This window comes from Caulobacter vibrioides OR37 (assembly GCF_000372645.1).
Lineage (GTDB): Bacteria > Pseudomonadota > Alphaproteobacteria > Caulobacterales > Caulobacteraceae > Caulobacter > Caulobacter vibrioides_E.
This window is the reverse complement of the sequence record NZ_APMP01000001.1, coordinates 281,181-395,040: the sequence shown is the minus strand read 5'-3', so window position 1 is coordinate 395,040 and position 113,860 is coordinate 281,181. Positions and strand designations below refer to the sequence as shown.

The 113,860-nt window shown below is 67.6% G+C and carries 104 protein-coding genes, 1 tRNA gene and 1 riboswitch (2 of these 106 only partly in view); of the genes, 62 read left to right on the top strand and 43 right to left on the bottom strand.

Annotated features, from left to right (window positions below):
- From rfaD to OR37_RS01865, 4 genes are all read left to right on the top strand, one after another.
- A protein-coding gene (gene rfaD / locus OR37_RS01880) for an ADP-glyceromanno-heptose 6-epimerase (RefSeq protein ID WP_004615452.1) crosses the window boundary here: on the top strand, positions 1–276 show its 3' portion. The gene continues 726 nt to the left of window position 1, outside the view; 276 of the gene's 1,002 nt are visible here — the last part of the coding sequence; its start codon lies off the left edge, out of view; the stop codon is at positions 274–276.
- Positions 277–361: 85 nt separating this feature from the next.
- Entirely contained in the window at positions 362–1,828 is a 1,467-nt protein-coding gene (locus OR37_RS01875) for an OB-fold domain-containing protein (protein ID WP_004615451.1), read from the top strand.
- A gap of 10 nt (positions 1,829–1,838) precedes the next feature.
- Positions 1,839–3,041: an acetyl-CoA acetyltransferase gene (locus OR37_RS01870; RefSeq protein WP_004615450.1), complete on the top strand. Its 1,203-nt coding sequence runs from the start codon at positions 1,839–1,841 to the stop codon at positions 3,039–3,041.
- Positions 3,042–3,084: 43 nt separating this feature from the next.
- Positions 3,085–4,230: a DUF3089 domain-containing protein gene (locus OR37_RS01865; RefSeq protein ID WP_004615449.1), complete on the top strand. Its 1,146-nt coding sequence runs from the start codon at positions 3,085–3,087 to the stop codon at positions 4,228–4,230.
- On the opposite strand, the gene OR37_RS01860 is transcribed toward OR37_RS01865, so the two are convergent.
- Both OR37_RS01860 and OR37_RS01855 read right to left on the bottom strand, forming a co-directional pair.
- Positions 4,204–4,575, bottom strand: a complete 372-nt coding sequence (locus OR37_RS01860) for a DUF6285 domain-containing protein (RefSeq protein ID WP_004615448.1) — start codon at positions 4,573–4,575, stop codon at positions 4,204–4,206. The genes OR37_RS01865 and OR37_RS01860 overlap by 27 nt on opposite strands.
- Positions 4,572–5,540: a phosphotransferase family protein gene (locus OR37_RS01855; RefSeq protein ID WP_004615447.1), complete on the bottom strand. Its 969-nt coding sequence runs from the start codon at positions 5,538–5,540 to the stop codon at positions 4,572–4,574. Before OR37_RS01855 ends, OR37_RS01860 begins: the two co-directional genes overlap by 4 nt.
- A gap of 109 nt (positions 5,541–5,649) precedes the next feature.
- Here OR37_RS01855 and OR37_RS01850 point away from each other — a divergent pair, with 109 nt between their 5' ends.
- A complete protein-coding gene (locus OR37_RS01850; RefSeq protein WP_004615446.1) occupies positions 5,650–6,594 on the top strand; it encodes a DUF808 domain-containing protein in 945 nt (314 codons plus the stop codon).
- Here the strand turns inward: OR37_RS01850 and OR37_RS01845 are convergent.
- The 8 genes from OR37_RS01845 to OR37_RS01810 form a co-directional block, all read right to left on the bottom strand.
- The gene (locus OR37_RS01845) at positions 6,591–7,382 is read right to left on the bottom strand and encodes a class I SAM-dependent methyltransferase (RefSeq protein ID WP_004615444.1); all 792 of its coding nucleotides are present in this window, start codon (positions 7,380–7,382) and stop codon (positions 6,591–6,593) included. The two genes, OR37_RS01850 and OR37_RS01845, sit on opposite strands and share 4 nt — an antisense overlap.
- 75 nt (positions 7,383–7,457) lie before the next feature.
- Complete coding sequence (gene recG / locus OR37_RS01840; protein ID WP_004615442.1) at positions 7,458–9,551, bottom strand: ATP-dependent DNA helicase RecG; 2,094 nt, start codon at positions 9,549–9,551, stop codon at positions 7,458–7,460.
- A 41-nt stretch (positions 9,552–9,592) separates the two neighbouring features.
- Positions 9,593–9,895 carry a hypothetical protein gene (locus OR37_RS01835; RefSeq protein WP_004615441.1) on the bottom strand — a complete coding sequence of 101 codons (303 nt, stop codon included), beginning with the start codon at positions 9,893–9,895 and terminating at the stop codon, positions 9,593–9,595.
- A 145-nt stretch (positions 9,896–10,040) separates the two neighbouring features.
- Positions 10,041–10,781 (bottom strand): amino acid ABC transporter ATP-binding protein, encoded by a 741-nt coding sequence (locus tag OR37_RS01830; RefSeq protein WP_004615440.1) that lies wholly within the window; start codon positions 10,779–10,781, stop codon positions 10,041–10,043.
- On the bottom strand, positions 10,778–11,437 hold the full coding sequence (tcyL, locus tag OR37_RS01825) for a cystine ABC transporter permease (RefSeq protein ID WP_004615439.1): 660 nt from the start codon (positions 11,435–11,437) through the stop codon (positions 10,778–10,780). Before tcyL ends, OR37_RS01830 begins: the two co-directional genes overlap by 4 nt.
- A gap of 2 nt (positions 11,438–11,439) precedes the next feature.
- Positions 11,440–12,222, bottom strand: a complete 783-nt coding sequence (gene tcyJ, locus OR37_RS01820) for a cystine ABC transporter substrate-binding protein (RefSeq protein WP_004615438.1) — start codon at positions 12,220–12,222, stop codon at positions 11,440–11,442.
- Positions 12,223–12,329: 107 nt separating this feature from the next.
- On the bottom strand, positions 12,330–14,120 hold the full coding sequence (locus tag OR37_RS01815) for a glycosyltransferase family A protein (protein ID WP_004615437.1): 1,791 nt from the start codon (positions 14,118–14,120) through the stop codon (positions 12,330–12,332).
- 112 nt (positions 14,121–14,232) lie between these two features.
- Positions 14,233–14,745: a GNAT family N-acetyltransferase gene (locus tag OR37_RS01810; RefSeq protein ID WP_004615436.1), complete on the bottom strand. Its 513-nt coding sequence runs from the start codon at positions 14,743–14,745 to the stop codon at positions 14,233–14,235.
- Positions 14,746–14,886: 141 nt separating this feature from the next.
- On the opposite strand from OR37_RS01810, the gene secG reads away from it, so the two are divergent.
- From secG to OR37_RS01790, 4 genes are all read left to right on the top strand, one after another.
- Complete coding sequence (gene secG, locus OR37_RS01805) at positions 14,887–15,432, top strand: preprotein translocase subunit SecG (RefSeq protein WP_004615435.1); 546 nt, start codon at positions 14,887–14,889, stop codon at positions 15,430–15,432.
- Positions 15,433–15,545: 113 nt separating this feature from the next.
- Positions 15,546–17,198, top strand: coding sequence for a CTP synthase (locus tag OR37_RS01800; RefSeq protein ID WP_004615434.1), 1,653 nt, complete (start codon positions 15,546–15,548; stop codon positions 17,196–17,198).
- A 125-nt stretch (positions 17,199–17,323) separates the two neighbouring features.
- Positions 17,324–17,506: a 50S ribosomal protein L32 gene (gene rpmF / locus OR37_RS01795; RefSeq protein WP_010919589.1), complete on the top strand. Its 183-nt coding sequence runs from the start codon at positions 17,324–17,326 to the stop codon at positions 17,504–17,506.
- A 122-nt stretch (positions 17,507–17,628) separates the two neighbouring features.
- The gene (locus tag OR37_RS01790; RefSeq protein WP_004615432.1) at positions 17,629–18,642 is read left to right on the top strand and encodes a retropepsin-like aspartic protease; all 1,014 of its coding nucleotides are present in this window, start codon (positions 17,629–17,631) and stop codon (positions 18,640–18,642) included.
- Between the two features lie 2 nt (positions 18,643–18,644).
- Here OR37_RS01790 and OR37_RS01785 read toward each other — a convergent pair whose 3' ends face one another.
- Positions 18,645–19,415: an enoyl-CoA hydratase gene (locus OR37_RS01785; protein WP_004615431.1), complete on the bottom strand. Its 771-nt coding sequence runs from the start codon at positions 19,413–19,415 to the stop codon at positions 18,645–18,647.
- Positions 19,416–19,529: 114 nt separating this feature from the next.
- Here OR37_RS01785 and eno point away from each other — a divergent pair, with 114 nt between their 5' ends.
- The 8 genes from eno (at position 19,530) to OR37_RS01745 (ending at position 28,922) form a co-directional block, all read left to right on the top strand.
- Positions 19,530–20,810 (top strand): phosphopyruvate hydratase, encoded by a 1,281-nt coding sequence (gene eno / locus OR37_RS01780; RefSeq protein ID WP_004615430.1) that lies wholly within the window; start codon positions 19,530–19,532, stop codon positions 20,808–20,810.
- Between the two features lie 352 nt (positions 20,811–21,162).
- Positions 21,163–21,465 carry an FtsB family cell division protein gene (locus OR37_RS01775; RefSeq protein ID WP_004615428.1) on the top strand — a complete coding sequence of 101 codons (303 nt, stop codon included), beginning with the start codon at positions 21,163–21,165 and terminating at the stop codon, positions 21,463–21,465.
- A gap of 164 nt (positions 21,466–21,629) precedes the next feature.
- On the top strand, positions 21,630–22,661 hold the full coding sequence (gene pdhA / locus OR37_RS01770) for a pyruvate dehydrogenase (acetyl-transferring) E1 component subunit alpha (protein WP_004615427.1): 1,032 nt from the start codon (positions 21,630–21,632) through the stop codon (positions 22,659–22,661).
- A complete protein-coding gene (locus tag OR37_RS01765; protein ID WP_004615426.1) occupies positions 22,658–24,013 on the top strand; it encodes a pyruvate dehydrogenase complex E1 component subunit beta in 1,356 nt (451 codons plus the stop codon). The genes pdhA and OR37_RS01765 overlap by 4 nt, the downstream gene beginning before the upstream one ends.
- Before the next feature lie 148 nt (positions 24,014–24,161).
- The gene (locus OR37_RS01760; RefSeq protein WP_004615425.1) at positions 24,162–25,460 is read left to right on the top strand and encodes a pyruvate dehydrogenase complex dihydrolipoamide acetyltransferase; all 1,299 of its coding nucleotides are present in this window, start codon (positions 24,162–24,164) and stop codon (positions 25,458–25,460) included.
- 22 nt (positions 25,461–25,482) lie between these two features.
- On the top strand, positions 25,483–25,959 hold the full coding sequence (locus tag OR37_RS01755) for a glutathione peroxidase (protein WP_004615424.1): 477 nt from the start codon (positions 25,483–25,485) through the stop codon (positions 25,957–25,959).
- A gap of 83 nt (positions 25,960–26,042) precedes the next feature.
- The gene (gene lpdA, locus OR37_RS01750; RefSeq protein WP_004615423.1) at positions 26,043–27,443 is read left to right on the top strand and encodes a dihydrolipoyl dehydrogenase; all 1,401 of its coding nucleotides are present in this window, start codon (positions 26,043–26,045) and stop codon (positions 27,441–27,443) included.
- A gap of 18 nt (positions 27,444–27,461) precedes the next feature.
- On the top strand, positions 27,462–28,922 hold the full coding sequence (locus OR37_RS01745) for a DUF6880 family protein (RefSeq protein ID WP_004615422.1): 1,461 nt from the start codon (positions 27,462–27,464) through the stop codon (positions 28,920–28,922).
- On the opposite strand, the gene OR37_RS01740 is transcribed toward OR37_RS01745, so the two are convergent.
- The 3 genes from OR37_RS01740 to OR37_RS01730 form a co-directional block, all read right to left on the bottom strand.
- Positions 28,919–29,314, bottom strand: a complete 396-nt coding sequence (locus OR37_RS01740) for a DoxX family protein (RefSeq protein WP_004615421.1) — start codon at positions 29,312–29,314, stop codon at positions 28,919–28,921. The two genes, OR37_RS01745 and OR37_RS01740, sit on opposite strands and share 4 nt — an antisense overlap.
- Before the next feature lie 48 nt (positions 29,315–29,362).
- Complete coding sequence (locus OR37_RS01735) at positions 29,363–30,916, bottom strand: AMP-binding protein (protein WP_004615420.1); 1,554 nt, start codon at positions 30,914–30,916, stop codon at positions 29,363–29,365.
- 105 nt (positions 30,917–31,021) lie between these two features.
- Positions 31,022–32,071, bottom strand: a complete 1,050-nt coding sequence (locus tag OR37_RS01730; RefSeq protein ID WP_004615419.1) for an alpha/beta fold hydrolase — start codon at positions 32,069–32,071, stop codon at positions 31,022–31,024.
- A gap of 83 nt (positions 32,072–32,154) precedes the next feature.
- Here OR37_RS01730 and lipA point away from each other — a divergent pair, with 83 nt between their 5' ends.
- A complete protein-coding gene (gene lipA / locus OR37_RS01725) occupies positions 32,155–33,132 on the top strand; it encodes a lipoyl synthase (protein WP_004615418.1) in 978 nt (325 codons plus the stop codon).
- Positions 33,133–33,136: 4 nt separating this feature from the next.
- The gene (locus tag OR37_RS01720; RefSeq protein WP_004615417.1) at positions 33,137–33,589 is read left to right on the top strand and encodes a type II toxin-antitoxin system RatA family toxin; all 453 of its coding nucleotides are present in this window, start codon (positions 33,137–33,139) and stop codon (positions 33,587–33,589) included.
- Here OR37_RS01720 and OR37_RS01715 read toward each other — a convergent pair.
- From OR37_RS01715 to OR37_RS01705, 3 genes are read right to left on the bottom strand one after another with little or no spacing between them, the layout of a single operon-like run.
- Complete coding sequence (locus OR37_RS01715) at positions 33,586–34,704, bottom strand: FUSC family protein (protein WP_004615416.1); 1,119 nt, start codon at positions 34,702–34,704, stop codon at positions 33,586–33,588. The two genes, OR37_RS01720 and OR37_RS01715, sit on opposite strands and share 4 nt — an antisense overlap.
- On the bottom strand, positions 34,704–35,195 hold the full coding sequence (locus tag OR37_RS01710; RefSeq protein ID WP_004615415.1) for a CinA family protein: 492 nt from the start codon (positions 35,193–35,195) through the stop codon (positions 34,704–34,706). Before OR37_RS01710 ends, OR37_RS01715 begins: the two co-directional genes overlap by 1 nt.
- Before the next feature lie 36 nt (positions 35,196–35,231).
- Positions 35,232–36,380, bottom strand: coding sequence for a bifunctional 2-C-methyl-D-erythritol 4-phosphate cytidylyltransferase/2-C-methyl-D-erythritol 2,4-cyclodiphosphate synthase (locus tag OR37_RS01705; protein WP_004615414.1), 1,149 nt, complete (start codon positions 36,378–36,380; stop codon positions 35,232–35,234).
- A gap of 176 nt (positions 36,381–36,556) precedes the next feature.
- Between OR37_RS01705 and dusB the strand changes: the two genes are divergently transcribed.
- From dusB to hflX, 8 genes are all read left to right on the top strand, one after another.
- Entirely contained in the window at positions 36,557–37,564 is a 1,008-nt protein-coding gene (gene dusB, locus OR37_RS01700; protein WP_004615413.1) for a tRNA dihydrouridine synthase DusB, read from the top strand.
- A complete protein-coding gene (locus OR37_RS01695; protein WP_004615412.1) occupies positions 37,561–38,673 on the top strand; it encodes a two-component system sensor histidine kinase NtrB in 1,113 nt (370 codons plus the stop codon). Before dusB ends, OR37_RS01695 begins: the two co-directional genes overlap by 4 nt.
- Before the next feature lie 2 nt (positions 38,674–38,675).
- Positions 38,676–40,097 carry a sigma 54-interacting transcriptional regulator gene (locus OR37_RS01690; RefSeq protein ID WP_004615410.1) on the top strand — a complete coding sequence of 474 codons (1,422 nt, stop codon included), beginning with the start codon at positions 38,676–38,678 and terminating at the stop codon, positions 40,095–40,097.
- A 70-nt stretch (positions 40,098–40,167) separates the two neighbouring features.
- The gene (locus OR37_RS01685; protein WP_004615408.1) at positions 40,168–42,429 is read left to right on the top strand and encodes a sensor histidine kinase NtrY-like; all 2,262 of its coding nucleotides are present in this window, start codon (positions 40,168–40,170) and stop codon (positions 42,427–42,429) included.
- Positions 42,426–43,814, top strand: a complete 1,389-nt coding sequence (gene ntrX, locus OR37_RS01680) for a nitrogen assimilation response regulator NtrX (protein WP_004615407.1) — start codon at positions 42,426–42,428, stop codon at positions 43,812–43,814. The genes OR37_RS01685 and ntrX overlap by 4 nt, the downstream gene beginning before the upstream one ends.
- The gene (locus tag OR37_RS01675) at positions 43,815–44,678 is read left to right on the top strand and encodes a D-amino-acid transaminase (RefSeq protein WP_004615406.1); all 864 of its coding nucleotides are present in this window, start codon (positions 43,815–43,817) and stop codon (positions 44,676–44,678) included.
- A 156-nt stretch (positions 44,679–44,834) separates the two neighbouring features.
- The gene (hfq, locus tag OR37_RS01670) at positions 44,835–45,083 is read left to right on the top strand and encodes an RNA chaperone Hfq (RefSeq protein WP_004615405.1); all 249 of its coding nucleotides are present in this window, start codon (positions 44,835–44,837) and stop codon (positions 45,081–45,083) included.
- Positions 45,084–45,094: 11 nt separating this feature from the next.
- A complete protein-coding gene (gene hflX, locus OR37_RS01665) occupies positions 45,095–46,435 on the top strand; it encodes a GTPase HflX (RefSeq protein ID WP_035016800.1) in 1,341 nt (446 codons plus the stop codon).
- Positions 46,436–46,494: 59 nt separating this feature from the next.
- On the opposite strand, the gene mazG is transcribed toward hflX, so the two are convergent.
- The 3 genes from mazG to cobU all read right to left on the bottom strand — a co-directional run bounded on the left by mazG (position 46,495) and on the right by cobU (position 49,321).
- Entirely contained in the window at positions 46,495–47,325 is an 831-nt protein-coding gene (mazG, locus tag OR37_RS01660) for a nucleoside triphosphate pyrophosphohydrolase (protein WP_081612846.1), read from the bottom strand.
- Positions 47,285–48,682, bottom strand: a complete 1,398-nt coding sequence (locus OR37_RS01655; RefSeq protein WP_004615402.1) for an MFS transporter — start codon at positions 48,680–48,682, stop codon at positions 47,285–47,287. The genes mazG and OR37_RS01655 overlap by 41 nt, the downstream gene beginning before the upstream one ends.
- A 120-nt stretch (positions 48,683–48,802) precedes the next feature.
- The gene (cobU, locus tag OR37_RS01650) at positions 48,803–49,321 is read right to left on the bottom strand and encodes a bifunctional adenosylcobinamide kinase/adenosylcobinamide-phosphate guanylyltransferase (RefSeq protein WP_004615401.1); all 519 of its coding nucleotides are present in this window, start codon (positions 49,319–49,321) and stop codon (positions 48,803–48,805) included.
- A gap of 37 nt (positions 49,322–49,358) precedes the next feature.
- Positions 49,359–49,548, top strand: a riboswitch (cobalamin riboswitch).
- A 144-nt stretch (positions 49,549–49,692) separates the two neighbouring features.
- Here cobU and OR37_RS01645 point away from each other — a divergent pair.
- Genes OR37_RS01645 through OR37_RS01600 form a run of 10 tightly spaced genes read left to right on the top strand, consistent with a single transcriptional unit; the run spans position 49,693 to position 59,895 of the window.
- Positions 49,693–51,645, top strand: coding sequence for a TonB-dependent receptor plug domain-containing protein (locus tag OR37_RS01645; protein ID WP_004615400.1), 1,953 nt, complete (start codon positions 49,693–49,695; stop codon positions 51,643–51,645).
- 8 nt (positions 51,646–51,653) lie between these two features.
- On the top strand, positions 51,654–52,658 hold the full coding sequence (cobD, locus tag OR37_RS01640; protein ID WP_235046527.1) for a threonine-phosphate decarboxylase CobD: 1,005 nt from the start codon (positions 51,654–51,656) through the stop codon (positions 52,656–52,658).
- Positions 52,655–53,491, top strand: coding sequence for an ABC transporter substrate-binding protein (locus OR37_RS01635; protein ID WP_004615397.1), 837 nt, complete (start codon positions 52,655–52,657; stop codon positions 53,489–53,491). The genes cobD and OR37_RS01635 overlap by 4 nt, the downstream gene beginning before the upstream one ends.
- Positions 53,488–54,474 (top strand): FecCD family ABC transporter permease, encoded by a 987-nt coding sequence (locus OR37_RS01630; protein WP_004615395.1) that lies wholly within the window; start codon positions 53,488–53,490, stop codon positions 54,472–54,474. The genes OR37_RS01635 and OR37_RS01630 overlap by 4 nt, the downstream gene beginning before the upstream one ends.
- Positions 54,471–55,244, top strand: coding sequence for an ABC transporter ATP-binding protein (locus OR37_RS01625; RefSeq protein ID WP_004615394.1), 774 nt, complete (start codon positions 54,471–54,473; stop codon positions 55,242–55,244). The genes OR37_RS01630 and OR37_RS01625 overlap by 4 nt, the downstream gene beginning before the upstream one ends.
- Entirely contained in the window at positions 55,234–56,160 is a 927-nt protein-coding gene (cbiB, locus tag OR37_RS01620; protein ID WP_054508483.1) for an adenosylcobinamide-phosphate synthase CbiB, read from the top strand. Before OR37_RS01625 ends, cbiB begins: the two co-directional genes overlap by 11 nt.
- Entirely contained in the window at positions 56,148–57,608 is a 1,461-nt protein-coding gene (locus tag OR37_RS01615) for a cobyric acid synthase (protein ID WP_004615392.1), read from the top strand. The genes cbiB and OR37_RS01615 overlap by 13 nt, the downstream gene beginning before the upstream one ends.
- Positions 57,605–58,636, top strand: coding sequence for a nicotinate-nucleotide--dimethylbenzimidazole phosphoribosyltransferase (cobT, locus tag OR37_RS01610; protein ID WP_004615391.1), 1,032 nt, complete (start codon positions 57,605–57,607; stop codon positions 58,634–58,636). The genes OR37_RS01615 and cobT overlap by 4 nt, the downstream gene beginning before the upstream one ends.
- Before the next feature lie 3 nt (positions 58,637–58,639).
- Positions 58,640–59,401 carry an adenosylcobinamide-GDP ribazoletransferase gene (cobS, locus tag OR37_RS01605; RefSeq protein WP_004615390.1) on the top strand — a complete coding sequence of 254 codons (762 nt, stop codon included), beginning with the start codon at positions 58,640–58,642 and terminating at the stop codon, positions 59,399–59,401.
- Positions 59,398–59,895, top strand: a complete 498-nt coding sequence (locus tag OR37_RS01600) for a tyrosine phosphatase family protein (RefSeq protein ID WP_004615388.1) — start codon at positions 59,398–59,400, stop codon at positions 59,893–59,895. Before cobS ends, OR37_RS01600 begins: the two co-directional genes overlap by 4 nt.
- On the opposite strand, the gene OR37_RS01595 is transcribed toward OR37_RS01600, so the two are convergent.
- The 7 genes from OR37_RS01595 to OR37_RS01570 all read right to left on the bottom strand — a co-directional run bounded on the left by OR37_RS01595 (position 59,892) and on the right by OR37_RS01570 (position 67,051).
- Complete coding sequence (locus tag OR37_RS01595; protein ID WP_004615386.1) at positions 59,892–60,494, bottom strand: DUF2939 domain-containing protein; 603 nt, start codon at positions 60,492–60,494, stop codon at positions 59,892–59,894. The two genes, OR37_RS01600 and OR37_RS01595, sit on opposite strands and share 4 nt — an antisense overlap.
- A 55-nt stretch (positions 60,495–60,549) precedes the next feature.
- Positions 60,550–61,149: an alginate lyase family protein gene (locus OR37_RS21950; RefSeq protein ID WP_235046534.1), complete on the bottom strand. Its 600-nt coding sequence runs from the start codon at positions 61,147–61,149 to the stop codon at positions 60,550–60,552.
- The gene (locus OR37_RS22030) at positions 61,074–61,604 is read right to left on the bottom strand and encodes an alginate lyase family protein (protein ID WP_235046526.1); all 531 of its coding nucleotides are present in this window, start codon (positions 61,602–61,604) and stop codon (positions 61,074–61,076) included. The genes OR37_RS21950 and OR37_RS22030 overlap by 76 nt, the downstream gene beginning before the upstream one ends.
- A gap of 156 nt (positions 61,605–61,760) precedes the next feature.
- Entirely contained in the window at positions 61,761–63,008 is a 1,248-nt protein-coding gene (locus tag OR37_RS01585) for an SAM-dependent methyltransferase (protein WP_004615384.1), read from the bottom strand.
- Between the two features lie 5 nt (positions 63,009–63,013).
- Positions 63,014–65,404, bottom strand: a complete 2,391-nt coding sequence (locus tag OR37_RS01580) for a TonB-dependent receptor domain-containing protein (protein ID WP_106404328.1) — start codon at positions 65,402–65,404, stop codon at positions 63,014–63,016.
- Positions 65,405–65,457: 53 nt separating this feature from the next.
- Complete coding sequence (locus OR37_RS01575) at positions 65,458–66,417, bottom strand: FecR family protein (protein ID WP_035016799.1); 960 nt, start codon at positions 66,415–66,417, stop codon at positions 65,458–65,460.
- Positions 66,418–66,553: 136 nt separating this feature from the next.
- Entirely contained in the window at positions 66,554–67,051 is a 498-nt protein-coding gene (locus OR37_RS01570) for an RNA polymerase sigma factor (RefSeq protein ID WP_004615381.1), read from the bottom strand.
- 239 nt (positions 67,052–67,290) lie between these two features.
- Here OR37_RS01570 and OR37_RS01565 point away from each other — a divergent pair, with 239 nt between their 5' ends.
- The 16 genes from OR37_RS01565 (at position 67,291) to OR37_RS01490 (ending at position 84,330) form a co-directional block, all read left to right on the top strand.
- Complete coding sequence (locus OR37_RS01565; protein WP_004615380.1) at positions 67,291–67,959, top strand: MtnX-like HAD-IB family phosphatase; 669 nt, start codon at positions 67,291–67,293, stop codon at positions 67,957–67,959.
- A 23-nt stretch (positions 67,960–67,982) separates the two neighbouring features.
- Positions 67,983–69,392, top strand: coding sequence for an aspartate aminotransferase family protein (locus OR37_RS01560; RefSeq protein ID WP_004615379.1), 1,410 nt, complete (start codon positions 67,983–67,985; stop codon positions 69,390–69,392).
- A gap of 14 nt (positions 69,393–69,406) precedes the next feature.
- On the top strand, positions 69,407–70,318 hold the full coding sequence (locus OR37_RS01555; protein WP_004615378.1) for an arginase family protein: 912 nt from the start codon (positions 69,407–69,409) through the stop codon (positions 70,316–70,318).
- Positions 70,315–70,695, top strand: coding sequence for an EamA family transporter (locus OR37_RS01550; protein WP_004615377.1), 381 nt, complete (start codon positions 70,315–70,317; stop codon positions 70,693–70,695). Before OR37_RS01555 ends, OR37_RS01550 begins: the two co-directional genes overlap by 4 nt.
- Positions 70,692–71,615: a fatty acid desaturase family protein gene (locus OR37_RS01545; RefSeq protein WP_004615376.1), complete on the top strand. Its 924-nt coding sequence runs from the start codon at positions 70,692–70,694 to the stop codon at positions 71,613–71,615. The genes OR37_RS01550 and OR37_RS01545 overlap by 4 nt, the downstream gene beginning before the upstream one ends.
- Positions 71,615–72,451, top strand: a complete 837-nt coding sequence (locus OR37_RS01540; RefSeq protein ID WP_004615375.1) for an alpha/beta hydrolase — start codon at positions 71,615–71,617, stop codon at positions 72,449–72,451. Before OR37_RS01545 ends, OR37_RS01540 begins: the two co-directional genes overlap by 1 nt.
- Positions 72,444–73,556, top strand: coding sequence for a GNAT family N-acetyltransferase (locus OR37_RS01535; protein WP_004615374.1), 1,113 nt, complete (start codon positions 72,444–72,446; stop codon positions 73,554–73,556). The genes OR37_RS01540 and OR37_RS01535 overlap by 8 nt, the downstream gene beginning before the upstream one ends.
- Positions 73,553–73,993, top strand: coding sequence for a hypothetical protein (locus OR37_RS01530; protein WP_004615373.1), 441 nt, complete (start codon positions 73,553–73,555; stop codon positions 73,991–73,993). The genes OR37_RS01535 and OR37_RS01530 overlap by 4 nt, the downstream gene beginning before the upstream one ends.
- Entirely contained in the window at positions 73,990–75,123 is a 1,134-nt protein-coding gene (locus tag OR37_RS01525) for an ABC transporter permease (RefSeq protein ID WP_004615371.1), read from the top strand. The genes OR37_RS01530 and OR37_RS01525 overlap by 4 nt, the downstream gene beginning before the upstream one ends.
- Positions 75,124–75,133: 10 nt before the next feature.
- Positions 75,134–76,036 (top strand): efflux RND transporter periplasmic adaptor subunit, encoded by a 903-nt coding sequence (locus tag OR37_RS01520; protein WP_004615370.1) that lies wholly within the window; start codon positions 75,134–75,136, stop codon positions 76,034–76,036.
- The gene (locus OR37_RS01515; protein ID WP_004615369.1) at positions 76,033–77,334 is read left to right on the top strand and encodes a TolC family protein; all 1,302 of its coding nucleotides are present in this window, start codon (positions 76,033–76,035) and stop codon (positions 77,332–77,334) included. Before OR37_RS01520 ends, OR37_RS01515 begins: the two co-directional genes overlap by 4 nt.
- Positions 77,331–78,005, top strand: a complete 675-nt coding sequence (locus OR37_RS01510; RefSeq protein ID WP_004615368.1) for an ABC transporter ATP-binding protein — start codon at positions 77,331–77,333, stop codon at positions 78,003–78,005. The genes OR37_RS01515 and OR37_RS01510 overlap by 4 nt, the downstream gene beginning before the upstream one ends.
- A 141-nt stretch (positions 78,006–78,146) precedes the next feature.
- Positions 78,147–79,358 carry a hypothetical protein gene (locus OR37_RS01505; protein ID WP_004615367.1) on the top strand — a complete coding sequence of 404 codons (1,212 nt, stop codon included), beginning with the start codon at positions 78,147–78,149 and terminating at the stop codon, positions 79,356–79,358.
- 19 nt (positions 79,359–79,377) lie between these two features.
- On the top strand, positions 79,378–80,466 hold the full coding sequence (locus OR37_RS01500) for a glycosyltransferase family 4 protein (RefSeq protein ID WP_004615366.1): 1,089 nt from the start codon (positions 79,378–79,380) through the stop codon (positions 80,464–80,466).
- Positions 80,467–80,665: 199 nt separating this feature from the next.
- Entirely contained in the window at positions 80,666–81,913 is a 1,248-nt protein-coding gene (locus OR37_RS01495) for an MFS transporter (protein ID WP_004615365.1), read from the top strand.
- 2 nt (positions 81,914–81,915) lie between these two features.
- A complete protein-coding gene (locus OR37_RS01490) occupies positions 81,916–84,330 on the top strand; it encodes a glycoside hydrolase family 31 protein (protein WP_004615364.1) in 2,415 nt (804 codons plus the stop codon).
- Between the two features lie 63 nt (positions 84,331–84,393).
- On the opposite strand, the gene OR37_RS01485 is transcribed toward OR37_RS01490, so the two are convergent.
- The 13 genes from OR37_RS01485 to OR37_RS01420 form a co-directional block, all read right to left on the bottom strand.
- On the bottom strand, positions 84,394–85,326 hold the full coding sequence (locus OR37_RS01485; protein ID WP_004615363.1) for an alpha/beta hydrolase: 933 nt from the start codon (positions 85,324–85,326) through the stop codon (positions 84,394–84,396).
- Between the two features lie 90 nt (positions 85,327–85,416).
- Positions 85,417–87,762: a TonB-dependent receptor gene (locus OR37_RS01480; RefSeq protein WP_004615362.1), complete on the bottom strand. Its 2,346-nt coding sequence runs from the start codon at positions 87,760–87,762 to the stop codon at positions 85,417–85,419.
- 461 nt (positions 87,763–88,223) lie between these two features.
- Positions 88,224–88,922 carry a response regulator gene (locus OR37_RS01475; RefSeq protein WP_004615361.1) on the bottom strand — a complete coding sequence of 233 codons (699 nt, stop codon included), beginning with the start codon at positions 88,920–88,922 and terminating at the stop codon, positions 88,224–88,226.
- Between the two features lie 7 nt (positions 88,923–88,929).
- Positions 88,930–91,608, bottom strand: coding sequence for a sensor histidine kinase (locus OR37_RS01470; protein ID WP_035016796.1), 2,679 nt, complete (start codon positions 91,606–91,608; stop codon positions 88,930–88,932).
- Entirely contained in the window at positions 91,608–92,198 is a 591-nt protein-coding gene (kdpC, locus tag OR37_RS01465) for a potassium-transporting ATPase subunit KdpC (protein WP_004615359.1), read from the bottom strand. The genes OR37_RS01470 and kdpC overlap by 1 nt, the downstream gene beginning before the upstream one ends.
- Positions 92,199–92,225: 27 nt before the next feature.
- Positions 92,226–94,295, bottom strand: coding sequence for a potassium-transporting ATPase subunit KdpB (gene kdpB, locus OR37_RS01460; protein ID WP_004615358.1), 2,070 nt, complete (start codon positions 94,293–94,295; stop codon positions 92,226–92,228).
- Between the two features lie 18 nt (positions 94,296–94,313).
- The gene (kdpA, locus tag OR37_RS01455) at positions 94,314–96,023 is read right to left on the bottom strand and encodes a potassium-transporting ATPase subunit KdpA (protein ID WP_004615357.1); all 1,710 of its coding nucleotides are present in this window, start codon (positions 96,021–96,023) and stop codon (positions 94,314–94,316) included.
- A 409-nt stretch (positions 96,024–96,432) separates the two neighbouring features.
- The gene (locus tag OR37_RS01445) at positions 96,433–96,639 is read right to left on the bottom strand and encodes a hypothetical protein (protein WP_004615356.1); all 207 of its coding nucleotides are present in this window, start codon (positions 96,637–96,639) and stop codon (positions 96,433–96,435) included.
- Positions 96,640–96,782: 143 nt separating this feature from the next.
- Positions 96,783–97,376 (bottom strand): hypothetical protein, encoded by a 594-nt coding sequence (locus tag OR37_RS01440; protein WP_004615354.1) that lies wholly within the window; start codon positions 97,374–97,376, stop codon positions 96,783–96,785.
- A gap of 56 nt (positions 97,377–97,432) precedes the next feature.
- Positions 97,433–98,239: an MBL fold metallo-hydrolase gene (locus OR37_RS01435; protein ID WP_004615353.1), complete on the bottom strand. Its 807-nt coding sequence runs from the start codon at positions 98,237–98,239 to the stop codon at positions 97,433–97,435.
- A complete protein-coding gene (locus tag OR37_RS01430) occupies positions 98,236–99,024 on the bottom strand; it encodes a TatD family hydrolase (protein WP_004615352.1) in 789 nt (262 codons plus the stop codon). The genes OR37_RS01435 and OR37_RS01430 overlap by 4 nt, the downstream gene beginning before the upstream one ends.
- Positions 99,021–100,028: a DNA polymerase III subunit delta' gene (locus OR37_RS01425; RefSeq protein ID WP_004615351.1), complete on the bottom strand. Its 1,008-nt coding sequence runs from the start codon at positions 100,026–100,028 to the stop codon at positions 99,021–99,023. The genes OR37_RS01430 and OR37_RS01425 overlap by 4 nt, the downstream gene beginning before the upstream one ends.
- Positions 100,029–100,068: 40 nt before the next feature.
- A complete protein-coding gene (locus OR37_RS01420; RefSeq protein ID WP_004615350.1) occupies positions 100,069–101,016 on the bottom strand; it encodes a septal ring lytic transglycosylase RlpA family protein in 948 nt (315 codons plus the stop codon).
- 161 nt (positions 101,017–101,177) lie between these two features.
- Between OR37_RS01420 and OR37_RS01415 the strand changes: the two genes are divergently transcribed.
- The 4 genes from OR37_RS01415 to OR37_RS01400 all read left to right on the top strand — a co-directional run bounded on the left by OR37_RS01415 (position 101,178) and on the right by OR37_RS01400 (position 103,176).
- A tRNA-Ser gene (locus OR37_RS01415) sits at positions 101,178–101,267 on the top strand.
- Positions 101,268–101,304: 37 nt separating this feature from the next.
- Positions 101,305–102,213, top strand: a complete 909-nt coding sequence (locus OR37_RS01410) for a class I SAM-dependent methyltransferase (RefSeq protein WP_004615349.1) — start codon at positions 101,305–101,307, stop codon at positions 102,211–102,213.
- Positions 102,214–102,227: 14 nt separating this feature from the next.
- Complete coding sequence (locus OR37_RS01405) at positions 102,228–102,950, top strand: pseudouridine synthase (RefSeq protein WP_035016839.1); 723 nt, start codon at positions 102,228–102,230, stop codon at positions 102,948–102,950.
- Positions 102,943–103,176, top strand: a complete 234-nt coding sequence (locus OR37_RS01400) for a sulfurtransferase TusA family protein (RefSeq protein WP_004615347.1) — start codon at positions 102,943–102,945, stop codon at positions 103,174–103,176. The genes OR37_RS01405 and OR37_RS01400 overlap by 8 nt, the downstream gene beginning before the upstream one ends.
- Here the strand turns inward: OR37_RS01400 and OR37_RS01395 are convergent.
- Entirely contained in the window at positions 103,145–104,131 is a 987-nt protein-coding gene (locus tag OR37_RS01395) for a YihY/virulence factor BrkB family protein (RefSeq protein ID WP_035016794.1), read from the bottom strand. The genes OR37_RS01400 and OR37_RS01395 overlap by 32 nt on opposite strands.
- Positions 104,132–104,269: 138 nt before the next feature.
- Complete coding sequence (locus OR37_RS01390; RefSeq protein WP_004615345.1) at positions 104,270–105,397, bottom strand: CaiB/BaiF CoA transferase family protein; 1,128 nt, start codon at positions 105,395–105,397, stop codon at positions 104,270–104,272.
- 291 nt (positions 105,398–105,688) lie between these two features.
- Here OR37_RS01390 and OR37_RS01385 point away from each other — a divergent pair, with 291 nt between their 5' ends.
- The 3 genes from OR37_RS01385 to OR37_RS01375 all read left to right on the top strand — a co-directional run bounded on the left by OR37_RS01385 (position 105,689) and on the right by OR37_RS01375 (position 110,210).
- On the top strand, positions 105,689–107,014 hold the full coding sequence (locus OR37_RS01385; RefSeq protein ID WP_004615344.1) for a response regulator: 1,326 nt from the start codon (positions 105,689–105,691) through the stop codon (positions 107,012–107,014).
- A 108-nt stretch (positions 107,015–107,122) separates the two neighbouring features.
- Complete coding sequence (locus OR37_RS01380) at positions 107,123–107,749, top strand: DsbA family oxidoreductase (protein ID WP_035016837.1); 627 nt, start codon at positions 107,123–107,125, stop codon at positions 107,747–107,749.
- Between the two features lie 334 nt (positions 107,750–108,083).
- Entirely contained in the window at positions 108,084–110,210 is a 2,127-nt protein-coding gene (locus tag OR37_RS01375; RefSeq protein ID WP_004615341.1) for a DEAD/DEAH box helicase, read from the top strand.
- A gap of 39 nt (positions 110,211–110,249) precedes the next feature.
- Here OR37_RS01375 and OR37_RS01370 read toward each other — a convergent pair whose 3' ends face one another.
- A complete protein-coding gene (locus OR37_RS01370; RefSeq protein ID WP_004615339.1) occupies positions 110,250–111,431 on the bottom strand; it encodes an NAD(P)/FAD-dependent oxidoreductase in 1,182 nt (393 codons plus the stop codon).
- Positions 111,432–111,573: 142 nt separating this feature from the next.
- Here OR37_RS01370 and OR37_RS01365 point away from each other — a divergent pair, with 142 nt between their 5' ends.
- Together OR37_RS01365 and OR37_RS01360 are read left to right on the top strand one after the other, a co-directional pair.
- The gene (locus tag OR37_RS01365) at positions 111,574–112,899 is read left to right on the top strand and encodes an Hsp70 family protein (protein WP_004615338.1); all 1,326 of its coding nucleotides are present in this window, start codon (positions 111,574–111,576) and stop codon (positions 112,897–112,899) included.
- A 194-nt stretch (positions 112,900–113,093) separates the two neighbouring features.
- Positions 113,094–113,860, top strand: partial view of a hypothetical protein gene (locus OR37_RS01360; RefSeq protein ID WP_004615337.1) — the 5' portion only. Its footprint extends 832 nt past the window's final position; 767 of the gene's 1,599 nt are visible here — the first part of the coding sequence; its start codon is at positions 113,094–113,096; its stop codon lies off the right edge, out of view.

Sequence of the window (113,860 nt, the reverse complement as noted above, 5' to 3'; positions counted from 1 at the left end):
AACAGCTCGGCGGTCAACGGGGTGTTCAATCTGGGCTCGGGCCACGCGCGTTCGTTCCGCGATCTGGCCGCGGCCACCTTCCAGGCCGCCGGACGCGCGCCGGACATTAGCTATATCGACATGCCCGAAGCGCTGCGCGGCAAGTACCAATACTACACCCAGGCCGACATGAGCCGTCTGCGGGCCGCCGGCTATAACGCGCCCATGACGTCGCTCGAGGACGGTGTCGCCGACTATGTCGCCGGCTACTTGAACACCGACGATCCCTTCCGCTGACGTCAGGGCACGGTTGCCGAGGGCGTTCGCTGGCGTAGGCTGACCCAAGATCGGGGCGCGAACCTCGACGTCAGGGAGTATGTCCATGGCCGGCATCGCCGCCTGGGGCGCGTATGCGCCGCGTCTGCGTCTGAGCCGCAAGGCGGTGACCGAGGCCAACGCCTGGGTCGCGCCGAACCTGAGGGCCAAGGGCAAGGGCGAGCGGTCCATGGCCAACTGGGACGAGGACGCCCTGACCATGGCGGTGGAGGCGGCGCGCGACGCGCTCGGCCCGGACGATGACCGTAGCCATATCGAAAGCCTCTATTTCGCCTCGACCACGGCGCCGTTCGTCGACCGCCTGAACGCGGGCGTCATTTCGGCGGCCCTGACCCTGGAGAAATCGATCGCGGCCAGTGACGTCACCGGCTCGCAGCGCTGCGGACTGACGGCCCTGGGCCAGGCCCTGGCGGCGGGCGGCCGGTCGCTGGTCACGATCGGCGAGCACCGCAAGGCCCGCGCGGCCTCGACCCAGGAGCTGGACTTCGGCGACGGCGCGGCGGCCTTCGTGATTTCCGATGAGCCCGGCGCGGCCGAATTGTTGGGGCGCGGCAGCGTCACCGACGATTTCGTCGACCACTTCCGAGGCGACGGCGGCGGGTTCGACTACTATTGGGAGGAGCGCTGGATCCGGGACGAGGGGATCGTCAAGCTGGTCCCGCCTGCGATCCGAAAGGCGCTTGAGGCTGCGGGCCTAAGTCCTGGTCAAGTCGACCAATTCTGCTTCCCATCGACCTTCTCGGGCATGGCCGCGACCGTGGCCAAGGCGGTCGGAATCCGGGCCGAGGCCGTTCGCGACAATCTCGGCGCCGTCATGGGGGAGGCCGGCTGCGCGCATGGTCCGATCATGTTGGCCCATGCTCTTGAAGACGCTAGGGAAAACGAGGTCGTCCTCGTAGCGCAATTCGGCCAGGGCGCCGAGGCGCTGGTGTTTCGCGCCACCGGCCAGGGCCGACGTCCCGCGCGCGGCGTGACCGGGGCCCTGGCGGATCGAGAACCCGAAACCAACTATCTGAAATTCCTGACCTTCAATGGCCTGATTGAATGGGACAAGGGCATGAGGGCCGAGAAGGACAACAAGACGGCCCTGACCACGCTCTATCGCAACGAGGACATGATCCTGGGGCTGGTCGGCGGTCGCTGCCGCGAGACCGGCGTCGTCCAGTTTCCGCGCACTCGGATTTCGGTGGCGCCGAACAATCCCGCCGTCGACACCCAGGAGCCCTACCGCTTCGCCGAGCGCCGCGCGAATGTTCTGAGTTACTCCGCTGATTATCTGACCTTTTCCATGGCCCCGCCGAACCACTACGGCATGATCGTCTTCGAGGGCGGCGGGCGGATCATGATGGACATCACCGACGTCTCGCCAGGCGATGTCGAGACCGGCCTGCCGGTGCGGATGGTGTTCCGCGTCAAGGAGGTCGACGAGAAGCGCGGCTTCGTCCGCTATTTCTGGAAAGCCGCGCCGGACCGCGCGGCGATCGCCGCTCGAAACGCCCAAGCCGCCGAATAGGAAGATCGTCATGCCCAGAGGTATTCGCGACAAGGTGGCCATCCTCGGGATGGGCTGTTCCAAGTTCGGCGAGCGTTGGGACGCGGGTCCCGATGACCTGATGGTCGAGGCCTATCTGGAGGCCATGCAGGACGCCGGGGTCGAGCCCACCCAGCTGGACGCGGCCTGGTTCTCGACGCACATCGACGAGATCGGTTCGGGCAAGGGCGGCACGCCCCTGTCGATCGCCCTGCGGCTACCCAATATCGCCGTCACCCGGGTCGAGAACTTCTGCGCCTCGGGCTCGGAGGCTTTTCGCGGCGCGGTCTATGCCGTGGCTGCCGGGGCGGCCGACATCGCCCTGGCGGTCGGGGTCGAGAAGCTGAAGGACACCGGCTATGGCGGCTTGCCGGTCGCCAATCCGGGCACGCTGAACCCGCAGATCATGCCGAACGGCTCGGCGCCTGGCAATTTCGCCCAACTGGCCAGCGCCTATCGCGCCAAGCACGGGGTGTCGAAGGACGAGTTGAAGCGCGCCATCGCCCACGTCTCGGTCAAGAGCCACGCCAATGGCGCCAAGAACCCCAAGGCCCACCTGCGCAAGCCCATCACCGCCGAGCAGGCCCTGAACGCGCCGCTGATCGCCGAGCCCTTGGGCCTCTTCGACTGTTGCGGCGTCTCGGACGGCGCCGCGGCCGCTATCGTCACCACACCCGAGATCGCTCGGAGCCTTGGCAAACGTGACCTCGTGACGGTCAAGGCGCTGCAGCTGTCGGTCTCGAACGGCTATGAGAGCCAGTACAACGGTTGGGACGGCAGCCACTTCCACACCGCCCGCATCGCCGCCGGCAAGGCCTACAAGGAGGCTGGCATCGAGCGTCCGCGTGAGCAGATCTCGATGATGGAGGTGCATGACTGCTTTTCGATCACCGAGCTCGTGACGATGGAGGACCTGTTCATCTCGCCGGAAGGTCAGGGCTGGCGCGACGTGCTGGACGGTTTCTACGACGCCGATGGCGGGGTGCCGTGCCAGATCGACGGCGGCCTCAAGTGCTTCGGCCATCCGATCGGCGCCTCGGGCTTGCGAATGCTGTACGAGATGTACCTGCAGCTCCAAGGGCGCGCCGGGGAGCGGCAACTGGCCAATCCCGTCTTCGGCATGACCCATAATCTAGGCGGCGCGCCGGCCAGCAATGTCTGCTCGGTGGCGATCATCGGCCAGGAAGGCGCTTAGGAAAGGGCTTAAAGCCCGTTGGACCTTGGTGTACCCAGGGGGCATGGGCAGTCGGATCAAAGGCTTCAAGCGCTGGATCTTCGCCGGGGCGCTTCTGGTGCTGACGGTGGTGCTGTCGGCGGCGTTCATCTGGCGCTACGACATCCTGAGCAACGCTCTGGATCCCAAGGTTCCGTTCCTGACCTACCAGCCGCCGCCGGCGCCGGACTATGGTCAGGCCAGCGCTTGGGCTTTGCGGCCCAAGGATCCCGCCGGGGCCGCGCCCGCCGATCGTCCCGTCGATATCTTCTTCGTACACCCGACCAGCTTCGACGGCGGTCGCGACTGGAATGGGGCCATCGACCAGCCCAAGGCCGCGCGGTTCCTCTCGCGGGTGGTGCTGCCCAACTACGCTGGGCCCTTCGACCGCATCGGCCGCATCTTCGCCCCGCGCTATCGCCAGGCCAGCCTCTACACCTATCTGACGCTGCGCGACGACGCCCGCGACGCCCGCCGCTTCGCGTATGGCGACGTCAGGCAGGCCTTCGAGACCTATCTGGCGCGCTATAACCAGGGCCGGCCGTTCATTCTGGTCGGGGTGGAGCAGGGCGGACTACTGGCCGACCGCTTGGCGCGCGAGGTGATCGCCGCCCGGCCCGATCTCAAGAAGCGGATGGTTGTCGCCTATCTGATCGAGACCGTGGTGCCGGCCGACGAACACACGCCTAACGCGCCGCTTCCCGCTTGCGAGCGGAGGGGGGAGACCGGCTGCTTAGCCGCTTGGGCCTCGGCCGAGGAAGGCAATTTCCAGGACGTGCACGAGCTGATCTCCCGCTCGTTGGTTTGGGAGGGGGACGACCAGCTCGACAATCTGGATGGGCGATTGCCCCTGTGCTTCAACCCGCTGCTGGGCGGCGCATCGCTGGAGCGCGCGCCGGCCCGCATGAATCTGGGCGCGGCCAACGCCACGGGGCTGGAGTGGGGCGCTCGACCGGCCTTCCTGCAGCGCCAAGTCTCGGCGGTCTGCGAAAACGGGCTGCTGCGCACCAGTCGACCCAAGTCCAACGCCCTGCGCGATAGCGGTTCGTGGGCTGATCGCCGGAAGGTCGACGCGTTCAATCTGTTCTACGCCGACATCGAGGCCGACGCGCGGGCTCGGGTGGCGACCGCGACGGGCCGTCCGCTAGCTGTTCTCGAGCAAAGCCCGTAGGCCGCCATAGGTCGGCTGATCGATGGCGATCTGAGCGATCGCCGTGGCGCGCAGATGAGCCAGCAAGGCCGGGTCGAGCGGCGCGATCCTTCCGGTCCTGAGCGCTTGACAAAGATTGGCGTTCAGCGTGGCGAAATCGCCCGTCTCCGCCAGCAGGCCTTCGAGCCGCGCCCGCGCCTCGGTCTCGATCCGCTCGCCGTCGCGGGCCTCGCGCTCCAGAATGGCGCGGGCGTTGTCGGCGACGCGGGCCAGGAAGGCATGGCGAGCGTCGCCGGGCGCGGCGGTCTCCTCGTCGAAGGCGGCCACGGCCGTCGTCAGCTCGGCGGCGGTCGGATGGCGGATCACGCGGCGGCCTCCATCAGCGCGACAAGATCGATCTCGGTTTCGCTGGCCCGTCGGCCGATCATGGCCCGCTCGACGGAACGGTCCGCGCCGGTCGCGAAGCTCTGGTACATCATCAGGCACATGACGCCCCATTTCAGGGAGCCCAGGGCCTGCCAGAACCGGACGCGCTCAAGCGGAATGTTGTCCCCGTAGCCCGCCAGCAGGTCGGCATAGTCGCCAAAGCCGCCGACCGGCTTTCGCCACTCGCCAAAGCGCCAGGAATTGACGCAGATCCAGCCCAGGTCCTCGGCGGGATCGCCCAGATGCGCGAGTTCCCAGTCCAGCACCCCGACCAGCCCGTCCTTTGGGTGGATCATCAGATTGCCGTTCCGGAAATCGCCGTGCACCAGCACCGGACGTTCGGGCGGCGACGGCGCCGCGGCCTCCAGCCAGCGGAACGCGGCCTCCATGATCGGCCGCTCGGCACCCAACTCGCGATAGATAGCCTCGTAACGCGCCAGTTCGCCACGCGCATCCGAGGTCGCCAGCTCTGGCAACCCCTCGGTGGGAACGGCATGGATCCGCGCCAGCACCTCGCCGCAGCGTCGGGCCAGGCCGGGACGAACGGCCGCGAAGGCCTCGTCGCGAACGATGCGGCGTCCCAGGGTCTCGCCCTCCAGGCGGCGCATGACATAGGCCTCGCCCAGATCGTCTTCCGGCGCGCAGACGTGGACGACGCTGGGCGCCGGCGCGCCGACGGCGCTGGCCGCCCGGATCAGAGACGCCTCGTGGTCGAGCGGCAGGGCCGTCTCTCGCAGGGCCGAGCCCGAGGTCCGGCGACGCAGGATCAGCGGCGCGCCGTCATCGAGGTCGAAAGCCCAGGTTTCCAGGCTGGCGCCGCCCGACAGACGGCGGGCGTTGATCGCACGCGTCGCGGTCGGCGACAGGCGCGGCGCAAGGCGATCGAGGGCGGCGACGACGGTCATGCGCGAAGCTTCCCGCCTTGCCCCAGCGTTAGGCAAGCGACTTGCGACTTTACGCGGACCCCGACGCCCCTTAGGCCTTCGGGCTCAACCTCGACGACAGGATTCCTGAATGCCTTCCGGTCTCGCCGCGCTGCTTGATGACGTCGCCGGCATCACCAAGCTCGCCGCCGCCTCGCTGGATGATATCGGCGCGGCCGCCGGCAAGGCGGGCTCCAAGGCAGTGGGCGTGGTGGTCGACGACACGGCGGTGACGCCGGGCTACGCCATGGGCTTCTCGCCCGATCGCGAACTGCCGATCGTCTGGAAGATCGCCCTGGGCTCTCTTCGCAACAAGCTGTTGTTCCTGCTGCCGGGCGCGCTCTTGCTGTCGGCGTTCGCGCCGTGGGCGGTGACGCCGATCCTGATGTGCGGCGGGGCGTATCTGGCCTTCGAGGCGACCGAGAAGGTGCTGGAGGCCTTCACGCCGCAGGCCGAGGGCGAGGCGGTGGAAGAGCTAGCCCTTAGCGGGCCGGAGCTCGAAAAGCAGAAGGTCTCCGGCGCGATCCGCACCGACCTGATCCTGTCGGCCGAGATCATGGCCATCGCCCTGGCCGATGTCGCCGACCAGCCGCTCGGGATCCAAGCCGCCGCCCTGGTCATTGTCGGCGTCCTGCTGACCGTGGGGGTCTACGGCGCCGTGGCCCTGATCGTGAAGATGGACGACATCGGCCTGCATCTCTCGCGAGGGACGTCGCGCGGATTGCGCGGCTTCGGGCGCGGTCTGGTCAAGGCCATGCCCTGGACAATGGAGGCCCTGACCCTCATCGGTACGGCGGCGATGCTATGGGTCGGCGGCGGCATCATCGTCCACGGCCTGGAGAAGTTTCACCTGACTCCCGTGCCGGTCTGGGTCGAAGGGCTGTCGCACTGGGCGCGGCAGGCGCCGGTCGTCGGCGGCCTGACCGCCTGGCTGGCCTTCGCGCTGGGCTCGGCGGCCGTCGGTCTGACGATCGGTGGCGCTTTGGCGGGGATCATGCACCTATGGCATCACCAGAAGGGTGAGGCGGCGCACTAGGCGCGACAGAGAAACAAGCCGACTTCTTTTCCGATCTCGAAGACGCCGCCCCGCCGATCAAATTCCTGGCGCACGATATCGACGAGCGCCGCTTGCTCGGCTTCCGGAGCCTCATCCAGCGGCGGCATGCTAAGCATGTAGTCTATGACGTCCCGCGCATCGGTGCAGACCAGGGTGTCTGGATAGAAGACCAGGTCCACCTGTTCGAAGTGCGCGCGGAGCAGCGGCTCGGCGTCGATCACATCTAGGGGCCTTGGGCGAGGCGTTGTTTCCGGCTGAACGCGGCGGCGAAGGTCGCTCAGTTCTCGCATATTGTCCCGGCCGTTCAGCGCGATCATGGCCACGCCGCCGGGCTTCAGAACCCGGCGCAGCTCGGCCACACCCTTTTCGGGATCGGGCAGGTGGTAAAGCATATGGATCGCCAGAACCGTGTCGAAGGCGTCGCCCTCGAACGGCAAGATGGTGGCGTCCGCTGTTTCACCGCGCACGCTCGACCATCGACCGGTCGCGCGCGCCGCTTCAACGGCGGTGGCGACCATGCCGGGCGAAAGGTCCAGCAGGCAGAGCGAAAGGCTGGGTGGTAGCAGACGTGCGGCCGTCGCCCAGAACGCGCCCGCGCCGCAGCCGGAGTCGAGACAGGCCGCGCCTTCGGGCCAATGGCCATGCTCCACCAGCCAGGGATACCAGTCGCTTCGACCGTACTTGCGGTGCAGGCGCGAACGCGCTTCCAGCTTGCTGGCGTCGCGATATTGCTGGTCGCGTAGATATCTCTGATCGGCCGTAAGCATTCCGGGGGCCTCCGCGTTCGCGTCGCCAAGGCCTAGCAGATTAAGCGTCGCCGCGAAGCCATTCGGCGCGAGGTTTCAACCCGCCTCGTTCAGCGGCGAGGTTGGTTTCCAGTCGAACAGCTCCTGCAGCATGCGCAAGGCCTGGCCGCGCGGCGAGGTCAGGTTCGGGTCCCTGGCCAGGATCAGTCGCGCGTCGTCGGCCGCCACGGCGATCAGGTCGCGGTGCGCTGCCGGGTCGGCCAGGCGATAGGCCGGGAAACCGCTTTGCTTGAGTCCCAACGGATCGCCGCCCCCGCGCAGTTCGAGGTCCTTTTCGGCGATCTCGAAGCCGTCGTCGCTGCGGCGCAGGATATCGAGACGTTGCTGGGCCACGTCCGACAGCGGCGGGTCGTAGAGCAGGACGCAAGAGCTCTCTCTCGCCCCTCGACCGACCCGGCCGCGCAGCTGGTGCAGTTGGGCGAGGCCGAAGCGATCGGCGTGTTCGATGACCATGATGCTGGCGTTGGGCACATTGACCCCGACCTCGACCACCGTGGTGGCGACCAGCACGCTGACCTCGCCATCGACGAAGCGCTGCATGACCGCGTCCTTCTCCGCCGGGGGCATCTGGCCGTGCACCAGGCCGACCCCGGGCAGGCGACGGGCGAGATCGGCGGCGCGATCCTCGGCGGCGCGCAGGTCGACCTTTTCGGACTCCGAGACGAGCGGGCAGATCCAGAACGCCTGGGCTCCGCCGGCGATGGCGCCCCGCAGGCGCTCGACGATCTCGGGGACCCGCGGCGTCGGCGCGGCGCGGGTGGCGACAGGCGTGCGGCCCGGCGGCTTTTCGTCGATGCGCGAGACGTCCAGGTCGCCGAACACGGTCAGCTCCAGGGTGCGCGGTATCGGGGTGGCCGACATGGCCAGCAGATGAACGCCTTCGCCGCCGTGGGCGCCCTTGTCCTGCAGGCGGCGGCGCTCGTTGACGCCAAAGCGGTGCTGTTCGTCGATAATCGTCAGGGCGAGGTTGTTGTAGACGACATCGTCCTGAAAGAGGGCGTGGGTGCCGACGATCACATGGTGCGAACCATCCGCTATCCCGGCCAGCTTGGCCGCGCGGCCCGCGCCCTTGTCGCGGCCGGTCAGCAGGACCACGGACAGGCCCAAGGCCTCCAGCGGCGCGGCGATCGTCTCGAAATGCTGGCGGGCCAGGATTTCCGTCGGCGCCATCAAGGCTGACTGGAAGCCGCCGCTGACGGCGTCGGCCATGGCCAGCATGGCCACCACGGTCTTGCCCGAGCCGACATCGCCCTGGAGCAACCGACTCATCCGTTCGCCCGAGGCCAGGTCGCCGCGGATCTCGGAGAGGCTTCGGATCTGAGCGCCCGTCAATCTGAAGGGCAGGGCCTTCTCGGCGGCTTCTGAAAGCGCGCCCGCAGGAATGCGCGGTCCCGGCGTCGCGCGTCGCGAGGCCTTGCGCTGGGCCAGGGCGAGCTGATGGGCCAGAAGTTCGTCGTAGGCCAGGCGGCGGCGCGGACGGGCCAAGGGCGACAGATCGGCCTCGCTGGCGGGGGCGTGCAGGGCCGCCAGGGCCTCGCGCCAGCCAGGCAGTCTTTCGCACTCCCGCCAGGCCGGATCCTGCCATTCGGGCAGCGCGGGCGCGCGCGCCAAGGCCTCAAGCGCGAATTTGCGGAAGGCGCGCGAGGGCAGGCCATGGGTGGCGGGGTAGACCGTCTCGATCTCGGGAATGTCGCCGGCCTTGGCCTCGTCGACGATATAGTCCGGGTGGGCGATCTGCAGCTCGGAGGCGTAGCCGTCGGGCCTTTCGACCTTGCCGCTGACGGCGCGCCGCGCGCCCTTCGGGTGCTGGCGTTCCAGATGCGGTCCGTGGCCCTTGAACCAGATCAGGGTGAGGAAGCCCGTGCCGTCCCAGGCGCGGATCTTCCAAGGATAGCCCAGGCGGTGCGGCGGCTGATGCGCGTCGATCGTGACCACGAAGGTCTGGACCTGTCCCTCGACGGCCTGGTCGACCGTGGTCAGGCCGCGCCGGATCAGGCCCGTCGGCGCGGTGAACAGGACGTCGCGCACGATGGGGCCCGCCAGCTTCTCGACGAGCGGCGCGACGCGGGGACCCACGCCCTTGAGCGTGGATACCGAGGTGAACAGGGGGAAGAGAATCTCCGGACGCATTCGCCGCGACCATAGCCCGAGCGCGCCCAGCCGGCAGCGGTTTAGTCGGCCTGATTCATCACCGGCTGCAGGGCGATGACGATGTCGGAATATTCGTCCGCCCGCGACGCGCCCGAGACGTTCAGGCGGGTGTAGAGCCAGGTCGCGCCATGGCGGGCGTAGGCTTCCGACCAGCGCGCCTTGGCGTCGACCAGGTTGTTGGCTTCGCCCGCGTAGACGACCTGGCCCCCGGCGTCGACATAGAGGTAGTTGCCGGCGATCGTGGTCGCTGGTTCGCCGCTTTCGGCCAGCTTGTAGCGGTAGACCGCGCCCGAGGCGCCCTTGACTTCGATATAAGGCTTCACGCTGTCCTCGCCACTAAAAGCCACCCGGCGGAGGGCTTGAGATTCAAATGTTTATAGCGCATCCGCGCGCGGAAGCAGCGGATGATTTCGCCTAATGCGCGCGTTCGTGGTGAAGCGCGCCGTGGGCCAAATTATGGCTGCTTGGCTATGGCCGCAGGACGCCGGAACGCGCCAGGAACCGGCGTGTCCGCTCCTCGCGCGGGGAGGCCAAGAGTTGTTCCGACGGGCCTTGCTCGACGATAACGCCCCCGTCCATGAAGATCGTCCTGTCGGCCACGTCGCGGGCGAAATCCATCTGATGGGTGACGATCACCATGGTGCGCTTCTCGGCGGCCAGGTCGCGGATCACGGCCAGGACCTCGCCCACCAGTTCGGGGTCGAGGGCGGAGGTCGGCTCGTCGAAAAGGATGACTTCGGGATCCATGGCCAGCGCCCGAGCGATCGCGCAACGCTGCTGCTGGCCGCCGGACAGAGCGGCAGGGTAGGCGTTGGCGCGGTCGCCCAGGCCAACCTTTTCCAACAGCTGCAGGCCCTGGGCGACGACCTGGGTCGGGTCCGCCTTGCGGACGACCACCGGGCCCTCGATCACATTCCGAAGCGCGGTCTTGTGCGGGAAGAGGTTGAAGTTCTGGAAGACGAAGCCGACCCGCCCATTAAGCGCCTTGGCTAGGGGAACCGTCCCGCCGGCCGTGACATTCGCGATCGTCAGCTCGCCGCCATTCAGCGGCTCAAGCCCCGCGAGGCAGCGCAGAAGGGTGCTCTTGCCCGAACCGCTCGGGCCGATGACGGCCACCACCTCGCCGGGGCTGACGGTCAGGTCGACACCGGCCAGCACAGGGGTGTCGCCGAAGCGTTTGCGCAGGCCCTTGGCTTCGATCGCGCTCATCGGCGGCCCTCCGCCGCGCGGCGCTCCAGCTGCCCCTGAAGGGCCGCGAGCACGGTCGAGACGATCCAGTAGATGGCGGCGGCCGCCAGATACATGGCGAAAATCTCGTAGGTTCGGGCGGTGATCAACTGGGCTTGGCGGAACAGCTCGGGGACCTGAATCGTGGCGGCCAGGGAGGTGTCCTTCACGAGGCCGATGAAGCTGTTGGATAAGGGCGCCACCGCCGTGCGAGCCGCCTGGGGCAGGATGATCCGCCGCAGGGTTTGACCCCGGCTCATGCCGAGTACGCTGGCGGCTTCCCACTGGCCCCTGTCGACGGCGTCGATCGCGCTGCGCAGGATCTCGCAGGCATAGGCGCCGACGTTCAGCGAAAAGCCGATGCCGGCGGCCAGGAGCGGCGGCATCTCGATGCCGAACTGCGGCAAGCCGTAGTAGATCAGAAAGAGCTGCACCAGCAGCGGCGTGCCGCGAAAGGCCGAGACATAGGCGGACGCCGGCCATCGAAGCAGCGGCGAGCGCGACAGCCGCATCAGGGCCAGGCCGAAGCCGAGACAGACGCCAATCCCCATGCCGATCACGCTGAGCAGAACGGTGTAGACCGCGCCCTTCAGCAGAAACGGCGCCGACTGGCGCAGCAGATCGAGACCGCTCTCCATGCCTAGTGGGTCACGTCCAGGCCGAACCACTTTTGCGAGATCGCGCTCAACTTGCCGCTGGACCGCAGCGCGTCGATGGCTTGGTCGATGACGACCTTGAGGCCCGGATCCTTCTTCATCGCCACGCCCGCGCCCTGGGCCGCGAAGGGCTCGCCCGACGCGACGAATTCCGGCGAGGTCTTGACGAAGTCGGCGGCGACCAGACGATCGTTCAGCACCGCGTCGATGCGGCCGGCCTTCAGGTCCTGGTACTTGGTGGGATCGTCGTCATAGGTGCGGATGTCGGCGCTCGGCACGTTGGCGCGCGCCCACTGCTCGTAGTTGGTGCCCAGGCCGACGCCGACTTTCTTGCCGGCCAGGTCCTCGGGCTTTTCCAGGCCAGGCCGGTCCTTCAGCTTGATGATCTGGACGCCCGAGATCGTGTAGGGCTCGGAAAAATCGTATTTGGCCTCGCGTTCGGGCGTGATGGTGATCTGGTTGATCACCACGTCGGCGCGGCCGGATTCCAGCGCGCCGAGCAGGCCGGCGAAAGGCGCGGTCTGGAATTTCGGCTTCAAGCCCAGTTGGGCGGCAAGCGCCTTGGCGAAATCGACCTCGAAGCCCGTCAGTTGGCCGTCCTTGCCCTGGAAATTGAAGGGCGGATAGGTGCCTTCCAGGGCGATGCGCAGCACGCCGGAGGCCTTGATCCGCTCCCAGGCGCTGGCGGTCTCCGCCTTCTTGGCGCAGGCGGCGAGGAGCGAAAGGCCAAGACCGGTCAGGACGGCGCGGCGGGCGGGGAATCGCATCGAAAGACCTTAGGGCGGAAAATTCTCGCTCATTTCTATACGGGCGCGCGCGGTTCGCCAGCCCGAACATGACGGTCTCAAGTCGGATGTCGCCTCGCAGGCGGGCTTCAGTCGGCCCAGTACGCGACGTGGATGTGCATGCGCCCGATGTCCTTACCCTTGAAGATCAGACCACCGTTCGGACTGAACTGGACGTGGGCCGGGATCTCGTCGCGATGCACGGTGAGGGTCTCGCCAAAGCGGGTGTCGGTCAGGCGCACGGTTTCCGGCACCTCGGTCGCGGGCATCAGCGGCGTGATGCCGTTCACGGTCAGAATGCCGAACTGCCGCCACTTCTTGGGCTTGGCCTGCTTGCCGTTCCAGTTCTCGCCCAGGCGTTCGCTGGCGATGTGCTGGACGGGAATGTCGGTGATGCCGATCAACTGGTCGTCGCGCCATTGCTGATAGAACCAGCTGTCGACGCTGCCGGCCGAGCAGAAGTTCTCGTTGACGATGTTGGGCCAGCTGTCGCGGATGGCCAGGGCCTTGGCGTTGAACAGCTGGAAGTAGCCGTTCGGCTGAGAGTTCGTCGTCTCGCTGGTCTTGCCCTCGACCTTCTGGCTGTCGATCCGGGTCGTGAAATAGAGGCACCCGGGATTCCACGAGTGCGACATGAAGATCTCGTAGAAGCCCTCATGCATGATGATGTCGGCGTCGGTGAAAACGATCCAGTCGGCGTCCTTCAACACCTTCAAGCCGTCATTCAGCATCTTGCCCTTGTTGAAGGCGTGGTCGTCCTCGAAGCAGCGATCCGAGATCACCAGGGTCGCGCCGTTCGCCGCCACCACCTCCTGGGTGCGCGCGTCGTCGTTGGTCGTGACCACGATGACTTCATCGAACTCCCGCATGTTCGGCGGCAAGGTCAGGGCCAGGTCGTCGCCGTAGCCAACCGACGTCATCACGCAGACCACGCGGCGGGGCTTGGTCGAATTATGACCAATCCCGACCCGGCGACCCGAGCTGGCGTCGCCCACATAGTTATCGCGCGTCTCGACCTGGCGCTTCTGCATGTGCAGCTCGGGGTCGAACATTTCGTAGGCGCGCTTGCGGATCGCCGGGCTGCCCAGCTTCTTCAGGATCTGCTTGTGCTCGGCCGAGATGATGTCGCGGTCCAGCAGGTCCAGCTGCGACGGACCCGGCTGGGCCAGGGCGCAGTAGTTGCAGAGCTCCAACTGGTCCTTGAAGTCGCTGGGCGTGCGCTGCCACCAGCCGTGCTCGACCGGCCAGGCGTGCTTGCCGTCGAAATACAGGCGGTCGATCGCGCCGGCGACCTCGCAGAAATAGGCCCCCTTGTCATTGATCGTGGCCGACCAGAGTTTCTGCACCCAGCAGTTGTCGCGGTTGTATTCCCATTCGGCGTCCGACATTCCGGTCGCGCCGGTATAGTCCTTGCGGGTGATCAGCAGCGCCTGGTGCTGACCCGCGGTCTCGTGGGTGTTGGTGTTGAAGTGGCTGTAGACCTCCATGATCGTCTCGTAGTGGCGATAGAAGCCGTTGCCGAGACTGGTCCACAGTCCGCGGCCGTTCGAGCGGTCGAACAGGCGCTGGGTGGCGAAGTCGTTGAAGTCCTTGATCGGGAACTTGCCGTTATTGGTGTTCTCGCCGCCCCACAGCTCGGCGAAGCGACGCGAGATCCGCTCGAAATTGCCGTGAAGGGTGGGTTCGCCGGCGATAACGCCGATGAGTTTATTGGGAGCGTTCCAGCCCTCCATGCTCCTGACCGCGCGCTCGAAGGTCTCGACCGGCATGTCCGAGCGCTGGGTCTGGTGCGGGATCAGCCGCGTGCAGTTCGAGCAGGCCAGGTGGCACTTGGTGCTTATGTCGATCTGGACGATGTCCATCTCGGCGGGCGATCGCATCGGGTTCTCCGTTCCGGACGCGGCCGATTCGCGGCGGCGACGAGGCGTGCAGGATGCTATCGTTAACCATCCGGGTCGATAACACTGATCGCCGCACCTGAAAGAGAAGCGCTTAAAGCTCCAGACCGTACAGTCGACGGTCGCGTCGTTCGCCGTCGCGGTGCACGGCGCCCTTGAGATAACCCGCCGCCTTGAAGCCCAGCTTTTCCAGCAGCCGTTCGGCGCGGTTGTCGCCGACGTGGACGCTGGCCACCAGGCTCTTGAGCCCTTCGCTGGCGGCGTGAGCGAGGAGGGCGCTGACGGCTTCCGAGCCAAATCCCTGACCCCAGCTTTCGCGGTCGATCACGAAGCGAAGTTCGGCCCGGTCGTGGCGCTTGTCGATATCGATGAACTCGCAATAGCCCAGGAACGCGCCGCTAGCGTGACGCACGGCCCAATAGGCGGCGTCGCCGGCGTTCATCTCCTCGACCTGAGCGGCGACGCGGCTGGCCACCTCGTCGGGATCCTCGATCGGCTCCTGATCCAGGTTCGACATCACCTCCGCGTCGCTGAGAAACGGATAGATCAGGGGGGCGTCTTCGACCGTCAGCGGCGCGAGGATCAGGCGTTCGGTCTCGAGGATCATGCGGTCCGGAGATTGAGTTTGAGGACTTGCGCGAGGCGGCACGCTTCCCAGCTATGGCGCGTCGCCGCCTCTAGTGGTAGAGGGGCCGCTTCGTTTTTCGCGCGGCATTTCGCCCGCGCCCGGATCGAGAACACATTCGTCATGCTCATCGGCGTTCTGCTGGCCATCAACATCGTCGTCTGCCTGGCCCTGATCGGGGTCGTGCTGCTGCAGCGGTCGGAAGGCGGCGCGCTGGGCATGGGCGGCGGTTCGTCCAGCTTCATGACCGCGCGAGGCGCGGGCGACCTGCTGACCCGCATCACTTGGATCCTGTTCTCGGTGTTCCTGATCATCAGCTTGATCCTGACCATCCTGACCGGTCGTATGGATCGCGGCGGCTCGGTGGCCGATCGCCTCAACATCCAGGGCCTGGACGCTAAGACCCTGAACGCCGCGCCGCAGCCGGCCGTGCCGACGCCCGGTTCGCTGAACTCGCTGCCGGCCTCTCCGAGCAACGCCCCGGCGGGCGCCATCCAGGCGCCGACGCCGCAGATCAATGCGCCCACGCCCGCGGCGCCGGCTCCGAAGGCCGAGGCTCCGAAGGCCGAAAAGAAGCCCGCCGCGGCGTCCAAGGCCGCCGAAAAGCCCGCCGAAGCCGCCGCGCCGCCCACGGTCTCGGCGCCGCCGGCCAGCCAGCCCAAGTCCTAACCGTCGCAGACGGATCCTAACCGACCCCCGAGGGCGACCTCGGGGGTTTAATCTTGTTGATGAACGCAGGTCTTTTCACCAGCGTCGTCGAATCACGGGTAATCTGATCGCCCATGACGCGGTACATCTTCATCACCGGCGGCGTGGTTTCCTCGCTTGGCAAGGGTTTGGCCTCGGCGGCGCTCGGCGCGCTGCTGCAAGCGCGTGGCTACAAGGTCCGTCTCCGTAAGCTCGATCCCTATCTGAACGTCGATCCGGGCACCATGAGCCCGTATCAGCACGGCGAGGTCTTCGTGACCGACGATGGGGCCGAGACCGACCTGGATCTGGGCCACTACGAGCGCTTCACCGGCGTGTCGGCGACCAAGGCCGACAACATCACGACGGGCCAGATCTACAAGACGATCATCGAGAAGGAGCGTCGCGGCGACTATCTGGGCGCGACCGTCCAGGTCATCCCCCACGTCACCAACGAGATCAAGGACTTCGTGCTGTCGCCCGCGATGGACGAGACGGGCAAGAAGCCGGTCGACTTCGTGCTGGTCGAGATCGGCGGCACGGTCGGCGACATCGAGGGGCTGCCGTTCTTCGAGGCCATTCGCCAGCTGCGCCAGGACCTGCCGCGCCAGCAGAGCTGCTATATCCATTTGACGCTGCTGCCGTTCATCAAGACGGCCGGCGAGATGAAGACCAAGCCGACCCAGCACTCGGTCAAGGAGCTGCGTTCGATCGGCATCCAGCCGGACATCCTGCTGTGCCGCTGCGAGCAGGAAATCCCGGCCGAGGAAAAGCGCAAGATCGCCCAGTTCTGCAATGTCCGCCCCAGCGCGGTCATTCAGGCGATGGACTCCTCGTCCATCTACGCGGTGCCGATCGACTATCACGAGCAGGGCTTGGACGCCGAGGTCCTCGACGTCTTCGGCATGAGCGACGCGCCCGCTCCGGACCTGTCGCGCTGGAAGACGATCGATCAGACCGTCCAGCATCCCGATGGCGAGGTGACCATCGCCGTGGTCGGCAAGTACACGGTTCTGAAGGACGCCTATAAGTCGCTGATCGAGGCCCTGCACCACGGCGGCCTGGCCAACAAGGTCAAGGTCAACCTGGACTGGGTCGAAAGCGAGACGTTCGAGGGCGACGAGGGCGCGGCCGCCGCGCGTCTCGAGAACGCCCACGCCATCATGGTGCCCGGTGGCTTCGGCGAGCGAGGCGCGGAAGGCAAGATCCGCGCGGCCCAGTTCGCGCGGGAGCGAAAGGTGCCTTATTTCGGCATCTGCTTCGGGATGCAGATGGCCGTCATCGAGACTCTGCGGAACGTCGCCGGGATCAAGGACGCCAGCTCTTCGGAGTTTGGTCCCACGGATCGCCCGGTGGTCGGCCTGATGACCGAGTGGATCAAGGGCAACGAGATGGTCCAGCGTCGCGCCAACGACGATCTGGGCGGCACCATGCGCCTGGGCGCCTATGACGCGGTGCTGACGGCGGGATCGAAGGTCGCCCAGATCTATGGCGGCACCGAGATCAGCGAGCGCCACCGTCACCGCTACGAGGTCAATATCGGCTACGTGCACCTGATGGAGGAGGCGGGGCTGAAGCTGACGGGCCGCTCGCCCAACGGCGTGTTGCCCGAAATCGTCGAGCGGGACGACCATCCTTGGTTCATCGGCGTTCAGTATCACCCCGAACTGAAGAGCCGCCCGTTCGCGCCGCACCCCCTTTTCGCCAGCTTTATCGCGGCGGCTAAGGAGCATGGGCGCTTGGTCTAAACGGTTTTTCCCCAGGTCCTTGCATGTGGGGAGAGATTCGGGCATAAGCGCGCCCTCACGCGGCGGCTCGGGCGTTCCCAGGCCGCCGCTTCCGATTTTCACGCTCAGCGAGCAGAGTCACTTCGATGGCCGTTCCTAAAAGAAAAACTTCGCCTTCTCGCCGGAACATGCGCCGGTCGCACCACGCCCTGGGCGCCAACTCGTTCATCGAGGACAAGGACACCGGCGAGCTGCGCCGTCCGCACCATGTCGACCTGAAGACCGGCATGTACAACGGCAAGCAGATCCTGACGCCGAAGGAAGACTAAGTCTCCTTCTCGTCTCCGACGGCTTGAAAACGCCGCCTGGTTACGCCGGGCGGCGTTTTTCGTCGTATTTCCGTCGCAAGCTCGAAGAACGATGTTAGCCTCCCGGGCAGGGAGGTGCGCCCATGTTCACACGCCGAACCATCGCGGCGGGACTGGGTCTTTCACTCGCCGCGCGACCCGCGCTGGCGGACGCGACCACGCTGGTCCCGCCGAGCCAAGTCCCGGCGAGCCAGGTCCCGCTCCAGGCCGCGTCCGGCGGCGCGACGGCGGATCAGCCCTTGCTGGTTCTGGACGCCTCTCTCGACGAGGACGCCCGCATGACCGTGCCGGTCATGATCAATGGGCAGGGACCCTTCGAATTCGCCGTCGACACCGGGGCCGATCGAAGCGTCCTCACCCCAGGCCTTGTCGAGCGGCTGGCCCTGCCGCCCGGGCCGGAGATCATCGTCCACGGCGTTTCCGGTTCGGTGACCAGCTCGACCGTTCGCGTGGCGGCCTTGCGCACCGGCGATGCGCGACTGTCGGATGTCGTTTTGCCGGTTCTGCCTTACGAGCGGGTAGGGGGCGATGGCTTGCTCGGCGTGGACATCTTGGACGGTCGCGACGTCGTCATGGATTTCGTCAAGAAACAGCTGGAAGTCCGGCGCAGTCAGCCGATGCGCGACATGGTCCGCGCGGCGCGTGAGATTTCCATCTTGGCGGACCAGAAGTTTGGCCGGCTGACCTTGGCGGATTCCAGGATCGCCGGCGCGCGGTCTCTGGCCTTCATCGACTCCGGAGGCGGAGTCAGCATCGGCAACATGGCGCTCGCCCGCGCGATCGCGGCCCGTCGACGGCGTTCGCCCGATCAGGCGCGCCCGGCCCGCCTGCTGACCGCTGGGGGCGAGATGCAGCTCGGCGAATTCCGCATCGTGCCATCGATCGTGCTGGGCGATCTGCGGATCACCAACATTCCCATGGCCTTCGCCGATCTGCACATCTTCGACGTCTGGGCGCTGAACAATCGGCCGGCGGCGCTGCTGGGCGTGGACGTACTGCGCCTGTTCGCCCGCGTCGAACTGGATTTCGGCGCGGGGCGGGTGCTGTTCCGCCTCGGGCAGGCCGGCGGCTTGACCCCGCCGGCCTGGAACGCCTGACGCTACTGCGAGCGGCCGCGCGCCATGACCTGGCGACGCCGTTCCTCGACGCGCTCGGGCGTGACCTCGCGGTTGTGGCCGCTGGAGCGCTCGTGCTCCAGCGCCAGACCGTCGCCGAAGGAACGGGCGTAGCCGTCGTCGATCAGGCGCTTGTAGAACGACAGGGTCTCCACCGGGATCGTCGCCATGTCTTCCGCCAGCTTCAGCGCGGTCGGCAACAGATCGGCGGCGGGGACGACGCGATTGACCAAGCCCCAGTCGGCGGCCGTGCGAGCGTCGAGGAAGTTGCCGGTCAGCGAAAGCTCCTTGGCGCGATAGAGACCGACCAGGCGCGAGAGCTTCTGAGACAGGCCCCAACCGGGCATGATGCCGACCCGGGCGTGGGTGTCGGCGAAGCGCGCGGTCTCCGAGGCGATCAGGACATCGCAGGCCAGGGCCAGTTCGAAGCCGCCCGTGATGGCCACGCCGTTGATCGCCCCGATCACCGGCTTGCGGCAGGTTTCGACCGCGCGGACGGGGTTGGAGCGGGCGTCCTGGTCGTTGGCCGCGCTCATGGCGTCGGGATCGCCGCCGAGCTCCTTGAGGTCCAGGCCCGCCGTGAACGCGCGCTCGCCGGCGCCGGTCAGGATCACGACGGCGATGTCGGGATCGGCGTCCAGGGCGGTCATGGCGTCGAACAGCGCCTTGCGCAGGGCCTTGGAGAGCGCGTTCATCGCCTCCGGCCGATTGAGGGTCACGATGGCCACGGGGCCACGTCGTTCGACGTCCAGCATGCGCTTCTCCCTTTGTGACCCATGATCAGGCCGCCGTCCGAAGGGAAGTCAAGTTGCGCCCACGGCGCTTGGCGGCTAAAGCCTGCCGCGCCTTTTGGCCTTGAGGAGCAGTCCATGACCGAGATCGTCGACATCATCGCCCGCGAAATTCTCGACAGCCGGGGCAACCCGACGGTCGAAGTCGACGTCGTCCTGGAAGACGGCGCTTTCGGTCGCGCCGCGGTGCCGTCGGGCGCCTCGACGGGGGCCCACGAGGCCAACGAAAAGCGCGATGGCGACAAGGATCGCTACCTGGGCAAGGGCGTCCAGCAAGCCGTCGACGCGGTCAATGGCGAGATCTTCGACGCCCTGTCGGGCGTGGACGCCGAGGACCAGCGCCGGGTCGACAACCTGCTGATCGAGCTGGACGGCACGCCGAACAAGGCTCGCCTCGGCGCCAACGCCATTCTGGGCGTCTCGCTGGCCACGGCCAAGGCCGCCGCGGAGTCGGCCGGCCTGCCGCTCTACAAGTATGTGGGCGGCGTCAACGCTCGCGTGCTGCCGACTCCGATGATGAACATCATCAACGGCGGCGCCCACGCCGACAATCCGATCGACATCCAGGAATTCATGATCCTGCCGACCGGGGCCAAGGACTTCCGCGAAGGTCTGCGCATGGGCGCCGAGATCTTCCACGCCCTGAAGAAGGCTCTTAAGGACGCGGGCCATAACACCAATGTCGGCGACGAGGGCGGCTTCGCCCCGAACCTCGCCAGCGCTGAAGCCGCGCTCGACTTCATCGTCAAGGCTGGCGAGAAGGCCGGATACAAGGCTGGCGACGATTTCGTCCTGGGCCTGGACGTCGCCTCGACCGAGTTCTTCAAGAACGGCAAGTACGAGCTGGAAGGCGAGGGCAAGTCGCTGGATCCGGCCGCGATGGTCGATTACCTGGCGGGCCTCGTCGCCAAGTTCCCGATCCTGACTATCGAGGACGGCATGGCCGAGGACGACTTCGACGGCTGGAAACTGCTGACCGACACCCTGGGCAAGAAGGTCCAGCTGGTCGGCGACGACCTGTTCGTGACCAACCCCAAGCGTCTCCAGATCGGCCTCGACAAGGGTCTGGCCAACTCGATCCTGGTCAAGGTCAACCAGATCGGCACGCTGTCGGAAACCATCGACGCGGTCGAGCTGGCGCACCGCCACGGCTACACCAGCGTTATGAGCCACCGTTCGGGCGAGACCGAGGACTCGACGATCGCCGACCTCGCCGTCGCGCTGAACTGCGGTCAGATCAAGACCGGTTCGCTGGCCCGCTCGGACCGCACGGCCAAGTACAACCAACTGCTGCGCATCGAGGAAATGTTGGACGATCAAGGCGTATACGCCGGTCGCGCCGCGCTTAAGGGGCGCTAAGTCGCCCCATCAACCTATCGAAATGGCGAAGGCGTGGTTCTCGAAAGAGGGCCGCGCCTTTCGCGATTCTGGGTGTGACCTCGGTTTCACGCGCGCCACGCGCCCGGCCGCCGCGTCGTTAACCCACAATTTTTCTAAAGGTCCGTTGTTGGTTTCAAAAGAGACCATCTCAGGTGTGTTCGCGGGCGCGAAATGGCTTCGGCGATGCGGCATCTCGATGCGGTTGAAACCATCTCATCTGAAAGCATCATTCGCCTAATTCGCGACCTGATGATTACCCTGCTCAAGGCGTGGATTTAGAAGGCGTTAAGCAGGGTCGGCGATCCTACGAATCCCTCTTTGGGACGCTCAAATGTTCGCCCGACTGCAACCCTTCCTGCCGACCGCGGCGATCTTTTTTCTGATTTTCTACTTCGCCTTTCACGCCTTGACGGGTGACAGGGGCCTTCTGTCGATCTCGCAGCGCAATGCGGACCTCGCAGCAAAAACGAAGGAACTCAGGAAGATACGCGCGGAGAGGATGGACCTGGAGGCCCGCGCTCGTCTATTACGCAACGACAGCCTGTCGGCCGATCTTCTGGAGGAACGCGCGCGTTCGCTCCTGGGATATGCCGACCCGAGAGACTATGTGATCCGCGTCAAGCGTACCGGCTGACCGATCATCTAGCCTTGGAAACGGCTGAGGGTCGGTTCGAGGATCTTGCGATCCGGGCCGATCTTGACGGCAAACGAAGGCGCTTTCTTCGCGGAACCGACGAAATATCGGCGGAAACGCTCTCAGGACGAAGGCCGCGATGAAGATTGGCCAGGGAGATTTGAATGGCGCGCACGCGCAAGGCTGAAGCCTCCGAGGAGAAGGCGCCGGAAACCGGTGTCAATGCCTTCGTCGGCAAGGACGAGCTCCTGAAATTCTATCAGGACATGCTGTTGATCCGCCGCTTCGAGGAGCGCGCCGGTCAGTTGTACGGCATGGGCCTGATCGGCGGCTTCTGTCACCTCTACATCGGTCAGGAAGCCATCGCGGTCGGGATGCAGTCGATCTCGCGCAAGGGCGATCAGATCATCACCGGCTACCGTGACCACGGCCACATGCTGGCCGCCGGCATGGATCCGCGCGAGGTCATGGCCGAACTGACCGGCCGCGCCGGCGGCTCGTCCAAGGGCAAGGGCGGCTCGATGCACATGTTCGACGTCGAGACCGGCTTCTATGGCGGTCACGGCATCGTCGGCGCCCAGGTCTCGCTCGGCACCGGTCTGGCGCTGGCCAACGCCTACAAGGGCAACGGCGGCGTCTCCTACGCCTATATGGGCGACGGCGCGGCCAACCAGGGCCAGGTCTACGAGAGCTTCAACATGGCTCAGCTCTGGAAGCTGCCGGTCGTGTACGTGATCGAGAACAACCAATACGCCATGGGCACCAGCGTCGAACGCTCGGCGTCGGAAACCGCGTTCCACAAGCGCGGCGTCTCGTTCCGGATCCCGGGCGAGGAAGTCGACGGCATGGACGTGATCGCCGTGCGCGAAGCCGGCGCCCGCGCCACCGAACACGCGCGCAGCGGCCAAGGCCCCTACATCCTCGAGATGAAGACCTATCGCTATCGCGGTCACTCGATGTCCGACCCGGCCAAGTATCGCACCAAGGAAGAGGTCGACGAGGTCAAGACGACCCGCGACCCGATCGACCACATCAAGGAGCGCCTGGCCAAGGCCGGCGTCACCGAGGACGACCTGAAGGGCGTCGACGCGGAGGTGAAGCGCATCGTCGCCGAGGCCGCCGAATTCGCCCGCACGAGCCCCGAGCCCGATCCCTCGGAACTGTACACCGACGTATACCTGGAGGCCGCCGAGTGACGGACATCCTGATGCCCGCCCTTTCTCCGACCATGGAGGAAGGCACCCTGGCCAAGTGGCTGGTCAAGGAAGGCGACACCATCAAGGCCGGCGACGTGATCGCCGAGATCGAGACCGACAAGGCCACGATGGAGGTCGAGGCCGTCGACGAAGGCGTGATCGAGGCCATCCTAGTCCCGGCCGGCAGCGAGAACGTCAAGGTCAACACCCTGATCGCGCGCCTGAAAGGCGAGGGCGAGGCCGCGGCTCCGGCTGCCGCTCCCGTCGCCGCTGAAGCTGCTCCGGCTCCGGTTGCGGCTCCTCCGGCCGCTGGCGGCCCGATCTCGGCCGCGTCGACCTTCGCCGATCCGGAAGTTCCCGCCGGCGCGCCGCTGAAGAAGATCACCGTGCGCGACGCCCTGCGCGACGCCATGGCCGAGGAGATGCGCCGCGACGACCGCGTGTTCCTGATGGGCGAGGAAGTCGCCCAGTACCAGGGCGCCTACAAGGTCAGCCGTGAACTGCTGCAGGAGTTCGGCGATCGCCGCGTCATCGACACCCCCATCACCGAGCACGGCTTCGCGGGCCTGGGCGTCGGCGCGGCCATGGCCGGGCTGAAGCCGATCGTCGAGTTCATGACCTGGAACTTCGCCATGCAGGCGATCGACCAGATCATCAACTCGGCCGCCAAGACGCTGTACATGTCGGGCGGCCAGATCAAGTCGTCGATCGTGTTCCGCGGTCCGAACGGCGCGGCCTCGCGCGTGGCGGCCCAGCACAGCCAGGACTACGCCGCCTGGTACGGCAACGTCCCGGGCCTGAAGGTGATCGCGCCTTATGACGCCGCCGACGCCAAGGGCCTCTTGAAGGCCGCGATCCGCGATCCGAACCCGGTCGTCTTCCTCGAACACGAGATGATGTACGGCCACGAGTTCGACATTCCGGACGTCGAGGACTGGGTCGTGCCGATCGGCAAGGCCAAGGTCCGCCGCGAAGGCTCGGACGTGACCCTGGTCGCCTACAGCCGCATGGTCGGTTTCGCGCTGAAGGCGGCCGAGGAGCTGGAGAAGGAAGGTATTCAGGCTGAGGTCGTCGACCTGCGCACGATCCGTCCGATGGACCACGCGACGATCCTGGAAAGCGTCAAGAAGACCAACCGCCTGGTCACGGTCGAGGAAGGCTGGGGTCCGATGGGTGTCGGCGCCGAGATCGTCGCCCGCATCACCGAGCACGGCTTCGACTACCTGGACGCCCCGCCGCTGCGGGTTCACCAGGAAGACGTGCCGCTGCCCTACGCGGCGAATCTGGAAGCCCTGTCGCTGCCTTCGGTCGAGAAGATCGTGAAGGCGGCGAAGACGGTCAGCTACCGCTAGGATGGGCGCGGCCCTCGTTCCCGACGAGCGAGGGCCGCGACCTCTCGGCCAATGCATTCATCCCGCCGCGAAGCGGGGTATCGTGGACGTCGGCCCGAACTCGCCCGAAGGGGCCGTCACCGTCCCGAACGCTTGAGGAATAAGCTCAATGTCGATCGACATCCTGATGCCCGCCCTGTCGCCCACCATGGAGGAGGGAACCCTCGCCAAGTGGCACGTCAAGGTCGGCGACACGGTCAAGGCCGGCGACGTGATCGCCGAAATCGAGACCGACAAGGCGACCATGGAAGTCGAGGCCGTCGATGAAGGGGTGGTCGAGGCCATCCTGGTCGAGGCCGGGACCGAGAACGTCAAGGTCAACGCCCTGATCGCCAAGCTGGCGGGCGAGGGCGAGAGCCCCGCGCCGGCCCCGAAGGCCGAAGCGCCCAAGGCCGCCGCCGCCGCGCCGGCTCCGGCTGCGGCTGCGGCTGCTCCCACCGCCCCGTCGCCCGCCGCGCCAGCGCCGGCCGCCCCCGTCGCCGCCGACGGCTCGCGCGTGTTCGCCTCGCCGCTGGCTCGCCGACTGGCCTCCGCCGCCGGCCTCGACCTGAAGGGTATCAAGGGCTCTGGCCCCCACGGCCGCGTGGTAAAATCCGACGTCGAAGCCGCCAAGTCGGGCGCGCCCGCCGCCAAGGCCGCTCCGGCGGCGACCACCGCCGCCCCGGCTGCCGCCGAGCCGCGCAAGGCCCTGTCGCTGGAGCAGATGGGCATTCCCGCCGGCTCCTACGACCTTGTTCCGCTGGACGGCATGCGCAAGACGATCGCGCGTCGCCTGACCGACAGCTTCCGCGACGTGCCGCACTTCCCGCTGACGATCGATATCGAGATCGACACGCTGCTGGCCGCTCGGACCAAGATCAACGGGCTGCTGGAAAAACAGGGCGTGAAGGTCTCGGTCAACGACATCGTCATCAAGGCCGCCGCCGTGGCTCTGAAGCAGGTGCCTGAGGCCAACGCCAGCTACACGCCCGAAGGCATCGCCATGCATAAGCATGCCGATATCGCCGTGGCCGTGGCGATCGACGGCGGCCTGATCACCCCGATCATCCGCGCCGCCGAGACCAAGGGCCTGGCCCAGATCTCGACCGAGATGAAGGACCTGGCCGCCCGCGCCAAGGCCAAGAAGCTGAAGCCCGAGGAATTCCAGGGCGGCACCTTCTCGGTCTCCAACCTGGGCATGTTCGGCATCAAGGCGTTCTCGTCGATCATCAACGAGCCGCAGGGCGCGATCATGAGCGTCGGGGCCGGCGAGCAGCGCCCGGTGGTCAAGAACGGCCAGTTGGCCGTCGCGACCGTGATGACCGTGACCCTGACCTGCGACCACCGCGTGGTCGACGGGGCTATCGGCGCCAAGTTCCTGGCGGCCTTCAAGCCGCTGATCGAAGAGCCGCTGACCCTGATCGTTTAACCGGGAAGCGGGGAGGGTCACCATGTCGGTCTACGACTATTCGGCCAAGACGCTGGACGGCCAGGACGTGAGCCTGGCCGACTATCGCGGGCAAGTGCTGCTGATCGTGAACACCGCGAGCAAGTGCGGGTTCACGCCGCAGTACGAGGGCCTGGAGGCGCTCTACAAGGCCTACAAGGATCGTGGCTTCACGGTCCTGGCCTTTCCCTGCAACCAGTTCGGCGCTCAGGAGCCGGGAAACGCCGAGGAGATCGCGAACTTCTGCTCGCTGACCTACGACGTGACCTTCCCGGTGATGAGCAAGATCGACGTCAACGGCGCCGACGCCCATCCGCTCTACCGCTTCCTCAAGAAGGAACAGAAGGGCCTCTTGGGCACCGAGGCGATCAAGTGGAATTTCACCAAGTTCCTGATCGGCAAGGATGGCCAGGTCGTCGAGCGGTTCGCGCCGACCGTGAAGCCCGAGGACCTGAAGGTCGCGGTCGAGGCGCTGCTTTAGATTTCTCCCAGACCGGTTCGCGAACCGGTCGACCGGCGCGGCTCCGCTCCCCTGACCCGCGCCCAAGCTAGGGTAAGAACACCATGTCCACGGAATTCGATGTCGTCGTCATCGGCGCCGGTCCTGGCGGCTACGTGGCCGCGATCCGCGCCAGCCAGCTGGGCCTGAAGACGGCCATCGTCGAGCGTGAGAACCTGGGCGGCATCTGTTTGAACTGGGGCTGCATCCCGACCAAGGCCCTGCTGAAGTCCGGCGAGATCTACGAGCAGCTCTCGCACCTGTCCGGCTACGGCCTGTCGGTCGAAAAGGCCTCGTTCGACTTCACGAAGATCATCGAGCGCTCGCGCGGCGTCGCCAAGCAGATGTCGGGCGGCATCGCCTTCCTGATGAAGAAGCACAAGATCGAGGTCATCGAGGGCGAGGCCAAGCTCGAGAAGGGCAATCCGGCGCCGAAGCTGGTCATCGCCCTCAAGGCCGGCGGCAGCCGCACGGTCCAGGCCAAGAACGTGATCCTGGCCAGCGGCGCCCGCGCGCGCGAGATCCCGGCCATCGGCGCGGTCTCCGACGGCGACAAGATCTGGACGTATCGCGACGCCCTGGCGCCGAAGACCATGCCCAAGTCACTGGTCGTGATTGGCTCGGGCGCCATCGGCATCGAGTTCGCCAGCTTCTACCGCGCGCTGGGCGCCGAGGTGACCGTCGTCGAAGCCATCGACCGCATCATGCCGGTCGAGGACGAAGAGGTCTCCAAGGCCGCCCAGAAGGCGTTCGAGAAGCGCGGCATAAAGTTCCGCATCGGCGCCAAGGTCGGCAAGATCGAGAAGACCAAGGACGGTGTGGCCGTCACCGTCGAAGCTGGCGGCAAGATCGAGCAACTGACCGCCGAGAAGTGCATCGTCGCCGTTGGCATCGCGCCGAACAACGAGGGCCTGGAAGCGTTGGGCGTGAACCTGGATCGCGGTCATGTCGTCACCGACAAGCACTGCCGCACCAACGTCCCGGGCCTCTACGCCATCGGCGACATCGCCGGCGGTCCGTGGCTCGCCCACAAGGCCAGCCACGAGGGGATCCACGCCGCCGAGGCCATCGCGGGCTACAAGACCCCGAACGTTCACTCGCCGATCCCGGGCTGCACCTACGCCAACCCGCAGGTCGCCTCGGTGGGCTACACCGAGGCCGGCGCCAAGGCGGCGGGCATCGAGGTCAAGGCGGGCCGCTTCCCGTTCCGCGTCAACGGCAAGGCCGTGGCCGCGGGCGAGGTCGAGGGCTTCGTCAAGACGGTGTTCGACGCCAAGACCGGCGCCCTGATCGGTGCGCATATGATCGGCCACGAAGTGACCGAGATGATCCAGGGTTTCGTCACCGCGATCACGCTGGAAGCCACCGAGGAAGACCTGCACGGCATCGTCTACGCCCACCCGACCATGTCGGAGGCCATGCACGAAGCCGCTCTGGACGCCTACGGCCGCGTGCTGCACATCTAAGGCAGCTAGGGAGTCTGGATGGCGCGCAAGGCCGCCGCGACAACGGGTGAGAAGCCGAAGGCTCGGAAGGGATCGAAGACGACCCTTTCGGAGGCCAATCTGGCTGACCTGGGTCCCGAGCGCCTCGCCGCCATACTGCTCGACCTTTCCAGCGACAGCCACGTCAAGCGCGTGCTGCGGCTGGAGCTGTTCGCTGAGTCGAGCGCCGAGGGGCTGGCGCTTGAGATTTCAAAACGCCTCGCGACGATCGGCAAGTCTTCGTCGCGGATCCACTGGCGCAAGCGCGCCGCTTTCGCCAAGGACCTTGATCTGCACCGTCGGATGATCGAGCGGCTGGCGGCGGATGAGCCCACCGCCGCGCTCGATCTGATGCTGGATCTTCTGGATCTGGCGACGCCGACCTTGGACCGTCTCAGCCAGGCCGAAGGCCCCATCGGCGATGTCTTCCTCGCCGCCCGTGACAGCGTCGGCGCGATCGCCGCCAAGGCCATGCCGGATCCTATCGCGTTAGCGGACCGAACCGCGAGGCTTCTTCGCCGCGACGACTACGCCCAGTTCGGTCCGCTTGTGAACGCCCTGACGCCGGCGCTGGGCGCCAGGGGGCAGGCGTATCTACGCGAGACGCTGGAGAAGCTGCTCGCCGCGCGCTCGCCCCGCTCAACGCACCTCTTCGACGCCCAGGGCGCGATCTTCAAGGACGCCCTGCGCCGTCTGGCCGACGCCAGCGGCGATGTCGACGCCTTCGAGGCCACCTTCTCGCCGGAGCTTCGCCGCACGCCGCTGGTCTCCGCCGAGATCGCCCGGCGCTTGCTGGCGGCGGGCAGGGCGGAGGACGCCCTTGCCACCCTGCAAGCCGGCGCGCCCAGCGCGCAACGGGGACGCCACCAGAGCGCCGTCGAGGAGCGCGCGGCCTGGGAAGATGTCATGCTGGAGGCGCTCGACGCCACCGGGCACCACGACGAAGCCCAGAAGCGCCGCTGGGCGGATTTCGAGGCGACGCTATCGATCGCCCGCCTACGCGCCTATCTGAAAGGTTTGCCGGACTTCGACGACGTCGAGGCCGAGGACCAAGCCAAGGCGGTGGCTAAGCGCTTCCCGCGTTTCGATGCGGCGCTAGCCTTCCTGGTCTCCTGGCCCGATCTCCCGGCCGCCGCGCGGCTGGTGCTTTCCCGCTCCGGCGAGATCAACGGTTCGGACGACACCCTGATCGCCGAGGCCGCCCGCCGGCTGGAAGGGGGCCACCCCCTGGCCGCCACCCTGTTGCTGCGGGCCTCGATCCAGTACGTCCTGACCTACGGCGTCGCGACACGCTACGCAGAGGCCGCGCGCCAATTGCTAGAAGCGGAGTCGCTCGCGGCGATGATCGGCGACCACGGCGAGTATCCCGATCACGCGGCCTTTGTCGCGGACCTGCGCGCGCTGCATGGCCGCAAGCGGGGCTTCGTCGCCGAGCTTGAAGCCCTGGGAGCGACCTTTTAGGGGCGTTTGCGCACCTGGGCGTCCAGGCTCCATTCCCCGGGGCCTTGGAAGACCAGATAAAGGAAGACGAAGCAGAACAGGATCGCCGCTTCGCCGCCGTTCAGAGCCGGCCAGAAGCCCTTGCTCCCGTGCGCCAGGAAATAGGCGATCGCCATCTGGCCCGACAGGACGAACGCCACCGGTCGGGTGAACAGGCCGACCATGAGCAGGACGCCGCCGATAATCTCAAGCCAGGCCGCCACTAGCAGCAACGGCGGCAGCGGGTCCGGGGCGCCGGGTTGCGCGGCAGGGAAATGCAACAGTTTCATCAGCCCATGCTCCATGAAGAGCAGGGCGGTGATGATCCGCAACACGCTGAGGACGCGGGGCGACCATACGACAAGACGTTCCATTCCTTCCTCCGTTAGCGACGTTCGTTGAACGCTTGGAGGGCGGATTCGTCACGCCGCTCTGGTGTCGGTCTCGGCCATGCGCTGGATGGCGACATAGTCGGTCTTGCCGCTGCCGAGCACCGGCACTTCCTGCACTTTCAGAATCTTGCGCGGCACCGCCAGTTCCGGAGCGCCGATCGTCTGAGCGTGGGCGACCAGCGGGGCCACGTCGGCGTCGGGACGGTCGGTGACCAAGATCAGCTTCTCGCCTTTCTTCTTGTCGGGCATCGAAATGACGGCGTGTCGGCCATCGGGCCACACCGCCGACGCCAAGTCCTCCGCGGCGGTCAGAGAAACCATCTCGCCGCCGATCTTGGCGAACCGCTTCACGCGTCCCTTGATGGTGATCCACTGGTCGTCGGTCATCGTGATCACGTCGCCGGTGTCGTGCCAGCCGCCTTCCGGCGCGTCGACGCCGCCGTCCTCGCGCAGATAGCCGGACATGATGTTGGGGCCGCGAACGAAGAAGCGGCCGCCCTCGGCGATCCCCTCGACGGGCTCGATCCGCACTTCCTGACCGGGAAGAAGACCGCCCACGGTGCCTGGACGGTTGTCGAGAGGCTTGTTGACCGCGATGACCGGCGAAGCCTCGGTGGCGCCGTAGCCCTCCAGCACCGGAACGCCATTGAAGCGCTCGCGAAGCAGGGCGTGGGTCTCGTCGCGCACCTTCTCGGCGCCACAGACGATGAACTCCAGACCCGACAGCTCGTCGGTCTCGGCGGCGCGGGCGTACTGGTTCACGAACGTATCGGTGGCCAGCAGGATCGAGGCCTTGCTGTCCTTGATCAGCGGCGGAATCTGCTTGGTGTGAAGCGGCGAGGGATACTGGAACGCTTTCATGCCGGTCAGGATCGGCAGGATCACCCCGCCGGTGAGGCCGAAGCAGTGGAACACCGGCAACGGGTTGAACATCACCCAGTCGGGATTCAGCGCGATGTGCGCGGCCACCTGCATGGCGTTCTGGACCAGGTTCTCCTGACTCAGGACCACGCCGCGCGGCGCGCCGAAGCTGCCCGAGGTGAACAGCACGACACCGGGATCCGACGGCTTGGCGTGGGCGCGGAATCGGCGCGGAAAGAAGCCGGCGGCCGCGGCGAACAGCTTGTCCTTCAGGCCGATCGTGGCGCGCACGTCCTCCAGATAGGTCACTTCCGCCGTCTCGCCCACGGCGTCGACGATGTCGTGCAGCTTGCCGAGTTCGATGAACTTGTGGGCTGTCAGCACGCGCCTGACGCGGGCCAGCCGACAGGCGGCCTTGATGTTCCGCAAGCCCGCCGTGAAGTTCAGCATGGTCGGCACGCGGCCGAAGGCGTGCAGGGCGAAGAAGGTCACCACCGAGCCCGCGCCCGAGGGCAACAGAACGCCCACGTGCTCGCCCGGCTCGGTGATGGCCGCGATCTTGCGACCCAAGGCAAAGCTGGCGCGGATGAGGTCCGTATAGGTCAGGGGGTTGCGATCCTGGTCCTCCAGGATCGGCTTCTTGGCGCCATACTTGTCGCGAGCATCGATAAGGGCGTCGAACAGGGCCTTCTGGCCATTCCGCACGTCAAAAGCTACCGGCATCCCGGCGAAACCTCCCCGAAAAGCGACGGTTCGCTTTCGTTCGTTAAACGCCGAGACTGCCGGGGAAGGTCCGGTTTTGCAAGAAAGAGTCACAAAGCGTGAGGTTCAACCCTTGCGCCGGGACGTCTTGGCGTCGATGCGAGCGCGGGTGAAGCCGATGATCGCGGCCAGCCAGGGACCGCGAATGGCGTCCGATTCCATATGAAGATCGTGTCCCGCGCCGGCGAGGCGGGTCTCCTGGCAAGCGGGCAGCGCGATGCAAAGGCGGGTTTGGGGCGCCTCGGTGACAGCACGGTCGCGGCCGGCGTCAAGCATCAACACCGGAACGCCGACCTTGCGCGCGTCGCGAGCGGCGGCTTCGGACGCGTCGAAGAAGGCCGCGAACCAGCCGAGGCTGCGCCCGCCCATGCGCAGGTCGGGATTGGCCAGCATCCAGGCGTCTCGCACGCGGCCCCGTTCGGCGTCGTGGGTCAGGCCCAGCTGAAAACCGTCCGGGCCGTCGCGTCGCCAGCGGGGCTGATCGGGCGTTCTGATCCAGCCCAGTCGCAGGGCTCGCATGGCGGGCGTGAACCGGGCGAAGTCGGCGCGCGAGCGGGGCAAGGCGGTCAGGCCAAGGGCCGGCGAGGACAGGATCAGTCCGTCCATGGGAAGACCGGTCTCGGCCGCGCGCAAGGCGATCAGTCCGCCCTCCGAGTGGCCGAGAACGATCAAGGGGATATCGCCCTTGGGCCGGATCACCCCCTGGACCATCGCGCGAACCGCGCCGATATCGGGGTCGAAACTGTCGGCGTGCCCCAGATCGCGCCAAGGCGTGGCGCGTTCGGAGCCGCCCTGGCCCTGACGCTCAAGCGCCCAGACCGTGAAGCCCTGGCCGACCAGGTCGTCGATCGTCTCGAACCACGTCTCGGCGCTTTCGCCATAGCCGGTCAGGATCAGGATCGTCGCCTTCGGGGCCACGGGCGGCGCGGCCACGCCATAGCGTTGCGTGAGGCCTTCGCCGACGCGCAGAAAGCCCCACGCCCAGCCCTGCGGCGGATAGAAGCGAACCCCCAGCGCTGGCGGCGTTCGGGTGTCGGCGAAGGGCGCGCGCGAGGCTCCATCTCCGCAGGCGGAAACGGTCAGGGCGAGCGCGATGGCGAGAAGGCGGCGACGCATACCCGGCCACTCATTTCGCGCATCTCGACCTTAAGCAAGATCGAGCGCTTGATCCGGAGCGCAAGAAGACCGATTTAGGCGCCATGGCCACGGTGATCGACACCCTCAAGGCGCGCGGTCCGGAAGCCCGGACGGTGCGTCACCCGGAAAAGCAGAACCGCCCCGACACGCCGGTGCTCCGCAAGCCTGAATGGCTGCGCGTGCGAGCGCCCGGCTCGGGCCAGTACAACGAGACCAAGGGCATCGTGCGCGAGCACAAGCTGCACACGGTCTGCGAGGAGGCGGCCTGTCCGAACATCGGCGAGTGCTGGAGCCAGAAGCACGCGACCATGATGATCATGGGCGAGATCTGCACGCGCGCCTGCGCCTTCTGCAACGTCACCACCGGCCTGCCCACCCAGCTGGATCCCGATGAGCCGCGCCGCGTGGCCGAGGCCGTCGCCAAGATGGGCCTCAAGCACGTGGTCATCACCTCGGTGGACCGCGATGATCTGCTGGACGGCGGCGCCCGGCACTTCGCCGAGGTCGTCACCGCCATCCGCGCGGCCGCGCCTGGCACGACGATTGAGATCCTCACGCCGGATTTCCTGCGCAAGGACGGCGCTGAGACCGTGGTGATCGACTCCAAGCCGGATGTCTTCAACCACAATCTCGAGACCGTTCCGCGCCTCTATCTCAAGATCCGTCCCGGCGCCCGATACTACAACTCCCTGCGCCTGCTCGACCGTGTGAAGCAACGCGACCCCTCCCAGTTCACCAAGTCCGGCCTGATGGTCGGCCTTGGCGAGACCAAGGAAGAGGTCATGCAGGTCATGGACGACATGCGCTCGGCCGGCGTCGATTTCATCACCATCGGCCAATATCTGCAGCCGACCCGCAAGCACGCGGCCGTCGAGCGCTTCGTGACGCCGGAAGAGTTCCAGGCTTACGAAGCGATCGCCCGCGCCAAGGGCTTCCTGATGGTTTCGGCCAGCCCGCTGACCCGCTCGTCGCACCACGCCGGCGACGACTTCGCCAAGCTGCGGGCCGCCCGCCAGGCGCTCGACAGCCGCAAGGCCTAAAGGCTTGCACCGCCACGCCGTGACGCGCGCGCTGCCTTACGCGCCCGAGCAACTGTTCGACCTGGTCGGCGATGTCGAGGCCTATCCAAGGTTCGTGCCCTGGATCACCGGTATGCGCACCTGGAACGCCCGTGTCGATGGCGCGGTCAGCACGGTCGACGCCGAGGCCCAGGTCGGGTTTTCGTTCCTGCGCGAGAAATTCGCCACGCGCGTCCGTCGGGACCGCGACGCGCTGAGCATCGACGTCAGCCTGCTCTACGGCCCCTTCAAGGCGTTAGCGAACGGGTGGCGGTTCGTTCCGGACGGAGAGGCGACGCGCGTCGAGTTCGTCATCGACTTCGCGTTCAAGTCGCCGCTGCTGGACGCGATGCTCGCCGCCAATATCGACAAGGCGGCCAATAAGCTGATCGCCTGCTTCGAGGATCGGGCCAGGCAGATCTACGGTCTGAAGCCCTAATCCTTCTTCGCCACGGTTTCCTCGATCCGTTCCTGGAAGTCGCCGAGGTTGCCGAACAGGTTCTCGATCGCGAAGACCAGGCCAAACACGCGCGCGGCTTCGTCGAACCCCAGTTCTCGCGTTACGCCCTTTTGGCGCAGCCCTTCGACGCAGGTCTGAAAGGTCTGATGCGCCTGGGCGAAGGCGACGCGGTCCGGACGCGCGCCGCTGGCCAGCAGGGCGGCGGTGGCGCGCAGGAAGCGGGCGCTCGCCTCGAGCATGTCGGCGGCGGCCGGCGCGAGATCCGGCGCGGGCAAGGGCTGGCGCAGGGTTCTGCCGATCATCACCGTGTCGTTGCGCAAGCGCCAGAGCGTGCGGGGCAGGGCGTCCGACACGGATCGATCGCTAAGCCTTGTCGCGCTTTCGCGATCGGCTTCGGTCATGGCCGTCTGCAGCTTGCCGAGGGCGGCGCGCAGATCGTCTTGCGCCTTCAAAGGATCGGTCGGCTCGGGCTTTCCGCGCAGCGTCATGACGTAATCCTCCAGCAGGCGGGCCTGCAGGTCGGTGATCGTCTGGACGCCGGAGATCACCGAAGCGCCGGCTCGGGCGGGAAAGATCAGTAGGGTGGCGGCGACGCCGACGATGCTGCCCACGGTGATCTCCGCGATGCGGAACCCCGCCGCGACAAGGGGCGATAGATGCGTCGTCGTGTTGCCGATCAGCATGATCACCGCGGTTACGGGCGCCACCTTCAATGAAGGCCGCATCGAGACCACAAGCGAAAGCAGCGCCACGGTGGCGCAGAGGATCAGGCCGCCGAACTCGGGCCAACGGACGTGAAGATAGGCGGCGACCGCGCCGGCCAGAGCGCCGACAACCGTGCCCATGAAGCGTTCAATCGAGGCGGTGATGGTCGCGCCGAGACTGGACTGGACCACGATGACGGCGGTGAACACCGCCCAGTAGCCCTGGGGCAGGCGCAGCAGGGTGGCCAAGGCGAAGGCCGCGCCGACGGCGGCCGAGACGCGAATGGCATGGCGAATCTCTGTCTTGCGCGCGGCCGCGGCCTTCAACGCCCTCTGCGAGAGGTTGACGCCCGTGAAGCGTCGCCAGTCGCTGGGCTCGGTCTCCGGCATCAGGCGATGGCCTCGCGGAGCATTTCCAAGGCCGTGCGCACCGCCGCCAACTGCACCGCTTCGCGAGTCTCGCCGTCGAACCGTTCGTGGCGGTGGACGACCGAGCGGTTCGCGCGCGCCACGGCGAAGTGGACGGTGCCGACGGGCTTCATCGGCGTGCCGCCGCCCGGGCCGGCGATCCCGGTGATGGCCACGGCGACATGTCCATGGCTCTCGCGCAGGGCGCCTTCCGCCATCATCCGCGCCACCGGTTCGGACACCGCGCCGTGATCGGCGATCAGGTCGCCCGGCACGCCCAACATCTCGGACTTGGCCCGGTTGGTGTAGGTGACGAAGCCACGCTCGAAGATGTCGGACGCGCCAGAGATCGAGCAGATCGCGCCGGCGACCAAGCCCCCGGTGCAGCTCTCGGCGGCCACCACGCGTAATGACTTGCCGCGCGCCTCGTCGATCAACAGTCGGGCCAGGGTCTGGATTTCCAGGGGAAACATGCGGGCCTCCGAATTCTTGGCGCTAGCTTAGACGGTTCAGGCCGGCGTCTCGACGGCCACGACCGCCGAGGCGGCGAGGCCTTCGCCTCGGCCGGTGAAGCCCATCTTCTCGGTCGTGGTCGCCTTGACGCTGACGCGGTCGATCGGCAGCGCCAGGAGCTCGGCCAGTCGCTCGCGCATCGCCTGACGGTGCGGTTTGATCTTGGGGCGCTCGCAGATCAGCGTCACGTCAACATTGACGATCGCTCCGCCCTTGGCCGCGACCAGCTCGGCGGCGTGTTTCAGGAATTGGTCCGAGGCCGCGCCCTTCCACTTCGGATCGGTGGGCGGGAAGTGGTCGCCGATATCGCCTTCGCCGATCGCGCCCAGAAGGGCGTCGGTCAGGGCGTGTAGTCCCGCGTCGGCGTCCGAGTGGCCGATTAGGGTCTCGTCGTGCTTGATGGCCACCCCGCACAGCCAGACCTCTTCGCCCGGCCCCCAGCGGTGAGCGTCGAAGCCTTGGCCGACGCGGGTGACGCGCGCGGCGCCAGCGAGCCGTTCGGCCATGGCGAAATCCTCGGGATAGGTCAGTTTCATCAGAAGCGGATCGCCCGGCGCCAAGGCGACGCGACCGCCGGCCGCCTCCACCACCTGGGCGTCATCGGTGGGCTCCCCGTCGAACCAGGCCTCATAGGCGGCGATTAGCGTGTTACGGCGAGCAGCCTGGGGAGTCTGGGCGCGCCAGAGATGGTCGCGCGAGGTCGTCGTGGGATTTTGACCGGGCTCGGCGCGCTTCAGCGTGTCGGCGACCGGAAGAGCGGGCAGAACCGCGTCGGCGGTCTCCAGCCTGTTCAGCACGCCCTCGATCGTGGCGAGGGTGAGGAACGGCCGGGCGGCGTCATGAATCAGCACCGGCTCATCCTCGGGGCGATGGGCGAGGGCGGCGAGACCCGACCGCACCGAAAGCGCTCGAGTCGCGCCGCCGCGCGCGGGCTTCCATCCCGACAAGCCGCTCAGCACGTTTTCTAGAGCCTTTTCGCCGTCCTCGGTCGTGACGATCACGATCTCGGCGGCGCCGGCCGCCAGGAAGGCCTCAACGGACCAGCGCAGCACTGGCTTGCCCGCCACCACGCGCCATTGCTTGGCCATGCCTGGACCGGCGCGAGTTCCCGAGCCGGCGGCGACGATCACGGCGGAAAAGGTCATGGCGGCTGTTTAGTCCGGTCATCGCGCTTGTCCATAGCCCGCCCCGGGAGCGACCCGTGATCCTCCGGGACAGCGCGACATCACCCCATTGTCATAAACGGGTAGGTCCTTGCCGATGCGGGCTTTACTGCGCCGCACAATATGCCTAAAAAGAAAGCTTCGGGGATGATCGAAAAATGAGCAACAAGCTCGAGATTGGTGGTGTGGAGGTTCCTGGTCGGGTGTGGATCGCGCCCATGACCGGCGTCTCCGACCTGCCATTCAGAGAAACGGCCACGGCGCTTGGCGCGCCCTATGTGGCCACGGAAATGGTCGCCAGCGCGGAGTTCGCGAAGGGGCGCCCCGATGTCGTGCGCCGCGCGGCGGTCGGTGACGGGATGCCGCTGACGGTGATCCAACTGGTCGGCCGGGACATCGCCTTCATGGCGCAGGGCGCGCGCATGGCCCAGGACGCCGGCGCCGACATCGTCGATCTGAATTTCGGCTGCCCCGCCAAGGAAGTCGCCGCCGGCGCGGCCTGCGGCTCGGCCCTGATGCGCGAACCCGATCTGGCCGAAGCGCTGGTCGCCGCCGCCGTCGAGGCGGTCGACATCCCGGTGACCGTGAAGATGCGTCTGGGCTGGGACGAGGCCAGCCTCAACGCGCCCGAGATCGCCGCTCGGGCCGAGGCCGTGGGGGCCAAGGCGATTACGGTTCATGGTCGCACGCGCAACCAGTTCTACAAGGGCGTGGCCGACTGGAGCGCCGTGGCATCGGTCAAGAAGGCCGTGACGGTGCCCGTCCTGGTCAACGGCGATATCGTGGATGGGGACAGCGCCCGCCAAGCCCTCGACCAGTCCGGCGCCGATGGCGTGATGATCGGCCGAGGCGTCTATGGTCGGCCATGGATCGCGGGCGCCATCGAGGCCGCGCTCGAGGGGAGGGGCTTCGCCGAGCCCGGCGCCGAGGAGCGCTTGGCCATCGCGCTTACCCATTTCCGCCGCAGCCTGTCGTTCTACGGCGAGCGGCTGGGCCTGAAGATGTTCCGCAAGCACCTGGCCTCATACATCGAGGCCGCGCCCTGGCCGGAGACGGCGGAAGCGCGGCGGGCCGCTCGCGCGAGCCTGTGCCGACTTGAAGATCCCGCCGCCGTCGAGATCGCCCTGCGCGACCTGTGGCTGGCGGGTGGGAGGTTAGCCGCATGACCGACAGAGCCCGCGTTCTGGGCGGAGTCGCCCCGGAAACCCTGAAGGCGGCCGCCTTCGATCTCAGTCCCGAGCCGGCCCTGGTCGTGGACCGCGATGGCGGTCTCGTGGCGGTGAACGAGGCCGCGGAGGCGTTGTTCGGGCACGGCTTGTCGCTTCTGGCGCGCGGCCGTTTCCGCGCCGCCTTGCCGCCGGGTTCGGTGCTTGTCGCTCTGCTCGATCGCGCGATCTCGGAGGGGGCGCTGGTCCGTGAGCACGGGGTCGAGGTCAACCTGTTCGGCCAGCCGCCGTTCGAGGCCGACGGCGCCGCCGCGCCCCTGGGCGACGGCTCGGTGCTGCTGACCCTGCACGTCAAGGGCGTGCTGGGCGTCGATCGCGGCGCGGACGCCGCCGGCCTTCGCTCGGTCGTGGGCCTTGGCAAGATGCTGGCTCACGAGATCAAGAACCCGCTGGCGGGCATTCGCGGCGCGGCTCAGCTGCTGAAGACCGGCGCCAGCGCGGTCGACCAGCCCTTGGCCCAGCTGATCGTCGACGAGACCGACCGCATTCGCCGGCTGGTCGACCGCATGGAGGCCTTTTCCGACGAGGTCCCGACGCCACGCGAGCCGGTCAATATCCACCAGGTTCTGGACCGCGTCCGGGCCCTGGTCGCCAATGGCGTGGCCGACGGTCTGGCCTTGAAGGAAAGCTACGATCCCTCTCTGCCGCCGGTCTGGGGCGACGAAGACCACCTGATCCAGATCTTCCTGAACCTGACCAAGAACGCCGCCGAGGCCGCGCACATGCGCGGCGACGATCGCGGCCAGATCTCGATCCATACCGCTTGGCGTCCGGGCGTGCGAGTGCGCGGAGCCAACGGCAAGGCCGCCAGCGGCGCCCCGATCGAGGTCAAGGTGATCGACAATGGGCCCGGGGTGCCGCCGACCTTGCGCGACCACCTGTTCCAACCCTTCGTGACCACCAAGGCCAATGGCACCGGCCTTGGCCTGGCCCTGGTCACCAAGCTCGTCACCGCCCACGGCGGTCTGATCGACTTCGAGTCCGAGCCCGGCCGCACGGTTTTCCGCGTGCGCCTGCCGGTCGCCCCTGAAACCGCCGGAGACGCCTGAGCATGAACGCCGCGAGCAAGAAGATCCTGATCGCCGACGACGATAGCTCGGTCCGCCTGGTGCTCAGCCAGGCCTTCACCCGCCTCGGCTACCAGGTTCGCGCCACCGGCAACGCCACGACCCTGCTCAAGTGGGTGACCGACGGAGAGGGCGATCTCGTCGTCACCGACGTGATGATGCCCGACGAGAACGTGTTCGACGTGCTGCCCCGCATCCGCAAGGAGCGGCCCAAGCTGCCGATCATCGTGATGAGCGCCCAGAACACCCTGCTGACGGCGGTCAACGCCGCTGACGCGGGCGCGTTCGAATATGTCTCCAAGCCCTTCGACCTCGATGACGTCACCGCCGCCGCGCGTCGCGCCCTGTCGCGCCCGGCCGACGCCGAGGCCTCCAAGGCCCAGGCCCGCGCGATGCGCGACGAGCGCTTGCCACTGATCGGGCGCTCCGCTCCGATGCAGGAGGTCTATCGGACCATCGCCCGTTTGGTCGGCGCGGATCTGACCGTGCTGATCCTCGGCGAAAGCGGCACCGGCAAGGAACTGGTCGCCCGCGCCCTGCACGAGCTGGGGCGCCGCCGGGACGGCAAGTTCGTGGTCATCAACCTGGCCGCCGTGCCCCGCGAGCGGGTCGAGGCGGAACTCTTCGGCCGCGGCGAGGGCGACAATGGCCGTCTGGTCGAGGCGGACGGCGGCACCCTGTTCCTGGACGAGATCGGCGATATGCCGCTGGACGCCCAGACCCGTCTGCTGCGCGTGATCGACGGCACCGAGCCGGTGATCAATCCCAAGACCGGCCGACGGCCGAATGTGCGGATCATCGCCGCCACAAATCGCGACCTGCGCGGGCTGATCCAGCAAGGTCTGTTCCGCGAGGACCTGTTCTTCCGCCTGAACGTCGCGCCGGTGCGCCTGCCGCCTTTGCGCGACCGCGCCGAGGATATTCCGGACCTGGCCCGCACCTTCCTGCTGCGCGCCGCCCGCGAAGGGCTGCCGGCCAAGACCATCGATCAGAGCGCTCTGGACCGGCTCAAGAGCCACCCCTGGCCCGGCAATGTCCGCGAGCTGGAAAACCTGATGCGCCGGATGTGCGCCCTCTACGCCGAGGAGCTGATCACCGCCCGCATCGTCGATCGCGAGCTGCAGGACCACGCCCCGGCCGTGCGGTCGGAGGAGGGGCCTGTCACGCTGTCGACGCTGGTGGAGCGCCACCTGGCCTCGCACTTCGCCGACCAGCCCGACGGCGTGCCCCCGCCCGGTCTCTATGACCGAATTCTGGAAGAGGTCGAGCGTCCGCTGATCCAGCTGACCCTGTCGGCGACGCGCGGCAATCAGGTTCGCGCGGCGGAAATTCTCGGTCTGAACCGCAACACCCTGCGCAAGAAGATCCAGGACCTGGGCGTGGAGATGACCCGCGGTCGCCGCTGACGCCGTCCGCTGAAGCTTTCGCGGCACATAGCTGTTGAATTTAGGACACACGCTCCTAAACTCCGCGACGATGTCTTCAGTGGCTTACGCGACGGGATCGGAGAACCCGCCGACCCGGTTCAGCCGGGCCTGGTGGCGGGAGCTTCTGCGGTCGCGCTATCTGGTCGGCGGCGGCTATGCCCTGGCGGTGATTCTCACCGTCGCCGGCGTCGCCCTGGCGTCCTCGCCGCCCCGGACCGACTCGATCAGCACGGCCAGCACGGTCATCCTGGTGGTGCTGGGCTTCAATCTGGTCCTGATCCTGGGCGTGGCCACGGTCGTGGGCCTGCGCCTCTACGATCTGATCGACGCCCGGGCCAGCGACGCCGGCGCGCGCCTTCACCTGCGTTTCGTGGGCCTGTTCTCGCTGGCGGCCGTGGCGCCGGCCGTGATCGTGGCGCTGTTCTTCGGCGTGCTGGTCAACCGAGGCGTGGACGGCTGGTTCAGCCAGCGCGTCCAGACCGTGGTCGGCAATTCGGCCAAGGTGGCCAACTCCTATGTCGAGCAGCAGAAGAACTATATCTCCGAGCACATCGGTCCGATGGCCACCGGCCTCAACCAGGCCGCGCCGGCGCTGTCGCAATCGCCGGTGGCCTTCGGTCACTTCCTGGCGGGTCTAACCGAGGACAACGGCTTTTCGGCCGCCTATGTGCTTGACCGCGACGGCCGCATCCTGGCGCGCGCCGAAGCTCCGGACGCGCCGCCGTTCCTGGCGCCGCCGCCCTCGAGTTACGAAGGCACGGACGGCGGCGAGGTCAGCGCCCAGCGCTTCATCTCGACCGACCTTTTCCGGGCGCTCTACAAGCTGAAAGCCTTTCCGGACGGCTACCTCTATGTGGTCCGCCCGATCGAGAAGGGCATCCTGACCCACCTGATCGAAACCCAGGACGCCCTGGTCGCCTACCGGGACGCCGAGCGCAGCCGGGGCCGAATTCAGGCGATCTTCGGCCTCAGCTATCTGGAAACGGCGTTGCTGGTTCTGGTGGCGGCCATCTGGGTCGGCATCGCGGCCGCCAACTCGATCGCCGGCCCGGTAGCCGATCTGGTCGAGGCGGCCGGACGTGTTTCCGGCGGCGACCTCAACGCGCGGGTCGGCGCGGACGCGGGCCCCGAGGAAATCCGCGCACTGTCGAACGCCTTCAACATGATGACCAGCGAGCTTCAGCTCCAGCAGGCGGCGCTGCGAACCGCCAGCCTGGACGCCGAGAGCCGCCGCCAGTTCATCGAAACCGTCCTGTCCGGCGTCAGCGCCGGCGTGGTCAGCCTGGACGAGCGCGGCAAGGTTTCCGCCGTCAATCGCCGCGCGGTCGCCTTGCTGGGCCTGCCGGAACACGCCCTCGGCGTCGATCTCATCGAACTGGCGCCCGAGTTCGAAGCGGTGATGACCGCTTTGGCGGAGAGCCGTCCCGAAACCGATGTCGAGATCGACCTGAATCGCGACGGCGAGACGCGCCGTCTTCGGGTGCGCGCGGCGGGCCACGTGGCGCAGGGCCTGGTCCTGACGTTCGACGACATCACCCGTCTGGTCGCCGCCCAGCGCAACGCCGCGTGGAAGGACGTCGCGCGCCGTATCGCGCACGAGATCAAGAACCCGCTGACTCCCATTCAGCTTTCGGCCGAACGGCTACGCCGCAAGTACCGCAAGGAAATCGCCAGCGACCTGGAGACCTTCGACCGTTGCACCGACACCATCATCCGGCAGGTGGGCGATATCGGTCGAATGGTCGACGAGTTCTCATCCTTCGCCAGGATGCCGGCCCCGCGCTTTGAAGCGGCCAATCTGACCGAGATGTTGCGCCAGGCGGTATTCGCCCAGCGTTTCCAGGACGTCGAGATCGAGGTGAAGCTCGATGAGCCCGGCGGCGAGGACATCTGGATCACCAGCGACGCGCGGATGATCGGCCAGGTGCTGACCAATGTTCTGAAGAACGCCGGTGAGGCGGTGGGCGCGCGTCGCCTCGCCGAGCCGGACTTGCGCGGCCGGATCACCGCGACCCTGACCTCCGACGCGGAGGATTTGTGCGTGATCATCGAGGACAACGGCGTGGGTCTCCCCGCCAAGGACCGCGATCGTCTGACCGAACCCTATGTGACCACCCGCGAGAAGGGCACGGGCCTGGGCCTGGCCATCGTCAAGCGGATCATGGAGGACCACGGCGGCGGCCTGGTCCTCACCGACGCGCGCGAACCGCCCGGCGCGCGCGTGATCCTGAAATTTCCGGCGACCGCGCGGCTGACCGCCGCGACGCCCAGTCATGTCACGGACCAGAGTGGCGTTGAGGAGATGATATGAGCGCCGACGTTCTTGTGGTGGATGACGAGGCCGACATCCGCGAACTTGTGGCCGGCATCCTGGAGGATGAAGGCTACGCGGTGCGCACGGCCGCCGATTCCGACCAGGCCCTGGCCGCCATTCGGGCCCGCAAGCCCGCTCTGTTGGTCCTGGACATCTGGATGCAGGGCGGCGGCATGGACGGCCTCGAACTGCTGGATATGGTCAAGTCGCTGGACGCGGACCTGCCGGTGATCATGATCTCGGGCCACGGCAATATCGAAACCGCCGTCAGCGCCATCAAGCGCGGCGCCTACGAGTTCCTGGAAAAGCCCTTCAAGTCGGACCGCCTGTTGCTGGTCGTCGAACGCGCGCTGGAGGCGGCGGGCCTGCGTCGCGAGAACCGCCGACTGCGGGCTCAGACCCTGGCTCCGGACGGCCTGATCGGCAAGTCCGCCCCCGCCCAGGCGCTGCGTCAACTGATCCTCAAGGTCGCGCCGGCCAACAGCCGCGTGCTCGTCTCGGGGCCGCCAGGATCGGGCAAGGAGTTGGTCGCGCGCTTGATCCATGGGGCCAGCACCCGCGCCCGCCAGGAGTTCGTGGCGGTCAGCGCCGCCGGCATGGCGCCGGAGCGCCTGGATGTCGAACTGTTCGGCGAGGAAGGCGAGGGCGGACGGCCGCGCAAGATCGGCGTGTTCGAGCGGGCGCACGGCGGCACGCTGTATCTCGACGAAGTCGCCGACATGCCGCGCGAGACGCAAGGTCGCATCCTGCGGGTTCTCGTCGAGCAACGCTTCCGCCGCGTCGGCGGCGACAGCGACGTCCAGGTCGACGTGCGGGTCATTTCGTCCAGCTCCCGCGACCTGCGCGACGAGATCGCGGCGGGCCGCTTCCGCGAGGACCTGTTCCATCGCCTGAACGTGGTGCCCGTGCGCGTCCCGGGCCTGGCGGAGCGCCGCGAGGACATTCCGGAGCTGATCAACTACTTCGTCGAGCGGATCAGCGAAGCGACCGGCCTGCCGCGCCGCCGCCTGGGCGAGGACGCGTTGGCGACGCTGCAGGTGCAGACCTGGCCCGGCAATGTCCGCCAGCTGCGCAACAACGTCGAGCGGATGCTGATCCTGGCCTCGGGCGAGCCGGGCGAGGTGATCACCGCCGAGATGCTGTCCGGGGCCGACCAGCCCAGCGCTGGCAACGCCGGCGCGATCGGAGCCGAACGGATCATCGCCCTGCCGCTGCGCGAGGCGCGTGAGCTGTTCGAGCGCGAGTATCTGAACGCGCAGATCCTGCGGTTCGGCGGCAATATCTCGCGCACCGCCAACTTCATCGGCATGGAGCGCTCGGCGTTGCATAGAAAGCTGAAATCCCTGGGCGTCGCCGGCGCCCGAGCGGAAGAGGAAGAGTAGATGTCGCGTTTTGCCTATGTGAACGGCCGGTTCGTGCGTCACGGCGAGGCCGCCGTTCATATCGAGGATCGCGGGTATCAGCTGGCCGACGGCGTCTACGAGGTCTGGGCCGTGATGAACGGCAAGCTGGCCGACGCGGAGGGGCACTTCAAGCGGCTGTGGCGCAGTCTGGACGAACTGCGCATCGCCCATCCGATGACCGAGGCCTCGCTACTGCTCGTGCTGCGCGAAGCCGTCCGGCGCAACAAGGTCCGCAATGGCCTATGCTACCTGCAGGTCACCCGCGGCGTGGCCAGGCGCGACCACGCCTTCCCGAACCCGCCCGTCCCGCCCGCCGTGGTGATCACCGCCAAGTCCGTCGATCGCGCCGCCGCCGACGCCAAGGCCTTGGTCGGCGCCTCGGTGATCTCGGTTCCGGAGACCCGTTGGGCGCGTTGCGACATCAAGTCGATCGGCCTTCTGCCCAACGCGCTCGCCAAGCAGGCCGCGCGCGAACGCGGCGCCGTCGAGGCGTGGTTCGTCGACGACATGGGCCTGGTGACCGAGGGCGCGTCCTCGAACGCCTGGATCGTCGACGCCGACGGCGTGCTGCGCACCCGCGACACAAACGCCAACATCCTGAGGGGCGTGACGCGCTCGACCCTGCTGGAGGTGATCCGCGAAAGCGGCGTGCCGTTCAGCGAAAAGCCCTTCACGATCGCCGAGGCGCAGCAGGCCAAGGAGGCCTTCATCTCAGGCGCCGGGTCCCTGATCACCCCGATCGTGCAGATCGATGGCGTTAAGTTGGGGGACGGGAAGCCGGGCGAGGTGGCGAGCCGGCTTCGGCGTCTCTATATTGAGCGCGCGCGAGAAAAAGCCGTCTGAGGTCGGAGCGAATTCCAGTCAGGCGCGCTTCGGACCGGGCGACCATGTGGAATTTTTCGCCGAGGCCGTGTCGCTTTCGGCGGAAAATCCTCTAGCATGGCCGTGTTTGTGTGGGGGGCGTATTGCCCTCCGTGAACAACGAGAGGGGAACCCCCGATGTCGACCGAAAAGAAACAAAACCTTCAGGACACCTTCCTGAACAGCGTGCGCAAGTCGAAGACGCCGCTCACCATCTTCCTCGTCAACGGCGTCAAGCTGCAAGGCGTGGTCAGCTGGTTCGACAATTTCTGCGTCCTTCTGCGTCGCGACGGCCAGTCGCAACTGGTCTACAAGCACGCCATTTCCACCATCATGCCGGCCCAGCCCGTCCAGCTGTACGAGCCCAGCGCCGACTCCGACGACTGATCTAGAGACGCTTGTCCAAATCCCCATCCCGGTCGATCGACCACGCCGCGCCGATCCTGAAGGCGCTTGTCATCCATCCGGCGCGGCAACTGAGAGGCCAGGCGGCCCTAGAAGCTCGGGATCCCAACGCCCGGCTCGAGGAAGCCGTCGGTCTTGCGATCGCGCTTGATCTCGAGGTCGTCGAGACCATGGTCGCGCCGCTGCGCGTCGTCACCCCGGCGACCCTGTTCGGCAAGGGCAAGGTCGAAGAGTTCGCGGCGATCTGCGAGGTCGAGCATATCGACGTCGCCGTCTTCGACGATCAGTTGACGCCGATCCAGCAGCGCAATCTCGAAAAGGCGCTGGAGGTCAAGGTCGTGGACCGCACCGGGCTGATCCTCGAGATCTTCGCCCGTCGCGCCCGCACGCGGGAAGGCCGCCTGCAGGTCGAGCTGGCCCGGCTCGAATACGAGCGCTCGCGCCTGGTCCGCACCTGGACCCACCTGGAGCGGCAGCGCGGCGGCACGGGCTCGACCGGCGGTCCCGGCGAAACTCAGATCGAAATCGACCGCCGCCTGATCGCCGGGACGATCATCAAGCTCAAGAAAGAGCTCGAAGAGGTGCGCCGCACGCGGACCCTGCACCGCAGCGCCCGCAAGAAGGTTCCGTATCCGACGGTCGCCTTGGTCGGCTACACCAACGCCGGCAAGTCCACGCTGTTCAACCGCCTGACCGAGGCCGATGTTCTGGCTAAGGACATGCTGTTCGCGACCCTGGACCCGACCTTGCGCACGGTGAAGCTGCCCGACGGACGGCCGGCGATCATGTCGGACACCGTGGGCTTCATCTCCGACCTGCCGCACGAGCTGGTCGAGGCGTTCCGCGCCACCCTGGAGGAGGTGCAGGAGGCCGACGTCGTGCTGCACGTCCGCGACGTGGCCAACCCCGACAGCGAGGCCCAGGCCCGGGACGTCGAGACGGTGCTGTCAGAGCTGGGCGTCACCCTCGACGAAGGCAAGACGGTCATCGAGGTCTGGAACAAGGTCGACCTGCTGACCGAGGACGACCGCGAGATCATCGAGGGCCAGGCGCGCCGCAACGGCGCGTCCGCGGTCTCGGCCGTGACGGGAGAAGGCTGCGAGGCGCTTTTGCGCCGGATCGGCGGGCTGATCGACGACTCCCCGCCGGTCGAGGTGTCGCTGGGCGTGCATGAAGGTCAGGCCTTGGCCTGGATCTACCGCAACGGCCGGGTGCTGAGCCGCTATGACGGCCCGGACGGCGACGTGGTGCTGATGGCGCGGTTGGATGGCCAAGCCTTGGGCCGGTTCGAGCGCCAGTTCCCCGACGCCGTGGTCAAGGCCGCCGCCGAATAACATGCCATGAACTTGGCCCAGGGAGGCCAAGGCCGCTGTCCTCACGTCTCAGTTACGGGTCATCCCGCCTTCTCGGTCGCCTTGGCGTCGTTCCAGAGGGCGTCCATCTCGGCGAGGTCGGACTGGTCAGGCGTCTTGCCGCGCCGAGCCAGCGCCGCCTCGATGAAGGCGAACCGTCGGGTGAACTTCGCGTTGGTCGCGCGCAGGGCGTCCTCGGGATCGACATCCAGCTTGCGAGCCAGGTTGGCGCAGACGAACAGGATGTCGCCCAGCTCCTCGCGGGCCTTGGCCGCGTCGCCGGCCTCGATCTCGACCCGCAGCTCCTCGGTCTCCTCGCGCAGCTTGGCCATCACCTCGGTGGTCGAGGGCCAATCGAAGCCGACGCGGGCGGCGCGCTTGGTCAGCTTCACGGCGCGGGTGAGGGCGGGCAAGCCCGTCGGTACGTCGTCCAGAACGCCGGTTTTGGCCTTGGCCTTGCGTTCCTGGGCCTTCAGCGCTTCCCAGCCCTCGACCTGGGCCGAAAGGTTTTCGTAGGCGTGATCGCCGAACACATGCGGATGCCGGCGGATCATCTTGTCGGAAATGGCCGCGGCGACGTCCTGGATGTCGAACGCGCCCTGTTCCTGGGCCATCCGGGAATGGAAGACGACCTGAAGCAGCAGGTCGCCCAGTTCCTCCTTCAGATCCGCCAGATCGTTGCGTTCGATGGCGTCGGCGACCTCATAGGCCTCCTCCACCGTGTAGGGCGCGATCGTCGCGAAAGTCTGTTCCAAGTCCCACGGACAGCCGCGCTCCGGATCGCGGAGGCGATCCATGATCTGGATCAGGCGGAAGATCGGATGCTGATCTTCACTTGGCGGGGGCGATGTCGACGGGGAGGACTGAGACATTCGGGTCCGGTTCGGCTGCGGGCGGGGTCTGGACCGTCACCGCGTCCCGCGCCGCCAGTTGGCGCTGAATCTCGGCGAGGCGTTGAGCATCCAGCGGATAGCGCAGCATGACGACCGAGACCAGCAGGCCCAGCCCGGCGGGCAGGAAAGCAAACAGACCGATCAAGGCCGCGTCACCGGAGGCGGTCGGCGCCTTTGGATCGAAGCCCATCCACGAGAGGACGATGAACACCCCCACGGCCAGGGCATAACCCAGCTTCATCGCGCCGCTGACGATGGCGTACAGCAATCCGGTGCGGTCCGCCCCGCTGGCGAGGCGTTCCTCGTCGCCGATGTCGGCCATCATCGAGCGGACCAGCAGCGGCGCGGCGGAATAGGGCAGGCCCGACAGGATCAGGGACAAGGTTCCGATCCAGGTAAACCCGGTGGGGGTCATCGCCGCCGCGATCTGGAACACGGCATAGGCGATAGCGGCGACCGAGAGCGCCCGGTGCTTACCCAGACGCTTGGCCAGGAACGGCCAGATGGGAGCGCCGGCCAGGGCGGCCACGAAATAGACCAGAAGCAGGACTCCGGACTGGGTCTTGTCCAGGTGTTTGATGCGTTCGAAGAAGAAGATGAACAGCGAGCCGGCGATGCCAGGGGCCAGCCCCATCAGGATGTCGGCGGTCAGCAGCAGGCGCACCGACGGACGCTTGAACAGCGCCGCGTATTCTCGCAGGCCGGCCTTGTGAACCACCTTGGGCGCTTCGGGCTCGCCGACCAGGGTGGTGGCCAGCAGGGTGCTGAGCGGGGCCAGGATGACGACGAACCAGCCCATGGCCTGGACGCTGGCCAGATGATCGCCCTTGAAGACCCCGGTGACGATGGGCGGAAGGCAGAGGACCAGGATCATCCCGACCACATTGCCCGCCTGCCACCAGCCATAGACCCGCGAGCGTTGCTGATAGTCGCTGGATAGCACCGCGCCCCAGGCGGTCTGGGACAGCACCACCATCGAGTAGCCGCCATAGACCACGACCAGCCAAAACCACAGATAGACGGGGCCGACGCCGGGCTGGGCCATGAACAGGAAATAGGATCCCGCGACGATGACCGGCGTGCCCGCGATCAGCCAGGGACGAAAACGCCCCAGCCTTGTCCGCGTGCGGTCCATCATTCCGCCGAGGATGGGGTCGAAGAAGATGTCGACCAGCTTGACCACCAGGAACGCAGCGCCCACAGCGCTCAGCGAAAGACCCAGCGAGCTGACGTAGAACTCCGGGAGGTAGACCACCAGCGGCAGGCCCATCGCGGCGATCGGAATGCACGGGGTCGCGAAGGCGGCCAAGGCCCACGAGGGGCGTCGGTCGGTCATGGCTTACTCCTCCCTGGCCGCTTGGAACGCACTGATGTTCGACGGCTGTTTCAAACGAGTGTGCGAGCCTTTCGCGTCGAGCGCCAGCCTCTTTCCACCGCGCTTGCGCCTCGACGCGGCCTAAGCGGCCGGCTTCAGGCGAAGGGGCAGCCCCGCCGCGATGAAGAAGACTTCGTCGACCGCGCGCGCCAAATCTTGATGCAATCGCCCGGCCTCGTCGCGAAAGCGGCGACCCAAAGGCGTCTCGGGGACGATGCCCAGACCGACCTCGTTGCTGACCAGCCAGAGCCTTGCCTCGCAAGCGAAGACCACGTCGAGCAAATCCGCCGTCGCTGCGGCGACATCCTGGTCGGCGAGCATCAGGTTCGACAGCCAAAGCGTCAGGCAATCCACCACGGCCACGCCGTCGGCGGGGAGGGCGGCCAGGGCCGCGGACAGGTCGAGCGGCGCCTCCACGGTCATCCACGAATCGCCTCGGTCGGCTTGGTGACGCGCGATCCGCTCCGCCATCTCGTCGTCGAAGGCCTGGCCCGTCGCGATCAGAACCGGACGCGCGCCGATCGCCGCGCCTTCGGCCGCCCGCTGGGCGAAGGCGCTCTTGCCCGAGCGGGCCCCGCCCAGAACCAGGGTCGCGGTCATGTCAGCTCCACAATTGACGCTTCGCGGCGCAACCGTTAGGGCTGGCGGTGCGTCAGGTTCCTCGAAAGAGGATCAAAAGGGAACGAGGTGCAAGACCTCGGCTGCCCCCGCAACTGTAAGCGGCGAGTTCAAGCGTCATAGGCCACTGGGATCTTCGGATCCTGGGAAGGCGACGCCCAGAGCCTTGACCCGCGAGCCAGGAGACCTGCCCGACGCGGTCGTTCATCGCTCGGCCGGGGTGCGCCGAACGAACGGGATCTCCCGAGAAACGGCAGTCAGGACCGCGCGCCGGTCCAACGCCTTCGCGTCGCCTCCAACGGCGCGGGTGCGTCGCGTCGGCGCGCGGGTCGTTCAGAACGGGAATGAAAATCATGATCCGAGCGCTTCTCTGCTCAACCGCCCTTTCGACCCTCCTCGCCGCCGGCCCCGCCATGGCCGACGAGCAAAAGGCGCCCGAAGCCGACGTCGCCGGCAAGGCCGGCGCCAACGGCGTCGCCGAACTGGTCGTCACCGCGACGCGTACCGCCCAGCCGATCCAGACCGTCGGCGCGTCGGTGACCGTCCTTACCCAGCCCGCCATCGAGGCCAGCCAGGCGATCTCGGTCGTCGAACTGCTGGCTCAGCAGCCGGGCGTCAGCTTCACGCGTAACGGCGGGACGGGCGAGACCACCAGCCTGAATATCCGGGGCGCGGAGACCCAGCACACCGTGGTGCTGATCGACGGCGTCAAGCTGAACGACCCGTCCTCGACGCAGGGCGGCTTCAACAGCGGGAACCTGCTGGTCGGCGATATCTCGCGCATCGAGGTGCTGCGCGGCGCCCAGTCCACCCTCTGGGGCAGCCAAGCCATCGGCGGCGTGGTCAATATCGTCACCGCCGACCCGACCAAGCCCTTCGAGAGCTCGATCGACGTCGAAGGCGGCGCGCGCAAGACCGGCTATCTGCGCGCTGGCCTCGGCGGCGCCAGCGAGAAGGTCACCTGGCGCGTGGCCGGCGGCTACTACACCACCGACGGGGTCTCGGCCTACAAGTACGGAACCGAGACGGACGGCTACCACAACGCTGGCGCCTCGGGCCGCTTGCGCGTGCAACTGGCCGACAACGTCTCGGCCGAGATCCGCTCGGTCTATTCGCGGGGCAAGAACGCCTTCGACGGCTTCAATGTCGATGACGCCGAGTTCGGCCGCACCAAGGAGCTGGTGGTCTATAGCGGCCTGAACTTCGCCTTGCTGGACGGCCGCTGGAACAATCGTGTCGGCTACGCCTACACGGACACCGACCGCAAGAACTACAACCCCGTCCTGCTGACCCAACCGCTGACCTTCGACGCGGCCGGCAAGAACAGGCGCTGGGAATATCAAGGCGTCTTCGCGATCAACGACGCCTGGACCGCCACCTTCGGGGCCGAGCACGAGAAGTCCACGATGCGGACCCGTTCGCCCACGACGTCGAAGCCAAACCCCGCCTTTGGCACGGGTCGGGTGGGCGTCGATAGCGTCTACGGCCAGCTGCGGGCCGAGGTGGTCAAGGGCCTGACCCTGACCGCCGGCCTGCGCTACGACGACCATGACACCTATGGCTCGCACACCCTGGGCCAGGCCGCCGCCGCTTGGTCGCTGAACGACGGCGCAACGGTGCTGCGCGCCAGTTTCGGCCAGGGGTTCCGCGCGCCGGGCCTTTACGAGCTGTTCAGCCAATACGGCAATCAGGCGCTGTCGCCGGAAGAGTTCGACAGCTGGGACGCGGGTGTCGAGCAGCGGTTCCTGGGCGGCAAGGTGAAGGCCTCGGCGACCTGGTTCCACCGCGAAGCCGACAACGAGATCCGCTTCTTCTCGTGCTCCAGCGGTTCGACCGATCCGCTGTGCGCGCCGGGCGGGACCTTCCGGTTCGGCTATTACAACAACATCCTCAAGACCAAGGCCGAAGGCCTGGAATTGATCGGCGAGGCCAAGCCCCTCTCGAACCTGACGATCACCGGCAACTATACCTATACCGACGCCGAGACGGACGCCGGCGCCAACAAGGGCAAGCAACTGACTCGCCGGCCGAAGAACATGGGCAACCTGTCGGCGACCTATCGCTGGCCGGTGGGGCTGTCGACGGGCGTCGCCGTGCGTTACGTCGGGCGGACCTATAACAACGACGCCAATACCCAGGTGGTGAAGGGCTATACGCTGGTCGATCTGCGCGTCGCCTATCCGATCAACGCTCGCCTAGAAGCGTTCGGTCGGATCGAGAACCTGTTCGACAAGGACTATCAGACGATCCTGAACTACGGAGCGCCCGGACGAGGGGCCTTCGTGGGCCTGCGGGCGCGGTTCTAGCGCGCGCCGTGACGTTGATCGCGCCCATGGGCGCTTTTCGGCATGGCGGCCGTCTCCACGAGGCGATGGCCGCCTATCCGGACGCGCCCCGTCCTTGGCTGGATCTGTCGACCGGCATCAATCCCGAGCCCTGGCCTGGCCCCCGCGCGCCGGCGGAAGCCTTGCGGCGACTGCCGGACTCCGCCCAGTTGACCGCGCTGGAGGCCGTGGCCGCGCGGGCGTTCCGGGTCGATGATCCGGGGCGCGTGGTGGCGCTGCCGGGCGCGGAGGCGGGGCTGCGTCTGTTGCCGAACCTGATCGGCGGCGGCCAGACGGCCCTGGTCGCGCCAATCTATGGCGGGCACGCCGAGGCCTGGGAACCTCGAGCTGCTCGCCGCGTCCATGCCGCCGAGGACGCCGGCGACGCCGACGTTCTGGTGTTGGTCAATCCCAACAATCCCGATGGCCGACGGATCGAGCGCGATGCGCTGGTGGCCTTGATCACAGCGCGTTCAGCGCGCGGCCGGTGGACCGTCGTGGACGAGTCCTTTGTCGAGGTGGCCCCGGATCTCAGCGTGGCGGACTTGGCGATCGAGCGGCTGGTGGTGTTGCGCTCGTTCGGCAAGTTCTACGGCTTGCCGGGAGCGCGGCTGGGTTTTGTCATTACCAGCAATGAATTAGCGCGAGAAATTCGCGTACTCTTGGGGGATTGGCCGCTGAGCGCCGATGCGCTCGCGCTCGGTCTCGCCGCTTATGCCGACGACGCCTGGCGCGCGACGATCCAGGCCAGGCTGGCCGCGCAAGCGGAGAAGCTCGATGCGCTGCTGACCAGGGCTGGGCTGAACGTACTCGGCGGCTCCGACCTCTTCCGCTGGGTCGCCGCGCCGGACGCTCATGCGCTCTTTTCGCGGTTGGCCGAGCAAGGCGTTCTGGTCCGCCCGTTCGCCGATCGTCCCGATCGACTTCGGTTTGGGTTGCCTTCTCGACGGGATTTCAAGCGACTGCGAGATGTTCTTGAGGTCGTTGCGCCATGATCGTTTCGCGTCGCGAGATCGTGGTCGGCGCCATGGCCCTCACCGCCGCCGCGCAGCCGCCCAGGCGCATCGTTTCGCTGAATGCCTGTCTCGATGCGATGCTGGTTCATCTGGCTGACCGCAACCAGATCGCCGCTCTCAGCCACTACGCCCGCGATCCGCATGGCTCGACCGTGGCCGAGCAGGCCAAGAGCCTGCCGTATACCTGGGAGAGCGCCGAGGAGGTGATCGCGCTGCGGCCCGACCTTGTTTTGGCCAGCCAGCATTCGGCCCTGGCGACGCGCAACGCCCTCAAGCGCCTTGAGGTGCCGGTCCAGCGTTTCGCCGTACCCAAGACGATCGCGGAAAGTCTGGCGCAGGTGCGCAAGGTCGCCAGATTAATAGGTCGCCCCGAGCGGGGCGAGGCCCTGGTCGCCCGCGTCGAGGCCGCCCTCGCGACGGCGACGCCCGCGTCGGGCGCGCGCCGGCTGACCGCTCTGATCTATCAGCCCAACGGGTTCGCGGCCGGACCCAACACCTTGGTCGACGAGGTGATGACCCGGGCAGGCTTCGACAATGTCGCCCGTCGGTACGGCTTGAAGGCGTGGGGCAATGTCGGGCTGGAGAGGCTGCTGGCCGACCCGCCCGAGGTGCTTCTCGTAGGCGAACCCGCGCCGGGCGCGCGCGGTTGGGCCGACCGGGTCATGACCCATCCGGCCCTGAAATCCATCGCGGGCCGTATGCGACAGGCCCGGCTGCCCGAGCGACTGCTCTATTGCGGCGGCCCCGTGCTGATCGAAACCGCTGACGCCATGGCGCGGGCTCGGGCCTTGGCGCTGAAGGAGGGGGCATGAAGCTTCGATCTCCAGGAACGGTCAGCGCTCTGTTGTCGGCGCTTCTGGTCGTCCTGTTCCTCGTCAGCCTTGGCGCTGGACGTGTCTGGACGCCCTGGAGCGCCTGGATTTCGGGCGGCGCCGATCCCCGCTGGGCAATTGTCTTCGGCCTGCGCCTGCCGCGCACGATCCTGGCGGTCCTGGTCGGCGGCGCTCTGGCGCTGGGCGGCGCGGCGATGCAGGGCTATACGCGCAATCCGCTGGCCGATCCGGGAGCGCTCGGCGTCTCGACCTCGGCGGCGCTGGGGGCGGTGCTGACGCTGTATCTGGGCAAGGCCGGGGAGGCGGCCTGGGTGCTACCTCTGGCGGCGATGGTCGGCGCCGGCCTCGGCGTCGCGGCCTTGCTGGGCCTGGCGGGCATGACCTCCAGCATCGTCACCTTCGTGCTGGCCGGCTTTGTCATCCAGACCGTCTGCGGCGCCGGCATCGCCCTGGCGCTGAACCTGGCCCCCAATCCCTGGGCGGTGAACGAGATCCTCAACTGGACCCTGGGCTCGCTGGCCGACCGTAGCATCGACGAGGTGCGGATCGCCGCGCCCGGCATCGTCGTTGGCGGCCTCCTGCTGCTGCCACTGGGACGCGCGCTGGACGCTTTGACCCTGGGAGAGCAGGGCGCGCGTTCGCTGGGCGTCGAGTTGTCCCGGACGCGTCTTCTCATGGCGCTTGGCGTCGCTCTGGCGGTCGGGTCCAGCGTCGCGGTGACCGGGGTGATCAGCTTTGTCGGCCTGATTGTCCCGCATCTGCTTCGCCCGCTCTTGGGGGCCAAGCCGAGCGCGGTGCTGGCGCCGTCCTTTCTGGGCGGGGCGGCCCTGACCCTGGGCGCGGACATCCTGGTGCGCCTGACCCCGGCCGCCAGCGAGGTCAAGCTGAGCGTCGCCATGGCCATGCTCGGCGGCCCGTTCTTCCTGGCCATGCTGATCTCCATGCGACGGAGGCTGGCATGAGCCTTGCCGCTCAAGACGTTTCACTGGCGCTGGGCGGACGGGCCGTGCTCGCGGGGATTACCGCGCGCTTCGCGAAGGGCGGGGTGATGGCGATCGTCGGACCCAATGGCGCGGGCAAGTCGACCCTCCTGTCTTGCCTGGCGGGCTTGCTGCGTCCGGACAGCGGCGCGGTGACGCTGGACGGCGCGGCGATCACCGCCCTGACCGGCCCCCAGCGCGCTCGTCGCATAGCGTTCCTGGCCCAGGCCCCGCAGATCGCGTGGGACGTCGATGTTCGAGCCTTCGTCGGGCTGGGGCGCACGCCGCGTTTGGGCGCTTTCGGGCCCTCCGCCGAGGACCACGCCGCCGTCGAGGCGGCCCTTGACGTCAGCGACCTGAACGCCTTCGCCGACCGCGCCGTCACCCAGCTCTCGGGCGGAGAGCGCGCCCGCGCCCTGATCGCCCGAGGCCTGGCCGGCGAGACCGACTGGTTGCTGGCCGATGAGCCGCTGACCGGTCTCGACCCCGGCCACGCTCTCGACGCCCTGGCCTTGTTCCGCCGCCTGGCCCATGACGAAGGCAAGGGCGTGCTGCTGACCTTGCACGACCTCAATCTGGCGGCGCGCTTCGCCGACCGGATCCTGGTGTTGAACGAGGGGCGCCTGGTCGCCGAAGGCGCGCCGGATGTCGCCTTGGCGCCCAACATCCTGTCGAGCGTCTATGGCGTCGTCGTCCGTCGTCATGCCGGCGAAAGAGGGCCGCTGATCGAAGTGCTGGGCCGTGTCGACTGATCCCCGGCTCGTTCTGGTCGCCGCGGCGCTGGAGGCAGCCGTGGGCTATCCGCGGGCGCTGCACCGCTGGATTCCCCATCCGGTGGTCTGGGCCGGCGGTCTAATCGCGATGTTGGAGGCGGGGTTGAACCTGCCGAGTTTCAGCGAGGTCGCCCGCCGGCGGCTGGGCGTCGCCACCCTGATAACGCTCGTCTGCGCGAGCGGCCTGGCCGGTTGGCTGATCACGTGGTTCGGCGGCGTCTGGGCCGTGGCGCTGGTCGGAACCCTCGGCCTGGCGCAGCGTAGCCTGTTCGACCATGTCCGCGCCGTCGCCAGGCCCTTGGCCGCCGGTGACCTCGGATCCGCGCGCGCCGCCGTCGGGCTGATCGTGGGGCGCGATGTCGAGCGTCTGGACGAGAGCGGCGTAGCGACCGCCGCGATCGAGAGCCTGGCCGAGAGCTTCAACGACGGCGTCGTCGCGCCGATGTTCTGGTTCGCCGTCGGCGGCCTGCCGGGCCTGTTCGTGTACAAGTCGGTCAATACCGCCGATAGCATGATCGGCCATCGCGAGCCGCGCTGGCGCGCGTTCGGCTGGGCCTCGGCGCGCTTCGACGATCTGCTGAACCTGATCCCGGCGCGGTGCGCGGGCGCGGTGCTGGTCCTGGTGGGACGCGGCGGCTGGAAGACGATGGTGCGGGACGCCGGAAAACACGCCTCGCCCAACGCCGGCTGGCCCGAGGCGGCGATGGCCGGCGCGCTGGGGGTTCGGCTTGGGGGTCCTGCCTGGTACGACGGCCAGCGCGCCGAGCGGCCCGTCCTGGGCGAGGGCAGGGCGGCCACGCCTGCCGACCTCGCCCGCGCGCTGCGCCTCTATCTGGTGGCCTGCGCCGCGCTTTGGATGATGCTGGCGGCGGGAGGCCTGGCATGGCGGCATTGATGATCCAAGGCTGCGGATCCGACGTCGGCAAGTCGGTGCTGGTCGCGGGCCTCTGCCGGCTGTTCGCCAATCGCGGTCTGACCGTGCGTCCGTTCAAGCCGCAGAATATGTCCAACAACGCCGCGGTCACGGCCGACGGCGGCGAGATCGGCCGCGCCCAAGCCTTGCAGGCCATCGCCTGCCGCACGGCCCCGACCGTCGACATGAACCCTGTCCTGCTGAAGCCTCAGAGCGATGTCGGCGCCCAGCTGGTGGTGCGGGGGCGGATGGTCGGGACCTGGCAAGCGCGAGCTTATCAGGCGCGCAAGGGCGCGTTGCTGGACACGGTGCTGGAGAGCTTCCGCGCCTTGGAAGCCCAGAGCGACCTCGTCATCGTCGAGGGCGCCGGCAGTCCGGCCGAGACCAATCTCCGCGCCCACGACATCGCCAATATGGGCTTCGCGCGCGCGGCCGATGTCCCGGTGGTGCTGGTCGGCGACATCGACCGGGGGCACGTGATCGCGGCCCTGGTCGGGGCGCACGTGGTGCTGGACGAGGGCGATCGGGCCATGGTGCGCGGTTTCCTGATCAACAAGTTCCGGGGCGATCCCAGCCTGTTCCTGGACGGCCGCGCCGAAATCGCGCGGCGCACCGGCTGGAAGGACCTGGGCATGGCGCCGTGGCTGGCCGCCGCGCGCCGGCTACCGGCCGAGGACGCCGTGGTCCTGGACCGCGCCGCCAGCGGCGATCGCCGCAAGGTCAGGATCGTCGCGCCCATGCTGTCACGGATGGCCAATTTCGACGAATTCGACGCCCTGCGCGCCGAGCCCGAGGTGGACTTCGCCTATGTGCCGCCCGGATCGCCGCTGCCGGGCGACGCGGACCTGGTGATCTTGCCCGGGACCAAGGCGACGCTGGCGGATCTGGCCTTCCTGCGCGCCCAGGGCTGGGACGTCGATCTGGCGGCCCACATCCGGCGCGGCGGGCGCGTGTTGGGCGTGTGCGGCGGCTATCAGATGCTGGGCAGAACGATTTCCGACCCGGACGGCCTCGAGGGCGAGGCCCGCGCGGCCGAGGGCCTGGGCCTGCTCGATGTCGAGACGGTGATGACGGGCGAAAAGACCCTGCGCCCGGTCTCGGGGCGTCTTGTCGGCGGGGCGCGGTTCGAGGGCTACGAAATGCATATCGGCCGCACCCACGGCGCGGCGCGGCCCATGCTTTGGCTCGACGACGGGACGCCGGATGGCGCGGTCTCGCCCGACGGACGGGTGCGCGGCGCCTATGTCCACGGCCTGTTCGAGCGCGGCGAGGCGCGGGCCGCGCTGCTGGCCGAGTTGGGCGCCGTTTCGGACGGGGTCGATCAATCCGTCCGCGTCGACCAGGCCCTGGACGAGATCGCCGCCGTTCTGGAACGGGCCTTCGACATCCCATCCCTGGCCGCCATCGCCGGCCTGGAGCTCAGATCATGACTTTGCCCTCCGTATCCCCCGTGGAGACCGGCCGAGCGACGCATCTTCGCGCGCTGATCGACGGCAAGGCCAAGCCTCTGGGCGCGTTGGGTCGTGTCGAGGACCTGGCCGTTCGGCTCGGCCAGATCGCGGGCGCGCGGCCGCCGACCTATGACAAGGCCCTGCTGTTGGTATTCGCCGGCGACCATGGGCTGACGTCGGAGGGCGTCTCGGCCTATCCGTCGTCGGTGACCCAGGCCATGGTCGCCACCTTTCTGGCTGGCAAGGCCAGCGCCAACGCCTTCGCCCGCGCGGTCGGGGCCGAGCTTCGCGTGGTGGACGCCGGCGTCGACGGCGAGTTGGCGTCCCATCCGGACCTGCTGCGCGAAAAGATCCGGCGCGGGACCCGCAACGCCGCCGTCGAACCGGCCCTGACGGCCGACGAGGTCACGCGAGCGCTGGAGGCCGGCGCGCGCCTCGCCCGCGACGCGGCGGCCGAGGGCTTCGAAATCCTGGCCCTGGGCGAGATGGGCATCGGCAACACCGCCTCGGCGGCGCTGATCATGCACCGCCTGGCGGCGGCGCCGCTGGTCGACTGCGTCGGGCGCGGCGCGGGCCATGATGACGAGGGGCTGGCCCACAAGCTGGCGGTGCTGGAACGCGCCGCCGCGCGCTCGGACGCTTCGCCGCCGCTGGACGTATTGGCGCAGTTCGGCGGGCTGGAGATCGCCATGATGACCGGCGCGATGATCGGCGCCGCCTCGGTGAGGATGCCGGTGCTGGTCGATGGGTTTATCGTCTCGGCGGCGGCGCTGACCGCGATCCGCTTGAGGCCAGAGGTGCGAGAGTACGGCATCTTCTGTCACCGCTCGGCCGAGCTTGGTCATCAACGGATGTTGGCCGCGCTGGAGGTCGAGCCGCTGCTGGACCTTGGCCTGCGCCTGGGCGAGGGGACCGGCGCGCTGCTGGCCCTGCCCATCGTGCGCGCCGCCTCGCGGCTGCTGGGCGAGGTCGCCAGCCTCGAGGACGTGCTGAGCGGACGGCTCTGATCGATGGACTGGGTGCGCCAACAGCTCCGGCTTTTGATCTGCGCGACGCAGTTCCTGACGCGTGTTCCGACGCCCGCGCTGAAGACCTTCGATCCCGACTGGGTCACCCGTTCGGCGCGATACTTTCCGCTGGTCGGGCAGGGCGTGGGCGCGGTTTGCGCGCTGCTTCTTTGGGGCTCCTCGCGGGTCTGGAACCCGACGGTGGCCGCGCTGCTGGCGGTTGGCGCGGGACTGCTGATCACGGGCGCCTTTCACGAGGATGGGCTCGCGGACGCCGCCGACGGCCTGGGCGGCGGCCAGACGGTCGAGCGGCGGCTGGAGATCATGAAGGACAGCCGCATCGGAACCTACGGCGTTTGCGCGTTGGTGGTGGTTCTGGGACTTAAGGTTTTCACGCTAGCTTCGGTCGCCCCGCCCCGGGGCGCGATCCTGCTGCTGGCCGCGCACGGCCTGGGCCGCGCCGCCGCCGTCCTGGCCATGCGGCTGACGCCCTACGCCCCGGACGGCGCGGCGGGGAAGTGGAAGCCGGTTCCGCGAGGCCCCCACTGGGGCGAGGTCGCGATCGCCGCGCTGATCGCGGCTTGGCCGCTGGTTCTGCTCCCGCCGAGCGCGACGCTGGTCGGCCTGGCGGTTGGCGGCCTTTTGGCTCTGCTGCTTTCCTGGCGCGCCCGCCGACTGATCGGCGGCCATACCGGCGACGTGCTGGGCGCGATCGAGCAGGTGTTCGAGCTGGGTTTCCTGCTCGGCGCGACGGCGCTCTCGTGAGGCTGGTGGTCGGGCCGGTCACGGCGGTGGAGCGCCTGCTGGCCGCCGCGCCGATCGATCACGTCCTGACCCTGGTTTCGCCGGACGCCGAAATCTCGTCGATCGCCGTTCCGCACACCGTCCTGCGCTTCAACGACATCAGCAAGCCTCGGCCCGGTCTGGTGGCGCCGGATGCCGCTATCTTGGCGACCCTGTTCGACCTGCCACATGAATTGGCCGCCGACGCGACCCTGCTGATCCATTGCCACGCGGGCGTTAGCCGCTCGACGGCGGCCGCCTATGTCCTGGCTTGCGCGCATGGTTCGCCGGGCGAGGAGGGCGCGTGGGCCGCGCGGTTGCGTCAGGCTTCGCCCGAGGCGACACCCAACGCCCTGATGATCGCCTTGGCTGATCAAGCCTTGGCGCGTGGCGGCGCCATGGTCCGCGCCATTGCCGGTATCGGCCGCGGCGTCGACTGTCATGAGGGTTCGGTTTTCGAGTGGACCTTGGATTAGTCGCGCTTGCCCAGGTTGGCGGGCAGATCGATCCGCGTCAGCTTCCAAGCGAACACGCCGCGCCGCTCCAGCACCAGGCCGATCTCCGCCGCGTCCGGATCCTTCCGGTCGTGGTAGGTCACGCGGAAGTGGTCGAGATCGGTGTAGGCCGCGTGGGTCTCGATCGTCGACTTGGCCTTGGACTCGGTCGCCGTGGGCGGCGGCGTCGTGTCGGATTGGTCGGGGGGCTCGGCCTTGTTCGGCTTCGGCGCGCGCGAGGTGGCGACCATGGTCGCGATCGCGTCGGGCGTGGCGTAGGCGTCGACGGCCTTGTCGACTAGACCGACCACCAACATCTGGCCGAACGCGGCGAAAGGATTGTCTCGCAGCGACTCGTCCTTGCTGAACGATTGCAACATCGCCGCCTTCAGCTGGCTTTTGAGACTTTCGCGCACGGCCGGGAAGTCCACCGCCTGCTCCAGTCGGTCGCGGTCGCCGGCTCGAGCCGCCGAGGTCAGGTTCCGCAGCGCCAGAAACGGCGAGGCGAAATAGGCCGCGACCAGCAGCAGAAACGCGAGCGCGACGCCGGCGCCGATCAGGATGCGGGTATTGTGAGTCATCGGGGCCTCCAGCCGCGATAGAGGCAGGCGGGAGGAGGCGGGTCAATCCAAGGTGTCAGGCGGCCGGCGCGCGCGAAGCCCGCAAGATCTCGGCCCAGGCCGGCGGCTTCTTGTGGACCTTGGCGGCCAGAGCGTCGCGCAGGGCCAGGTATTTGGGGTCAAGAAGACTGGCCAGGGTGTAGGTCGAGACGCCGTTGGCGACGTCCCACGGATGCGGCGCATACTCGCCCTGGCCGGCATTGGCCCGATCGCGGTCGAACTGGACCTTGGAATTGACGAACTCGATGTGCTGCCTTTCGCCCTTGGCATAGGGCGCGAGCCAGTCCAGAGCTCCCGGCAAGCTGGCGCCGGCGGGGCTCCTCCAGCCGAACCAGTCCTTACCGTGGGCCTGGGCGGCCAGGGCGGCCATCATCAGCGGGTCCAGGTCGTAGGTGACATAGTGGAGGGCGTCGCGTTCCGCGAAGTCCCAGACCGAGCCGTCGGCGTTGATATTGGCGGCGATCTGCCTGCGGAAAGCCTCGTGGGCGCGCGCGATGATCCGGGCGTCCCCGGTCTGGAAAGCGGCCATGGTCGCCAGCTTCACCCGGTGGCTTTGCCAGTTGTTGACGGCGTTGCGGGCGCCTGCGTCCATCGCGTCGAGATAGCCGACCGCCATCTTGCGCCAGAACGCATCGATCTTGGCGCGGATCGGCGCGGGGAGATCGGTCTCGGTGAGGTCCGTGGCCATGATTCCGTGGCCATGATCAGGGCGTCAAAGCCCGTCTCGTCGATCGGGTTGAAGGACATCTGGTAGACGTCCGCCCAGTTTTCCAGATAGCGGCCGGTCGCCTCAAGGAAGCGCCGGTCGCCGGTCAATCGCCAGGCGATGGCCAGGTCCAGGGCGATCGGCTGATCTTCCTTGGCCGTGAGGCTAATCTCGCGGATGCCCTTGCCTGGCAGGGTGCCTTCGGTATGCAGCCGAGGGATGGCCCCGGGCGGACGCCCCAAAGCTGCCTCGGCGCGCTGAACCACGCCGGCCTTAAGAGCGGGGGCGATGGGACCCTTGCCAAAGTCTGGCCCCAGCAGGCCGTAATCGGCCGCATGGGCGGTGGAGGCGGTCAGGGCGAACACGGCGCTCGCGGCAAGCCAAGCGGTTTTCAAGAGGACCTCCCAATCGATTTTCGCTCTGGCGTTTCGCCAAACCCTTTATCGACGGGTATCCTCTTGGTCATGCCGCGTGTCAAGAATTGGTAAGGCCGAATAGGTCCATGATGGTCGGACCAATTGTCAGGCGAGCGTCGCTTCTTCCTTCTTTCGCAGGTCCGCCTCGGCCGCTGCGATATAGTCGCGGGTCAGCGGGACATCTTCCTGCCGGCGCGCCAGCTGCATCTGGAAGACGACCACGTGCTCATGGCGGAACGCGGTCTCCGACATGGCGAGGTAGTATTCCCACATCCGGCAGAAGCGCTCGTCGAACAGCCGGACGGCCTCGTCCCGGCGGGCCATGAACGCGTCGCGCCAGGCGCGCAGCGTCTCGGCGTAGTGCAGGCGCAGCACCTCGATATCGGTGACGATCAGGCCCGAACGCTCGGCCGACTTGGCCATGTCCGATAGCGAGGGCAGGTGGCCGCCGGGGAAGATGTACTTGGTGATCCAGGGATTGGTGACGCTGGGCTCGTCGGAGCAGCCGATGGTGTGCAGCAGCATCACGCCGTCCTCGGCCAGGCGCGCCCGGCAGGTGGCGAAGAACTGGTCGTAGTTGCCCAGCCCCACATGCTCGAACATGCCGACTGAGACGATGCGGTCGAAGGTTTCGCTCACCGCGCGGTAGTCCGAGAGGGCGAAGCGGGCGCGCGTCGAGAGACCGGCCGCCTCGGCGCGCGCCTTGGCGCGGCCGATCTGCTCGTCGGAAAGGGTCACGCCCAGGACTTCGGCAACGCCGGCGGTGCGGGCAAGGTAAAGCGCCATGCCGCCCCAGCCGCAGCCGATATCCATCACCTTGTGATCCGGCTTCAGCAGCAGCTTGGCGGCTATGTGGCGCTTCTTGGCCAGTTGGGCGTCGGCCAGGCTCTGGCCGGGATGTTCGAAATAGGCGCAGGAATACTGCCAGTCCGGATCCAGGAAGAGGCCGTACAGCGCGTCGCCCAGGTCATAATGGTGGGCGACGTTGCGCCGGGAGAGGCTGGCGTCGTTCTTCTGTCGCCACAGCTGGGTGGCGGTCCGTAGGCGATCGATGGCCTTGACGATCGGCGAAGGCTCGCTGTCGTCGCCGTGACGCAGGATCAGGCTGAGGAAGTCATAGACGTTCCCCGTCTCGATGATCAGTCGTCCGTCGGTGAAGAGTTCGCCGGTGCGCAGGTCGGGATCCAGCAGCATGGCCCACACCGCGCCGCGATCCGCGATCCGCGCCACGACCGGATCGCCGGTTCCATCGCCGAAGACCAGTCTTTCGCCGTCGGGCATGACCAGGGTCAGGTCGCCGGTGCGCACCAGCGAGGAGAGGCCCTTTCGAAGGAGAGCGGTGGCAAGGAACATCGAGATCAGAACCGCGAACTGAGGCGCACGGCGATGGTGCGCGGCCGAGGAGGTGTGACGACCCGGTCCCGAAGGATCAGGAACGGGTTGCCGAACGAAAAGCTGTTAGCGTAGCCGCCAAGCGGATTATCGATGGTCGCGGTCAAGGTCCAGCTTGGCGTCTCCCAGGCGGCGCCGGCGCGCACGGCCAGGAACTTGCCCATCTTGTGCATCTTGTTGGCGTCGAACGTGATGTACGAGTTGCCGACATAGGAAAACTGGCCCTGAACGCGCAGGACGCGGTCCTGGGCGACGTCGCGGTGATAGTCGAAGCCTGTGCTGGCCGCGACGCGCGAGACGCCTGGCAGGCCGGCTTTACGGCGCGACCCGAACGTGGCGTTTGGCCGGTTGATCTCGGGGTCGTTGAGAATGGTCGCGGCGCGGAGGTCGAGGTGGCTGTTCACCCGCCAAGCGCCCTCGGCCTCCACGCCGCGGTTCTCGCCGTTGCCGATATTGGCGGTGTAGGCGGTGCCGTCGCTCAGATATTGGTCGCTCTGCACGGCGTTCCACGTGGCGTAGAACAACGCCAAGCGGGTCTGTAGGCGATCACCCCACCAGCGCGCCTTGGCGCCGATTTCGTAGTTCCAGAGTTCGTCGGGCTCGTAACGGCGGTGCGGCGTGCGCGGCTGGTCGAAGATCTGGCCGAGCCGTCCGGCGGTGTTGTATCCGCCGGGCCGATACCCCTCCGCCGCCTGCGCGTAGACCAGCACGTTCGGCCGTGCGCGGTAGCTGAGCAGCACCTTGGGCGAGACGCCCTCGGCGTCGTCGCTCCCGTCGAACAGGCGTTGGCCAGCCGCCTGGGTGACCACCGAAAGCGTGTCGAAACGATAGTCGAACCAGCGCAGCCCGGCCGTGGCCGCCAGGCGCGAAGTGATGTCGAAAGTCAATTCGCCATAGACGGCGGTTTCGTTGATCTTGTCCTTGCGCGCCTCGGCATAGGCTGGATCGCCGACAAGCGGATAGCTGCCCAGAGCCGTCCGTAGCTTGGTCGAACCGGTCGAGGCGAAGACGCCCAGCAGCGCGCGCCAACGCCGATCTTGCGGCGTGGTGTAGGTCGCTTCGGCTATGGTCAGGTCGATGGACTTGGCTTCGTCCAGGGCCGCCGGGCCGCTGGGCAATCCATAGAGCGCCGTCGCGGTGCTGGCGTCGTAGCGGCTGTCGAAATGGTGCGCCAGCTTGGCGATGGAGGCGGTCAGGCGGCCCCAGTCGCCCTCGCCATTCAGGGTCAGCGATTCCCGGTCGAAGTCGTTGTCGTGCGGCTCGCGCACGAGATTGTCGCGCACGCGACGGCCCAGGCGGCGGATCGCGTACTGGGTGTCATCGTTGTGGATCGACTGGTCGGTGACATTGAAGGTCGCCACCCATTCGGACGACAGCGCGGCGCTGAGCGCGGCGCGAAAGCCCTCGCGCTGCGAGCCGTTGATGTGGCTGAGGCCCAGGGCTGGGTTGTTGATGTAGCCGTCCTGGCTGTCGCGATAGGCGACGGTCCTCAAGGCCAGGCGACCGGGGAGCAGCGGCAGATTGACCATGCTCTCCAGCTCGGTGCCGATCCCGCCATGGGCGGTCTGCGAGAGGCCGACCATCGCCATGGCGTCGAAGCCATCGAGATCGGGTTGGCGGGTCGCGATCCGCAGTACGCCACCCAGCGAGCCGCCGCCATAGAGCGTACCCTGCGGTCCGCGCATCACCTCGACGCGGTCGATGTCGGCCAGCCGCAGGTTCGGGTCCGGCGCGTTGTAGGTGATCGGAACATCGTCGAGATAGAGCGCCACCATCGACTGGGTTTGTCCGGTGAACGCGCCGTCCGACAGGCCGCGCAACAGGATCTTGTCGCGGCCGGGGCCCAGGTTGGTGACGGTCATGCCGGCGACTTGGCCGGAAAGGTCGCTCATGCTGGCGACGCCCTCACGGTCGATGGTCTCGCCCGACACCACCGAGATGCCGTAGGGGGTGCGACCGGGCAGGTTCGGATAGCGCTGGGCGGTGATGACGATTTCCCCGATCGCCAGGGATGTCGGCGAGTCGGACGGCGAAGGCGGCGCTACGCGCGGCGTCGGGTGCGAGACGCGGGGCGGGGGCGGCTCGGCCTTGCGGACCACGATCGTGCGGATGTCGGGCTGGACGTAGCCGCAACCGCTGTGCGCCAGAAGTTTCTTGAGCGCGGTGTCGATCGGCATCCGGCCGGCCAGCGCCGGGGCCTCGCCCACGCAGAGGTCCAGATCGCCGCCCAGGGACAGATCCGCCTGCAGCGCGAAGTCGATAAGGGCCGCTCGCACGGGCTTGGCCGCGATGCGCAGGCGCACCGACGGCGTCGACGCGCCGGCGTGAGCCACGCTCGCGACAAGGCTGGCCGCCACCGTCGCCGCGGGCCAGACGCGGCGCGATTCGTTTTTGCGACCTGAGCCCACGCTCAGGGTCGAGCCGTCTTGGCCTTAAGTACGATCTGGCCGGACCCTGGCTGGCTGACCACGGGTGCAAACAGTTCCAAACGCCGGATCATCGCAGCTTCCTCGTCGATCGAGAGAACGCCGGAGAATTTCACTGATGCGGCGCTCGGATCAACAGAGATAGGTGTCGCGACGTAACGATTAATATCCGCGACAACCTCGGATAGCGGCGCGTCGCGATAGATCAACTGGCCTTTCGACCAGGCGAACTCGGCCTCGGGGTCGACCGCCTTGATGGGCGAGATCGCCGAACCCTTCGCATGGGTCAGCTTCTGCCCCTTGGCGACTTGCACGGACTGGCCATCGCCTGACACCGCCACCAGGCCACGACGGACGGTCACGTCCAGACGATCGCCATGATTCAGCACATTGAACTCGGTGCCCAGAACCCGAATCTCGCGATCGCCGGCGGCGACGACGAAGGGGCGAGAGGGCTGGTGGGCCACGTCGAAAGCCGCTTCGCCATCGACCAGCACCGCGTCGCGCTGGGTCTTGCCCAGTCGCACGCGCAGGGTCGAGGCGGCCCCCAGAGTAACCTTGGAGCCGTCGGCCAGGGAGATCCTACGAATCTCGCCCTTGGCGGTCGCGTAGTCCTCGTAACCCGGCTTCATCAGCGCGGGGAGGGCGATCGTCACCGCCAAGGCCGCGGCGACGGCGCCGCCGACGCCGATCCAGAGACCGCGCCGGGCCGACTTGGCCGCGCGACGCGGCGTCAGCGGCACGACGTTGTCAGAAGTCGTGGCGGCGCGACTTTCGCGGGATGGCGGAGCCTCTTCGATATCAACCCAAAGCGCCTCGACCGTGTCATAGGCCCGGGCGTTGGCCGAATCGGCCTCCAGCCAAGCCTGGAAACCGATCCAGGTCTCGAGATCGGAATCGCCTTGCAGCCGCACGAACCAGTCGACGGCGGCTTGCAGCGTCATATCGGAAGGCGCTGGCGTGCTCATCGGCGGGTTAAGGGTCCTCTCGGCCGCGGCCCGAGGGCCGTTTCGCCACAATGACGCCACGCCCTCCAAACCCCCTCCTCGAAAATCGTTGGGGTTGGTTCGACGGCCACGATCAACGTCCGATCTTGGTCAGGAGATGCTTGAGCGCCAGGCTGACGTGTTTCTCGACCGCGCTGCGGGAAATGCCCAGCCGGGCCGCCGTCTCGGCATGGGTGAGCCCTTCGAACTTATGCAGTTCAAAGACTTTTTGGGTGAGAGGCGCGAGGCTTCTGAGGGACTCGGTCAGGCGCTGGAGGCGCTGACGCGCGATGACGGCCGCCTCGGCGTCCGGAGCGTCCACCACGTCCGTGCTTCCTAGACTGGCGTGGTTCTCCCGCCGCCATTCGGCGTCGCGCGCGCCAGCGCGGCGCTGGCGACGCAATCTGTCGAGCATCAGGTTGGACGCGAGGCGATAAAGATAGGCCGGAGGGTTGTCGATCGGCTCGGCGTCCAGTCCCTGGACCTTCAGATACAGCTCCTGTACCAGGTCCTCGATGTCGTCGCTCGCGCCGAGGCGGGCCAGAAAGAACCGGCGCATATCCTCGCGTCGCTCGAAATAGACGGCGACCATGGGCGAGACATGCGGGGGCGGAGGGTTCAAAGGCTTGAGCCTCGGCCGCCGCTCTGCGCGTCTTTTTGGGTCTGGGCGGACATCGGGGAGGCGGAGCGCGCTCGGCAGTTGAATCGAGCGCCTCTGATGACCCGCCCGAAGGGCGAAGGCAAGGCGCGGACGAAAATCGGTGAGGCGCCCGCCCCAGGGCGGCGTCATTCCCTCAAACCGACGGCGGGCGTCGCGGAGAAGACGAGTAAATGCGGGTAGTTTGCGATTTCGACGGTACGATCACGCGCCGCGATACTGTCGATCATGTCCTGGAAGAGCTAGCGGATCCGGCGTGGCGGGACGTTGAGGCCCGTTGGGTGCGCGGCGAGATCTCCGCCGCGGAGTGCATGCGCACGCAGGTCGCGATGATCGACGCGAGCGACGGCAAGCTGGATGCGCTGCTGGACACCGTCGAGCTGGATCCCGGCTTCGCGGGATTTGTCGAGTGGTGCGAGGCGCGCGGCATTCCGGTCACGATCGTCAGCGACGGCGTCGACTATTTCATTCGTCGCATTCTGGCCCGTCATGGCCTGGAACGCGTGCATGTCACGGCCAATCGCCTTGTCGAGACGACGCCGCTGGCGCTCGAGCAGCCCTGGTCGCGCGCTGGCTGCGCCGCGGGGTCGGGCGTGTGCAAGTGCGACGTGGCGGCGCGCGAGCGCTCGACCCTGGTCTATGTCGGAGACGGGCGTTCGGATTTCTGCGTTTCGGGTCGCGCCGACATCCTGTTCGCCAAGGCGTCGCTGGCCGACTACGCCGCCGCCCGCGGCCAAGCGCACCATGTGTACGAAACCTTCGACGACGTGACCCGGGCCATGGCTGGCCTGTTCGGTCGCGTGATGCTGAAGCCTGTCGCCGCCCGTCGCGCGGCGCTGTAAAAGACTTTCTACCGGAGATATCCATGTACGACGCTGACAAGCCCGCCGCGAGCGCGGGGTCGGTCCTCGACGAAGCCGCTCTGCGTGAGCTGGAAGCCCAGTACTGCTCGTATGGCGACACCGTCCACTATCTGGCGGATCCGAAGTTCTTCACCGGCTGCGAAGGCTCGTACATGTACGACGCCAAGGGCACCGAATACCTCGACCTGCAGATGTGGTACTCGGCGGTCAATTTCGGCTACCGCAACCCGCGCCTGAACGCTGTCGCTCACAAGCAGCTCGACACCCTTCCGCAGGTCGCCAGTCAGTACCTGCACCGCGAGAAGGTCGAGCTGGCCGCTTTCATCGCCCAGGACGCCGAGAAGAAGTTCGGCGCCAAGGGCCGCGTGCACTTCAACGTGGGCGGCGCGCAGGCCGTCGAGGACTCGCTGAAGCTGGTGCGAAACGCCACGGGCGGCAAGCAGCTGATGTTCGCCTTCGAGGGCGGCTACCACGGCCGGACCCTCGGCGCCTCGGCGATCACCTCGTCGTACCGCTATCGCCGTCGCTACGGCCACTTCGGCGACCGCGCCCAGTTCATCGAGTTCCCGTACCACTTCCGCGGCCCCAAGGGCATGAGCAAGGAAGAGTACGGCCACTACTGCGTCCAGAAGTTCGCCCGCCTGTTCGAAACCGAATACAACGGCGTGCTGGACGTGAAGACCGGCCAGGCCGAATACGCGGCCTTCTATGTCGAGCCGATCCAAGGCACCGGCGGCTACGTCATCCCGCCGATGAACTTCTTCCCCGAGCTGAAGAAGGTCCTCGACCAATATGGCATCCTGCTGGTGGTCGACGAAATCCAGATGGGCATGTGGCGCACGGGCAAGCTGTGGTCGATCGAGCACTTCGGCGTGCAGCCGGACGTGCTGGTGTTCGGCAAGGCGCTGACCAACGGCCTGAATCCTCTGTCGGGCGTCTGGGCGCGCGAAGAAATGATCAATCCCGAGATCTTCCCGCCCGGCTCGACCCACTCGACCTTCAACTCCAACCCAATGGGCACCTCCGTCGCCCTGGAAACGCTGCGGATGACCCACGAGGTCGACTACGGCGCCCAGGTCATGGAGAAGGGCGCCTACTTCCTGGAAGGCCTGAAGGAGCTGCAAAAGCGCTGGCCGCAGATCGGCGATGTCGACGGCCTGGGCCTCGCGCTTCGCGCCGAGATCTGCGAGGCGGACGGCTTCACGCCGAACAAGGCGCTGCTGAACAAGATGGAAGACATCGCCATGTCGGGCGATCTCGACGTCGACGGCAAGAAGATGGGCCTGATCCTGGACGTCGGCGGCTACTACAAGAACGTCATCACGCTGGCGCCCTCGCTGGAGATCAGCAAGGACGAAATCGACCTGGCGATGAAGCTGCTGGACGCCGTGCTACGGCGCGCCACCGCCTAGGAGATTCCGTCGCCATGCGGCCGGTGCTGCTCCATCTGGACGAGGCGCTGGACCACCAACCCCTGCTGCGCGAGCGGCGGGGGGCGATGGTCGACGCGCGGGACCTCGGGCCCGCTCTGCGCCTGTGGAGCCGGCCCAAGGCCCTGTCGCGCCTGACTGAACGGCTGCGTCGCGACTTGCCGACCAGCGCGGAGGCCGACCTGATCTTCGCCGGTTCAGGCGATTTTCACCACGTCTCGCCGCTGTTGATCTCGCGCGCGATCGAGGCGGCTGGCGGTAAGCCGCTGACCGTTCTGCATTTCGACAACCATCCCGATTGGGTGAAGTTCAGCAACGGCATGCACTGCGGCTCGTGGGTGGCGACCGCCGCGCGTCTGCCGGGCGTGGCGCGCGTCATCACCATCGGCGTCTGCAGCGGCGACATCGATCATCCCGAAACCAAGCGGGCGGACATGTCGCTGATCGCCGACCGCCGCGTCGAACTCTACCCTTACCTCGCCCCCGACGGCGGTCCGGTCTACCGGGTCGGCGACCAGAACTGGCCGTCGATCGCGGCGATGGGGGAGGCGGCCTTCACCGAGCTGCTGGTCTCGCGCATCGAGACCGACGCGGTCTATGTCACCGTGGACAAGGATGTTCTGCGCGCGGAGGACGCGGTGACGAACTGGGATCAAGGGCGACTGTCCTTGGACGGTCTGCGCACCATGATCCGCGCCGCCGCTCAGAGGGCCAGGATCGTGGGCATGGACGTGGTCGGTGACTGGTCGCCGCCGCGTTACGGCCCCGACCTCCTGTCGGCCGCGCTGAAACGCGGCGAGGCCTTCCTCGACCAGCCCCGTCGGGGGCCGTCGCCTGACTTGGCCAGACAGGTCAACGAGGCCGCCAATCTCGACCTGCTGGACCTCTTTTCGGAGGTCGCAGCTTGACCGCCGCCTCAACCGAAGTAATGACCTTCGCCGGCGGCGCGCTGCTGGCGTTCTGCATCGCGACGGAGATCGGCCGCGAGCTGAGCTTCAAGGCCGCTTCCGATGGCGCTGCTGGCCAGCACGCCTATCTATGGTCTCTGGCCAAGCAACCCGTTCTTTGGCTGGGCATCGTCTTCTGGTTCGTCGAGATGGTCGCCTGGATTCTCGTTCTTGAGCGCACGCCTCTGAGCGTCGCTTTTCCATTTATGACCCTGACCTATGCCGGCGTGCCAATCGCCGGGGCCCTGGTGCTCAAGGAGCGGCTATCCCGCTCGCAGATCGCCGGCGCGGCCCTGGTGGCGCTGGGGGTCACTTGCGTGGGGATTTCGGGCCTATGACCGACGCCGCCAATCCAATCAATCCCAGCGACTTCCGCCTGCCCAAGCGCAAGACGGGCGTGATGGCCTACACCCTCGTGGACCTGATCCCGGTCGCCGCGGCCTTCGCGCACCTGGCGTTCATCGTCTGGACCGTGGCCGGCTTCGCTCATCGTCCCTGGTGGGGCAATCTGATCTGCGGCGCGGTCTACGCCCTGGCGATCAGCTGGAACGTCAACGGCATCTCGCACAACTTCCTGCACACGCCCTATTTCCGATCCAAGGCGCTGAACCGCGCTTTTTCGCTGCTGGAGTCGGTGGCCATCGGCTTTTCCCAGACCTTCTACACCTGGGTCCACCTGCGCCACCACGAGGGCAACAGCGACCGTCCCGATGAGAAGGGCGAGACGCGCGACTGGCTGTCGATCTATCGCCACGGCAAGGACGGACGGCCCGAGAGCGTCTGGTCCTATGTATTCCTGGGCTTTTTCCGTGACAGCGGTGGGTCGGTGTACGACGCGCTGAAGTCGCGCGGCCGCGAGGATGACGCCAACTGGGGTCGTGTCGAGATCGGCGCCGCCGTCGCCTTCGCCATCGGCATGGCCGTGATCGACTGGCGCGCCGTGCTGATGCTGCTGCCGTTCTACTATCTGGGAGAATGCCTTTCCCAGCTGAACGGTTACTACGAGCACCTCAACGCCAATCCGGACACGCCGTTGGCATGGGGGGTGTCCAGCTACGAGCCCGTCTACAATTTGACCTGGTTCAACAACGGGCATCATGCCGAGCACCACTATCGTCCCGCCGTTCACTGGACCCGCCTGCCGGCCATGCGCCGCGCGTTGCGGGACGAGCAAGCCGCCAAGGGCGTCCACGTGATCGGAACGCCCCACGCCCTGGGCTTTCTGGCCCGCTCCAACCGCCAGGGGACCGTCCGCTGATGGCCGTCGAACCGCTTCGCATTCCTGGCAAGACTGGCCACGGCGTCCTGCTGATCCACGGCCTGACCGGCGCGCCCGCCGAGATGAAGCCGTTGGCCAAGCGTCTGGCCCGTCGCGGCTTCGAGGTCGCCGCGCCGCTGCTGCCCGGCCATGGGGTCGATGAGGCCACGCTGCTGCGCACCACCTGGCGCGACTGGCTGGACGGCGTGCGCGAGGCTTATGATCGCTTCGCGGGCGAGGTCGACAGCGTCAGCGTGGCTGGTATCTGCGTCGGCGGCGCCCTCGGCGTCATGCTGGCCGCCGAGCGGCCGGCCGTCCGCGCCGCCGCCGTCTATTCGATGACCTTTGAATACGATGGCTGGAACATGCCGCGCTTCGCGGTGGCCGCGCCGGTGATCCAGCTGGTCGCCAACTTGCCGGGCGTGCGCAACCTGGCCTGGACCGAAACCTATCCGTTCGGCCTGAAGGACGAGCGCCTGCGCGCCATGGCCGAGAAGGCCCCGGAAAGCTTGATCGAGGGCTCGATCGATCGCCTGCCGCTGGGCGCGCTCTATCAGATGTATCGTCTTGGCCGGCACATCGAGCGCGTGGGCCATGAGATCAAGACCCCGACGCTGATCCTGCACGCTCGCGACGACGACATGAGCCACCCGCGCAACGCCTGGCGCCTGAAGCGCGCTCTAGGCGGGCCGACCAGCGTCCAGTTGCTGGACGACAGCTACCACATGATCCACGTCGATCAGGAGCGCGACCGCGTCGCGGCCATGACGGCTGAATTCTTCAACGAGGTGACTCCTCAAGCCGGCCTGGTGACGAGCGCGCGGACGCATGTTTGAGGTCGAGGTCCTTCGGAGCCTGTCGCATACCCCGCGCCAGGCCTGGGATCGCCTCTTCGGCGGCGCCTTGGAGGGCTATGACTATCTGCGCGCCATCGAGACGGCGGGGCTGGCCGGCTTCGAGTGGCGTTATATGTTGGCGCGGCGAGGCGGCGAGATCGTCGCCGCCGTTCCGGCCTTCATCACCGACTATCGCCTGGAGACGACGTTCGACGGCGCAGGTCGCAAGGCCGCCGAACAGGTGCGTCGCGTCCTGCCCGGGCTGATGACCCCGCGCCTGGCGTGCCTCGGCTCGCCCTGCGCCGAGACCGCCACGATCGGCTTCGCGCCCGAGCTCTCCGCCGACGAGCGACTGGAGGTGGCCAAGGCTCTGGTTTCTGGCTTCGAGGCCGAGGCGGGCAGGGCCGATTGTCCGCTGATGGGGGTCAAGGACGCCGATCCGGCCCAGGCCGCGCTATGGGGCCAGGTGCTGAACGGCGCGCGCTACGCCGAGGTCCCCGGGCAGCCCCTGGCCGACCTGCCGATCGATTTCGCCGACATCGACGGTTATCTGGCCAAGCTGTCCGCCGCCTCGCGCAAGGATATGCGCCGCAAGCTGCGCGCCCGCCATGATGTTCGGGTCGAGATCGTCGAGGATCTTGGCGTCTGGCTGGAGCCGGCCATGGCGCTCTATCGCCAGACCCTGGCCCGGGCCGAGGCCCGGCTGGAAGAGCTGACCGCCGCCTTCTTCGACGGCGTGGCCAAGCGAATGCCGGGGCGGGTGATGTTCGTCCTCTATTTCGCCGGCGACGAGCTCTTGGCCTTCAACCTGCTGCTCACCGACGGCGAGACCCTGCTGGACAAGTTCTTCGGCATGGACGCGGTCAAGGGACGCGCCCACAACCTCTATTTCTTGAGCTGGTTCTTCAACCTCGAGCTCTGCGCGGCCCGGGGCTTCAAGCTTTATCACAGCGGCCAGGCCAACCTGGCCGACAAGGTTCGGCTGGGAAGCCGCCTGACTCCCGCCAGCATGTGGTTCCGGCACCGCAACGGCCTGCTGAACCGCGCCTTGCGCGCCCTGGCGCCGCTGCTGCTGGACGACCCGATGGCGGAGCTGGCCGCTTGACCGCCATGACCAAAGCCCGTCGCCTTCATTCCCGTCTGGTCCAGGCCATCCTGTTCGCGATCCTGCCGGCCCTGACCCTGGGCTATCAGATCACCGCCAAGTTTTCGGCCAATCAATTGGCCCATGCGCGCTTCGACACGGCGTGGGCGATGACGGCCATCCGTATGCCGTCGGTGCAGCTGCTGATCGTGCTGGAGATCGCCAGCTTCGTCGCTTGGATGACCGTGCTGGCCCTGCTGCCGCTGAGCGCGGCCTTTCCGTTGTCGGCGGTCAGTTACGTGCTGATCATAGCCGCCAGCGTCGTCGTCTTCCACGAGCCGCTGAACGCCCTGCAGCTGGTCGGGGGCCTGATGATCCTGGCGGGCGTGTGGATGGTCGGTCGCGGCGGCGCGTTCGACGCGCGCGAGCCAGCGCCCCAGAAGGACGACGCCGCATGATGGGTCAGATCGCGCTTCGCGGCCTGCTGTTCGACTGGCGTCGTTTCGCGCCGGCCGCCGTGGCCGTCGGTTTCGCGGGGCTGCTGGTGCTGCTGCAGGCTGGCCTGATGTTGGGGGTTTTCTCGCTGGCCAGCGTCTATGTGACCAAGTCCTCGGCCGATCTTTGGATCGGCTATCCAGGCGTGCAAAGCATCGACCTGGGCCGTCCGGTTGGCGGCGTTACCGAGCTGTTGCTGCGCGCCGATCCGCGCGTGGCGCGGGTCGAGCCCTTCTACTGGGGCTCCGGCGAGTGGCGCACGCCCCATCGCGGCATGGTCAATGTCTATATCGTCGGCGTGGCGCCGAGCGCGGACGCTATGGTTCTGGACGAAGTCCTGACGCCGCATCAGCGCGGCCTGCTCGCCATGCCCGACGCGGTGCTGGTCGACAAAGCCGACCTCGACAAGCTGGAGACCGATGTCGGCGGCGTGGCCGAGATCAACGGTAAGCGTGTGCGTGTGGTTGGCGTGACCAAGGGGCTGCGCGCCCTGGGCGGCGTCAATGTGATCGCCTCGCCCCAGACGACCCGCCGTCTTGACCCAGCTTCCGGGCCCGGTGACGGCGCGGCCTATTTCACGGCCCGGCTCAAGGATCCTCGCGACGCGGCCGAGGCCATCGCCGACCTGAAGTCGGTGGGCAAGCACCGCGGCTTCGAGGTGATGACCGCCAAGGCCTTCGCCGATCGCAGCATCCGATACTGGTTGGCCGAGTCCGGGGCTGGCGTGGCGTTCGTGTTCGGCAGCGCCGTGGCCATTCTGGTGGCCGTGATCGTCACCAGCCAGACCCTGGCCGCCGCCGTCGCCGCTTCGCTAAAGGACTACGCCGCCCTGCGCGCCCTGGGCTTCACCATTGGCGCGCTCCGAACCATCGTGCTGGCGCAGACGGCGTGGATCGCCGCCGCGGGTCTGGTCCTGGCCGGCGCCCTGGCCGGCATCCTCGTGCTGCTGGCCCAGATCCAGGCCACGCCGCTGATCCTGACGCCGGCTATGGCTGTCGGGGCCGTCACCTTGGTCATCCTTGTCGCCTTGGGTTCAGGTCTCTGGGCCCTGCGTCGAGTCGCGCGCGCCGATCCGGCCGCGCTGCTGCTTTGAGGTCGTTTCGATGAAGGTCGAGGTTCTTTTCCGTAGCGCGACCGTGGCCCTGGCGGCCGGCGCGTGTCTGACGCTTGCGGCGTGCGATCGTCATTCGGGTCAGGCCTCGGCCCAGGCGCGCACCGACGCCGTGGCCGTGGCGCGGGGCGTGATCGCTGTGGACGGAGGTCTCGTCTCCGTTTCGGCGCCGCGCGATGGCCTCGTGGCCAAGATCAATGTCGACGAGGGCGACCACGTCGCGCGGGGCCAGGTTCTGGCTCAGCTCGACGGCGATCGCGCCCGGTTGGAAGCCAGTCAGGCCGCCGCCGAGACCGCCCAGGCCGAAGCCGCCTGGCGCGGCGCCCAGGCCAAGGTCGCCGCCGCCAATGCCGAGGCCGCGCGGCTGCGCCGACTGGCCGACGCCGACGCCGCGACCAAGCGTGACGCCGCCCAGGCTCAACAGGCCGCCTCGATCGCCGCCGCCTCGGGCGAGGAAGCGCGTCGCGCGGTCGACGTGGCGCGCGCCCGCCAGCGCTTGGCCGAGCTGGAGCAGTCGGCCCGTGTCGTCCGTGCGCCGGTGGCCGGCGTCGTCCTGCGCCGCGGCGCCGCTCTCGGCGCGACGGCCGGCCCGAGCGCGGCCGCGCCGATGTTCGTGATCGCTCCTGACGCGCCTCGCATCATTCGCGCCGAGCTGGACGAGGCCTTCGTCGGTCGCGTCGCCCCCGGCGCGACCGCCTGGGTCACGGACGCCAGCGGCGAGGGCGCCAGCTATAAGGCCCGGGTGCTGCGCGTGTCTCCAGCGTTCGAGTCCGCCTCGCTGGACGATCAGCCCGGCGCGCGCGCCGATTCCCGCGTGCTGCGCATGGTGCTGGCCTTCGACCAACCGAACGGCCTGCGTCTGGGTCAACGGGTGCTGGCGAGGATCGGCCAGTGATCACCGCCGCCGTTCTGGCTCTGGCCCTGAGTGGCGCGCCCGACACGTCTCGAGCGCCGCCCCCGCCGCCCGTCGCCGCGCTGACGCCCGCCTGGTGGCCCCAACTGGACGATCCGGTTCTGCGCGATCTTCTGACGCGCGCTTCGCAAGGTTCGCTGGACCTCAAGATCGCCGTGGCGCGTCTCGAAAGGGCTGGCGCCGATATCGATCTGGCCCGCGCGGGTCAGCGCCCGCACGCGACGGTCGGCGCCGACGCGGCCATCGGCGCGGCCAACTTCTCCTCGGTCCATAAAGGCGCGGGCGTTCCCGCCTCGGTGGGTTACGAGGTCGACCTATTTGGCCGGCTTAAGGCGTCGGTCGCCGCGGCTCGCTCCGATCAGGCCGCCGCTCAGGCCGATGTCGAGGTCGCTCGCCAATTGGTGATGGCCGAGACCGCCAAGGCCTATGTCGATCTGCGCGAAGCTCAGGCCAAGCGCGCGGCGACCGAGGGCGCCTTGGCCGCGGCGCGGCGGAACGAAGAGCTGGTTTCAAAGCGTCGCGCGGAAGGCGACGCCTTGGGCGACGATGTTCAGGCCGCGCATCGCGACACCCGCGCCGCCCTGGTCGAGACGGACACGGCGCGACGCGGCGTCGAGAGCGCTTGCATTCGCCTCGGTCAACTGCTGGGCCAAGACGGACCGATCGACGAGCCCGCCTTCGGCGGCGCTATTTTGACGACCCCCGCCTTGGAAGGCCTGCCCTCGGAAGCGGTTCTGGGCCGTCCCGACATACAGGCCGCGCAGGCGCGACTGCAAGCCGCCGACGCGCGGCGCGCCGAGGCCGTGGCCGCCACGCGTCCCCGGTTCACCCTGACGGGCAGCCTGGGGGGCGGGGAGCCGGACCTGTTTTATCTGCTGGACGTGCGCGCCCTGGCCTGGTCGGTTGTCGGCGGGCTGACGCACGAGCTCTACGACGGCGGCGCGGGCAAGGCGCGGAAACGCGGCGCGACCGCCGACGCCACCTTGGCTGAACTAGCCTATCGCAAGGCTGTCGGCGACGCCTGGGCGCAAGCGCGCCTGGCGCTGGGCGCGCTGGACCAGGCGACGATCGCCGAATCCCTGGCGCGCGAGACCTTGGCCCAGGCCGAGCGAACAAGAGCGCTGGGCCAAACGCGCCATGGCGAGGGCGAGATCGACGGCGGGGCCCTGACGCGCCTGGACGCCGCCGTCTCCGCCGCGCGCGCGGCCCTCGCCGACGCCTCGGCAGCTCGCGCTCGGGCCTATCTGGATCTCATCCTGGCCGCGGGCGGCCGCGCATGAGCGAGGTCTCGCTGAGCGTCGAGGGGGTGCGCAAGAGCTATGGCGAAGGCCATCTGCGCATCGACGCTCTGTTGCCCACGACGCTGAGTCTGCGTCCTGGCGAGCTGGCGATGATCACCGGTCCATCCGGTTCGGGAAAGTCGACCCTATTGGCTATTCTCTCCGGCTTGCTGACGCCGGATGAGGGTGTCGTCATGGCCTTGGGTCAACACTTGGAGTCGCTCAGTCCGAACCAGCGCGATCGTTTTCGCTTGGCCAACGCCGGGTTCATCTTCCAGGGCTTCCACCTCTTGCCGGCCATGACCGCCAGCCAGCAGGTCGAGATCGTGCTGCGTCAGCAGGGCGTCGGCCCGGCCGAGGCCCGGAGCCGCGCGGCGGCGGCCCTTGACGCCGTGGGTCTGTCGCGCCGCCTGCGTAATCTGCCCGGCGAGATGTCCGGCGGCGAGAAGCAGCGCGTGGCGATCGCCCGGGCCCTGGCCAAAAGGCCCACCTTGATCTTCGCCGACGAGCCGACCTCGGCCCTGGACTCCGAGAACGGCCGTCAGGTCGCCAAGCTGCTGCGCGAGGAAGCGCACGCCAGCGGCGCGACGGTGGTGTGCGTGACCCACGATCCGCGATTGGCCGATCTGGCCGACCGTGTCCTGCGCATGGAAGACGGCCGACTGTCCTGACGCGACATGGGAAGCCGTGCGTCCCGGCGGCGCCCGGCTCTACCGCACGTGTTTACATCGGAGACCATCGGCCGTAACACGCCCTCGGCGTTCAGGCGCTGGACTGCCCAGGAGTCGGCGCGTTGACGGCGCCTTAGAACCATGCGGATTGGGTTTCTTTTCAATCACGATCAGATCCATCAGGTGGCGCATAGCCTGCCCATCGCCATGGCCTTGGCCGACGCTCATCCTGATCTCGACATCGTCGTGGCGACCACCAACGCTCGCCTGAGCGCCGAGGTCCGCCGCATCGCCGGCCCCGCGATCGGCCGGCGGATCAAGGCGGTCGAGCTGGGCCTGACCAAGTCGGCCTCCCGGCTGATGGCCGCGACGCTGGAATCCGTTCTGCCCGCCGTCAAACTGCTGATCTATGGAGATAATCTGGATTTCTTTCGGTCACTGGACATTCTGGTGGTGGCCGAGAAGACCTCGCTGATCCTCAAGACACGCTATGGTCTCAACGATCTGAGGATCGTCCATACCCGCCACGGCGCGGGCGATCGCGCCATCGGTTTCGACAAGGCCAGCGCCGGCTTCGATCACGTGCTGGTCTCCGGACCGAAGATCCGCGAGCGGCTGATCGCTGAGGCGGGCGTGGCTCCAGAGAGCATCACGATCGTGGGCTATCCGAAGTTCGACTTAGCGCCGCCCCGGCCCGCCATGCCGATGCTGGATGAGAGCCGGCCGGTGGTCCTCTACAATCCTCATCCATCGCCGCATCTGTCGTCCTGGTACGAGATCGGCCGTTCGGTGCTGGACTGGTTCGTCGCGCACGAGGAATACCAGCTGATCTTCGCGCCGCATGTCATGCTGTTCGAGCGGCCCTATGTGCTCACCATCGACAAACTGCGTGTCGATCGGGCCGGGCGGATCGACGAACGGTTCCTGCGCGCGCCCAACATCCATATCGACTTGGGCAGTCGCGCCTCGACGACCATGACCTACACCCAGAGAGCGGACATCTATCTGGGCGATGTCAGCAGCCAGATCTACGAGTTTCTGCTGCATCCAAGACCCTGCGTGTTCCTCAATCCGCATCGCTTCGACTGGGTCGGAGACGCCAATTTCGAGCACTGGCGCGCCGGACCGGTCATTGAAGGAGTCGACCAGCTGGGCGCTACCCTGGAACAGGCCCGACGCGACCAGGACTCCGTCTGGCGCCCCGTCCAACAAGAGCTGTTCGCGCGAAGCTTCGATCTGACCGCGGAGCCCTCGGCCCGCCGGGCGGCGCGCGCCATTGCTCGGTTCGCCGGCCTGAACGCGCTTCAGGGAGTCGCCTCGGGAGCCGCGGTCTCCCCGAACATCGACACCTGACGCGGAGCGGGGAGGGCGTATGCGCATCGCCTATGTCATCAACTCGCTGGAAGGCGGCGGCGCGGCCGCGCCGGTGCCGGCGGTCGCGCGCGTCCTGATCGAACAGGGCGCCGAGGTCGAGATCTTCGCCCTGACCCGACGCGATGGCCGAGGGCTGGCGGCGATGGAGGCCGCGGGCCTCACCGTGCATGTCCGCCCTGGGGCGGAGCGCGACCATCTCGGCGCCTTCCGCTGGCTGAACCGGATGATCGCGGAGCGCCGGCCAGACCTGATCTGGACCTCGCTGACCCGCGCCACGCTGCTGGGCCAACTTGTGGGCCTGCGCCGCCGTCTGCCCGTGGTCAGCTGGCAGCACGCGGCTTACCTCAAGCCCGTCAATCTGTTCCTGTTGCGCGCGACACGCGGCCTGTCGCGTCTCTGGATCGGCGACTCCAACAACACCACGCGCTTGACCGCTCGTCGCCTGCGCGTTCCGCCGGACCGCCTGACCACGTGGCCACTGTTCGCGGCCCGCGCCGACGCGCCCACGGCCGCGCCCTGGCGCGCTGGACAGACGGTTGAGTTGGGCAGTCTGGGGCGGCTTCACCCGGTCAAGGGCTACGACGTGCTGATCGACGCGCTCGCGATCCTGAAGGCCGAGGGGTTCCAGCCGGCCGCGCCGTTCCGCGTGCGTATCGCCGGCGACGGCGCCGAGCGGGAGGCGCTGGAGCGTCGCTTGGCGGACAAGGGCGTCGACACCGTCCAACTGATCGGCTTCCAGGCCAATCCAGCCGGCTTCCTGACCAGCCTGCATCTCTATCTGCAGCCCTCGCGCTCCGAAGGTCTGTGCATCGCCGCCCACGAGGCGATGCAGGCTCAGCTCCCCACGGTCGTCTCGGCGGTCGGCGAGTTGCCCTACAGCGTTGTCGACCGGCGCACCGGCATGGTGGTTCCGCCAGACGATCCCGAGGCCCTGGCGGCGGCTCTGCGCGGGCTGCTGGCTCATCCCGGGGCGCTGGAAACGATGGGCCGCGCGGCGCGAGACCATGTCCTGGCCCATTTCGGCGCCGAGGCCTTCGCCCGCGCGGGCGCGGCGATCTACGCTCGTCTGCCAGGCCCGCCCACCTAGCGCGCCGCTCAGATAGGGCGAAAAGTGGCCTGACCATTCTAATCAAATTGACAGACCACTTTCGATTGCCCATGGATGGCTGGCGCCGCAAGCGCGCCCGACCGCCTCGCGGCCGAAAAGATCCCGCTGTCGCGTCCAGCCAGAGCGGATCGCCAAGGCCGCCTTTGGCGTCGGTTAGAACAGGCGGGGAGACGGAATATTGACCTGGCGCTCGGCGCGACTGCGTATTCTCCTGCTGGTGATCGTCGGCACGATCATCAACTACATCGCGCGTAACGCTCTCGGCGTTCTGGCCCCGCAGCTGAAGCACGACCTGGCGATCACGACGCAGCAATACAGCTACATCGTCGGAGCGTTTCAGGTCGCCTATACGGTCATGCAGCCCATAGCCGGCCTGTTGATCGACCGGATTGGCCTGACAGCGGGCTTCGCGCTGTTCGCCCTGGCCTGGAGCCTGGCCAACATGGCCCATGGCGCGGCTAGGGGCTGGTTTTCCCTGGCGGCGTTTCGCGGTCTCCTGGGCATGGCCGAGGCCGCCGCCGTCCCGGCCGGCATGAAGTCGATCGGCGAGTGGTTTCCCGACCGCGAGCGTTCCGTCGCCGTGGGCTGGTTCAACGCCGGCACCTCTCTGGGGGCGGTGATCGCCCCCATCTTGGTGGCCTTGGTGGCCAAGGCCTGGGGCTGGCAATCGGCCTTCGTCGTGACCGGCGCGATCGGTGTCGTCTTCGCCGCCGTCTGGTTCCGTCTTTATCGCTCGCCCAGCAAGGCGGGATATGTCTCGCCGGGGGAACTGGCCGAGATCCAAGCCGGCCAGCGTCCGGTGCCCGCCAGCGCCACGACCCTGCGGGCGATCGTCGCCACCCCCCGTTTCTGGGCGATCGCCGTGCCGCGGTTCCTGGCCGAGCCCGCCTGGCAGACCTTCTCGTTCTGGATCCCGCTCTACCTGGCCAAGGAGCGGGGCATGGACCTGGCCCATATCGCCCTGTTCGCGTGGATGCCGTTCCTGGCGGCCGACGCGGGCGGCATTCTGGGCGGCTATCTGGCTCCGCTGCTGCAACGCTGGCGGGGCCTCAGCCTGGAAGGATCGCGCATCGCCGGCGTCGCCCTGGGCGCGGTGCTGATGATCGCGCCGGGCTTCGTGGGCCTAGTCGGCCATCCGATGGCGGCGATCGCCCTCTTGGCCATAGGCGGCTTCGCTCACCAGGTGATTTCGGTCCTGATCAACACCCTGTCGGCCGACGTCTTCCCCAAGGGCGACATCGCCAAGGCCAACGGCTTGGTCGGCATGGCCGGCTGGACCGGGGGCCTCCTGTTCTCCCTGGCGATCGGCCAGCTAGCGGACCGGATCGGCTTCGCGCCGCTGTTCGCTTGCCTGGGAGTCTTTGACCTTATCGGCGCGCTGTGGCTGCTGGCCATGCGTCGCCATCTCATCGTGCGAGAGGCGTGATCATGCGCAAAGCCAGTCTGGCCCGTCCGCCCCGGTTCACGCTTGCCGAGCGCGCCGGCCCGCGCGTGACCTTGCGCGCCGACACTGGCGCGATCGCCCACGTCTTCGTGCTGGAAGAGGACGTGATCCGCGTCCTGCTTCTGGCGGGCGGGCGCGTGACCTCTCCGCCCAGCTGGGCCGTCGCGCCGGGCCAAGACGATATCGCCGAGCCGGGCCGAGACCGGATGGACGTATCGGGGTTCGGCGCGCCGGCCTTCACCGTGGCGGAAGGCGAGGGGAGGCTGGTTCTGACCACGACGCGTCTGCGCTTGGAGATCACGCTGGACGGCTTCTTCTGTCGCTGGTCGCAGCCCGGTCGCGACGGCTGGCGCGTCATCGCCGAGGACCGCCCGACCCAGGCCTATAACTTCGGTTGGTGGGACGGCGGCGTTTATCACTATGTCAACCGCCAGCCTGGCGAGCGCTACTACGGCCTGGGCGAACGGGCCGGCGCCATGGACCGGGCCGGACGTCGGTTCCGCCTGACCAATCTGGACCCGATGGGCTACGACGCCTCGAGCGACGACCCGCTGTACAAGTCGATCCCCTATGTCCTCGTCGTCGACGCCGAGGGCATGGCGCACGGCGTGTTCTACGACACGACGGCCGATCCGGTGTTCGATTTCGGCCACGAGCACGACAACTATCACCCGCGCTACCGCTATATGCGCGCCGACAGCGGCGATCTCGACTATTACATGATCGCCGGGCCCGACGCCCTGGAGGTCACGCGGCGTTACACTTGGCTGACGGGACGGCCGGCCCTGATGCCGCGCTGGGCGGTCGGCTATTCGGGTTCGACCATGACCTACACGGACGCGCCGAACGCCCAGGAGCGCATGGGGGAGTTCATCGCCGGCGTTCGACGGCACGACATCCCGTGCGAGTCCTTCCACCTGTCGTCGGGCTACACCTCGATCGGCGACAAGCGCTATGTCTTCCATTGGAACCGCGACAAGTTCCCGGACGTCGGCGGCTTCGTTCGCGACTATGCCGAGGCCGGCGTGCAGCTGGTTCCGAACATCAAGCCCGCCCTGCTGGTCAGCCACCCGCTCTACGCCGATCTGGCGGCGAAGGGGTGGTTCGTCGGTGACGCGGACGGCGATCCGATCGTCTGCCAGTTCTGGGACGAGGTCGGCAGCTATATCGACTTCACGAACCCGGACGCCGCGGCCTGGTGGCGCGCGCGAGTCACGGAGCAATTGCTGGCCCACGGCATCCGCTCCACCTGGAACGACAATAACGAGTACGAGATCTGGGACGCGCGCGCTCGGATCGCCGGCTTTGGCGAGGGGCGCCCGGCGGCCGGCGAGCGCCCTGTGCAGACGCTCTTGATGATGCGCGCGAGCCGCGCCGCGCAGATCGCCTACCGACCCGGCGAGCGGCCTTATGTCGTGACTCGCAGCGGCATGGCTGGAATGCAGCGTTACGCCCAGACCTGGTCGGGCGATAACTACACCGCCTGGAAGACGCTGCGCTTCAATCAAAAGATGGGGCTGGGCATGGCGCTGTCTGGCGTCTCCAACACCGGGCATGACATCGGCGGATTCGCTGGCCCGGCGCCCGGTCCCGAGCTGCTGCTGCGCTGGGTTCAGGCCGGGATCGTCATGCCGCGCTTCTCGATCCACAGCTGGAACAGCGACCGCACCGTCAACGAGCCCTGGATGTATCCCGAGGCCACGCCCGCCATCGTCGACATGATGCGGTTGCGGCGTGCGCTACAGCCGCTGCTGCACGACCTGCTTTGGCGCCATCACGCCGATTATCAGCCGGTGACCCGGCCGCTGTGGCTGGACTTCCCGGAAGATCCTAGGGCCCGGGAGGACGGCGACGCCTATATGCTCGGCCCAGACCTGCTGGTCGCGCCCGCGCTGGACGAGGGCGTTCAGACCGTGCGCGTCTATCTGCCCGCCGGAGCAAGATGGCGCGACCTGCGCGATGACGTCCGCCATGCGGGCGGCGCCGAATACGATCTGGCCGCGCCGCCGCGCGGGCTGCCGCCGATTCTGGCCCGCGAAGGCTCGGGGGTGTTTGTCGACCTTGCTCCCGCGGGCTTCGCCGCCGCCGAGCCCCAGCCGGGCGTTCTCCTGTATCCGCCTCAGGAGGGGACCATGACCTGGAGCGGCTTCGACGAGCATGACTCCGCGCCGCGCGACCCCGCCATGGCGCAGGGCTGGACCTTGAAGGTCGAGGCCGACGCAGGGGCTCTGGCGATCGAGGCCGGATGGACGGGATCGACACCGCCCCCGGCCAACGCCCTGCGGATCCTTTTGCCTCGCGACGAGACCCGCCGGGTCGCGCTGAACGGCGCGCCCGCGACCGTCGCGCGGACAGAGGCTCTGGGCGTCGAGCGCTTGGGCTTGACCTGGGCGGTCTAAAGAAAACGGCCGGCGCGGACGTTCGCGTCGGCCGCCGGCGCTCTGGGATAGAACCGCGCCCGATCAGGGCGTGAACTTCATGGCCTTCAGCCACAGCGCGTACTGGTCGAACCACGCGTCGCTGGTCACGCCATGGGGCTGCGAGGCGAAGCCGTGGCCGCCCGCGCTATAGAGGTGCAGTTCCACCGAAGCGCCCGACAGGCGCCAGTTGTGGATCAGGCTGAGGTCCTGTGACTGAAAGAAACGGTCGTCGGCGGCGAGCGCGGCGAACAGCGGCGGCGCGTGGGGCGGAACATTGGCCGATTGGGTCGGTCCATAGATCATCCCGGCGAAATCCGGCCGTGCGTCCGACAGGTTGGCTTGCAACACCCCCAGCACAGTCATGGCCCCGGCCGAGAAGCCCAGGACGCCGATCCGCTTGGGATCCACATGCCACTCGCTCGCCCGCGCGCGGACCATGCGGATCGCGGCCTCGGCGTCGGCGATGGCGTAGGGGGCCTGGCGGGCCCGGGCGTCCGCGCCTTCGCCGCGCTGGAACGTGCCGCTGATCGCGTCCTTGAAGCCCTCGAAGCTGTCGGGCAGGGGCTGGGTGCGATATTTCAGGATGAAGACCCGCACGCCCAGCGGGGCGAGCCGCTTGGCCACGTCGTAGCCTTCGTTGTCCATCGCCAGGAATTGAAAGCCGCCGCCAGGGATCAGGATCACCGCTGGCCCGTCCTTGTCGCCCGAGAGGCTGGCGGGCATCGGCGTCAGCGACGGGCGCGATACGTTATAGAGCAGTCGCTGGGTCGGATCCTGCTGGGCCCAGGCCTCGTGGGCCGGGTTAGCTTGCTCGGCGGCCACGGGGAGGGCGACCGAGGGCGGCTCCTTCTGAGGGGGCAGGGGCAGTACGCCCTTGACCCAATCGCCGGGCGCCGCGCTGGCGCTGAGGCTGAGCAGGCAGGTCGCCGCGCCGGCCAGCAGACCAACAAGGCGGCGGGTGGACGGGTTGCGCATCGCGGACCTTCCTCGGGTTGTCGTCGATCGTCAAAAAAAGAGGGAGCGGCTCTTGTCCGCTCCCCCTCGCAGGCTTGGTTCTAGAGGGAACTAGAACTTCGTCTCGACCTTAAGGCCGAAATAGCGATCGCTGTCGCGCGACAGCACTTGGGTCGTCAGGTGCACGCCGTAGGAGCCAAAGCCGTCGCCGATGCCGCTGACGAAGTGCTCGTTGAACAGGTTGTTGACGAACAGGGTCGCCTTGATATCGCCCTTCTCGACCGAGGCCGAGGCGTTGAGCACGCCATAGCCCTTCTGTTCCGCCAGCGGATTGCCCAGCAGGTCGAAATTGACCTTGCTCTGGTGCTGGTAGGTCAGGCCGAGGACGCCCTTCATGTCGCCGCCCAGATCATGCTCGAGCGACGCACCGAGGTTGAATTTCAACTTCGGGCTATTGGGCAGCTGGGTGTTCGAGCGGTCCTGAACGTTGCCAAGACCTGGCGGATTGGTCGACGGCGCGCAGCCTGCGCCCGTCTGGGCTTGGCCCGGATAGCAGGCGGCGTTCGGGAACGACAGCACCTGGGCGTCGGTATAGGCCACCGAGGCGTCCAGACGCAGCCAGTCGACCGGCTTGGCCTGGGCCTCGACCTCGACGCCCTTGGTGCGCAGCTTGCCGACATTGTTCAGCTTCTGCTGCAGGGCGCCGTTGATGTACTGCGACGACTGGGCCTGGAAGTTATTGTAGTTGGTCAGGAACGCCGCGACGTTCAGCTGGACGCGGTTGTCGAAGAACCGGCTCTTGATGCCGCCTTCATACGACGTCGATTTCTCGGGCTGCACCGGGTTTTGCGTGCGCAGCGGCGTGTAGCCCGATGAGATGTCGTAGGCGAAACCCTTGTAGCCGGTGGCCACGCTGACATAGCCGGTCACACGGGGCGCGAGTTCCTGGTTCACAGACAGCTTCCAGGTGGCGACCGTGTCGGTATTCGTGCCCGCGCACAGCTGGCTGCCCGCGCCGCAGGTGCCGATGCTGGTCGGCGACGTGTAGACCGTGGCGGTGGACAGCAGATTGACGAAGCTGTCCTGGATCCGCTCGTTGTTGAGACGAACCGCGCCGCTGACCGTGGTGTTGGTCGGAAACTTGTAGTCGACCCCAGCGAAGGCCGCCAAGCTCCGCGTGCTCTGCCAGCCGGTCCAATTGGCGAGGATCAGGGCCGGGCCGCGTTGGAAGGCGCGCGTGGTCTTGGAGTCGGCGTAGAAGGCCCCGACCACATAGGACAGCGGGCCTTCGGTCTTCGAGGTCAGGCGGACTTCCTGGGTGAACGAGGTTGCGTGGTAGGGGCCCGAGTTGCTGACCCCGACGCCCGGCGCGATCGGATTGGTGACATTGGGCGCCGCGCCGTTGACGGCCAGGTCGGTCCCGTCGACGTCGGCCGAGAAATTGTATTTCCAATCCTGATAGGACGTGACCGAGATCAGGTTGGCGAAGCCCAGGTCATAGCTCAGCTTGCCGCTGAAGCTGGCCTGCTTGTTATCGGTGAAGCCATCGTCGTCGACGCGGGTGCGGCGGTTGTTGGGGCCCGGCGTGATGCCGGCGAGGGCGGGCAAGATCGGCACGCCGTTATATTTCGGGATCACCGGCGTCGTCGCGCCGGCGGGAATGTAGTTGAGATCGATGTAGCGCAGCGTGGCGGCGGTGCCGTCCGACTTGGACCGGGCATAGGAGCCGCTGAGCGACAGCACCAGCTTGTCGGTCAGTTCGCTGCGCAGCTTGCCGTGCACGCCATACGAGGTGTTGTCGTTCAGACGGTGGCCGTTCGACAGGTTTCGGACATTGCCGTCATAGTGACCGTAATAGGCGCTGACGCGGTAGCCGGTGGAGTCCGAGATCGGACCCGAGAGCGCGCCGTCGACCTTGTAGGCGTGATCCGTCGTCACCGTGGCCGAGGCGCGGCCTTCCAGGCGAGGGGAGGGATCGCGGGTGACGATGTTGATCGCGCCGGCGCTGGCGTTCTTGCCGAACAACGTGCCCTGCGGCCCGCGCAGAACCTCGATGCGCTCGACATCGGCCAGGTTGTCGAAGGCCTGAGCCTGTTGCACCACCGGCACGTCGTCGATGATCACCGCCACCGACGGCTCGACGCCGATCGAGAAGGCGTAGGTGCCGATGCCGCGCAGGATAATGGCGTTGTTCGGCGAAGCCGTGCTTTGGGTCAGGGTCAGGGACGCGGCGGCGCGCGTCAGATCCCCGAATTCGTTGATGCGCTGGTTCTGGATGGTCTCGCCGGTGATGGCGGTGACGGCCACGGGAACGCTCTGCAGATTGGCGGAACGCTTGGTGGCGGTGACGACGATCTCGGCCAGGCCGGTGCTTTCACTTTTTTCCTGGGCCAAGGCCAGGCACGGCGCGGCCAGAACGGTGGCGGCCGCGCTCGCGAGCAGGATCGACTTTCGCATGGTGATATCCCTCCCTTAGTCGTTTTTGCTTTTTGGTATTTTTCGTCTTCGCTAAGCCCCCAGGACATATTGGTCAAGCCACTTAGACAAGTGGTCGAACAATTTTGTGACCCGGGCGGCATTGGGCCGGACTCTAAATCCACGTCCGCAACTAGAACGCGCGGCATTTTATCGCATAGGGCGGTCGAGCGGTCGGTCAGCACGCGTCTCTAGCGGCTGTCGACGCTGCGGCCATCCAATCGAAGCATCGGCACTGATCAGGCCAATTGGAACGCGACGAAGGCTGACGCGCACACGCCGCCGAAACTTCAATCCGTCGCCAGAGGGCGGTGGCCGCTCCGAAGGATTTAGTGGAGGTTATACAATTATCGTCTAATATATATTATCAGAAATAATTACCGTATCGCGCGGATATCCATTCTGGACCGAGATATCACGCCAAGCCCTATCACAGCCTGGACCTACGGATCGTCGCCCACGAAGCGATAGCCAACGCCGGGTTCGGTCACCAGCATCGTCGGCGCGGATGGATCGGCTTCGAGCTTTTGACGAAGCTGGCCGATGAAAACCCTCAGATATTGCGTGTCGTCGGCGTGGGCCGGCCCCCAGACCGCCGTCAGCAGATCCTTGTGCGTCAGCACCTTGCCATGGCCCAGGGCCAGCCGGGTCAGAACTTCGTATTCACGGGGCGAAAGTTTCACGAAAGCGCCGGCCCGGGTGACGCGGCGCATTTCCAGATCGATCTCGACGTCGCCGGCGCGGATCGGTCCTCGTGGCGCGGGGCTTTTGCCGGACTGACGGAGCGCGGCGCGAAGACGCGCCAGTAACTCGCCGACTCCAAACGGTTTTTCGACATAGTCGTTGGCGCCGCGATCCAGGGCCTCGATCTTCTCGACCTCGCGATCCCTGGCCGACAGGATCAGGATCGGGCCATCATAGAACGCCCGGGCCTTTTCAAGCACCGTCTTGCCGTCCATGTCCGGCAGGCCCAGGTCCAGGACCACGGCGTCGGGCGACCACAGGGCTACGCCTCGAAGGCCTTCCTGACCGCTGTCGGCGCGCAAAGGCTCGTAGCCGGCGGCGTCGAGCGCGGGGCCGAGGAAGCGATGGATCTGCGGCTCGTCGTCGATGACGAGGATGCGCTGGCGCACGGCGGTCATGGATGCTTCATAGCAGATGATGCGACGTGGCGATGGTTTTGGGCAAACTGATCAGCATCCGCGTGCCGCGTCCATTGTGGATCGGGCTGGCGGCCGCGATGCGACCGCCCATGGCGTCGACGAACCCCTTGGCGATGGCAAGGCCCAGTCCCGCGCCCTGGCTGCGGTCGCTGGGTTCCTCGAGGCGGCGGAACTTGTCGAATATCCGCTCCAATTCGGCGGCCGGAACGCCCCTGCCCTCGTCCTCGACGCTGATCACCACATTGGCGCGATCCTCGTAGACGGCCAGCTCGATCCGGCTGCCTGGATCGCTGTAGGTGATGGCGTTTTCCAGAATATTGACAACGACTTGTTCGAGAAGGCTCGCATCCGCCTGGACCAGGGTCAGGCTGGGCGGATAGTCGCGAGCCAGCACCCGGCCGCCTAACCGACGGCTCACGCGCTCGGCGGCGGCGTTGAGGACGTCGCGCACATCGGTCCAGTCGGTGCGCAAACGCAGAGCGCCCCCCTCCAGACGGGTCATGTCCAGCAGGTTTGCGACATAGCGACTGAGGCGCTCGGCCTCCTCGCGAATGCTGAGCAACAGGTCTTCGCGCACCGCCTTTTTCATCTTGTCGCCGTACTCGAGCAACGTGCTGGAGGCGCCCATGACGGTGGAGAGCGGCGTGCGCAGGTCATGGCTGACCGAGTTCATCAGGGCCGACCGGAAGCGGTCGGCGCGGCGCAGGGTTTCGGTCTCGACGGCTTCCGAGGCCAACTGCGAACGCTCCAGCGCCACCGCGCCCTGTTCCAGCAGGGCCAGGACCAGGCGTTCCAGATCCGAACCGGGCGGCGCGGCGCCCGCCTCTATTCCGGCGACCCCCGCGCGAGCGCGGACCCCCTCCAGCGGCCAGAAGGTCCAGCGGGCCTGAGGCAAGGTGCCCGTGCCGAATCCGGCCGCCTCGCCTTTCTCCCAGGCCCAGCGCGCGGCGGCCATCTGGGCGGCGTCCAGAGGCTCCAGGCTGGGCGCGCCGGCGATGGGAGCCAGTTCTTCCCCCTCGGGCAGCAGCACGGTCGCCCTCCCGCCCGCGGCGGCCGAAACCTGCTCGGCCAGGGCGCGGGCGACGGCGTCGCGTCCAGTGGCGGCCGACAGAGTGCGGCTGGCCGCCAAAAGGGTCGTGACGGCGGCGGCGCGGCGCTGTGAGCCCAGGGCCTGATCCCGCACGCGCCCCGCCAAGCCGCCCGAGGCCAGAGCCACGGCCCAGAAGACGATCAAGGTGATGAAGTCGGTCGGCGAGCCGATCTGGAAACTGTAGCGCGGCGCCAGGAACAGATAGTTGTAGACCAGAAAGGCCGCCGTGGCCGCCGCCAGGGCGGGTCTCAGCCCATAGAGAACGCCAGCGGCCAGCACACCGGCCAGATAGATCATGCCAAGGTCGGCGTGGTCGAACGCCAGGTCCAGACCCCAGGCCGCCAGGGTGGCCGCGCCAATGAACAACGCGCCGACGGCGTAGCCCTGCCAGGGACCCAGGCCAAGCTTCTTGGCGCGCTTGGGCGGCGTCTCGTGCGCGGCCTCGGTGACCACATGCACCGCCACGCCGCGCGCCTCGCGCAATAGCGCCGTGGCCAAGGAGCGCCCCAGGATCTCGCGCCAACGGCTCTCGATCGACTTGCCGATGACGATCTGCGTGACGTTGCCGCGCCGGGCATAGGCCATCACCGTGCCGACGATGTCTTCACCGGTCAGGGCCACCGTGGCGCCGCCCAACTGCTCCGCCAGCCGATAGGCTTCGCGCAGCCGCGCCGCGCCGCCCTCCCCGGCCGCCGGACGATCGGTGCGCTCGACGTGAGCGACGATCCACGGCGCGTCCATCATCATGTCCGAGAGCCGTCGTCCGGCGCGGACCAGAGACCCCGCCATGGCGTCGCCGCTGACCAGCACCAGAATCCGTTCGCCCGCCGCCCAGGGCCCTTCGACGCCCTTTTCCCGCATGGCCGCGACCAGCTGATCGTCGACCGTCTGAGCCGCCCGGCGCAGGGCCAGTTCGCGCAGCGCCGTCAGGTTCTCGACCTTGAAGAAGTTCTCCGACGCCAGGCGCGCGGTTTCCGGCACATAGACCTTGCCGGCCGCCATCCGCTCGCGCAGCTCCTCCGGCGTGATGTCGACCAGCTCGATGGCGTCGGCGCGCGACAGGGCGCTGTCGGGCACGGTTTCGCGTTGGCGAACCCCGGTGATGCGCTGAATGACATCGACTAGGCTTTCCAGATGCTGGACGTTCAGCGTGGTCCAGACATCGACGCCGGCGTCCAGAAGCTCCTCGACATCCTGCCAGCGCTTAGGGTGACGCGAGCCGATGGCGTTCGAGTGGGCGTATTCGTCGACCAGGAGGATCTTGGGCGCGCGCTCCAGGGCGGCGTCGATATCGAACTCCATCTGGATTCGGCCGCGATGCTCGATCGGCTTGCGCGGCAGGATGTCCATGCCGCGCAGCAGGCTTTCCGTCTCGCGCCGGCCGTGGGTCTCCACCACGCCGATCAAGACGTCCTGCCCCTCGGCCTTTCGGCGACGGGCGGCGCGCAGCATCTCGTAGGTCTTGCCCACGCCCGGGGCCATCCCCAGAAACACCTTGAGGCGCCCTCGCCGCGCCCTGTTGGCCGCGGCGAGGAGCGCCTCTGGATCGGGACGTTTCGGTTCGTCGACCGGCACTAACCGCCCTTGCCGTTGTTCATGGGAAAGCGAGCGTCGATCGCTCGATTAAGCGCTAGCACATTGACGCGCGGCTGGCCGATAAACCCGAGAAGAGGCTTGGCGACCGCGGCGTCGATCAGGGCCAGAACCTCGGCCTCGGGCGCGTTGCGGGCCTTGGCCACGCGCGGCGCCTGGAAACGGGCGTTCGCCGGCGAGATGTCCGGGTCCAGGCCCGATCCCGAGGTGGTCACCGCGTCGGCCGGGATCGTCGCGCCAGGGTTCTCCTTGCGCAGGGCGGCGGCGTCGGTCTTCTCGCGAGCGATCAGCTTGTCGTACAGCGGACCCATGTTCGAGCCGCCCGAGGCGGTGGGGTCATAGCCGTTGCCGGCGGCCGAGGGGCGACCGTGGAAGTATTCGGCCTTGGCGAAGGTCTGGCCGATCAGGACCGAACCGACGACCTTGCCGCCCGGGTCGCGGACCAGACTGCCGGCCGCCTGGGCGGGGAACGCCGCCTGGGCGACGCCGGTCACGGCCAGCGGATAGCCCAGGCCCAGCAGGACCGTGAACAGACCCATCGAGACGATGGCGGGACGAAGATGCGAAAGCATGACGTATGAATCTCCGATCGCGACGGTTTACGCTAGGCCCAGCGCCGAGATCACCAAGTCGATCAGCTTGATGCCGACGAATGGCGCCACGAGGCCGCCCAGCCCGTAGAGGGTCAGGTTGCGCGAGAGCAGCTTGCCGGCGCCGATGGCGCGGTACTTCACGCCCTTGAGGGCCAGCGGGATCAGGGCCACGATGATCAGGGCGTTGAAGATCACCGCCGACAGGATCGCGCTCTGCGGGCTGTGCAGCTTCATGACGTTCAGCGCGGCCAAGGCCGGCAGAGCGCCGACGAACATCGCCGGGATGATGGCGAAGTACTTGGCCACATCGTTGGCGATCGAGAAGGTCGTCAGAGCGCCGCGGGTGATCAGCATCTGCTTGCCCACCTCGACGATCTCGATGACCTTGGTCGGGTCGCTGTCGAGGTCGACCATGTTGCCGGCCTCGCGCGCGGCCTGGGCCCCGGTCTGCATGGCCACGCCGACGTCGGCTTGAGCGAGGGCCGGCGCGTCGTTGGCGCCGTCGCCGCACATGGCCACCAGGCGGCCCTTGGCCTGTTCGTCGCGCATCAGGCGCAGCTTGTCCTCGGGCGTGGCCTCGGCGAGGAAGTCGTCGACACCGGCTTCCGAGGCGATCGCCGCGGCGGTCACCGGGTTGTCGCCGGTGATCATCACGGTGCGCAGGCCCATGCGACGCAGATCGGCGAACCGCGCCTTCACCCCGGGCTTCACCACGTCCTTCAGGTGGATGACCCCGACCAGGGCGCCGTCCTCGCTCACGGCTAGCGGCGTGCCGCCCGAGCGGGCGATGCGATCGACGGCGGCGGTGATCTCGACCGGTATGGTCTTGGGGTCGAGGGACAGAGAGCGATAGACCGCGTCGACCGCGCCCTTGCGCCAGCTGCGACCGCCCGCGTCCAGGCCCGACTGACGGGTCGAGGCGCTGAACGGGATCGCCGTGGCGCCGCTCGGGCTTTCGACGACCAGGCCCTGGTTGCGGCCCAGCTCGATGATCGAGCGGCCTTCGGGGGTTTCATCGGCCAGGGAGGCCATCAGGGCGGCCTTCAGGGCGATGTCGGGGCGCACGCCCGGCGCCGGGATCACCTCGGTGGCCATGCGGTTGCCGAAGGTGATGGTGCCGGTCTTGTCGAGCAGCAGGGTGTCGACGTCGCCGGCCGCTTCCACGGCGCGGCCCGAGGTGGCCAGGACGTTGACCTTCAGCAAGCGGTCCATGCCGGCGATGCCGACGGCGCTGAGCAGGCCGCCGATGGTCGTCGGGATCAGCGTGATGAACAGCGCGCCCAGCACCAGCGGATCGACGTTGACCCCCGAGAACTTGCCGAGACCCAAGAGCGTGACGACCGCGATCAGGAAGATCAGGGTCAGGCCGGCCAGCAGCACGGCCAGGGCGATCTCGTTGGGGGTCTTTCGGCGGTCAGCGCCCTCGACCATGGCGATCATGCGGTCGAGGAAGGTCGAGCCTGCCTCGGCGGTGACACGGACCTTGATCCAGTCGGAGACGACCGTGGTGCCGCCGGTGACGGCCGAGCGGTCGCCGCCGCTTTCGCGGATGACGGGGGCGCTCTCGCCGGTGATGGCCGCTTCGTTGACGCTGGCCATGCCCTCGATGATCTCGCCGTCGGTGGGGACGACGTCGCCAGCCTCGACCAGGATCACCTCCCCTACTCCCAGCTTGTGGGCGGGAGTCGGGATCCAGGTTCCGGTCTTGTCATCGACCAGCAGCTTGGCCTTGGTGGTGACGCGCGCGGCGCGGAGACTGTCGGCCGCCGCCTTGCCGCGCCCTTCCGCGACGCTTTCGGCGAGATTGGCGAACAGAACCGTGGCCCACAGCCACAGCGCCACCTGGATGGCGAAGCCGGCGGCCTGGTGGTTGACGATGGCCGCGCCCGCCGAGATCGTCGATAGCAGCGCCACGATCCAGGTCGCGAAGATCACCGGATTGCCGGTCAGTTTGCGGGGGTCCAGCTTGATGAAGCTGTCCTTGGCCGCGCGGGCCAGGACCGGCCCGTTGAGGCCGGCCGCCAGGGCGCCCGATTTGGGACGGCCCTCCCCGGCGTGGGTGTCGATTGAGGTCATGTGAGACGCGCCCTTGGATCAGTGGCCGGCGACGAAGGCGAGCGCTTGGAAGTGCTCGGCGATCGGGCCCAGGGCCAGAGCGGGGAAGAATTGCAGGCCGCCGAGGATCAGGATCACCCCGATCAGGAGACCGACGAAGAGACCGCCGTGGGTCGGCAGGGTGCCAGCCGACGGCGCCAGCTTGGGCTTGGCCGCCAGAGCGCCGGCAATGGCCAGAACGGCCACGATCGGCGGGAACCGGCCCAGCGCCATGGAGACGCCCAAAGTCGCGTCCCACCACGGCGCGTTGGCCGAGAGGCCGGCGAAGGCGGAGCCATTGTTGGCCGTCGCCGAGGTGTAGGCGTAGAGGATTTCCGACAAACCGTGCGGTCCTGTATGCATCAGGGCCTTCAGCGCCTCGGGTAGAACCGCGGCGATGGCGGCGAAGCCCAGGGTCGAGACCGGGATGGCCAGGACGGCCAGGATCGACAGTTTGACCTCGCGGGCCTCGATCTTCTTGCCCAGATACTCCGGCGTGCGGCCCACCATCAGACCCGCGACGAAGACGGCCAGGATAGCCATCACCACCATCACGGCGATGCCGGAACCGATGCCGCCGGGCAGGATCTCGCCCAAGTGCATCAGGAACATGGTCATGGCTCCGCCCAGCGGCATCAGGCTGGAGTGCATCCCGTTGACCGAGCCGTTGGAGGCGCCGGTCGTGGCGGCGGCCCAGGCGGCGGTGGCCGGCGCGCCGAAGCGGACCTCCTTGCCCTCCATATTGACCGTGGTCTCGGCGCCCGCGGCCATCTGAGCCGGCGGGACGCGGGTCTCGGTGGCGTAGATCGTCGCGGCGCCCGCGAACAGCAGCACGAAGGCGCTGATCACCAGGGCCCGGATGTCCTTCTTGACCAAGGCCGAGCGGCCGAAGGCGAAGAAGGAGGCCCAGCCGAGAACGTTCAGCGACACGGCCGTGATCAGGTTGGTCAGCGGGGTCGGATTCTCGAACGGGTGAGCCGAATTGGCGTTGAAGACGCCCCCGCCGTTGATGCCCAGCATCTTGATCGCCTCCTGAGAGGCCACCGCGTAGAGCGGGATCTTCTGGTCGGCGCCCTCCATCGTATGCGCGACGACGCCGGCGGATAGGGTCTGGGGCACGCCCAGGGCGACCAGGACGATAGCGACGACCACGGACAGCGGGACCAGAACGTAGAGGGTCGTGCGGATCAGGTCCGCCCAAAAGTTTCCCAGTCCCTCGCCGCGATTGGCGGTGAAGGCCCGCGCGAGCGCGGCCGCCACGGTCGCGCCGGTGGCGGCGGAAACGAAGTTCTGCACCGTCAGCACGATCATCTGGCTGAGCGTCGACATGGTCGTCTCGCCCGAGTAGCTCTGCCAGTTGGTGTTGGTCACGAAGCTGATGGCCGTGTTGAACGACAGGTGCTCGGACAGTCCGGGGAAGCCCTGCGGGTTCAGCGGCAGCACGCCTTGCAGACGCAGGACGGCGTAGGTGATGGCGAAACCCGCCAGGTTGAACGCCAGCAACGCCAGCGCATAGGCGTGCCAGCTTTGGCTCTTCTTGGGATCCACGCCGCAGGCGGCATAGAACACGGCCTCGACGGGCCGCAGAATCGGATCGAGGAAGGTGCGCTCGCCGTTCCAGACGCGCGACATGAAAACACCCAGAGGCCAGCCGATGGCGACGGCTAGGCTCAGGGTCAGGGCGATCTCCGCCCATCCTTGCCAGTTCATTTGCTAAGGTCCGTCAGAACTTGTCGGGCCGCAGCATCGCCGCGACCATGTAGCCGGCGACGACGATCGCCCCGGCGGCCCACAACAGATTCACGATCATGGTCAGACGCGCCTCAGCGCTATGACGAACGCGCCAAACAGGGCGAACAGGCCGAAGGCCAGCGCCCCATAGATAAGATCAGCCATCCCGGCCTCCTTAGATGTCGGAAGCCATGGACCACGTCGGGGCGTAAGGACTCCATATTGAAGCCCGCCCACCTCATAAAGACGGCATAAAGATCAGAAGGACGCGGCGGATCTAGAGCGTGAGGCTGAAAGTGGGAACCGGCTTCAGCTCACATCACGCCCTAAACATTTGATTTAGAGCCTTTTTAACGCTGAAATCGATTCCGACTTCAGTCCAAAGGCTCTAGGCGGCCACGCGGGCGTCGAGCGCCTCGAGCTTGGCCAGGATGCGGTCCAGCGTCGAGCGCTTCACCGGCTTGCCGTCGCGGAGCTTGGTCCAGGTCGTCTCGCTGATCGCATAGCAATCGAACAGATGCTCGCGCGTGATCGCCGGCAAGCGCGCGCGCAAACGCTGGAAAATCTCACGAGAGGCGGTGACGGTTTCAGCCATGAAGGATCTACGCGAGGCTAACGGGCACGGATGAGAAGCAGGTGGGTAAACTATCGCTTTCCTATGACGACCGTGTGGAACGCGGCTATTTCATCATTGTAACAGATCGACAAAATCGCGCCTAAATTAGCCGTCGCTGTCGCTTAGGCCGCCGAAGTCTGTTCAAGAGCAGGGCAAGGAAGGGTCGTGCGCGCACGATTTCTTCGCCCCAGACAGGCGCCGACGACGCCAAGCGCCAGCCCGGCTCCGCCCCACCAGGCCAGTTCATTCGCCACGTCCCGCGCGGCGCCCACGGCGCGTTCCAGGTCTTGCGGCGAAATCTCCTCGTCGCCTTGAAGGGCTAGCGCCGTGGCTTCGCTGGTCGTCGCCAGGGTCTCGGCGGCGGCTCGATGCCCTCCAACCCCGGCGACCATGAAGGCCAGGCTCCAGACGGTCAGGCCCAGCAACGCCCCCCGGTGACGACTGGAAAACCGGCGCGCTCGCGTGGCGATCCAGACGCCGACCTCGAGGGCCAGGACGTTGGCGAGCAGGAACCAGAGGCCGCCGCTGAACACCAGCCCATTTACGCGGTCTTGGGTCAGCTGGAACGGATCGGCGACGATGTTCCCCACCGCCAGCCCGAGAAGATCCAGCAGGACCGCCAGCGCGATCGCGACCGGAACGCCGGCCAAAGCGATGCTCCAAACTGCGGCGCGACGACGGGCCTCGGCGGTGGCATGGATATTCGGCGCGGCCATTGCGGTTCTCCAGTCAGGCGGAGAACTCCGTGAGGACCGGGAAAGTTGCCTCGGGTTCAGAGGATAAAGCGCATTCCATCATAGGCCGCCTCGACGCCGGACGGCAGGCGCGCCGACAAGACGTGATAGTCGAGGTCGATATGCAGATTGGTCAGGATCGCCCTTCGGGGCTGCGCCTTGGCGATCCACTCCAGCGCCAGATCGACATGCGCATGGGTCGGATGGGGCGTCCAGCGCAGGGCGTCGACGATCCAGACATCCAGATCCTCCAGGTCCGCCCAACTGCCGTCGGGAATGGCGCGAACATCGGGCGTATAGGCCACGCCGCCGAAGCGATAGCCGACCGCGCGGACGCCGCCGTGATCGACGTCGAAGGTGTGGACGGGAATCGCCCCGCTGGGTCCTTCGATCGCGAAGTCGACGCCCAACGGCGGGATCAGGCGCGGATCCAGAATGGCCGGATAGCCGCCCCGCGTCTCGAACACATAGGAGAACCGGTTCAGCAGGCCGTCCCAGGTGGCCTGGTCCATATAGGTCGGGATACGTTCGCGCTGGTTCAGGAAGAACGGCCGCAGATCGTCGATCCCATGCGCCTGGTCGGCGTGGTCGTGGGTGTAGAGCGCCGCGTCGACGCGCTGGACGCCCGCTTGAGCGGTCTGCAGGCGCAGGTCGGGCGAGGTGTCGACCACGACGGTGGTCTGATGACGCGGACCGCCCTCGCCGAGCCGGCGCACCAGCAGCGAACAGCGAGAGCGGTGATTCCGCGGTTCGGCTGGGTCGCAGTCGCCCCAGTTGCCATCGGCGCGCGGAACGCCGCCCGACGAGCCGGAGCCCAGGATCGTGAACTCCAGAAGCCCGGTCACGGTCGCGGGATCCGGTCGAAAAGGTCGAAGAACGCGTCCTCGGTCCGGGCCTCGGTATCGGCCCTGCTCCAGCCGCGGATTTCGGCCAGCTTGTCGTAGATGTGCGGCAGATAGGCCGGTTCGTTACGCCGGCCGCGCATCGGCACGGGCGCCAGATAGGGGCAGTCGGTCTCGACAATGATGCGGTCGGCCGGCATGTCGCGGATCAGCGCCCTCACCTCCTCCGCCGCCTTGAACGTGGCGATGCCCGAGACCGAGAACCAGGCGCCGAGGGCAGCCGCGCGGGCGGCCAGTTCAGCGCCGCTCGTATAGCAATGCATCAGGATCTTGAAGGGTCCGGACGCGTGCTCCTCCTCGAGGATGTGGCCCATGACATCATCGGCTTCACGGGTATGAACCACCAACGGCAAGCCGCTTTGCCGGGCGGCGACGCAGTGTTGGCGGAACACCTGGGCCTGCACGTCGCGCGGCGATAGGTCGTAATGGAAATCCAGCCCGCACTCGCCGATGCCGACCACGCGCGGGCGCTGGGCCAGCTCGACCAGACGCGCGGCGACCAGGCCAGGATCTTCCTTGGCTTCGTGCGGGTGCGTTCCGACGGTGCACCAGATGTCGGGCTCGGCCATGGCGATCGCGTGAACGGCCTCGAAGGCGGAAACCTTGTCGCAGATGGTGACCATCAGGGCGACGCCAGCATCGCGGGCTCGGGCGATGACCGCGTCCCTGTCCTCGGCGAACTGAGGGGCGTGGAGATTCACGTGGCTGTCGATGAGCATACGGCTCACATCGCCGCCTTGGCCGCCGCGCGCAAGTCCGAGATGACGCTCCAGAAGGCGTCCCCGCGATCAAGGTTCACCGCCTCGACCTCGCCCGGGAGCCTGGAGAGCCGCTCCCACGCCTGCGCCCAGCGGTCCAAGCCCTGTGAATTCGCGCCGTCGGCCGCCACCCGGGTGGCGAAGATCCGCACCTGGTCAGCCATGCGGTCCATGAGAAGCTCGAACCGCGCCATCCCCTCCGCGCCCCGGAAGGTGTCGGCCATGGCCAGCAGCGCCCCCTCATCGATCTTGGGCAGGGCCCGCAGGATCTCGTTGGCCGCGTCGTCGATCTCGATGGCGCCGGCGGCGGCCAGCTGCAGCGCCTTGCCTGGCGCGCCGTGAGCCATGCGGACCAGACGCTCGGCGTCCCGCTCGCCGACATCGGCCATGCGCTCGACCATCTCGGCGGCGGCGGCGATCCCAGGAGCTGGCACGGGCAGGCGCCGGCATCGCGAACGAATGGTCGGCAGCAACTTGCCTGGCGCGTGGCTGATCAGAAGGATCACCCCGCGCGGCGGCGGCTCCTCCAGCGTCTTCAGCACGGCGTTGGCGGCGTTGACGTTGAGATCGTCGGCCGCGTCGATGATCGCCACCCGATAGGGCGAGACGGCCGGCGTCGTGGCGAAGAATTCGGGCAGGCGGCGGGCTTCGTCGACCGGAATGGACTTACGCGCCTTGCCGTCGTCGGTCAGGCGCTCCAGCACCATCAGGTCGGGATGCGAGCGCGCGGCAACCTGGCGGCTGACGGCGTCCGACGGCGCCGCGCCGAGTAGTCCCTGACTGGGGTCCGGACGCGCGCCCAGCAGGCGGCGCGCCATCCTATAGGCCAAGGTCGCCTTGCCGACGCCTTCGGGCCCCGTCAGCAGCCAGGCGTGGTGCAGCCGCCTCCGCTCCAAGGCGTCGATGAACGCGGCCTCGGCGGCGGACTGGCCGTCCAGACGATAGACATCGCGAGGGTGAGCGGGCGCGTGCATCCCGGCCTCCATCGACCGGTTTCGGCGTGTTGTCCAGCCTCTAGGGGCGAAGCACCGTCGCGCCCGAATAGCCCATCGACTCGACCCGCTGACGCAGGCTCGAAGCCGAGCCCTCGTCCGGTCCGGCCGAGACGGTGACTCGATAGAGCGTGCCGCTCGGACGTTCTATGGCCTCGATCGTCGTTTGTCCGGCGCCCGAAAGTTGTCGGACGGCCTTCTCGGCGTTCTCACGATTGGCGAACGAAGCGGCCTGAATGCGGTACGTCCGGACCGGGAGCGGCGCGGCGTCCGGCGGGTTGATCGGCGGAGCCGACGCTTCGGCCGGCGGCGCGGCCGCGATCAGCCGCGGCGGCGCCTCAGGTTCGCGGCGTGGCGTCAGGACCTGCACCCGCTGAGGCGGCTCCTTGATGTCGTCGAAGCTGCGCGGCGCGTTCGGATCGCGCTGGATCGAGGCGTAGCGGCGCGGCGCGTCGAACGCCGCTTTGGGCGCCGGGCCCACATAGCGAACCCGGACATGGGCGACGCCGGCGCGTTGGTAGCCCAGTTGCTCGGCCGCCGCCTTGGACAGGTCGATGACGCGGCCGTCGACGAAGGGCCCTCGATCATTGACCCGGACGATCATCTTCTTGCCGTTGTCGAGGTTGGTCACTTCGACGAGGCACGGCAGCGGCAGGGTCTTGTGAGCGGCCGATGGCACGTCCATGTCGAAAAGCTCGCCGTTGGACGTGCGGCGATTGTGGAATTGCTCGCCATACCACGAGCCGATCCCGACGACGTTGTAGTCCTTGTCCTCGCGCGGATAGTACCAGACGCCGTTGACCTGATAGGGCTTTTCGGTGCCGCGCAGAGGCTTGCCGTCGCGGCCGATCGTCGAACCCGGACGGGGCGAGCCGCCCCGCGTGGTGTCGTGGATCGCCGAGGCCATCATGCCCGACTTGCCCGTCTCGTAGCGGGGCGTCGCGCAAGCGGCCAGGCTGATCGCCGCCATGACCAGAAGGCCAAGGGCGCGCGCGTTTCGCCAAATCTGATCCAAACCTTCGTGCATCTGCCCGTCACGGACCCGGGGCGCGCCCCATCCACGCCATACTGTCGCTGGTTTGTTTTGAAGTCTGGTTAAGGGCGGGTCACGCTGATATAGCCGCCTGCTCCGGACAGGTGGCCGAGTGGTTTAAGGCAGCGGTCTTGAAAACCGCCGTAGGTGGAAGCCTACCGTGGGTTCGAATCCCACCCTGTCCGCCAAGCTTTTCAAATCGCGAAAAAGCCTTTCAGGACAAGTATGTCGGCGATACGCACCGCGCTCTACGGCCAGGCTGATCATGATCTGGCGCCGTCCTCGGCGGGCGCGGTCCAGCTCTCGCCGTTCGTTCCAGGATCGAGCGATATCGCGTCGTTGCCGGACGAATCCTTCGCGGCCGTCACCGTTCGCGCCCCGGCCGGCGCGGTGGAGCGGCGTTTTGTCCTGGCTCACGCCTTGCGGATCCTCGCGCCAGAAGGACGCCTGACCGCCTTCGCGCCCAAGGATCGCGGCGGCCTGCGCCTAAAGAAGGAGCTTGAGGCGCTGGGCTGCGTCGTCGGCGAGAGCGCGCGCCGGCACCATCGCATCTGCGTCGCCGTGCGTCCGAGCGAGATCGCCGGCTTCGACGAAGCGGTCGAGGCGGGCGCGGCGCGGCGCATCGCCGAGAATGGCCTCTGGACCCAGCCCGGCGTGTTCAGTTGGGATCGGCTGGACGCCGGCACCAACGCCCTGCTGCAGGTCCTGCCGCCGTTCGCGGGCGTCGGCGCCGACTTCGGCGCGGGCATCGGTCTCCTGGCCTTGAATGTCCTGGCGTCGCCCAAGGTGACAAAGCTGACTCTCGTCGAATTGGACCGGCGCGCCGTCGACGTCGCCCGTCGGAACGTGACCGACCCACGCGCCGAGCTCGTCTGGGGCGACGTCCGTCAGGGCGGACTGAAAGACCTCGACTTCATCGTCAGCAATCCCCCGTTCCACGAGGGCGGCGGCGAGGACAAGGCGCTTGGACAGGCCTTTATCCGGGCCGCCTCCGAGGCCTTGCGCAAGGGCGGCTCGCTGTGGATCGTCGCCAACCGCCACCTGCCCTATGAGGCGATCCTTGGCGAAAGCTTCGCCAAGGTCCGGCTGGTCGGCGAAGGCGGCGGCTACAAGGTCTTCGAGGCCCGAAAGTGAGCGGCAAGGCCCTGATGGCGCGCCTGGATCGGCTGCTGGCCAATCTGGGGTATGGCAGTCGCAAGGATGTGCAAGCCCTGGTGGCCGCCGGCAAGGTCGTGCTGGACGGCAAGGCGCTAAAGGACGCCGGCGCCCGCATCGCCGTCGACGCGACCCTTCCCCAGCGCATGACGATCCGCGGCCTTCCGCTCGATCCGCCCGCCCCGCTTGTGCTTATGATGCACAAGCCTCTGGGCGTGGTCTGTTCGCACAAGGAAGAGGGCGAAAAGATCTATGATCTGCTGCCGCGCCGCTGGCGGCTGCGCGATCCGGGCCTCTCCACGGTGGGGCGCTTGGACAAGGAGACCAGCGGCCTGATCCTGATCACCGACGATGGCGATTTTCTGCATCGAGTGATCTCGCCCAAGCGCCATGTGCCCAAGACCTATCTGGCCGCGCTGGACAGGCCGCTGACGGGCTCGGAGGGCGATGTCTTCGCCGCCGGGACCCTTATGCTGGACGGCGAGGAAAAGCCGCTGCTGCCGGCCAAGTTAGAGGTGGTCGACGCCCGGACGGCCCGCCTGACGATCACCGAGGGCCGATATCATCAGGTCCGCAGAATGTTCGCGGCCGTCGGCAATCACGTGGTGGGCCTGCACCGCGAGCGGATCGGCGGCTTGAGCCTGCCCCCCGATCTCGAGCCCGGTCTGCATCGGATTCTAACGACCGCCGAAGCCGAAGCGGTGTTCAATGTCTGAGCCGACGCGGGTCGACGCCCGGGGACATCACTGTCCGGTCCCTACCCTGAAGCTGCGCAAGGCGCTGGAGGCCGCCGCGCCGGGCGACGAGCTGTTCCTGCTGGCCACCGATCCCATGGCGCGCATCGACGTGCCGCACTTCGCCGCCCAGGTGGGCGCCGCCGTCCTTGAAATCGCCGACCGCGAAGGCGGCGTCATCCTTTTTCGTATTCGGAAGGCGCCTTAAGCGCGATCGCCGCCGGGCCTCCGAGCAAGGCGGTCGGCCGATAGTCGAGAGCGATCTCGACCTCGGTGGCCAAGGCTCCGCCGAAGAAGATCGCGTTCGTGCTCCAGGAAAGCCAGATCAGAAAAATGATGACGGCCGAGATCGAGCCGTAGGTCGCGCCTAGGTGCACCACCTTCTCGACATAGAAGGCGCTGGCCCAGGACATGAAGACGCAGAGCGCGGCCGCCGCCACGCCGCCCGCCACCGAGGCCCGCCAGCCCAGGGGCTCGCGCGACATGGCGTAGCGATAGACGAGGGTCATGCCGACCACGATGCCGAAGCTGGCCCAGGTCCATTCGGACTGAATCCAGGAAACCCCCGCCAGCGGCCGGAGATTCAGAGCCGAGCCCAGCAGTCGCAGGGTCAGAAACACGCCGGACATCACGAAAAGCAGGCCGAACGCGGCGATCAGCACCAGCAAGGCCATCAGGTTGAAGCCGAAGAAGCCGCGTTGATTCTCTTCGTCGTGGATGAAGGACAGCCCCGCCAGCAACGCCTTGAAGCCCCGATGGGCGGCGTAGGCGCCGACGAGCAAAACGACGCCGCTTTGAAGCGAAAGGGCCTGTTCGGGCGTGTGGGCCAGGCGGCTCAGCTCGTCATGGAAGATCGGACGCGCCCCCGGCGGCACGAGTTCGGCCAGGCGCGTGGCCTGCCGCGCCGCCGCTTCAGGCGTGATCAAGAGGCCATAGGCGCCGATCAGGATGGCCAAACCCGGAAACACGGCCAGCAAAGCGAAGAACGAGGTCCCACCGACATAGAGCATCACGTCGCGTCCCCACAGACGCGACAGGGCGAGGCCAAGAACGCGAAGAACTTCCTGGACCCAGTGAATGGGATCAAGGTCCAGGTCACGCCAACGAATAGGGTGCCGATTTTGCATCCGGCGGACCATGGCGGCGCCGCCTTCGAGAGTCAAAGACGCGCCGCCCGGAACAGACGGCGCGTCTCCGCGGGCCTTGCCCGAAACCGAACGCCGCATCGAGGGACGGATGGCGCGACGCCCGGCTGACGTTCGAAAACTAGGATCCGCCACCTGAACCCAGCCTGAATGACCTCAGAGCGCGCCGGACGCCTTCAAGCTAGCGACCTGGTCGGCGGAAAAACCCCAATCGGCGAGCGCTTCATCGTTATGTCCGCCGATCGGCGGCGGCGGTCCCTGGATCGCCCCGGGCGTGGCCGAAAAGCGCGGCGCCGGCGCCGGCTGCATGACCCCAGCCACCTCGACGAAGGTCTCCCGGGCGGCATTGTGGGGGTGCTTGGGCGCCTCGTCCATCGTCAGGACCGGCGCGAAACAGACGTCGGTGGCGTCCATGATCGCGCACCATTCGTCGCGGCTCTTCCGCTTGATGACCGCCGCCAGCTTTTCGCGCAGCTCCGGCCATTCCTCTCGACTCATCTGGTGCTGGAATTGCGGGTCGGTGATTCCCGTCTTCTCCAGCAGCAGCAGGTAGAACTGCGGCTCGATCGAGCCGATCGAGATCCACTTGCCGTCGGCGCATTCGTAGGTGTCGTAGAAATGCGCCCCGCCATCCAGCATGTTGGCGCGTCGCGCCTCGGTCCACATGCCGCCCGCCTTGAAGCCGTAGAACATGGCCATCAGCGAGGCCGCGCCGTCGCTCATGGCGCAGTCGATCACCTGCCCCCGCCCCGTCTGACGCGCATGGATCACGCCAGCCAGCAGGCCGAACGCCAGATAGAGCGCCCCGCCGCCGAAGTCGCCGACCAGGTTCAGCGGAGGCACGGGCTTGTCGGTCGTGCCGATCGCCGCCAGGGCTCCGGTGATGGCGATGTAGTTCATGTCGTGGCCGGCGGCCTTGGCGTAGGGCCCGGTCTGTCCCCAGCCGGTCATGCGCCCATAGACCAGCCTGGGATTACGAGCCAAGGCGACGTCCGGCCCGAGGCCCAGACGCTCCATGACGCCGGGACGGAAGCCCTCGATCAGGCCGTCTGCCTGTTCCAGCAGCTTCAGGCAGGTCTCGATCGCGGCGGGATTCTTCAGATCCAGCGCCACCGATCGCCGCCCGCGCGCGGTGACGTCGGCGGGCGATCCGCGCCCCTGCCCCTTGCGATCGATTCGGACCACGTCGGCGCCCAGGTCGGACAACAACATGCCGCAGAAGGGCCCCGGGCCGATGCCAGCGAACTCGACGATCTTCAGTCCCGAAAGCGGCCCCTGGCCCATGACGCGATCTCCCATTCTTCCCCTTTTCGGGGCGGTTCTCTGACCGTAGCCGCGTCAGTAGAGCGGCGATGACGTTCGGTCAGGCAAGCCCCGAAGGAAACGGCGCCGAATTCGCCCCGCCCCGCGACGTTGCGCACCTTTGACCACGCAACGCCTCTGCTATGTTGCGGCGTCGAATCTCGGCGGCCCCCAGAGCTTGATGGCGGTCCGTCACCGAGCTTCGCTCCTGAAGCACGAGCCCTTGCCGGCTCTGCGGGATCGGCGAAGCCAGAGTTCGGGCGGAGGTTGGTTTTGGCGGTTGACGCCCGGATCCTGATCGTGGCGCGCGACGATGTTCGCGCGGGACCGCTGGCCGAGGGGCTGGACCGGTTGGGCTGGCGCACGATCACCGCGCGCGGTCCCTATGCCGCCTTGGCCGCGCTGGGCGATCTTCCGATCGAAGCCGTCATCGTCGACCTCGCGACCGCGGGGCCCGAAACCCAGACCCTGGCCCGGCGCCTGAAGGCCGCCGTCGCGCCGCGCCGCCTGCCGGTCATCGCCATCGGCGAGCCGGACGGCGATTATCGCAACCAGGCGTTCGACCTGACCCTGTCACCGCCGCTGCATCCCTCCCAGGCCGCGCTGCGCCTGGAAACCCTCGTGCGCACCGCCATCGCCGAGGAAGAGTTCGAACTGCGCCTGGAGACGTTCGGCGAACGCGGTCGGCGTCTGGATCTCCCCGAAACGCTGGACGAGCGCTACCGCGTCCTGGCGGTCGGCGAACCCGCGCCGCAGTTCCTGGCCCTCTCCAACGCCCTGCAAAACAGCGGCGCGGAGGTGATCGGGGCGTTCACGGCCTATACGGCGTTCGATTATCTGCATGAGCGCCCCTTCGACGCGGTCGTTCTGTGGGCCGGCGACAGCCAGCAAGAAGCGCTGTCGATCGCGGCGGGGATGCGCCGCAACACGCGACTCTTCCACATTCCGGCCCTGCTCTATCTGAAGGCCGAAAGCTATGTGACCATGTCCGAGGCCTTCCATCGTGGCGTTTCCGACGTGGCCTCGCCCGATACGCCCGAGATCGACACGGCGACGCGGATCATCGAGCTGGCCCGAAACTTCCGACGTGGCGAGGCGATCCGAGGCGCCTTGGAAAAGGCCCGAAGCTCCGGCCTGATGGACGCGGCGACGGGCCTCTTCACCCGCGACCTCTTCGCCGCCCACTTGGCGCGGCTCGCTCGGGCGGCGGCCGAGCGAGCCAGGCCGCTGTCGATCTGCGTCCTGCGCATCGCCGACAAGCCCGAGACGGTCTGGGCGCGCCAGAACGGATGGCTGGACCGCGCCATTCCGCAGATCGGCTCGATGGTTGGCCGCCTGGTGCGTGTCGAGGACACCGCCGCGCGCCTGGCCACGGAGGTCTTCGCCCTGGCCCTGCCGGCGACCAATCTGAACGCCGCCCGCGCCGCGGCCGAGCGAATCGCCGCCGTCATCGGCTGCACGGCCTTTGACGCGGGCGAGGATCGGGCGCCGTTCGTCTGCGAGTTCGACATCGGCGTGGCCGAGGTCGAGCGTGGCGAGGGGGCGGTGAAGGCCTTGGAACGCGCCGCCGCCAGCGCCCTGAAGCGCGACGTCGGCTGACTCTCCGCGGCGCCGCAAGCAACGCTTGGGCGCCCTAGGGGCAGCCCCTATATGAAACCTGTCCTGTAGCGGACAAGATTTCCAGAGGAGCGCGCCTTGAGCCAGACCATGACCATTGACGTGGTGGCCGACGTCGTCTGCCCCTGGTGCTATCTGGGCTGGCGACGCCTGAAATCGGCGCTGGCCCTGCGCCCGACCGTTCAGGCTCAGCTGATCTGGCGTCCCTATCAGCTGGACCCGACGCTTCCCGAGGAGGGCGTCGATCGCAAGGCCTACATGGCGAACAAGTTCAAGGATCCCGATAAGCTGAAGGCCGTCCACGCGGCTCTGGTCGAGGGCGGCGCCGAGGAAGGCATCGCCTTCGACTTCGATGCCATCGAGATCGCGCCCAACACCAACGCCGCCCATCGCCTGATCCGCTGGGCCCTGACGGCGGGCGCGCAGGACCAGGTCGTGGAGGCGCTGTTCAAGGGCTATTTCGAGCAAGGCCTCGATATCGGCGACCCGATGGTGCTGGCCGACATCGCCGAGGCGGCCGGCATGGAGCGTCTGGTGGTGCTGCAACTGCTCTCCGAAGGCGCGGACAAGGAGGCGGTGGCGCGCGAACACGGCATGGCGGTGCAGGGTGGGATCACGGGCGTGCCCTTCGCCATCTTCGCCGGCAAGGTCGCCGTGGTCGGCGCCGAAACGCCGGAAAGGATCGTCGAGGCGATCGACCAAGCCCTGGCCGCCTAGAGCCTTTAGCCTGAGATCGGAATCGATTTCAGGCGTCAAAAAGGCTCTAAATCAAATATTTAGAGCGTGAGATGAGCTGAAACCGGTTCCCACTTTCAGCCTCACGCTCTTGGCTCGCGGCGTTCGCCTTCCGCCTCGGCCCTTGCTTTTTGCGCCGCAACAAGCGCATAAGGCCCTTCGTGGGCCCCCTTCCGTCGCGGAGGGGGCTATTTTCGTTGGAATTCGACCAAGAAGCGGTCCGAGGGAAGCGTTCAAGGCTTCAGAGGGGCCCGATTTGGTCACTGGCGCGAGCCGCGCGTGTTTGTGTGCGCGGCCGCAGATGAACTGGACCTAGATGCCCTTCCCCGCTTCCCACCCCGCTCTTGAGCGGGCTCTCGCCGCTCAGGGTTACGCCGAGCCCACCCCCGTCCAGGCCGCCGTGTTGGCCGCCGACGCCGCTGATCGCGACCTCCTGGTCAGCGCCCAGACCGGCTCGGGCAAGACCGTCGCCTTCGGCCTCGCCGCCGCCCCGACCCTGCTGGGCGAGGCCGAGACCTTCGGCCAGGCCGCCGAGCCGCTGGCCCTGGTGATCGCCCCGACCCGGGAACTGGCCATGCAGGTCAATCGCGAGCTGGCCTGGCTCTACGCCGAGGCCAAGGCCGCCGTGATCAACTGCGTGGGCGGCATGGACGCCCGGCGCGAGCAGCGCGCGCTGAAATACGGCGCCCACATCGTCGTCGGCACGCCGGGCCGCCTGCGCGACCACATCGAGCGCGGCCACCTCGACCTCTCCAAGCTAAAGGTCGCCGTGCTCGACGAGGCCGACGAGATGCTGGACATGGGCTTCCGCGAGGACCTGGAATTCATCCTCGACGCCGCCCCGCCCGAGCGCCGGACCCTGCTCTTCTCGGCCACCCTGGCCCGCGACATCGTCGAGCTGGCCAAGCGCTATCAGAACGACGCGCTGCGCATCGACACGATCGCCCGCGACGAGCCGCACCGCGACATCGAGTACCGCGCCGTTCGGGTGGCCCCCAACGAGGTCGAACACGCGGTCGTCAATCTGCTGCGCTTCTTCGAAGCCCCCGGCGCGCTGGTCTTCGCCAACACCCGTGAAAGCGTCCGCTCGCTGCACGGCAAGCTGCGCGAGCGCGGCTTCGCGGTCGTCGGCCTCTCGGGCGAGCTGTCCCAGCGCGAGCGCGCCGACGCCCTGCAGGCGCTGCGCGACGGCCACGCCCGCGTCTGCGTCGCCACCGACGTCGCCGCGCGCGGCCTCGACCTGCCCGACCTTGGCCTCGTCATCCACGCCGAGCTGCCGATCAACAAGGCGACCCTGCTGCACCGATCGGGCCGCACGGGCCGGGCCGGCAAGAAGGGCGTCTCGGCCCTGGTCGTGCCCTACACCCGTCGCCGCAAGGCCGAGCAGCTCTTGTACGCGGCCGGCGTCGACGCCGAATGGGGCGGCGCGCCCAGCGCCGACGCCATCCGCGAGAAGGACCAGGAGCGCCTGCTCGAGGACCCGATCTTCGCCGAAACCTCGACCGAGGAAGACATCGCCCTGGCCGAGGCCATGCTGGCCAAGCGCACGCCGGTCGAGATCGCCGCGGCGCTGATCCGCACCCGTCGCGCCAAGCTGCCCTCGCCTGAGGACATCTATGACGATCCGCGCCACGGCGCCGATCCAGGGCCCCGCGCCCGAACCGGCGAACCGGGCGAGCGTGCGCCGCGCGAGCCGCGCGTCGACATGGAAGGCTCCGAATGGTTCCGGATCAGCGTCGGCCGTCGCGGCAACGCCGATCCCAAGTGGCTGATCCCGATGATCTGCCGCCTGGGCCACATCACCAAGAAGGACATCGGCGCGATCCGGATCTTCGACTACGACACCAAGTTCGAGATCTCGGCCGAGGCGGCGACGAAGTTCGGCGCGGCGGTCCAGGCCACGGTGCGCGAGGACGTCTCCATCACCCCGACGACCGCGCCGGCCCCGCGCGGCGAGCGCCCGCCCAGGACCTACGAGCCGCGCGATCCGCACGCCCCGCAGCGCGAGTTCAAGCCGCGTCCCCCGCGCGGCGAAGGCGAGGATCGCCCGTTCAAGAAGCGTTTCGAGGACGCCGATCGTCCTCAACGGGAGTTCAAGCCGCGCGCGCCCCGCGACGAGGCTCCGCGCCCCTACGCGCCGCGGGAAGGCGACGATCGCCCCAAGCGCGCGTTCAAGCCGCGCCATGAGGCGTCCAGCGACGCTCCGCCGCCGCGCGAGTTCAAGCCGCGCGCGCCTCGCGAGGACGGCGAGCGTCCGAAGAAGCCGTTCAAGAAGGGCTTCGGCGACAACGCGGCGGGTCCCAAGCCCTACGCCAAGCCCTATGCCGGCAAGCGCGATGGCGACGGTCCGGCCAAGCCGTTCAAGGGCCCCAAGCCCTTCAAGAAGAGCTTTGACGCCAAGCCCGGCGGCAAGCCGGCCGGTAAGCCGTTCAAGAAGAAGTAGATGACAACGAGCCCCTCCTTCGCCGGAGGGGCTTTTTTCTTACACGCTCTGCCCCGCCGACCAGCCCGAGGCCCAGGCCCACTGAAAGTTATAGCCGCCCAGCCAGCCGGTGACGTCGACCACCTCGCCGATGAAATAGAGCCCCGCAACGGCCTTGGCCTCCAGGGTGCGGGAGTCCAAAGCGTCGGTATCGACGCCGCCCAGCGTCACCTCGGCCGTGCGATAGCCTTCAGAGCCCGCCGGCTTGACCGTCCAGGCATTCACCGCGCCGGCCAGCCTGCCGAGCACCTTATCCGAACAGTCGGCGATATTGCCCTTGTCTGGGGCGTCCTCGTCGGCGATCAGCTGCGCCACGCGGCGGGGTAGCAGGGTCGACAGCACCGTCGCCACCGCCTGGCGCGGGGTCGCCGTCCGGGCCGCCTTCAGCGCCGCCAGCGCGTCGACGCCCGGCGCCATGTCGACCCGGATCTCGTCGCCCTCGCGCCAGTAGGACGAAATCTGCAGGATCGAGGGGCCGGACAGCCCGCGATGGGTGAACAACATGCCTTCGCGGAACTTGGTCTTGCCGTGCGAAACCACGGCGTCCAGCCCGATTCCCGACAACGGCGACAACCGCGCCAGCGTGGCGGGCTCGAAGGTCAGGGGCACGAGCGCGGGACGAGTGTCCACGACGCCGAGGCCAAACTGCCGGGCGATGTCGTAGCCTAGGCCCGTCGCGCCCATCTTCGGAATCGATTTGCCGCCGCTGGCCACGACTAGCGAAGCGCAGGCGACCTTTCCGGACGACAGCGCGACTTCGAAGCCGCCCTCGGTCTTGGTCACGCCCTCGACGCGGGTCTCCAGGCGGAGCTGGACGCCAGCGGCCCTCATCTCCGCCAGCAGCAGGTCGACGATCTGTCGGGCCGAACCGTCGCAGAAGAGCTGGCCCAGGGTCTTTTCGTGATAGGCCACACCGTGGCGCTCCACGAGGGCGATGAAGTCGCGCGGCCGATAGCGCCGCAGAGCCGAGACGCAGAACTTCGGATTGGCCGACAGGAAGTTCAGGTGCGTCGCGCCGAGATTGGTGAAATTGCACCGACCGCCGCCGCTGATGCGGATCTTCTCGCCTGGCGCCTTGGCGTGGTCGACGACCAGCACCGAGCGCCCGCGCTTGCCGGCCTCGATCGCGCACATCATGCCGGCCGCGCCCGCGCCGATCACCAGGACGTCGTGATGTTCCAAGGTCTTCCCATCATCAGCTCCCGCTTCTTCGACCGGAGCCGGCCTTCGAAGTCAATCGCCGGCCGGCCTCGCCTTGCGCTTGACCTTCCTGGTGAAGTCGCTACGACGCACGCCCTCCTCTTCCCAACCGATCGAGCCTTCCATGACGGCCGCTCCCGCGCCGACCATCGGCGTCGACTTTGGCACCACCAACACCGTCATTTCGCTGACGCACGGCGATGACAGGGCGCGGCTGGTGCGCTTCACGCTGGACCATCGCGAGCTCTTCGCGTTCCGCTCGGCGCTCAGCTTCCATAGCCTTCAAGGCCAGGGCGGCGCGCCGGACGAACGGGTCATCGAGGCCGGCCCCTGGGCGATCGAGGCCTATCTGGAGGATCCGCTGGAGACGCGGTTCATCCAGTCGTTCAAGACCTTCGCCGCCTCGCAGGCCTTCACAGAGACGCGCATCCTCAACAAGCGCTATCAGTTCGAGGACCTGCTGGCCGCGTTCCTGCTGCGCCTGAAGGACCACGCCGCCGGTCAGCTGGACGACCTGCCGCCGCGCGTCATCGTCGGCCGTCCCGTCACCTTCGCCGGCGGCGCGCCGAACGAAGCCCTGGCCCTGACCCGCTACGAGGAGGCCTTCCGGCGGCTGGGCTTTTCCGACATCCGCTACGCCTACGAGCCCGTCGGGGCCGCCTTCTTCTTCGCCCGGCAGCTCAAGCGCGACGCCACGGTGCTGGTCGCCGATTTCGGCGGCGGCACGTCGGACTTCTCGCTGGTGCGGTTCGAGCGCGACACCGACGGGACCCTGCGCTCGACGCCGCTGTCGCGCTCGGGCGTGGGCCTGGCCGGCGACGCCTTCGACTATCGGATCATCGATCAGCTGGTTTCGCCTGAGCTCGGCAAGGGCTCCGACTATCGGTCGTTCTCCAACAACCTGCCGATCCCACAGCGCTACTACGCCGCCTTCGCCCGCTGGGACCAGCTGGCTCTGCTGCGCGCATCCAAGGATATGCGCGATATTCGCGCCCTGGAGCGCACCGCCCTGGAGCCCGACAAGATCGCCGCCCTGATCGAGGTGCTGGACGGCAATCACGGCTACGCCCTCTACCGCTCGGTGTCGTCTCTGAAGGAAGCGCTGTCCAGCCAGGCCGAGGCGAGGTTCCACTTCGAAGCCGGCTCGGTCCATATCGAAAAGACCGTGGCCCGGACCGAGTTCGAAAGCTGGATCGCTCCGGAGCTCTCCGCGATCGAGAACGCCGTCGGCGAAGCGCTGGTCCAGGCGGGACTTACGGAAACGGGCGTCGATCGCGTCTTCCTGACCGGCGGCAGTTCGTTCGTTCCGGCCGTGCGCGAGATCTTCCTGCGTCGCTTTGGAGCCGAGAAGATCGAAAGCGGCGGCGAATTCGAGTCCATCGCCTCGGGCCTGGCCCTGATCGGCCGCGAGAAGGACCTGGATCTGTGGACGATGCGCGCGCCGAGGTGAGTGTAATCGGGGTCTCGCCAACGGGAGCAAGTCCGCGTGATCGCGCCTTAAGCTCCTGATTTAAAGCCTCTTTAACCGGTTCGCATAACGCGATCTATACTTGGCGATCGTAATCCATGTGACGCATGGCTCCGCTCTGGAGCTTCGCTTAACATTCAAACGATCGATTCGCGTCGTCGCTCCGTGAGGCCCAAGTGCCGATCTCGTACCTCTCCGCCGCCCAGATCTCGGCCCTGTCGGCGAGCACGATCCAGAGTCTCTCGACGACCAAGCTTGAGGGGCTGGCCAGCACGCAGGTCGGCGCCCTCTCCAACACCGCGGTCGCCGCGCTGTCGGCCAGTCAGCTCAGCGCCCTGTCCTCGACGCAGGTCAAGGGTTTGACCGCCACGCAGATCCCGGCTTTCGCCCAGAATCTGATCTTTGACGCCGGTCAGCTTTCGGCCTTCAGCGGGGCCCAGTTGAACGCCATGACCTCGACCCAGCTGGCCCAGCTGGACACGTCGCGGATGAGCGCGCTCAGCGCCACGCAGGTTGGCGCGCTGGACGCCACGCATTTCACCGCGTTGAACGCCACGCAGGTCGGCACGCTGGACGCCACCCATGTGCGAAGCCTGACGGCGACGCAGTTGAGCGCGCTCACCACCACCGATCTCGGCGAACTCAGCGACAGCCAGGTAGCCGCTTTGTCCGCCGCTCAGGTCGCGGCGATCCCCGCCGCGCTGATCCCGCAGATGAGCGCGACGCAGTCCGCGGCCCTGACCACCACCCAGTATCAAGGGATGACCGCCAGCCAGATCGGCGCGCTCAACACCACGCAGCTGTCGTCGCTGAGCACGGCGATCGGGCTGCTATCGCCTCAACAGTTGGGGGGGCTCGTCGACACCCAGACCGCTCAGCTGTCGAGCACCCAGGTCGGACTGCTGACCGCGACCCAGGTGGCCGGTCTTAGCGCCACCGGCTT

What these genes read in the sequence shown, in the direction of transcription:
- OR37_RS01875 (WP_004615451.1), top strand. Translation starts at nt 362, where the DNA reads ATGGCCGGCATCGCCGCCTGGGGCGCGTATGCGCCGCGTCTGCGTCTG.
- OR37_RS01870 (WP_004615450.1), top strand. Translation starts at nt 1,839, where the DNA reads ATGCCCAGAGGTATTCGCGACAAGGTGGCCATCCTCGGGATGGGCTGT.
- OR37_RS01865 (WP_004615449.1), top strand. Translation starts at nt 3,085, where the DNA reads ATGGGCAGTCGGATCAAAGGCTTCAAGCGCTGGATCTTCGCCGGGGCG.
- OR37_RS01855 (WP_004615447.1), bottom strand. Translation starts at nt 5,540, where the DNA reads ATGACCGTCGTCGCCGCCCTCGATCGCCTTGCGCCGCGCCTGTCGCCG.
- OR37_RS01850 (WP_004615446.1), top strand. Translation starts at nt 5,650, where the DNA reads ATGCCTTCCGGTCTCGCCGCGCTGCTTGATGACGTCGCCGGCATCACC.
- OR37_RS01845 (WP_004615444.1), bottom strand. Translation starts at nt 7,382, where the DNA reads ATGCTTACGGCCGATCAGAGATATCTACGCGACCAGCAATATCGCGAC.
- recG (WP_004615442.1), bottom strand. Translation starts at nt 9,551, where the DNA reads ATGCGTCCGGAGATTCTCTTCCCCCTGTTCACCTCGGTATCCACGCTC.
- OR37_RS01830 (WP_004615440.1), bottom strand. Translation starts at nt 10,781, where the DNA reads ATGAGCGCGATCGAAGCCAAGGGCCTGCGCAAACGCTTCGGCGACACC.
- tcyL (WP_004615439.1), bottom strand. Translation starts at nt 11,437, where the DNA reads ATGGAGAGCGGTCTCGATCTGCTGCGCCAGTCGGCGCCGTTTCTGCTG.
- tcyJ (WP_004615438.1), bottom strand. Translation starts at nt 12,222, where the DNA reads ATGCGATTCCCCGCCCGCCGCGCCGTCCTGACCGGTCTTGGCCTTTCG.
- OR37_RS01815 (WP_004615437.1), bottom strand. Translation starts at nt 14,120, where the DNA reads ATGCGATCGCCCGCCGAGATGGACATCGTCCAGATCGACATAAGCACC.
- OR37_RS01810 (WP_004615436.1), bottom strand. Translation starts at nt 14,745, where the DNA reads ATGATCCTCGAGACCGAACGCCTGATCCTCGCGCCGCTGACGGTCGAA.
- secG (WP_004615435.1), top strand. Translation starts at nt 14,887, where the DNA reads ATGCTCATCGGCGTTCTGCTGGCCATCAACATCGTCGTCTGCCTGGCC.
- OR37_RS01800 (WP_004615434.1), top strand. Translation starts at nt 15,546, where the DNA reads ATGACGCGGTACATCTTCATCACCGGCGGCGTGGTTTCCTCGCTTGGC.
- rpmF (WP_010919589.1), top strand. Translation starts at nt 17,324, where the DNA reads ATGGCCGTTCCTAAAAGAAAAACTTCGCCTTCTCGCCGGAACATGCGC.
- OR37_RS01790 (WP_004615432.1), top strand. Translation starts at nt 17,629, where the DNA reads ATGTTCACACGCCGAACCATCGCGGCGGGACTGGGTCTTTCACTCGCC.
- OR37_RS01785 (WP_004615431.1), bottom strand. Translation starts at nt 19,415, where the DNA reads ATGCTGGACGTCGAACGACGTGGCCCCGTGGCCATCGTGACCCTCAAT.
- eno (WP_004615430.1), top strand. Translation starts at nt 19,530, where the DNA reads ATGACCGAGATCGTCGACATCATCGCCCGCGAAATTCTCGACAGCCGG.
- OR37_RS01775 (WP_004615428.1), top strand. Translation starts at nt 21,163, where the DNA reads ATGTTCGCCCGACTGCAACCCTTCCTGCCGACCGCGGCGATCTTTTTT.
- pdhA (WP_004615427.1), top strand. Translation starts at nt 21,630, where the DNA reads ATGGCGCGCACGCGCAAGGCTGAAGCCTCCGAGGAGAAGGCGCCGGAA.
- OR37_RS01760 (WP_004615425.1), top strand. Translation starts at nt 24,162, where the DNA reads ATGTCGATCGACATCCTGATGCCCGCCCTGTCGCCCACCATGGAGGAG.
- OR37_RS01755 (WP_004615424.1), top strand. Translation starts at nt 25,483, where the DNA reads ATGTCGGTCTACGACTATTCGGCCAAGACGCTGGACGGCCAGGACGTG.
- lpdA (WP_004615423.1), top strand. Translation starts at nt 26,043, where the DNA reads ATGTCCACGGAATTCGATGTCGTCGTCATCGGCGCCGGTCCTGGCGGC.
- OR37_RS01745 (WP_004615422.1), top strand. Translation starts at nt 27,462, where the DNA reads ATGGCGCGCAAGGCCGCCGCGACAACGGGTGAGAAGCCGAAGGCTCGG.
- OR37_RS01740 (WP_004615421.1), bottom strand. Translation starts at nt 29,314, where the DNA reads ATGGAACGTCTTGTCGTATGGTCGCCCCGCGTCCTCAGCGTGTTGCGG.
- OR37_RS01735 (WP_004615420.1), bottom strand. Translation starts at nt 30,916, where the DNA reads ATGCCGGTAGCTTTTGACGTGCGGAATGGCCAGAAGGCCCTGTTCGAC.
- OR37_RS01730 (WP_004615419.1), bottom strand. Translation starts at nt 32,071, where the DNA reads ATGCGTCGCCGCCTTCTCGCCATCGCGCTCGCCCTGACCGTTTCCGCC.
- lipA (WP_004615418.1), top strand. Translation starts at nt 32,155, where the DNA reads ATGGCCACGGTGATCGACACCCTCAAGGCGCGCGGTCCGGAAGCCCGG.
- OR37_RS01715 (WP_004615416.1), bottom strand. Translation starts at nt 34,704, where the DNA reads ATGCCGGAGACCGAGCCCAGCGACTGGCGACGCTTCACGGGCGTCAAC.
- OR37_RS01710 (WP_004615415.1), bottom strand. Translation starts at nt 35,195, where the DNA reads ATGTTTCCCCTGGAAATCCAGACCCTGGCCCGACTGTTGATCGACGAG.
- OR37_RS01705 (WP_004615414.1), bottom strand. Translation starts at nt 36,380, where the DNA reads ATGACCTTTTCCGCCGTGATCGTCGCCGCCGGCTCGGGAACTCGCGCC.
- dusB (WP_004615413.1), top strand. Translation starts at nt 36,557, where the DNA reads ATGAGCAACAAGCTCGAGATTGGTGGTGTGGAGGTTCCTGGTCGGGTG.
- OR37_RS01695 (WP_004615412.1), top strand. Translation starts at nt 37,561, where the DNA reads ATGACCGACAGAGCCCGCGTTCTGGGCGGAGTCGCCCCGGAAACCCTG.
- OR37_RS01690 (WP_004615410.1), top strand. Translation starts at nt 38,676, where the DNA reads ATGAACGCCGCGAGCAAGAAGATCCTGATCGCCGACGACGATAGCTCG.
- OR37_RS01685 (WP_004615408.1), top strand. Translation starts at nt 40,168, where the DNA reads ATGTCTTCAGTGGCTTACGCGACGGGATCGGAGAACCCGCCGACCCGG.
- ntrX (WP_004615407.1), top strand. Translation starts at nt 42,426, where the DNA reads ATGAGCGCCGACGTTCTTGTGGTGGATGACGAGGCCGACATCCGCGAA.
- OR37_RS01675 (WP_004615406.1), top strand. Translation starts at nt 43,815, where the DNA reads ATGTCGCGTTTTGCCTATGTGAACGGCCGGTTCGTGCGTCACGGCGAG.
- hfq (WP_004615405.1), top strand. Translation starts at nt 44,835, where the DNA reads ATGTCGACCGAAAAGAAACAAAACCTTCAGGACACCTTCCTGAACAGC.
- mazG (WP_081612846.1), bottom strand. Translation starts at nt 47,325, where the DNA reads ATGTCTCAGTCCTCCCCGTCGACATCGCCCCCGCCAAGTGAAGATCAG.
- OR37_RS01655 (WP_004615402.1), bottom strand. Translation starts at nt 48,682, where the DNA reads ATGACCGACCGACGCCCCTCGTGGGCCTTGGCCGCCTTCGCGACCCCG.
- cobU (WP_004615401.1), bottom strand. Translation starts at nt 49,321, where the DNA reads ATGACCGCGACCCTGGTTCTGGGCGGGGCCCGCTCGGGCAAGAGCGCC.
- OR37_RS01645 (WP_004615400.1), top strand. Translation starts at nt 49,693, where the DNA reads ATGATCCGAGCGCTTCTCTGCTCAACCGCCCTTTCGACCCTCCTCGCC.
- OR37_RS01635 (WP_004615397.1), top strand. Translation starts at nt 52,655, where the DNA reads ATGATCGTTTCGCGTCGCGAGATCGTGGTCGGCGCCATGGCCCTCACC.
- OR37_RS01630 (WP_004615395.1), top strand. Translation starts at nt 53,488, where the DNA reads ATGAAGCTTCGATCTCCAGGAACGGTCAGCGCTCTGTTGTCGGCGCTT.
- OR37_RS01625 (WP_004615394.1), top strand. Translation starts at nt 54,471, where the DNA reads ATGAGCCTTGCCGCTCAAGACGTTTCACTGGCGCTGGGCGGACGGGCC.
- OR37_RS01615 (WP_004615392.1), top strand. Translation starts at nt 56,148, where the DNA reads ATGGCGGCATTGATGATCCAAGGCTGCGGATCCGACGTCGGCAAGTCG.
- cobT (WP_004615391.1), top strand. Translation starts at nt 57,605, where the DNA reads ATGACTTTGCCCTCCGTATCCCCCGTGGAGACCGGCCGAGCGACGCAT.
- cobS (WP_004615390.1), top strand. Translation starts at nt 58,640, where the DNA reads ATGGACTGGGTGCGCCAACAGCTCCGGCTTTTGATCTGCGCGACGCAG.
- OR37_RS01595 (WP_004615386.1), bottom strand. Translation starts at nt 60,494, where the DNA reads ATGACTCACAATACCCGCATCCTGATCGGCGCCGGCGTCGCGCTCGCG.
- OR37_RS21950 (WP_235046534.1), bottom strand. Translation starts at nt 61,149, where the DNA reads ATGGCGGTCGGCTATCTCGACGCGATGGACGCAGGCGCCCGCAACGCC.
- OR37_RS01585 (WP_004615384.1), bottom strand. Translation starts at nt 63,008, where the DNA reads ATGTTCCTTGCCACCGCTCTCCTTCGAAAGGGCCTCTCCTCGCTGGTG.
- OR37_RS01575 (WP_035016799.1), bottom strand. Translation starts at nt 66,417, where the DNA reads ATGACGCTGCAAGCCGCCGTCGACTGGTTCGTGCGGCTGCAAGGCGAT.
- OR37_RS01570 (WP_004615381.1), bottom strand. Translation starts at nt 67,051, where the DNA reads ATGGTCGCCGTCTATTTCGAGCGACGCGAGGATATGCGCCGGTTCTTT.
- OR37_RS01565 (WP_004615380.1), top strand. Translation starts at nt 67,291, where the DNA reads ATGCGGGTAGTTTGCGATTTCGACGGTACGATCACGCGCCGCGATACT.
- OR37_RS01560 (WP_004615379.1), top strand. Translation starts at nt 67,983, where the DNA reads ATGTACGACGCTGACAAGCCCGCCGCGAGCGCGGGGTCGGTCCTCGAC.
- OR37_RS01555 (WP_004615378.1), top strand. Translation starts at nt 69,407, where the DNA reads ATGCGGCCGGTGCTGCTCCATCTGGACGAGGCGCTGGACCACCAACCC.
- OR37_RS01545 (WP_004615376.1), top strand. Translation starts at nt 70,692, where the DNA reads ATGACCGACGCCGCCAATCCAATCAATCCCAGCGACTTCCGCCTGCCC.
- OR37_RS01540 (WP_004615375.1), top strand. Translation starts at nt 71,615, where the DNA reads ATGGCCGTCGAACCGCTTCGCATTCCTGGCAAGACTGGCCACGGCGTC.
- OR37_RS01535 (WP_004615374.1), top strand. Translation starts at nt 72,444, where the DNA reads ATGTTTGAGGTCGAGGTCCTTCGGAGCCTGTCGCATACCCCGCGCCAG.
- OR37_RS01525 (WP_004615371.1), top strand. Translation starts at nt 73,990, where the DNA reads ATGATGGGTCAGATCGCGCTTCGCGGCCTGCTGTTCGACTGGCGTCGT.
- OR37_RS01520 (WP_004615370.1), top strand. Translation starts at nt 75,134, where the DNA reads ATGAAGGTCGAGGTTCTTTTCCGTAGCGCGACCGTGGCCCTGGCGGCC.
- OR37_RS01510 (WP_004615368.1), top strand. Translation starts at nt 77,331, where the DNA reads ATGAGCGAGGTCTCGCTGAGCGTCGAGGGGGTGCGCAAGAGCTATGGC.
- OR37_RS01505 (WP_004615367.1), top strand. Translation starts at nt 78,147, where the DNA reads ATGCGGATTGGGTTTCTTTTCAATCACGATCAGATCCATCAGGTGGCG.
- OR37_RS01500 (WP_004615366.1), top strand. Translation starts at nt 79,378, where the DNA reads ATGCGCATCGCCTATGTCATCAACTCGCTGGAAGGCGGCGGCGCGGCC.
- OR37_RS01490 (WP_004615364.1), top strand. Translation starts at nt 81,916, where the DNA reads ATGCGCAAAGCCAGTCTGGCCCGTCCGCCCCGGTTCACGCTTGCCGAG.
- OR37_RS01485 (WP_004615363.1), bottom strand. Translation starts at nt 85,326, where the DNA reads ATGCGCAACCCGTCCACCCGCCGCCTTGTTGGTCTGCTGGCCGGCGCG.
- OR37_RS01480 (WP_004615362.1), bottom strand. Translation starts at nt 87,762, where the DNA reads ATGCGAAAGTCGATCCTGCTCGCGAGCGCGGCCGCCACCGTTCTGGCC.
- OR37_RS01475 (WP_004615361.1), bottom strand. Translation starts at nt 88,922, where the DNA reads ATGACCGCCGTGCGCCAGCGCATCCTCGTCATCGACGACGAGCCGCAG.
- kdpC (WP_004615359.1), bottom strand. Translation starts at nt 92,198, where the DNA reads ATGCTTTCGCATCTTCGTCCCGCCATCGTCTCGATGGGTCTGTTCACG.
- kdpB (WP_004615358.1), bottom strand. Translation starts at nt 94,295, where the DNA reads ATGACCTCAATCGACACCCACGCCGGGGAGGGCCGTCCCAAATCGGGC.
- kdpA (WP_004615357.1), bottom strand. Translation starts at nt 96,023, where the DNA reads ATGAACTGGCAAGGATGGGCGGAGATCGCCCTGACCCTGAGCCTAGCC.
- OR37_RS01445 (WP_004615356.1), bottom strand. Translation starts at nt 96,639, where the DNA reads ATGGCTGAAACCGTCACCGCCTCTCGTGAGATTTTCCAGCGTTTGCGC.
- OR37_RS01440 (WP_004615354.1), bottom strand. Translation starts at nt 97,376, where the DNA reads ATGGCCGCGCCGAATATCCATGCCACCGCCGAGGCCCGTCGTCGCGCC.
- OR37_RS01425 (WP_004615351.1), bottom strand. Translation starts at nt 100,028, where the DNA reads ATGCACGCGCCCGCTCACCCTCGCGATGTCTATCGTCTGGACGGCCAG.
- OR37_RS01420 (WP_004615350.1), bottom strand. Translation starts at nt 101,016, where the DNA reads ATGGCGGCGATCAGCCTGGCCGCTTGCGCGACGCCCCGCTACGAGACG.
- OR37_RS01410 (WP_004615349.1), top strand. Translation starts at nt 101,305, where the DNA reads ATGTCGGCGATACGCACCGCGCTCTACGGCCAGGCTGATCATGATCTG.
- OR37_RS01405 (WP_035016839.1), top strand. Translation starts at nt 102,228, where the DNA reads ATGGCGCGCCTGGATCGGCTGCTGGCCAATCTGGGGTATGGCAGTCGC.
- OR37_RS01400 (WP_004615347.1), top strand. Translation starts at nt 102,943, where the DNA reads ATGTCTGAGCCGACGCGGGTCGACGCCCGGGGACATCACTGTCCGGTC.
- OR37_RS01390 (WP_004615345.1), bottom strand. Translation starts at nt 105,397, where the DNA reads ATGGGCCAGGGGCCGCTTTCGGGACTGAAGATCGTCGAGTTCGCTGGC.
- OR37_RS01380 (WP_035016837.1), top strand. Translation starts at nt 107,123, where the DNA reads ATGACCATTGACGTGGTGGCCGACGTCGTCTGCCCCTGGTGCTATCTG.
- OR37_RS01375 (WP_004615341.1), top strand. Translation starts at nt 108,084, where the DNA reads ATGCCCTTCCCCGCTTCCCACCCCGCTCTTGAGCGGGCTCTCGCCGCT.
- OR37_RS01365 (WP_004615338.1), top strand. Translation starts at nt 111,574, where the DNA reads ATGACGGCCGCTCCCGCGCCGACCATCGGCGTCGACTTTGGCACCACC.